Below are 108,283 nucleotides of genomic sequence, written 5' to 3'. Positions count from 1 at the left end.
GGCAGCCCCGCGAAGGTGCTGCGCTATGCCTTCCCCATCGCCGAGTCCGGCTTCGACCCGGCGCAGATCAGCGACGTCTACTCGCGCATCGCCGCGGGCAACATCTTCGAGGCGCCGCTGACCTACGACTTCCTCGCGCGGCCGGCGAAGCTGCGGCCGGCCACCGCCGAATCGCTGCCCGAGGTGTCGGCCGATTTCAAGACCTTCACCTTCCGCCTCAAGCCGGGCATCCACTTCGCCGACGACCCGGCCTTCGGCGGCAAGAAGCGCGAGCTGGTGGCCGAGGATTACGTCTATTCCATCAAGCGCCACTACGACCCGCGCTGGAAGAGTCCCAACCTCTACAACTTCGAGAACGCGAAGATCCTGGGGCTGAACGAGCTTCGCCAGAAGGCCATCCGCACGAACCAGCCCTTCGACTACGACACGCCGGCCGAGGGCCTGCGCGCGATCGACCGCTACACCTTCGTCGTGAAGGTGGCCGAGCCCTCGCCGCGCCTGGCGCTGGCCTTCGCCGATGCGGGCGTCAGCGGGGCGGTGGCCCGCGAGGTGATCGAGGCCGCGCCCGACAAGGCGATGGAGCATCCGGTGGGCACCGGGCCCTATCGGCTGGCGCAATGGCGCCGCTCCTCGCTGATGGTGTTCGAGCGCAACCCGAACTACCACGAGGTCCGCTACGAGGCGGATCCGCCGGCCGACGACCCCGTCTCGCAGGCCATCGCCGCAAAGCTGCGCGGCCGCCTGCTGCCGATGATCGACCGCATCGAGGTCCACATCGTCGAGGAGTCGCAGCCACGCCTGCTGGCCTTCCTCAACCGCGAGCACGACTGGCTGGACCGCCTGCCGCCCGAGCTGTCGCCGCCCTACGTCCCGAACGGAGAGCTGGCCCCGCACCTGCGCAAGAAGGGCATCCAGCTCGAGCGGGTGCCCGCCGTGGACGTGAGCTACAGCTACTTCGGCATGGAGAACCCGGTGGTCGGCGGCTACACGCCGGACAAGGTCGCCCTGCGCCGCGCGATCGGCCTGGCCTACGACGTGAACGCCGAGATCACGCAGGCCCGCAAGGGGCAGGGCATGCCGGCGCAGGCCATCGTGCCGCCGCAGATGAGCGGCTACGACCCCGCCTTCAGGAGCGAGATGAGCGAGCACGACGTCGGCAAGGCGCGAGCGCTGCTTGACCTCTACGGCTACATCGACCGGGACGGCAACGGCTGGCGTGACCACCCCGACGGCTCGCCGCTGCTGATCGAATACTCCTCGCAGCCCGACCAGGCCTCGCGCCAGCTGCAGGAGCTGTGGCGAAAGGCGATGGACGCGATCGGCGTGCGGGTGGAGTTCCGCATCGGCAAGTGGCCCGAGCAGCTCAAGGCCTCGCGCAGCGGCAAGCTGATGATGTGGGGCGTGGCCTGGAGCGCGACGCAGCCGGACGCGAGCGACCTGCTCGGCCTGATGTACGGCCCCAACAAGGGCCAGTCCAACCACGCCCGCTTCGACCTGCCGGCCTTCAACCAGCTCTACGAGCGCCAGGCCGCGATGCCGGACGGCCCCGAGCGCGAGGCGCTGATCCGCGAGGCCAAGAAGATCGGCGTGGCCTACATGCCCTACAAGATCATCACCCACCGCCTGCTGAACGACCTGATGCACCCCTGGGTCGTCGGTTACCGGCGCCACGCCTTCCTGCGGGGCTGGTGGCAGTACGTCGACATCGACCTGGACGTGCGCCAGCGGGCGCTGCACGAAGCCGCGCTGCCATGAAGCTGATCCGCCTGCTCCTGGCCGCGGGCCTGGCCTGCGCCTGCGGCGTGGCCCCGGCGGCAGGCGAAGGGGGCCCGCCCGCGAAAGTGCTGCGCTACGCCTTCCGCGTCGCCGAGACCAGCTTCGACCCGACGCAGATCAACGACCTGTACTCGCGCACGGTCACCGCCCACATCTTCGAGGCGCTCTACACCTACGACCACCTCGCGAGGCCGGCGAAGTTCAGGCCGCTGACCGCCGAGGCCCTGCCCGAGCACAGCGAAGACTGGCGGACCTGGACGATGCGCGTGAAGCCCGGCATCTACTTCGCCGACGACCCGGCCTTCGGCGGCGGCAGGCGCGAGCTGGTCGCCGAGGACTACGTGTACTCGATCAAGCGCTTCGCCGACCCGGCGCGCAAGAGCCCGATCTGGGGCTATGTCGACACCTACAAGCTGCTCGGCCTGGCCGAGGCGCGCCAGCGGTCCATCGATGGCAAGAAGCCCTTCGACTACGAAGCGCCGATAGAAGGCCTGCGCGCGCTGGACCGCTACACCTTGCAGATCAGGCTGGCCGAAGCGAGGCCGCGCTTCATCGAGTTCCTCGCCGCCAGCGACCTCTTCGGTGCGGTGGCCCGCGAAGTGGTGCAGGCCTACGGCGAGCGCACCGGCGAGCACCCGGTGGGCACCGGCCCGTTTCGCCTGGCCGAGTGGCGGCGCGGCAACTTCTTCGCCCTGGAGCGCAACCCCGGCTACCGCGAGCGCTTCTACGATGCCGAGCCGGCCGAAGACGATGCCGAGGGCCAGGCCATCGCGGCACGCTTCAAGGGCCGCCGCCTGCCGATGATCGACCGGGTCGAGATCTCGGTGATCGAGGAGAACCAGCCGCGCTGGCTGTCCTTCCTCAATGGGCAGCACAACTACATCGAGCTGGTACCGGCGGAGTACGCCAACCTCGCCATGCCCAAGGGCCACCTCGCGCCCAACCTGAGCAAGCAGGGCATGCAGGGCTGGCGCATGCTGCGCGCCGACAACCACGTCACCTTCTTCAATCTCGAAGACCCGCTGGTGGGCGGCTACACGCCCGACAAGGTGGCCCTGCGGCGTGCCATCGCGCTGGGCCTGGATGTGCAACGCGAAATCCGACTGGTGCACAAGGGCCAGGCCGTGCCGGCGCAAGGGCCGCTGCAGCCCAACACGAATGCCTTCGATCCGGACTTCCGCAGCGAGATGAGCGCCTACGAACCGGCGCGCGCCCAGGCCCTGCTCGATCTCTACGGCTACGCCGACCGCGACGGCGACGGCTGGCGCGACCAGCCCGACGGCTCGCCCCTGGTGCTCGAGTGGTCCATCTCCAGCGACAACCGCGACCGCCAGATGGCCGAGCAGTACCAGCGCGACATGGCGGCGCTGAACCTGAAGGTGCACTTCCGCGTCGGCCAGTGGCCCGAGCTGCTCAAATCGGCCCGCGCGGGCAGCTTCATGATCTGGCACGTCGGCAACCTCTCGGCCTCGCCGGACAGCATCGGCGCCCTGCAGCGCTACGACAGCACTCAGATCGGCGGGCAGAACATGGCGCGCTTTCGCCGGCCGGAGTTCGATGCGATCTACAAGCGCCTGTCGGCCCTGCCCGACGGCCCCGAGCGCGAAGCCCTGTTCGTGCAGGCCGAGAAGCTCGCCGCCGCCTGGATGCCCTACCGCGCCCGCTGGCACACCCTCGTCACCGACCTGGCCCGCGGCGAGCTGCAAGGCTACCGCCGGCCGCTGTTCTGGCAGGACTGGTGGCAGTACGTGGACGTGGCACCGCCGGCCGCGCGGAGAGTGGCGAAATGAGGCTCGCCCCCCTGCGCCCGCGGGCCGCGGTGGTCGATACCCACCGCTGGGTCACGCCGGAGGAACTCAACGTCGCGCCAGCGCTGCTGGGCCTGCCCTTGGCGCGGCCGGCGCAGCGGCTGGTGGCCATGGGCATAGACCTGGCCGCGATAGGCACGATGTCGAGCCTGGCCAATGGCTGGTTCTTCCTGGCCGGCCTGCTCGGGCTGGGCGAACGCGCCCTGTCCCGCCGCCGCGGGGCGCATCCGCTGCGCACCGCGCTGGCCTGGGGCCTGGCCGCGCTGATGGCCTTCGCCGGCGTGCGCGAGGCGATGGAAACGCCCTCGAAAGCCAGCCGCCCACCCTCGGCGAGCGAAGCCCTCGACGACGACGATGACGAGGAGGCCGCCGCGCGCAATGCGGCGCTCGTGATGGCCATGATCCAGGGCACCCCGCCGGCTTCGGCCATTGCCGCCACGGCCGCCTCAGCCAATGCGTTCTCCTCTTCGTCGCCTCCTGCGGCCTCCTCTGCTTCCGCGCCGGACGACGCGGCATCGGCCGCCGCCACCATCGCCGGCCTGCGCCAGCAGGTCCGCACGCTCAGGCTGACCCTCGCCCACGAGCGCGCGGCCGCCGAGCAGGCCCTGAAATCACAGAACTGGCGCGAGCGCGTGCGCCGGCTGGGGCTGGACTTCGGCATCGGCTACGGCTGGGCGCTGGCCTACTTCACGCTGCTGCCGGGGTGGTGGCGCGGGCAGACGCTCGGCAAGCGCCTGATGGGCCTGCGCGTGGTCGAGATCACCGGCAAGCCCATGGGCACGATGCTCAACCTCAAGCGCTTCGGTGGCTACCTGGCCGGCATGGCCACCGGCGGCCTGGGCCTGGTGCAGCTGCTGTGGGATCCCAACCGGCAGGCCCTGCAGGACAAGGCCGCGCACACCGTCGTCATCGACGAGCGCCGGCCGCGGCGCAGCGCGCAGCCCATCCCGCAACCGTTCCCCGACACGAGCCCCTGATGACCGCCCTGCCCGAACCGCGCATCGACGTCTACCAGCGCTGGCTGGCCGAACACCATGGCCTGCACTTTGCGAGTTATGAGGACCTGTGGCGCTGGTCGGTGACCGATCTCGAAGCCTTCTGGCGCTCGATCTGGGACCACTTCGCCATCGAGTCGCCGGTGCCGCCCAGCGCGGTGCTGGTCGAGCGGCGCATGCCGGGCTCAAGCTGGTTCCCCGGCGTCCAGCTCAACTACGCGCGGCAGGTGCTGCGCCATGCCGATGCGGCGCAGGCCGCGGGTCACCCGGCCATCGTGTGGGCGGACGAGCCGCTGCTGCGCTCGGGCGAGGTGCGCGAGGTGAGCTGGCGACAGCTGCGCGACCAGGTCGGCGCACTGGCTGCGTCTCTCAAGGCATTGGGCATAGGACGAGGCGACCGCGTGGTCGCGCTGCTGCCCAACCGGCCCGAGACCGTCGTCGCCTTCCTGGCCGCGGCCAGCGTCGGCGCGATCTGGTCGGTCTGTTCGCCGGACATGGGCCCCGTGGCCGTGCTGGACCGCTTCCGCCAGATCGAGCCCAGGCTGCTCTTCGCGGCCGACGGCTACCGCTTCGGCGGCGCGGAGCATGACCGGCGCGCGCTGGTCGCGCAGCTCGTCGAGGGCCTGCCCTCGCTCGCCCACGTGGTCGACGTGCCGGTGCTCGGGCTGCCGGTGGAGGCGGCGGAGCCAAGTCGCGTCAAGCGCCATCGCTTCGAAGAGCTGAGCAGTGGCCATCACCGCGCCGAACCCGAATGGCTGCCCTTCGATCATCCGCTGTGGATCGTCTACTCCAGCGGCACCACCGGCCTGCCCAAGCCCATCGTGCACGGCCATGGCGGCATCGTGCTGGAGGCGCTGAAGCTCACCACGCTGCACAACGACATCGGCGCCTCGGTCGACACCGGTGACCGCTTCCACTGGTACAGCTCCACCGGCTGGATCATGTGGAACTGCCAGGTCGGCGGCCTGCTGGGCGGCACCACCGTCTGCCTCTACGACGGCTCGCCGGCCTCATGCGGCGGCACGGCGGACTGGTCGCCCCTGTGGCGCTTCGCGTCGCTCGCCCGATGCAGCTTCTTCGGCGCCGGCGCGGCCTTCTACGCGAGCTGCCTGAAGGCCGAGGTGCGGCCGCAGCAGCTGGGCGATCTCTCGGCGCTGCGGGCCGTGGGCTCGACCGGCTCGCCGCTGGCCGAGGAAAGCTATCGATGGATCTGGGACCGGCTGCCGAAGGTCCGTGGCCGCGACATCTGGATCGCCTGCATCTCGGGTGGCACCGATTTCGCCGGCGCCTTCATCGCCGGCTCGCCCACCCTGCCGCTGGTGGCCGGCGAGATGCAATGCCGCTGCCTGGGCGCCGCGGTCGAGGCCTGGAACGAGCAGGGCCAGCCGTTGATGGACGAGGTGGGGGAACTGGTCTGCACCGCGCCCATGCCCTCGATGCCGTTGTACCTCTGGGGGGACGCGAGCGGCGAGCGGCTGCACGACAGCTACTTCGACATGTACCCCGGCATCTGGCGCCACGGCGACTGGGTCCGCCTCGTCCCCCATGAGGACGCGACCGCCGCCATCATCTACGGCCGCTCGGACGCCACCATCAACCGCCACGGCGTCCGCATGGGCACGGCCGAGCTCTACCGCGCGGTGGAGGCCCTGCCCGAGGTGCTGGACAGCCTCGTCGTCGACCTCGAGTACCTCGGCCGCGAGAGCTACATGCCGCTGTTCGTGGTGCTGCGCGAAGGCGTGGTGCTCGACGAGGGCCTGCGCCAGCGGCTGGTGGCCGAGATCCGGCGGGCGCTCTCGCCCCGCCACGTGCCCAACGAGATCCTGGCCGTGCCGGCGATCCCGCGCACGCTTTCGGGCAAGAAGATGGAGCTGCCGGTCAAGAAGCTGCTGATGGGCGCCGACCCGGCGAAGGTGATGAACCGCGATGCGATGGCGAATGGCGAGGCGGTGCAGTGGTTCGTCGACTTCGCGGCCCGGCGCTCCCCCTGAGCCGGCATTCAGCCCCGCGCCGGCACGGGGTAGCGGCGGCCCACCACAATCCGCCGCTTCTGCATCCCACCCGCTGCCCATGACGAAGACGCTGGCTGAATTCCCCATCACGTCCCGCTGGCCCGCGCGCCACCCCGAACGCCTGCAGCTTTACTCGCTGCCCACGCCCAACGGCGTCAAGGTCGCCATCCTGCTCGAGGAGACCGGCCTGCCCTACGAGGCGCACCGCGTCCAGTTCGAAACGAACGACCAGCAATCGGCCGAGTTCCGCTCGCTCAACCCCTACGGCAAGATCCCGGCCATCATCGACCCCGACGGCCCCGGCGGGCAACCGCTGGCCCTGTTCGAATCCGGCGCGATCCTGTGGTACCTGGCCGAGAAGACCGGCCGCTTCGTGCCTGCCGACCCGGCCCTGCGCTACGAGACGCTGCAATGGCTGATGTTCCAGATGGGCGGCGTCGGGCCCATGTTCGGCCAGGTGGGCTTCTTCCACAAGTTCGCCGGCAAGGACTTCGAGGACAAGCGCCCGCGCGACCGGTACGTCGGGGAAAGTCGCCGGCTGCTGAGCGTGCTGGAACAAAGGCTGGCCGGACGCCGCTGGGTGATGGGCGACGACTACACCATCGCCGACATCGCCATCTTCCCGTGGGTGCGCAACCTGGTGGGCTTCTACGGCGCGGGCGATCTGGTCGGCATCGGCGACTTCCCTGAAGTGCAACGCACGCTGCAGGCTTTCGTCGACCGGCCGGCGGTGGCGCGTGGGTTGACTATCCCCACGCCAGTCGCGGCTTGAGCCGCGCGAACCTTTCACCTCGGTTCGTTCGCCCGACTGCGTTCGGGCTCCCATTCCGTTCAGGCGGGACCTGTCGGAGCCTCGTGCACTGGGCCCTTCGACAGGCTCAGAGCGGACGGGGGTGGGGTGGTCCGGGCTGAGCCTCCATTCCCCACTGACGGTGACCCTTTATTCCCTTTCAGGCTGAGCCCGTCGAAGCCTCGTGCACTCGGCCCTTCGACAAGCTCAGGGCGAACGGGGGTGGGGTGGTTCAGGCTGAGCCTTCGTTCCCATCGACGGCGAACCTTCTTTCCCGTTCAGGCTGAGCTTGTCGAAGCCTCGTGCACTGGGCCCTTCGACAAGCTCAGGGCGAACGGGGGCGGGGTGGTCCGGGCTGAGCCTTCGTTCCCATCGACGGCGAACCTTCATTCCCCGTTCGGGCTGAGCTTGTCGAAGCCCCGTGCATTGGGCCCTTCGACAGGCTCAGGGCGAACGGGGGTGGGGTGGTCCGGGCTGAGCCTTCGTTCCCATCGACGGTGAACCTTCTTTCCCGTTCAGGCTGAGCTTGTCGAAGCCTCGTGCACTGGGCCCTTCGACAAGCTCAGGGCGAACGGGGGCGGGGTGGTTCGGGCTGAGCCTTCGTTCCCATCGACGGCGAACCTTCTTTCCCGTTCAGGCTGAGCTTGTCGAAGCCCCGTGCATTGGGCCCTTCGACAGGCTCAGGGCGAACGGGGGTGGGGTGGTCCGGGCTGAGCCTTCGTTCCCATCGACGGCGAACCTTCTTTCCCGTTCAGGCTGAGCCTGTCGAAGCCCCTTCACTCCATCAGCACGTTGAGGATCGCATTGCCGATGCCCATCAGCGCCGAGCCCGAGATGAGGCCGGCACACATAGGCTCGGCGCCCTCGACCCAGATGGCATGCTTGCGGGTGCCCGGCGCCTTGTGCCTCAGGCCCATCAACCAGAAGACCAGCGCGCCGACGAACATGGCGAAGGTGGACTCCGGCGGCAGCACCACGCCGAGGCCGACCGAGACGGCCGACAGGCCGAAGCGGCCCTTGGTGGCCACGCGGGCCAGCTCCATCGCGATGGCCGCCACCACCGCCACGCCCATCGTGATCAGCGCCGATTCGGGCAGGCCGCCGAAGCCCTTGCCGATGATCTCGGCCACGCCCTTCCACTGCAGCGCGCTGGGGAAGGCGAACTGGTCGGAGACGATCTTGGCGGTGGAGCGCACGCCGCTCGCATCCGGCCGCAGGAACAGAAGGAAGTACAGCGGCACGCAGGCGATGACGCCAGCGAACAGCCCGATCACATGGCCGATCGCCTGGTGGCGCGGCTTGCCGCCCAGCATGTAGCCGGGCTTGATGTCGGACAGCAGGTTGGCCGCGTTGGAGGCGATCTCGCCGGTCATGCTGGCCGGCAGCAGGTTGCTGGCCGGGTTGCTGCGGTCGATCGCGCCGATCGAGAACTGGGTGATCTTCGACAGCGCGCCGGTGGGCGTCCAGGAGGTCAGCGCCATCGAGTTGGTGCAGATCACCGTCAGCACGAAGATCAGCGGCAGCGACAGCAGAGCCAGGCCGATGGGCACCCCGAAGAAGGCATGCGTCGCCCACGCGCCCAGGATGCTGAGGATGGGCACGCCGACCCAGCTCAGCCACAGCGGCAGCTCGATGTGCGCCAGCGGATCCGGGCCCGCCGCGGCCTGGCTCGCGGCCGAGCCGCTGCGCATCGACTTGAACATCGAGGTGAACAGCTCCGGCTTGGCGAACAGGCCCACCAGCGAGCCCGCGACCATCATCGCCACGCCCCACCACAGCGACCACTGGTTGACGATCTCTGCGCGCGACAGCGGCACCACCTGGCCGTTGGCCAGCACGCGCTGAACGATGTCGCCCTTCTGGATCATGATCGGCGCCAGGACCACGAAGTTGACGAAGGCGCCGAGCAGGCAGCTGGTGGCCACCGCGATGCCCATCAGGCCGCCCACGCCCAGCATGGCGGCATCCAGCGTCAACCGCAGGCCCAGCGTGCGGATGTCGGTGTTGAGGATCTTCAGCGCCGCGCCGCCGGCCTGGTAGTAGTAGGTGTCGAGCCGCTCATGGATGGTCCACGGCTCCTTCAGGCCCGCCCACTGGTGCAGGCGCAGGATCTTGAACTGGATGAGCTTCATCCAGCCGTCGCTGATCAGGGCCTGCCAGGTCGCCGTGCCCAGCGCCACCACGCCCAGCAGCCGCGCCTGGAACATGCCGGCGCCGGCGGCACCGTGGTAGAGCGCATCCAGCACCACGCCGCTCGCACGGCCCTCGGGGAAGGGCAGCTGGTCCTCGTTGATGAAGCGGCGCTTCATGGGGAAGGCGATGAGCACGCCGATGAGCGAGATCAGCACCGCCCAGACCATGATCTGCCACCACGGCACGATCACGCCGGTGATCAGCATGTACGCCGTCAGGCCCGCCGTCAGCCACGACACGGTGTAGCCCGACGAGGTGGCGATCGACTGGGTGCAGTTGTTCTCGAGGATGCTGAAGTCCCGGGCCAGGCCGGCGCTGTTCAGGATCCGGTAGATCGCGAAGGCCAGGATCACCGAGGTCAGGCCCACGCCGATGGTGATGCCGGTCTTGGCCGCGATGTAGAGCGCCGTGGCCGCGAGCACGCCGCCGAGCAGGAAGCCGGTGATGCCCGAGCGGATCGTCAGCTGCGGCATGTCGCCGCGGTAGATGTTCTTCAGCCACCACTCGTCCTTCTCGCGGCGGGTCCAGGTGCGGATCTGTTCGTCGGTCAGTTGCTGCAGGGCCATGGTGTGGTGTGCAAGGTGGCGGCCGGGGTCGGGCCGGGCGGGATTGTTGCAGCGGGCCGCAGGCCTGCGGGCAGGGGGATTCCAGGGGCGATGCCCCCTAGGACCGGCCGGCCCGCTCAACAATGAGCTGCATGCCATCAGCGAAGCCGCCCTCCTCGCCGCCCGACCCTGCGCGCTTGTTCATCGCGCTGTGGCCGGACGAGCAGGTGCGCTCGGCCCTGCTGTCATGGCAAGACGCGGTGCGCTGGCCCAAGGGGGCGCGGCTCGCCGCTCCCGCCGGTCTGCACCTGACGCTGCATTTCATCGGCGCGGTGCCGCGGTCGCGGCTGCCCGAGCTGGCGACCGGGCTCGCCGTGTCGCCCGTGCCGCCCTTCGAGCTGGTGCTGGACGAGTTCGCCGTCTGGCGCCAGGGCGTCGCGGTGCTGCAGCGTTCGGCGCCGGCGCCCGAGGCGCTCGCCACGCTGCACGGCCGCCTGGCCGATGCGCTGCGCGCGCTCGCCCTGTCCGTCGAATCGCGGCCGTTCCGACCTCACGTCACCTTCGCGCGCCACGGCCAGGGCGCGGCGCTCACCGAGGCACCGGCACCGGTCACATGGGCATGCAGCGGCGGCCATGTGCTGGCCGAATCGGCGGCAGGCTATCGCGTGCTGCACCGATTCGGGCCCGCATAAGCTCGCTCGTCAGATCGACAAGCGCCAGGCCGGGAAAGCCGCCAGTCCGGCAAGTGCTTCGACGATCGGCCGCGGGGAGCGGCGCTGCGGCTCGTGCTGGAAGGCGGTGAGCACGTCGTTGCGGATGGCGGCGAAGTCGGCGCCGTGGCGGTCGCGCTCGCGCGGCAGCGGCACGTCGACGACGCGCTGGATGCGGCCGGGCCGGGGCTGCATGATGACCACGCGGTCGCCCAGCGCCACGGCCTCCTCCACGTCGTGCGTGACCAGCACGGCGGTGATGCCCTCGCTGCGCCAGATGCGCTCCAGCTCCTGCTGCAGATGGGTGCGGGTCAGCGCGTCGAGCGCGCCGAAGGGCTCGTCCAGCAGCAGCAGCTCCGGCCGGCTGACCAGGGCCCGCGCGATCGCGGCCCGTTGCGACATGCCGCCCGAGAGCTGGTGCGGATAGGCCTGCTCGAAGCCCTTCAGGCCGACCAGCGCGATGTGCTCGCGCACCGTCCTGCGCTTGTCGGCCTCGGTGCCGGAGGCGTTCAACACGCCGACAGAGATGTTCTGCTCCACCGTCAGCCAGGGAAACAGCCGGTGCTCCTGGAAGACGATGCCGCGGTCCAGGCTGGTGCCGGCGATGCGCCGCCCATCGAGCAGGATTTCGCCCTCGTAGTCGTCCTCCAGCCCGATCAGCAGCCGCAGCAGCGTGGATTTGCCGCAGCCGCTGGCCCCCACGATGCTGACGAACTCGCCCGGGCGGATGGTCAGCGAGAGGTCTTGCAGGATGGTCAAGGGCTGGCGGTCGACCAGGTAGTGCTTGCTCAGGTGCCTGAGCTCGAGCGTGCCGGCATGGGCCATGGGCGGATCCTTGTGATTCGGATGAAGGGGGATCGTGAGGCGGCCGGCTCAGGGCTGCGGGGGTCGCCAGCGCAGCGCGTGCGCCTCCAGCCGCGCGGCGGCGGCACTCAGCAGCGAGCCCACCAGGCCGATGGCCAGCATGCCGACCAGGATCAGCTCGACGTTGAAGGCAGCGCGACCCTTGATGACGATGTTGCCCAGCCCGTTGCCCCAGTTGGCGAGCAGGAACTCCGAGCCGATCGTGGCCACCCAGGCGTAGACCAGGCCCAGCGTCAGGCCGGTGGCGACCTGCGGCGCGGCGGCCGGCAGGATCAGGCGGAACAGCCACTGCGAACGCGTGAAGGCGTAGACCCGCGCGACCTCGGCGTGGGCCAGGCTGATGCCACGCACACCGTCGAAGGTACCGAGCGCGACCGGGTACAGCGTCGACAGCGCGATGAACACCAGCTTGGCCGGCTCGCCGTAGCCCAGCCAGGTCGACAGCAACGGCAGCCACGCGAAAAGCGAGACCTGCCGCAGGGCGTGGAAGCTGGGGCCGATGAGCCGGTCGGCCAGGCGCGAGGCGCCCAGCAGCGCACCCAGCGACACGCCCCCCAGCGCGCCGAGCACGAAGCCCGCCAGATCGCGGCCGACGCTATAACCCACGCCTTGCCACAACAACGGGTCCGACAGCGCCTGCACGGCGGCGTGCCACACCGCCTGCGGCGGGACGATGAGCCGGGTGTCGACCCCACCGAAGGAGGTCAGCAGCCACCAGGCGGCGAGCAGCGCCAAGGGCAGCACCCAGGGACGCGGGTCCAGGCGCGTGAACCGCAGGAAGGTCGAGGTCGTCATCGGTCGGTCCTTCTTCCCCGTGTTCAGAACGGGCTGCGGCGCCAGCGCTGCAGCCGCGCCTCGGCCGCGCGCAGGGCCATGTCGAGCAGCACGCCGACCGCGGCGATCACCAGCATGCCGGCCACCACCAGGTCCGGCTGCGACAACTGGCGGCCCCAGACGATGAGGTAGCCGATGCCTTCGCTCGAGGCGAGCAGCTCGACGAAGACCAGGGACAACCAGGCCTGCATCACCGCCTGCCGCAGCCCGGTGAACAGGCTGGGCGCCGCGGCCGGCAGCACCACCTGGCGCAGCGCCTGCCATCGGCTGAAGCCGTGCACCCGCGCCACCTCCAGCAAAGGCGGCGGGATGTTGGCGATGCCCTTCAAGGCATTCACTGTCACGGGCACCCCGACCGCGATCGAGATCGCGGAGATCTTCAGCGCCTCGTCGATGCCGGCGAAGATGATCAGCAGCGGCACCCAGCCCAGCACCGGGAACTGGGCGAGCACCGAGAAGCTCGGGTACAGGTAGGCCCGCAGCCCGCGCGACAGGCCCATCCCGAAGCCCAGCAGCAGGCCGGCCGCGCCGCCGATCAGCAGGCTCCAGCCCACGCGCGCCGCGCTGTAGCCGAGGTGGGCCTGCAGGTCGCCTGCGTCCCACAGTTCATGCAGCGTCTGCGCCACCAGCGCGGGGGCGGGCAGCAACTGCTCGGGCACCCAGCGCCGTTCGGCGGCCAGCCACCACAGGCCGAGCAGCAGGGCCGGCAGCACCAGGCCCAGCGCCCATCCGCCCAGGCGCCGCGCCAGCGGGGCCCATGGCGTGACAAGTCGTGCGGCGAGCCGTGCCACCAGCAGCGCGGGCACCGGAGCTTCGCTGCGCGAAGGCAGGACCCACAGGTCGTCGGTCCAGGCACTCATGGGGGAGGCTGCCTGCTCATTGGGCCGAGGCCAGCTTGCGCGGGGCGGCCTTGAGCTTGCCGTCCGCGTCGTACTGCGGCCAGTAGTCCTCGAGCTTCAACTCCTTCAGCGCCTGGTTCAGGTACCGGGGCTCCAGCCAGCCTTCCAGGCTGACGTCCTTGCGGATGAGCTTGAACCTCTTCGCCTCCTCGATCGAGTTCGTGATGGAGGCCACGTAGTACTCGTCAAGCAGCGGGTTGATGCGGGTGCGCAGGTCGGGCACCGACTCCCAGTCCTTCTTGTAGTCGATGTAGGCCTGGCTGCCCGAGGTCGCCCAGGCCTGGAACTCCTTCTCGCGGTTGGCCTCCTGCGTGCTCCAGTACGCCACCTTGACCAGCCGGGTGACCAGGCGTTGCACGATCTGCGGGTACTTCTTCTCGAACTCCTCGCCGACCCAGACGGTGCCGGGCCGCGTGATCTTCGGATCGTCCCGGACCTCGAGGATGCTCTTGGCGATGCCGCGCGCCTGCAGGTCGAAAGGCGTGATGTTGGTGCCGTCTATGTCGCCGGTGGCCAGCGCGGCCTTGGTCGAGTCGTTGTCCAGGCTGACGATGCGGAAGTCCTTGTCGGTGAAGCCGTACTTGTCCAGCCAGCGGTACAGCGTCAGCTGCCCGGCCGTGCCCTTGAAGGTCGCCAGGCGCTTGCCCTTCAAGTCCGCCAGCGACCTGGCGGTGGAACCTGCAGGGACCACGAAGTAGCTGCTGCCGAAGCGGCCGGAGGACAGCACGATCTTGTGCCGCAGCCCGGTCGAGCGGCCGACGATCAGCGGCAGGTCGCCATGGCCGAAGGCCACGTCGGTCAGCCCGTTGGCGAAGGATTCATTGAGCGCGGGGCCGGCACCGGGAAAGAACTTCCACTCGATCTTGATGCCGTCGTTCTTGAACTCGTCGTCGATCTCCTTGAACAGGTGCGCGCTGGCCGGGTAGCTGCCTCCGGACAGCGGCCGGCCCGCGGTGCCGGCGCCGGGAAAGCTGATGCGGATGACCTGCGGTGCGGCCTCGGTTGTCTGGGCCTGGACGGCCGGGGCGATGAACGGGCTCAGGGCCAGCAGCGCGGGGACCAGGGCCGCGGCAAAGGATCGTCGTTGCATGGGGACTCCGGAAAGAGAGGTCAGAAGCCGTACTGGAACTGCACCTGCACGGCGTTGGTCTTGCGGGGACGGTCGGCCGTGTACTGGCCGCTGGCCGGCGTGTCGTTGCGGGCCAGCAGATAGTTCAGCTGCAGCTTGGTGGTCTCGGCGAAGAACGCGTTCAGGCCCAGCGTGGTGATGAAGGCCTTGTCGCCCACGCTGCTGGCGCGCACGGCCGCGTCGTTCGCGGTGTCGGCATCGAAGCTGTCGAAGCGGACGAAGGCCTGGTAGGACCGCGGCCAGTAGTCGTCGTACTTGGCCAGGCCCTTCTCGCTGGCGAGGAACTGCTCGCCCCAGGTGTAGCCCAGGTTCAGGTACTGCCCACGCGAGCGCCTGACGTAGGTCGGCGTGTCGGCGGTGGCCGAGGCGGCCGGGGTGGTGAAGGCATCGTCGCGACCCTGCACCCGCTCGTACGAGACCGAGAAGGGGAGGTGGGTGTAGTTGATGTCGATGCCAGTGCGGATCGAGTCGGCGATCTGCACCACCGCGTTCGACGTGGTGTTGGCGAGGTTGTTGTAGCCCCGGTAGTAGCTCAGGCCGACCTTGAGTTCGCGCAGCCAGCTGTTGTAGTCGGCCGGCAGCGTCACCGCCGCCCGGCCCACCCAATCCTTCTTGCCGTTGTTGTCGCTCTTGTTCGGGCCGCTGCCGTTGACCACGCCGAAGGCGTACTCCAGCAGCGACGAGCGGTAGTTGTTGGTGTAGTCGACGTTGATCAGCGAGTCGCCCCGGTAGATCAGGCCGATCTGCCGCGTGTTGATGCCACTGAGCGCCGTGGTGAACTGTGCCGAGTTGATCACCGGGCGGATCTCTTCGTTGGCCTGGGCCTCCAGGCCGAAAGGCACCAGCTGCTGGCCGAAGGTCAGCGTGCCCTTCGGATCCTCGGCGCCGCCGTTGGTCGGCAGGAAGCTGTAGGCCAGGTTGGCGTTGGTGACGTTGAGCTGGCTGCCGTTGGCCGAGGACACGCCGAGCGTGTTGGTCGCGCTGGTGGCCGATTGCGGACTGCCGGCGAAGTTGCTGCCCGAGGCGAAGCCCAGGCTGTAGGTCAGGTTCTTGCCTTCCTGGTAGTCGCGGTAGAGCTGCCCGGCGAACGACAGCGTGACCGATGGGATGTCGAAGCTCGTGTGGCGCGGCGTCGCCACGGCGGTGGTGTTGCCGCCCGCGGCGCCGTTGGCCACGCCGGCGTTCTGGACCGGGTTCTGCCAGGTCGCGCGGGCCTGCAGCGTGCCGCCGATCACGGTGTTGCGCGTCACCGAGGGCACCTTGCGCTCGAGCTGCCGCGCGTTCTCGTATTTGTAGTTCTCGAAGTCCGTCCGCACGCCCTGGATGTCGGCCTTGGTCGCCGGCGTGTTCGCGTCGCGCGTGGCTTGGTCGAGCTCAGCCACGGCGGCGGCCTCGGCGGGGGCCGGCCGCGCCGCGGCTTGAGCCTGAAGCTGGGACTGGAGGTCCTTGACCTGCTGCCGCAGCTCGGCCACTTCCTTCGGGTCCACCGCAGGCGGCGCGGGCCGGGCCTGTTCGCTGAGCTGCTGCACTTGCTTGCGCAGGGCGTCGAGCTCCTTCTTCAACTGCGCGGTCGACTGCGCGTGCGCCGGGCCGGCGTGGGACAGGGCGATCAGCGCGGCGCCGGCGAGCGCGTTGGTCTTCGAGTGGAGCACTGCGGATATTCCTCCGGGAAGGTCGATGTGTCTTGAAGAGGAAGCCTGCGGACGCTCATTCAGCGTCCGCGCAACCACTGAGTTATGAAGAGACTCTTTGCACGACCCGTGCCATGCCAGAACAGGCTCAAAACGGCCTTGCGGCGGGGTGGAGTGGTGGTCCATGCGCAGTCGCCGTCGCACGCGGTGGTGCTTGCGCAGCAGCTGGTGGCTGGGCACCAGCGCGCCGGCGACTCGTCATGACGGCATGCAGGAGTCGCTGAAAGCAACGCGGCCCACGGCGACAGATGTCGCGCGTGGGCCGCGGAGCAGGCAAGCGGGGTGGCTCAGGCAGTGAGCTCGTTGCCGGCGTCGTCCTGCATGTCGTAGCGCTTGACCAGCGTGCGGAAGGTGTTGCGCGTGATGCCCAGGGCCAGGGCAGCCTGGACCTGGTTGCGACCGCAGCGGGCATACGCCGCCTTGGCCATGACGCCGATGACGGAGTGGAAGAGGTCGGGGCTGCGTGTGGCCAGCAGCGCCGAGATCGCATGGCGCAGCGGTGCATGCGGGTCACCGCCGAGGTTGACGCCCGCAGCGCGCGGCGCGCTGGCGTCGCCCGGCGCGGTGGTGCGCTCGTGCACGCCGGCCGCCTGTGCGCCGCTTGCACTGCTGCCGTTCACGGCCACCAGCCGCAGGTCGCCGGCGCGTATCACGCCTTCGCGGCAGACGATCAGCGCGAAGTGCACGATGTTCTCCAGCTCCCGGATGTTGCCGGGCCAGGGGTAGGCCAGCAATGCGGCGTGGGCCTCGTCATCGAAATCGGCCTCCTCCATGCCGAGCCGTGGCCCGTAGACGCCGACGAAGTGCCGGGCCAACGGCAGGATGTCGCCCGTCCGTTCGCGCAGCGGCGGCACGTTGATGGCCGCGACGTTGAGGCGGTAGTACAGGTCGGCGCGAAAGCGCTGGGCCTCCACCGCCTGGCGCAGGTCGATGTTGGTGGCGGCGACGAGGCGCACATCCAGCGCGATCGGCCGGCGCGAGCCCAGGCGCACCACCTGCCGCTCCTGCAACACCCTCAGCAGCTTGATCTGCAGGGGCAGCGGCAGGTCGCCGATCTCATCGAGGAACAAGGTGCCGCCGTTGGCCGCCTCGAACCAGCCGGCGCGCGACTGGGAGGCACCGGTGAACGCGCCCGACTCGTGGCCGAACAGTTCGGCGTCGATCAGGTTCTCGCTGAAGGCGCCGCAGTTCACCGCGACGAACGGCCCCTTGCGACCACTGCGCGTGTGCAGGTGGCGCGCGATCAGCTCCTTGCCGGTGCCGGTCTCGCCGATGATCAGGGCCGAGGCCTCGCTGCGCGCGATGCGCTCGACATCCTCGAGCAGGCCGAGCGAACGCGCGTCGTGGAACAAAAGGGCCTTGGCGCGGATCGACAGCACACTCGTCGACGAGGGCGGCAAGGTCAGCAGGTTGTCATTGAAGTGGCGGGCCGGCTGCGTCATGGCTGGGGATGCCTGCATGGTGGGAGTCGGGTTTGAATCCCCGCGCCAGGGCAAGCCGCGGGGTGGGGCGCCGCGAGGCCGCGGCAAGGCCGGGCCGGGCCGGGCCGGGACAGCGAACACGAAGACCGGAGGGCCGGAAAGCGCGCGAAGGTGCCGGCCCTGTCACCAGGCCGGCACGGGTCAGGCGGCGTGCGTCAACAGCGCGGACGGGCGGCGAGCGAAGCGGTCAACGCGTCCACGAGGCCTTTCATTTCGGCACGTAGATCTGGTCGAACACGCCGCCGTCGGCGAAGTGGGTCTTCTGGGCCACCGTCCAGCCGCCGAAGACGTCGCGGATGTTGAACAGCGCGATGCTGGGGAACTGCCTGGCGTACTTCGCGGCCGCGGCGCGATCGCTGGGGCGGTAGAAGTTGCGTCCCGCGATGTCCTGCCCTTCGGGCGAGTAGAGGTACTCGAGGTAGGCCTGGGCCAGCTCGCGCGTGCCGTGCTTGTCGACCACCTTGTCGACGACGGCCACCGGCGGCTCGGCCAGGATGCTGTTGGGCGGGTACACCACGTCGAACTTGTCGGCGCCGAACTCCTTCAGCACCAGGCCGGCCTCGTTCTCCCAGGACAGCAGCACGTCGCCGAGGCCCCGCTCGGCGAAGTTCACCGTGGCGCCACGGGCGCCGCTGTCGAGCACCGGCACGTTGGCGTAGACATGCTTGATGAAGTCGCGGGCCTTTGCTTCGTTGCCGCCGGGCGCGGTCAGTGCGGATCCGTAGGCAGCGAGGTAGCCCCAGCGCGCGCCGCCCGAGGTCTTGGGGTTGGAGGTGATCACGCCGACGCCGGGCCGCGCGAGATCGTCCCAGCTCTTGATCTGCTTCGGGTTGCCCTTGCGCACCAGGAAGACGATGGTCGAGGTGTAGGGCGTGCTGTTGTTCTTCAGGCGTTTCTGCCAGTCGGGCGCAAGCAGCTTGCCCTGCTCGGCGATGGCGTCCACGTCGTAGGCCAGTGCGAGCGTGACGACGTCGGCCTCGAGGCCATCGATCACCGATCGAGCCTGCTTGCCCGAGCCGCCGTGCGAGGCCTTGACGGTCAGCGTGTCGCCCGTCTTGTCCTTCCAGTACTTCGCGAAGGCGGCGTTGTACTCCTGGTAGAGCTCGCGGGTGGGGTCGTAGGAGACGTTGAGCAGCGTGACTTCCCGGGCGCTCGCCAACGACGCCGCGGCGGCGAGGCCGAGGGCCAGCAGCGACGGTCGCACAGAGCCGCGCAGGCGTTGGAAGGCGGGCGGGAGCGTGAGCATGGCTTTCATCCTAGGGGGACAGTGGAGTGGAGTGAACAAAGGGATTCAGGGCTGCTTATGCGATCGCGGTCGTGGCCCTGCCGTCGTCGACGGAACCGCTGACGTGAGCAGCCGCCGTGCCAGGCCGGCCGCGGCACCGATCCCCGGGGGTGGTCAAGCAGCACTGCCTGCGCGCAGGTGATCGCTGGCCAGCAAGCCACGAGTCGGCTGCTGCGCGTCCACCAAGGCTGGTGATATTTCAACGCGGCAGGCGCGCCTGGCCATCGCTCTGCCTGGGTGGCACTGCATGGCCTGCTTGTTGCTCTGGCTGTCGACCCCTGGACTCGGAAGACGATCGATGAAGAAGCTGGCCCCGACGATGACCTCCCTGCTGGCCGCCCTTTGGCTGGGCTTGGGCATAACGCCAATGCTGCATGCACAGACCACGGCCATCCCTGCCGCGCCCGTTGCCAGCGCGCCGGCCGCCGACGTGTGGAACTACAAGACCAGGCGGCTGGACCGCAGCGCGGTCGACGCCCTGCTCGCCAAGCCGAAGCAGCTCGTCGTGATCGACGTGCGCCGGCCCGACGAGGTGACGGCCAAGGGCAGCTTCCCGGTCTTCCTCAACGTGCAGGCAGCCGACCTCGCGCAACGGCTGGACTACATCCCTCGCGACCGGCTGATCCTGACCGTCTCCAACCATGCCCACCGCGCCGGCGCCGCCGGCGACCTGCTCGCCAGCAAGGGCTTCAAGGTGGCCGGCGCGGCAGGCTCCGAAGACTACGAGGCGCAGGGCGGGACCATCACCCGCATCGTGCCGCCGGTGAAGAAGTAGGCAAGCGCCGCGAGGAGAAGTCGAATGCAGGCTGAAGCGACGGCACAAGCGCTGACGGAAGCGATCACGCACGAGACGCCGCGGCCCACGCGGCGCGTGCGGCTGTGGGACCTGCCGGTGCGCGTGGTGCACTGGAGTCTCGTGCTGACGGTGACGGCCGCCGTGGTCACGGGGGAGCTGGGCGGCCCCTGGATGGTGTGGCACGGCCGTGCGGGCCTGCTCATCGTCGGGCTGGTGGTGTTCAGGCTGGTCTGGGGCCTGATCGGCTCCGAGCCGGCGCGCTTCACCCACTTCGCCCCCACGCCGGGGCGGCTGCGTGCCTACCTGGCCGGCCGCTGGCACGGGCTCGGACACAACCCGCTGGGTGCACTGTCTGTCTTCGCGCTGCTGGGGCTGCTGGCGGTGCAGGCCGTGACGGGGCTGCTGGGCAACGACGACATCGCCTTCGCCGGCCCGCTGAATGCCTTGGTCGACGAGGCCCTGGGTCAACGGCTCACCGGCTGGCACCGGCTGCTGGCGAACGGCCTGCTGGCGCTGATTGCCCTTCACGTGCTGGCAATCGTCTTCTACCTGGTGGTCAAGCGCAGCAACCTGGTCCGGCCGATGCTGACCGGCTGGAAGGACGTCCACGCCGCGCCGCCCAGCCCACCGCCGGCCCGTGGCGGCAGCCCGCTGGCGCTGCTGGTGGCGGTGGCCATCGCCCTGGGCGCGATGATCGCGGCCAGCGGGGTCTGGCAAGCAGCTGACACGGCCCCACAGGCCAGCGGAGTGCAGGCCTGGTGAGCGCGGATCAAGGCCTGCAGGCCGTCGGACTGGCCTGCCAGCGAGGCGAACGGCGGCTGTTCGACGGGCTGGACCTGCAGGTGAAGCCGGGACAGGCCCTGTGGGTGCGGGGCGGCAACGGCGTGGGCAAGACCAGCCTGCTGCGCACGCTGTGCGGGCTCCTGCCGCCGCTGGCCGGCGAGGTCTTCTGGCAAGGCCGGCCGGTGCGGCCGCAGCGAGAGGACTTCCACCGCGCGCTGCTCTACCTGGGCCACGCGCCCGGCGTGAAAGGCGAGCTGAGCGCGCTGGAGAACCTGCTGCTGGCGGCGCGCGCCGCCGGCCACGCGTTGAGGGGATCGCAGGCCCTCGCAGCATTGCACGGCGTGGGCCTGGCCACGGTGGCGCGGCTGCCGGCGGCGAGCCTGTCGCAAGGTCAGCGCAAGCGCGTGGCGTTGGCGCGGCTGCAGCTGCGGCCGGCGCCGCCGCTGTGGATCCTGGACGAGCCCTTCGACGCACTCGACACCGAGGCCGCCACCGCGCTGGGTGGAACCATAGGCGCGCACGCGGCGGCCGGCGGCCTGGTGGTCTACACCACCCACCAGTCGCAGGCCCTGCCCGGCGCGGCGCTGCGCCGGCTGGTGCTGCACTCGCCACGCCCTGCGCGCGCCGAGGTCGCGCCATGCTGAGCGTGCTGGGCGTACTGGGGCCGGTGCTGCGGCGCGACCTGCTGCTGGCCATGCGCCGACGATCGGACGCGCTGGCTACGCTGTTCTTCTTCGTGATCGCGGCCACGCTGTTCCCGCTCGGCCTGGGCGCGGAGCCGGGCCTGCTGCAGCGGGTGGCACCGGGCGTGGTCTGGGTCTCGGCCCTGCTGGCGTCGATGCTGTCCCTGGGCCGCCTGTTCGCGCCCGACTGGGCCGACGGCACGCTGGAGCACCTGTTGCTAGCGCCCGAGCCGCTGGCCGTGGTGGTGCTGGGCAAGGTGCTGGCGCACTGGCTGGTGGCCGGATTGCCGCTGGTGCTGCTGGCGCCGCTGCTGGCATTGCAGTTCCAGCTGCCTGCCGATGCGCTGGCCACCCTGGTGCTGGGTCTGCTGCTCGGCACGCCGGCCCTGAGCCTGATAGGCGCCGTGGGCGCGGCCCTCACGCTGGGCGTTCGCGGCAGCGGCGTGCTGCTGCCGTTGCTGGTGCTGCCGCTGTACGTGCCGGTGCTGGTCTTCGGCGCCGGCGCGGTGGGCGCGCAGGCCGGCGGCGAAAGCGCTAGCGCACACCTGCTGCTGCTCGGCGCGCTGCTCGCCGCCGCCACCGCGGCCGCCCCCTGGGCCACCGCCGCCGCGCTGCGGCTGGCCATCGAATGAACCGGAGCACTGCATGAGCTCGTCGACCCTTCCCGCCTCGCCTGTCACGGCAGCGCGCATCGCGCCGGCGTGGCGCGCCAAGCTCTGGGCCTTCGCCTCCCCGCAGGCCTGCCATGCGCTGGCCGGCCGGCTGCTGCCGGGGCTGCGACTGGCCGCGCTGGCGCTGATGGCCGCGGGCCTGTTCATCGGCCTGGCGCTCGCGCCTTCGGACCACCAGCAGGGCGAGGCCTACCGCATCATGTTCGTCCACGTGCCCACCGCCTGGGTGGCGATGGTGCTGTACCTGGCGATGGCCTTCTGGGGCGCGCTGGGGCTGGTGCTCAACACCCGCCTGTCCTTCATGATGATGCAGGCGCTGGCGCCGACCGGCGCGCTGGCCGCCTTCCTCTGCCTGTGGACTGGCGCGCTGTGGGGCCGGCCGACCTGGGGCGCCTGGTGGGCGTGGGATGCGCGGCTGACCTCGATGCTGCTGCTGCTGTTCCTCTACGTCGGCTTCATGGCGCTGCAGTCGGCCATCGACGACCCGCGCCGGGCCGACCGCGCCGGTGCGCTGGTGGCGCTGTTCGGCGCGCTCAACGTGCCGGTCATCTACTTCTCGGTGCAGTGGTGGAACACCCTGCACCAGGGCGCCTCGATCACGCTGCGCAGCGCGCCCACGCTGGCGACGCCGATGCTGGCGGCACTGCTGCTGTGCGCCCTCGGCCTGTGGCTGCACGCGGCCGCCGCCGTGCTGGCGCGGCTGCGCTGCATCCTGCTGCAACGCGAGCGCCACAGTGCCTGGGTCGCGCGGCTGCCGGAGCTCTCGGCATGAATGCGGTCCTGCATTGGCCCGGCTGGCGCGAGTTCGTCGAGATGGGCGGACATGCACCCTACGTGTGGGGTGCTGTCGGCGTCTTCCTCGCCGGCCTGGCGGCCGAGGCGCTGGCGCTGCGCGCTCGTCGCCGGGCGCTGCTGCGCCAGTTGCGCTGGCAACGCGAAGCCGGATCAAGGGGGCACCCATGACCGCGCGCCGCAAGCGCCTGGCCTTGCTGGCCGGTGGCCTGGCGCTGATGGGCGTGGCCGCGGCGCTGGTCGTCTCGGCCTTCCAACAGAACCTGGTGTTCTTCTTCACCCCCAGCCAGGTGCTGGCCGGCGCGGCGCCGCCGCAGCGCAGCTTCCGCATAGGCGGCCTGGTGCAGGCGGGCAGCCTGAAGCGCGAGGCGGACGGGCTGACCGTGGCCTTCGTCGTCACCGACCAGGTGGTGCAGCTGCCGGTGCGATACCGCGGCGCACTGCCGGACCTGTTCAAGGAAGGCAAGGGCGTGGTGGCCCAAGGCCGCCTCGCGGTCGACCACGTCTTCGTGGCCGAAGAGGTGCTCGCCAAGCACGACGAGAACTACATGCCGCCCGAAGCCGCCTATGCGCTGGAGCAGGGCAAGGCAGGTGCGCGATGAGCTTGACAACTCCGCGCAGAGACCTCCGGGCTGCCGTCAACCGAGAGCTTGCCGTATGAGCGCCGCCCGGCCGCTCCGTAGGCGCTCGCTCCCCCTCGGAGGGACCGGCGCGCAGCGCCGTAGGGGGCCTCAATGAGCGCCGCCCGGCCGCTCCGTAGGCGCTCGCTCCCCCTCGGGGGGACCGGCGCGCAGCGCCGTAGGGGGCCTCAATGAGCGCCGCCCGGCCGCTCCGTAGGCGCTCGCTCCCCCTCGGGGGGACCGGCGCGCAGCGCCGTAGGGGGCCTCAATGAGCGCCGCCCGGCCGCTCCATAGGCGCTCGCTCCCCCTTGGGGGGACCGGCGCGCAGCGCCGTAGGGGGCCTCAATGAGCGCCGAACTGGGCCAGCTCGCCCTCGCACTGGCGCTCGCCGTGGCCTGCGTGCAGGCTTTGCTGCCGCTGCTGGGTGCCTGGCGCGGCCGGGCGCGCTGGATGGCGCTGGCGCGGCCGGCGGCCTGTGCACAGGCGCTGCTGGTCAGCCTGGCCTCGGCGGCGCTGGTGCACGCGCTGGTCAGCGACGACTTCTCGCTGCGCTACGTCGTGGACAACGCCAACTCGCAGCTGCCGGTGTGGTTCAAGGTCGCCGCCTACTGGGGCGGCCACGAGGGCTCGGTGCTGCTGTGGATCCAGATGCTGGCGCTGTGGGGACTCGCCGTGGCCGGCTTCAGCCGCGCGCTGCCGGCGCCGGTCGTGGCGCGGGTGCTGGGCACCATGGGGCTGATCGGCATCGGCTTCCTGTGCTTCCTGCTCTTCACCTCCAACCCTTTCGAGCGCCAATGGCCGCCGGCCGCCGACGGTCACGACCTGAACCCGATGCTGCAGGACCTGGGCATGATCGCCCATCCGCCGCTGCTGTACATGGGCTACGTGGGCTTCTCGGTGGCCTTCTCCTTCGCCATCGCCGCGCTGCTGGGCGGCCGCCTGGACGCCGCATGGGCCCGCTGGACCCGGCCCTGGACGCTGGCCGCCTGGGCCTGCCTAACGCTGGGCATCGCGCTGGGCAGCGCCTGGGCCTACTACGTGCTGGGCTGGGGCGGCTGGTGGTTCTGGGACGCGGTGGAGAACGCCTCGTTCATGCCCTGGCTGGTGGGCTCCGCGCTGCTGCATTCGCTGGCGGTGACCGAGAAGCGCAACAGCTTTCGCAACTGGACGGTGCTGCTGGCCATCGTGGCCTTCTCGCTCTCGCTGCTCGGCACCTTCCTCGTCCGCTCGGGCGTGCTCAGCTCGGTGCACTCCTTCGCCAACGACCCGCGCCGCGGCGTGTACATCCTCATCTTCCTGGCCCTGGTGAGCGGAGGATCGCTGGCGCTGTACGCCTGGCGTGCGCCGCAGGTCGGCCTGGGACGGCGCTTCGCGTTGGTCTCGCGGGAGTCGCTGCTCATGCTCAACAACGTGCTGCTCGCGGTGGCCGCCGGCACGGTGCTGCTGGGCACGCTGTACCCGCTGCTGCTGGATGCCACCGGGTTGGGCCGGATCTCGGTCGGTGCGCCGTACTTCGAGACCGTGTTCGTGCCGCTGATGGCGCCGCTGCTGGTGCTGATGGGTATCGGCCCACTCCTGACGTGGAAGCAGGCCTCGCTGCGCGGCGTGTGGCGGCGGCTGCGGGTGATCGCGGCGGTATCCGTCGCCCTGGCGCTGTGGGCCGCGCTGGTGCTGAACACCTCGGTGGGCGTCGGCCTCGGCGTCGCGGTGGCCGCCTGGGTGCTGCTGGCCACGGCGGCCGAGGCGCTGAAGTGGCTGTGGCCCGCGCAGCGCGCGGCCAGCACGCTGCGCCAGCGCCTGCGCGGCGTGCCAGGCAGCCAGTGGGGCATGTGGGTGGCGCATGCCGGCGTCGCGGTGTTCGTCGCCGGCGTCACGCTGGTCAAGGGCCTGGAGTCGGCCAGCGACCACAGCCTGCGCATCGGCGACAGCGCGGTGCTGGGCGCCCAGCGCTTCACCTTCGCGGAGCTGACCCGCGTGCAGGGCCCGAACTACGTCGCTGCCCGGGCACGCTTCGATGTGACGCCGCGCGACGGCGGGCCGGTCATCGCGCAGCTGTGGCCCGAGAAGCGCTTCTACCCGGTGCAGCAGATGCCGATGACCGACGCCGCCATAGACCGCGGCTTCTGGCGCGACCTCTACGTCTCGCTGGCCGAGGCAACGCCACAGGGCGCCTGGGTCGTGCGGCTGCAGGTCAAGCCTTTCATGAACTGGGTCTGGGCCGGCGCCGTGCTCATCGCGCTGGGCGGCGCGCTGGCCGCGGCCGACCGGCGCTACCGCAGTGCGGCGCGGCGCGAGGCTGCCGCGGCCACTTCCGCCTCTTCTTCCCACCACGTCTTGCCGAGCACCTGAGATGCGCCTGCGACGATTCATGCTTCCCTTCACCGTCTTCGTGGGCTTGCTGTCGCTGCTGGGCGCGGGCCTGGCGCTGGATCCGGCGGCCGTGCCCTCGCCGCTCGTCGGCAAGCCGGCGCCGCCGTTCAAGCTGGAACAGCTGGCCTCTCCAAACCACAGCTTCGGCCCGCAGGACATGACAGGCCAGGTCTGGCTGCTGAACGTCTGGGCCTCGTGGTGCACGAGCTGCCGGCAGGAGCACCCGCTGCTGCTGGAGCTGGCCCGCCGCAACGTCGTGCCCATCGTCGGACTCGACTACATGGACCCGCCGGCGGACGGCAACCAGTGGCTGGCTCGACACGGCAACCCCTACCTGCTCGCGGTGCTGGACCGCGACGGCAAGGTCGGCATCGACTACGGCGTCTACGGCGTGCCCGAGACCTATGTGATCGACCGGCAGGGCGTGATCCGCCTGAAGCTGACCGGCCCGTTGAGCGCCGAGATCGTCGAGCGCCGGCTGTTGCCGCTGATCGACGGGCTCAAGCGTGCGTAGCGTGGCTGCCGCGTTCGTGCTGCTGGCAGCGAGCCCGGCCTGGGCCGCGACGGCGCCCGAGGACGACGCGCTCTCGCGCCAGGTCGCCAGCCTCGCCGGCGAACTGCGCTGCCTCGTCTGCCAGAACCAGAGCCTGGCCGACTCGCACGCGCAGCTGGCGCTGGACCTGAAGCAGCAGGTGCGCGACCAGCTCGCCGCCGGCGCGTCCCGGCAGCAGGTGATCGACTACATGGTCGAGCGCTACGGCGACTTCGTGCTCTACAACCCGCCGCTCAAACCCAGCACCTGGCTGCTGTGGTTCGGCCCGCTGCTGATGCTGGGCTTCGGGCTGGCCCTGCTGTGGCCAGGCCGGCGCCGCCGCCGCGGGGCACGGAGGGTGCCATGAACCTCGCGCTGTTCGTGCTTGGCGCGGCCCTGCTGGTGCTGCCGACCCTGGCAGTGCTGTCGCGGCCGCTCCTGGCCACGGGAGCGCCCGTCGAGGGCCCGCCCGAACGCGGCCTGGCCGTCGTCGTGGCGTCCGCCTTGGTGGTGGCGGCCATCGGCCTGTACGGCGCCGTCGGCTCGCCGAGCTTGTTGCGAACCCCCCGTGAACTGCCGCTGGATGCCACCACCGCCGCACTCGCGCGGGAAGCTGCGGCCCATCCGCACGACGCGAGCACATGGCACCGGCTGGCCCGCGCCCACGAGGCGGCACACCGCTTCGATGCCGCCGTGCCGGCCTATCGCCACCTGCTCGAGCTGCAGCCCGATGATCCCGATTTGCTGGTCGAGTTCGCGGTGACGCTGGCGATGAGCAGTGGCCAGCACCTGGCCGGCGAGCCGGCGCAGCTGATCGACCGCGCGCTGGCGGTGGCTCCGGACCATGCACAAGCGCTCGCCCTCGCGGGCAGCGTGCTGTTCGAGCAGAAGGACTACCGCGGTGCGATGCTGGCCTGGCGCCGGGTCCAGGCCCGGCTGCCGGCCGACGCGCCTGAGGCCGCCGCGCTGGCCGACAGCATCGCCAAGGCCGAAGCGCTGGCGGTGGGGAGGTGACGTGTTCTCACCGCCCGTTGCGCGCATCCTTACTCCGTTCGGGCTGAGCCTGTCGAAGCCGGCGGTGTGCTCGGGCCCTTCGTCAGGCTCAGGGTGAACAGTGTGTGATCCGTTCGGGCCGAGCCTGTCGAAGCCGGCGGTGTGCTCGGGCCCTTCGACAAGCTCAGGGTGAACGGCGTTTGATCCGTTCGGGCTGAGCCTGTCGAAGCCGGCGGTGTGCTCGGGCCCTCCGACAAGCTCAGGGTGAACGGTGTGTGATCCGTTCGGGCTGAGCCTGTCGAAGCCGGCGGTGTGCTCGGGCTCTTCGACAAGCTCAGGGTGAACGGTGTGTGATCCGTTCGGGCTGAACCTGTCGAAGCCGGCGGTGTGCTCGGGCCCTTCGACACGCTCAGGGTGAACGGTGTGTGATCCGTTCGGGCTGAACCTGTCGAAGCCGGCGGTGTGCTCCGGGCCCTTCGACAAGCTCAAGGTGAACGGTGTTTGATCCGTTCGGGCTGAGCCTGTCGAAGCCGGCGGTGTGCTCAGGCCCTTCGACAAGCTCAGGGTGAACGGTGTGTGATCCGTTCGGGCTGAGCCTGTCGAAGCCGGCGGTGTGCTCGGGCCCTTCGACAGGCTCAGGGTGAACGGGGGGTGGTGTTCGGCTCGCACACCATCAACCGTTCGGCCTGAGCCTGTCGAAGGCGAGACCCCAGTGCAGGGGCCGTTCGTCAAGGGGGAACGGGATGGCGCGATCAGTCAGTTCGCCGCAAAGCAATAGAACAGCCCCGCGCCGCCAGTGGCCACCAGGTTCTCCTGGCCGCAGCCGCGGCTGGCGTGGGCGGAGTTCCAGGAGGTGTTGCCACCGCCGGTGCGGTCGACGTGGCCGACCTGGGCCGAGCCGTCGGTGGCGCTGCTGGTGTAGTTGCGGCAGGTGTGGTCGGCCGCGTCGGTGAACGCGCGGCCGTCGGGTTGGGACCCGGTCAGTATGTCGTGCTGGTTAGGCTTGTCGCCGAAGGCCTTGACCGGCTCGTTCTTCTCCGTGAAGGCCGTCGCGCGGGTGAGGTTGTTGCCCAGGCGTGCCTCGTCCAGCGTGTCGCCCTGCAGGTGGGACAGGTCGCGCGCGATGACGGCGCCGCGGGTGTTGACCCACGGGCCCTTGCCGATGCGGTCGCGGGCGTTGACCGCGGGCTGCTCGGCCGTCGCCTGCGTGCTGAGGTAGGCGCGCCACGTCTTGCCGGTGTTGCCGACGGCGCTGGCCAGCTTCTGGCAATGCGCGTCGGCCCCGGCCAAGCCGCCCAGGTCGGCGCCCTTGCCGGGACCTTCGCTCGTGACGAAGAAGGTGAAGGACTTGGCGGCCAGCTCGGCGGCGGCCTGTGCGGCCGAGGCCGAAGGAGACGGTGGCGCCGGAGTCGCGGCCTGTTGGGCCCAGGTGAGTGCTGGCAGCACCAGCAGGACGCTGGCGAGGCAGGTGCGATGCAGAGGTGTGCGGTCGGTCAAGCGTGTCTCCTTGAAAGAGGAATCGGGAAGGGTGTTCAGTCCTTCGCCCGGAAGTCGTCGTGGCAGGCCTTGCAGGTGCGGCCCAGCTTGCCGAACTGCTCGCGCACCAACGCGATGTCGCCGATCGTGGCAACGCGGGCCAGCTCGTTGGCCTCGCGGCTGAGGTCGCCGGCCAGCTCCCCGGCGTGCTTGCCGTCCTTGAACAGCTCGGGCTTGGTGGCCGTCTCGTGCCAGCCCTTGCCCTGCTCGGTGCCGGGCGCGAAGAGCGCACCCAGCCCGGAGTTGGCGATCGCGGCGATGGTCGCCGCGGCCTTGCTGACCTCGTCCTTGTTGTAGCTGCCCTCGAGCGAGGCCTTGATGCGGGCCGACTGGTAGCCCAGCAGCTGGAAGGCCGACTGGCGGGTCTTGATCAGGACCTCGGGCTTGGGCGCCTGCTGCGCCAGGACCGCAAGGGACACCGACGCCAGGCCGGCGGCGAGCAAGGATGCGGCGAGGATGCGATGGGGGGTGGATACGAGCATGGGCACGTCTGTGGTTGGGTTGGGAAGGAACAGGGATCAGCGACTGGCCATGTAGTCGGCCAGCGCCTCGATCTCGTCGTCGCGCAGCGCGACCGCGGTGCGGTTCATCCCGCCGCTCGGGTCGTTGCGGCGCTCGCCGCTGCGCCAGTCGGCCAGCTGGCGCGCGAGGTAGCGCGAGTCCTGGCCGGCCAGTCGCGGGAAGCGCGGGTCGGCCGGATGCAGCCCGCGGCCTTGCGGCCCATGGCAGCTTGCGCAGGCGGTGATGCCGCGGGTCGCGTCGCCGCGCTCGAAGAGCTCGGCAACGGGCGCGCTCTGCGGCGCGGCGCCGAGCGGACTGCGCATCGCGGGCAGGCCGGCGAAGTAGGCCGCGATGTCGGCCACGTCCTCGTCGCTGATGCTGCGCGCCATCAAAGCCATGAAATCCTGCCGCCTCGCGCCGCTGCGGAAATCGCGCAGCTGCTTGGCCAGGTACTCGGGGTGCTGGCCGGCCAGGCGGGCGAAGCGGGACTCGGCGCTGCCGCCCTGGCCGTCCACGCCATGGCACTCCTGGCAGCGCTCGCTGTCGGCCTTCTGCGCGCCCAGCGTGGCATCACCGCGCGGCGCGGCTGCCACCGAAGCGGCGAAAGCGAGCAGAAGCGGAGCCCAAGCACGGCGAGCGAATCCAGGCCGGTTCGCCGCCCGCCTCATGGGCGCGGCGCACCCCGCGCCAGGGTCTGCACCGCGGCCAAGGCCTGCTCCACGTTGGCGGCCGGTGCCAGGCCACCGACGGTGGCGGCGATGCGGCCATCGGTGCCGACGATGAAGGTCGTGCGTTCGGCAAAGCCGTGGTCGATTTCGGCGCCGCGGGTGTCCTTGCGGCCCGGTGCCGCCTCGCGCACCGCGAGGTCGTAGGCGCGGGCGATCCGGCCTTCCGCGTCCGAGGCGACGGCGATCTTGCCGGCGCAGGACTCGGGGTCGGCCGAGAAGTCGTTCAGCCGCGCGATGCTGTCGAGCGAGACGCCGACGATGCTGGCGCCCGCGGCGGTGAACTTCTCCTGCGCGACCGCGAAGCTGTGCGCCTGGAGATTGCAGCCGTTGGTGAAGGCCGAGGGGTAGAAGTAGACGACGACCGGGCCCTTCTTCAGCTCGGCCTGCAGCGAATAGCCGAAGGCCTGGCCCGCCTTCGATGCCTGGGCTTCGAAGGCGGGCGCGGGGTCGCCGGGCTTGAGCGCAGCGAAGGTCGGCAGGGCCGCCAACGCGGCGATGGCCGCGGTCAGGAGGGAAGGCTTCATGGTCCTAGGATTTCTTGTAGAAGTTGTGGCAGGTCTTGCAGGTGCGTGACAGCGTCGTGGCCGAGGCGGTGGCCGCGGCGTAGTCCTTGGTGCCCAGGTGCTTCAGGATCTCGGCGCCCAGCGCCTGGCTCTGCTGCGCCAGGTTCACCGCATCGGCCGCTTCCGGCTTGCCGGCGTAGAAGGCCTCGACCTTCGCGAACATCGCGGTCAGCTCCTGGGCATCGGCGCGGGCGCCGTCGCCCTGCTGCAGCGCGATGTGCGAGGCGAGGCTCTTGTTGGTGTCCTCGATGGCCTGCATCAGGTCCGTGTCGAGCTCGTCCTGGGCGCCGAGCACCATCGGTGTCGCCGCCAGCAGCAGCCACGCGGCGAGTGATCTCTTCCCCGTCATCAGGTCAGCAGCTCCTTGACGACCTTGCCGTAGACCACCGTCGGGCGCTCGGAGCGGCCGTTGTTGAGGAAGGTGGTCTTCAGGTGGTCCAGGCCCATCAGCTGCAGCACGGTGGCCTGCAGGTCGTAGGTGTCGACAGCCTTGTCCTTGTCGGCCGTCTGTAGCCCCAACTCGTCCGTCTCGCCATGGGTGAAGCCGGCCTTCACGCCGGCCCCCGCCAGCCACTGCGTGTAGCCCCAGGGGTTGTGGTCGCGGCCGTTGCCGCTCTGGCCGTAGGAGGTGCGGCCGAACTCCGAGGTCCAGACCACCAAGGTGCTTTCGAGCAGGCCGCGGTCCTTCAGGTCGGCCAGCAGGCCGGCGATGGGCTTGTCGACCTGGCGGGCCATCAGGCCGTGGTTGGCCTCCAGGTCGCTGTGCGCGTCCCAGCTGGTGATGTCGGTCTGGCCGTCGGGTGCGCCGGTGACCACCTGGATGAAGCGCACGCCGCGCTCGACCAGTCGACGCGCTCGCAGCAGCGTGCTGCCGTAGCTCGCGCTCACCTCGTCGTTCAGGCCGTAGAGCTCCTTGGTGGCGTCGGTCTCCTTGGACAGGTCCACCGCCTCGGGCGCGGCGGTCTGCATGCGATCGGCCAGGTCGTAGGACTTCAAGCGGGCGCGCAGCTCGGTGTCGGCAGGGTATTTCGCCGCGCCCGTGCTGTTCAGCCGCTTGAGCAGGTCCAGCGAGGCGCGCTGCTGCTCGGCGCTGCGCAGCTCGGGCCGCTCCAGGTAGAGGATGGGCGAGTTGCCCGGGCGGAAGGCCACGCCCTGGTAGACCGCGGGCAGGAAGCCGGAGCTCCAGTTGACCGAGCCGGCACTGGGCTCGGACTTGCCGTTGTAGAGCACGACGTAAGGCGGCAGGTCCGGGTTGGCGGAGCCCAGCGCGTACGTGATCCACGCGCCGAGCGAGGGCCGGCCCGGGCTCAGGTCGCCGGTGTTGAGCTTGAGGATGGAGATGTCGTGGGTGGCGCCGACCGTGGTGCTGGACTTGATGAAGGCCAACTTGTCGGCGTGGTTGGCGATGTGGGGCACCAGGTCGGAGAACCAGGCGCCGCTCTCGCCATGCTGCTTCCAGGTCCGCCTGGACACATAGAGCTTGCCCACGCCGCCCTGCGTGCTGGTCTTGATGCCCTTGAGGAAGGAGGCCGGGATCTCCTGCCCTGCCAGGCGGATCAGCTCCGGCTTGTAGTCGTACAGGTCCAGCGTGCTGGGCGCGCCGTTCTGATGCAGCCAGATGACCGACTTGACCTTGGCCGGGAAGTGCGGTGCCTTGGGCGCCAGCGGGTCGACGAGGTCGGCGGCGTGCGCGGCCTGGAACACGCCCAGGCCGGGCACCAGCCCGCCCAGCGTGATGGCCCCCAGGCCCTGGCCGGCGCCGAGCAGGAACTGGCGCCGCGGATGGTGGTGGTGGTCGTGATGGCTCATGGTGATGGGTCCTTGAATGGAGGTGAAGAGACGGCCGGGCGCGTTCAGAAGCGGTAGGCGAAGTCGTTCGAGTTCGCCACGGTGTGGACCAGGTCCACGAAGGCGGCGGCATGCACCGGGTCGATCCCCTGCCGGTTCTTCAGGCCGGTGGGCAGCGCGACCTCGAAGCGGCCGGAGTCGGTCTTCTGGGCGATCACCTTCTCCTGCTGGCCGAGGAACTCCTTCAGCGCGGCCCGCTCGGCCTTGCTGGGCTCACGCGAGAACAGCACCTGGTACAGGCGGTTCAGCTGCGCCGTCTCGTCCTTGCCGGCTTCGTTGATGACGCGGCCGGCCAGGGCCTGGGACCAGCCGAAGACGATGTCGCTGTTGAACAGCGTCAGCGCCTGCATCGGCGTGGTGGTCACGTCGCGCTTGTGGTGGGGCTGCGAGGGGTTGGCCGGGTCGAAGGTCTGCAGCAGCGGATAGGGCACGCTGCGACGCACGAAGACGTAGATGCTGCGGCGGCGAGCGTCTTCCGGATCCTTGGCCTCCTGCCAGAGGTTGCCGGCGCCGAGGTTGCTGGGCACGGGTGCGAACACCGCCGGCCCACCGACCTTGTCGACCAGCTGGCCCGAGGCATAGAGCAGCGAATCGCGGATCTCCTCGGCCTCCAGCCGCTTGCGCGGGTAGACGGCGAGCAGCTTGTTGTCCGGGTCGGCCGCCAGCACGTCGGCGCGCTCGTCCGAGGACTGGCGGTAGACGCTGGACAGCAGGATCTGGCGCTCCAGCGCCTTCACGCTCCAGCCGTTGCGCACGAAGCTGGTGGCCAGGTAGTCGAGCAGTTCGGGGTTCGTGGGCTTCTGGCCGGCGCGGCCGAAATCGGCCACCGTGCCGATGATCCCGTTGGCGAAGTACTGGCTCCAGACGCGGTTGACGAACACGCGCGCCGTCAGCGGGTTGGCGGGGCTCGCGATCCAGTTGGCCAGCGCGGTGCGGCGGCCCGAGGAGGTCGCCGTCGGCACGATCTGGGGCTTGAAGTCGCCCGCCCACAGCGCGGGCAGGCCGGGCTGCACCTCGTCGGTGGGCCGCTCGTGCACGCCGCCGAAGCGCACGAAGGTGGGCGGCGCCTCGGCATGGCCAAGCTCGGTGGCGGCGGTCAGCGTCAACGAGCCTTGCGTGGGCTTGAGCTTGTCGAACTTCTTCAGCTCGGCCGTCAGCTTCTCGTAGGCCTTCCACTTCTCGGCATTCTCGGGAACGTACTCGGCGCTGTCCTTGTCGGTGCCGCTGAGCTTCAGGTAGCTGGCGATGTCGGCATCGGTGGTCACCGTCTTCAGCCGGAAGTTGACCCAGCGGTCCAGCGGGGTCCAATCGCTCTCGGGCTTGAAGATGGCTTCGCGGCTGTCGGTGAGGTAGCGCTCCTTGTGGTACTTCAGGCCCTGCTCGCGCACGCTGTCCAGGATGGCCAGCTGCTGCTCGCGGATGCCCTTGGTGGCCTCGCGGTAGGCCGCTTGGGCCTTCTCGTAGGCCAGGTCGTCCGCGCCCTTTTGCTGCAGCGGCGCCTTCTCGTCGAAGCTGGTGTTGGCGAAGAAGGCCTGCAGCTGGAAGTACTCCTTCTGGCTGACTTTGTCGGCCTTGTGGTTGTGGCAGCGCGCGCAGCCGATGGTGGCCGACAGGAAGGTCTCGCCGACGAGGTCGGTCATGTCGGTGGCGATCTGGTACTTGCGCTGCACCAGGTCGCGCGAGTTCGAGTTGTCCGGGTAGCCGGCGAGGAAGCCGGTGGCGATGCGCGCCTCCTGGCTCTCGGGCCACAGCTCGTCGCCGGCGAGCTGCTCGCGGATGAAGCGGTCGAAGGGCTTGTCCTGGTTGAAGGCGTTGATCACGTAGTCGCGATAGCGCCAGTTGTTGGGCCGGGTGTTGTCGTTCTGGAAGCCCGCGCTGTCCGCATAACGCGCCAGGTCCAGCCACCGCCGCGCCTGGCGCTCGCCGAAGTGCGGGGAGGCCAGCAGCCGGTCCACCAGCTTCTCGTGGGCGTTGGGCGACTTGTCGTCGACGAAGGCCTTGACCTCCTCCGGCGTGGGCAGCAGGCCCCAGGCGTCCAGCGTGGCGCGCCGGATGTAGGTCGCCCGGTCGGCATCAGGCGAGGGCTTCAGGCCCTTGGCCTCCAGCTGCGCGAGCACGTAGGCATCGATGGGCGTGCGCACCCAGGCCTTCTGCTTGACGGGCGGCGGCTCGGCGGTCTTGACCGGCTGGTACGGAGACCAGGGCTTGGGGGGCGTGGCCGCGGTGCTCGGGGTCTGGGCCGCAGCGATGGCCGACAGCCCCAGGCACAGGGCCACCAACAGGGTCTTGCTCATTCAGGCACTCCAACTCGGATGCGTTGCGCGGGCGAAAGCGATGGATCGCGAGGCGCGTGACCGGCCCCGCTCGATCGCCACTTTTGCAACTAGCGAGCCAGCTTCTCCGGCCGATGCGGAGTGCGCGAGGAAAGCAGCTAACTCATTGACAGGACTGCACTTCTCTCCTCGGCCCGGGATGAGGGCGCTTCCTGGCCGCAGGCTGCGGCTGGCCATCGCTGGTGGGCTGCCACCACCGGCCGGACCACCCGCTGCTGAAGAACCACCAGGCGCCAGATCCCTTCGACCTGCGAACGTGCAAGGTGTCGACCCGCCGCTGAAGGCTCAGCCTCGCGGCGGGAAGCCGACAGCCCGCTCCAGCGCGAGGTAGCGAGGGTCCTCGCGCAGCGCGTCCAGCCGCGGGTCGACGCGCAGGTAGGCCATCCAGCCCGAGCGGGCCTGCAGCGCGTCGTGCAGGCGCGTGAAGGCACAGTCGGTGTCGCCGAGCGCCGCATGTATGACAGCAGCCTCGTAGGCGAAGCGGTGCTGGGCCTGCGCCGCATCGTCGAACTCGCGCAGCACGGTGCGCGCGGCGCGGCGGTCCTGCGCGAAGGCATAGGCATAGCCCAGGCCGGCGCGCATCACCGCGTTGCCCTTGGACAGCGCGCAGGAGCGGCGCAGCGCGTCCACCGCCTCCTCCGCCCGGCCGGCGAGCGCGCAGGCCATGCCGTGGAAGAAGGGCGGCCAGTGGTCGGTGTCGTCCAGGTCGGCCGTGCGGGCGGCCTGCTCGATGGCCGCTTCGGCATCGCGCGCGAGCCAGTGGTGCCACGCCATGTGGACGTTGATGATGATGTCCAGCGGCTGCAGCTCGAGGGCGCGCGCGCCGGCATGAAGAGCCTCTTCGAAACGCTGCTGGGCGACGAGCAGGTGGGCGTGCCAGTGGTGCGCGTGGGCATAGCCAGGGTCCAGCTCGATGGCGCGGGCGAACCGCGCTTCGGCGTCGGCCCATTGCCAGTCGTGATGGGCCGTGGCGTAGGCAAGCGAGGTGTGGGCCGCGGCGCAGCACGGGTCGATCTGCAGCGCGCGGCGCGCGAGCACCCGGGCCTTGGGAAAGGACTCCGCCGGAGCGAGCGCGCCTGATTCCCACGAGCCGAGCGTGTTGTAGACGTCGGCCAGCGCCGCATGCGCCGGTGCGAAGTCCGGCGCCAGCTCCACCGCCTGCTGCAGGCAGGCCAAGGCCTTCATCGATTCACGTGGGCGGCGGGTCCAGTGGAAGCGGCCGTGCAGGTAGGCGGCGCGCGCCCGCGGGTCCGCCGGCAGGGGCTCGCCCGCCTCCCGCCCGCGTGGCGGTGCCAGGCGCCGACGCTGCTCGGCCAGCCACTCCTCCCAGGGCTCGTCGGCCTGCTTGAGATGAAATCCCGGCATCAGCTCTGCCGCGGGCGCGCCGCTGCCCAGCCGGCGCAGCGCCTCGACCGCATCGCACTGCAGGCGCTGCCCGTCGATCGCCAGCGCGTGCCGGCCCTGGCCGGCCACCACTTCGTTGCCCAGCAGGCCACGCAGGAAGGCCACCGCCTGGCGCAGGTTGGCCGCGGCCGCCTCGGGCGAATGGTCGGGCCAGAAGGTGGCCATCAGCCGCTCGCGCGGGCAGCCGCCCTGCATCGATTCGATGGCGAGCATGGCCAGCAAGGCCAGCCTTCTCGGCTGCGCCAGCAGGGGTTCGATGCGGTGGCCGGCGGCATCCACCACGTCCACCCCGCCCAGCAGCACGAGCCGGATCACGCCCGGATCACGCATGGTCCGGACCATTCGCGGCGCGGCCCGCACCGGACCGCGCACACCGACGAGGAGACATCCATGAATGCATGCACACGGCTCGCCATCGCGGCCCTCACACTCGCCCTGCCCCTTGCCGCCGCCCGCGCCGAAGCGCAGGCCCCGGGCGATTCTAGGAGCGCCCCCTGGGCCCGGCCCGGGCCGGCGCAGGGCCTGCTGTCTCTGCAGCTTTGGCATGCCACGGCCCGTGATGCGATCGCCCGCGACAAGCCCAACCAGCAGGCCGCCCTGCGCCTGCTGGCCTACCTGGCGCTTGCGCAGGAGCAGGCGGCGCAGGCCTTTGGCACCACAGCCGCGAGCGCCGAAGCCCACAGCTGGGACCGGCTCTTCGACGAGGTCTCTGCCCGCACATTGGGCGGCCTGCTGCCCGCGCACCGCGAGGAGTTCGAGACTCTCGCCGTCGCGCTGGGCCGCACGCGCCCGGCGCCATCGGCCGAACGGCTCGAGGCGCTCCGGCGCACCGCCGTCGCTGCCGCTGAAGGCACGCTTGCCCGCGCCGCCACCGACCGCTTCGACGCGCCCTGGTCCGGCACGCTGCCGGACGCGCCCCAGGCCTGGCACAGCCAGCTCTCGCCACCACGCCCGCCCCATCTGCCGGCCCTGGGCGCCATGCAGACGGTGCACCTGGCCTCGGGCGACGCGCTGCGCCCGCCCGCGCCGCCGGCCGTGGGCTCGCCGGCCTTCGAACGCGCCTTGGACGAGGTCCGGCAACGCGCCGGCTCCGGCGATCCGCAAGGCCTGGCTCGCGCGAAGCGTTGGGAGATGACCACCGGCGCCCTCGTCGCCGGCCACTGGGACGCCGTCGCGTTGGACCTCGCCGCGCAGCACCGCCTGTCGGGCGCCGAGGCCAGCCGCGTCCTCGCACAGACCTTGAGCGCGGCACTCGACGCGAACATCGCCTGCCACGACGCGAAGTACACCTACTGGACGCCGCGCCCCTCGCAGGCCGACCCGCGCATCCAGCCGTTGATCGGGCTGCCGAACCATCCCTCCTATCCCAGCAACCACTCGTGCGACTCGGGCGCGGCGGCCTTCGTGCTCGCGGCCCACTTCACGCCTGAAGCCGCGCAACTGATCGCGCAGGCCGAGGAGGCCGGCGAGTCGCGCGTGGACGCCGGCCTGCACTACCGCTTCGATCTCGAGGCCGGCCTGCAGATCGCGCGCGGGGCGGCCGCTGCGGCGCTGGGTCAGCTGTCGATGCAGGTGGCGGAGGCGCTGCCGTGACCGCCGCCCTGGATTACCCCCTGCAACGAGATGCCGCCGAACACGCGCGCCTGCAGACGCAGGCCGCGTTCTGGTCGACCGATGCGGCGGCGCTGTTCGACAGCGTGCCGGTCGCTCCCGGTTGGCAGGTGGCCGACCTCGGCTGCGGCACGCTGCATGTCGCGCAGGCCTTGCTGGACCGCGTGGGCAGCGCGGGCCGCGTGATAGCCATCGACAACGACGCGGCGCTGCTGCAGCGCTTGCGATCCGATGCAGTGGACTCCCGACTGCATCTGGAATGCGGCGATGCCTTCGACAGCCGCCTGCGTGCGCATTCGCTCGACGCCGTGCACGCCCGCTTCATGGCCGCGCCCTGCGGCCGGCTGGATGCGCTGCTCGCCGAGGTGCTGCGCCTGCTGCGGCCCGGCGGCTGGCTGATGCTGCAGGAGCCGCAGGCCGACAGCTGGGCGATCCCCGCGGCCGGCGAAGCGTGGACGCGGCTGAAGCAGCTCATCCGCGCCGGCTTCGAGGCCCGAGGCGGGGATTTCGATGCCGGGGCGAAGCTGCCGTCCGCGCTGGCACGCCTGCCCGTCAGTGCTGTGCGGATGCGCCAGGTGGTGCACACGCTGCCGAGCACACATCCCTACGCCAGGCTGCCGCTGGACTTCGCCCGCTCCCTGCGGCCCGTCTGGCGCGCCAGCCACCTCGCCGACGACAGCGAGATCGACGGGTTGGTCGGCGCCATCGAGCGAGCCTTGACAAGGCCCGGCGGCGTCACGACCTTCACGCTCGTGCAGGCGTGGGCGAAGGCGCAAGCGGCCTCGTCGATGCCGATCACGCGCCGGACCTCGTCGGTCCTGGATCCTGGCCCGGCGCACGCCTCCTAGGGCAGCGGCTTGAACTTCGCGATCACGGCGGCTGCGTCGTCGAGCGTGACGCGGCAGGTGTCCTTCTTGCCGCTGCAGGCGCCTTCCCAGCGCACGAAGCGGAAGCCGGCCTTGGGCTTGGCGCGCAGCTTGACCACCGTGGCGTACGGATAGACCTCGTCGCAGTCGCGGCCGCAGGCGATGCCGGCCGGCTCGCTCGTCACCCGGCCGGAACCGACCACCGAGACGTACAGGCCGAAGGGATCGCCGATCTCGTGTTCCTTCGAACCCCAGTCGGCGTTGTTGGCGGCGCCGTTGCGCGTCAGGCGTTGCGCGTCACCGGCCGCACGGGCCCGGGCACGGGCCTCGGGCGGGAGCACCGGCGGCGCCGGCATCGAATACAGGTCCCATCCGCCGTCGCGCGTGCTGGTGAAGACGATCAGCAGGCCGTCGGGCGACCAGCTCGGGAACATGTCGTCGGCCGGGTGCTGGGTGAGGTTGGTCAGGCCCGAGCCGTCGCGGTTCATCGCCCAGATGTCCCACGGCTCGCAGCAGGGGTCGTTGAACTGGCTCATGAAGACGAGCTTGGTGCCGTCGGGCGCCCAGGCGGGCGCGCGGTCCTCGAAGTGGCGGCCGTCGGGCGCGGTGAGGATCAGTTCGTTGTCACCCGTAGGCTCGACGGTGACGATCTCCCAGGCGCCGAAACCGTCCCAGGTCAGGCGCACGGCCGAGAAGGCGATCAGGCCGCCGTCGGGCGACCAGGCGGGCTCCAGCTCGTCGAAGTCGCTGTGGGTGAGGTTGCGCTCCTGGCCGGTGTCCAGGTCGTGGATGAAGATGTCGAACTGGGCGGTGATGTGGTCGCCGGGGATGTTCTTCACGAAGGCCAGCTGGGTGCCGCCGGGCGACCAGGTGGGGCCGAAGGTCCAGCCCGGGTCGTTCGTGACGTTGATCTGATTGGCCCCGTCCTGGTCCATCACCCACAGGTCGCGCAGGTAGTCGTCCGGCAGGCCGCGCGAAAAGGCGATGCGCAGTCCGTCCGGCGACCAGACGGGGGCGTACTCGGAGACCTCGGGCGTGTTGGTGATGTTGACGGCGTTGCTGCCGTCCGACTCCATGGTCCAGATGTCGCACTGGTAGGGTCCGCTGGAATAGTCGCAGACCTCGTAGGCGATCTTGCCGTTGATGTTGGCACCGGCCCAGGCGGGCGCGGACAGGACTCCCAGCAGCGCGACCAGCATGGCGGCCGCGACAGACGTGTGATTCAGCTTCATCGATGCGCTCCTTGGACTGCAGACCGATCGACAGAGGGGCAAATGGTGACCCTGATACAGCGGCCGCGCCAGTCCCATGGTCAGCCCGGGTGGTACACAGTGCGGGCATCATTGACCCACCTCAACCGAGACCGAGAGACACGATGGAGACCACGCCCCACCCCGCCCCCACGCTCGTCGACCCGCGCACCAGCTTCCTGGAGGAAAAGGCCTTCAAGTCGCGCACCGTCCTGCTGTTCGGCGCCATCACCGACGTCACCGCGCAGGACACGGTGCGCCGCCTGATCGCCCTGTCGGCCGAATCGAAGGATCCGATCAACCTGCTGGTGTCTTCGCCCGGCGGCCACCTCGAATCCGGCGACACCGTGCACGACGTGATCCGCTACATCGAGGCGCCGGTCAACATGATCGGCACCGGGTGGGTGGGCAGCGCCGCCTGCCACGTCTACCTCGCCGTGCCGCGCGAACGCCGCGTCTGCCTGCCGCAGACCCGCTTCCTCATCCACCAGCCCAGCGGCGGCGCCGGCGGCCAGGCGACCGACATCGCCATCCAGGCCCGCGAGATCGTCAAGGCGCGCGAACGCATCGCCGGCGTCATCTCGCGCGAGACCGGCCAGCCGCTGGACCGCGTGCTGTCCGACATCGAGCGCGACCGCTGGCTCTCGGCCGAGGAGGCCATCGACTACGGCCTGGTGGGACGCATCATCCAGAACCAGGCCGACCTGCGCTGAGGACACTCGAGATGCCTCATGTCGTCGTGAAGATGTGGGCCGGCAAGACCGAGGCGCAGAAGCAGGCGCTGGCCCAGGCGATGGTCGAAGCGCTCAAGGCCGCCGTCGGCTCCAGCGATTCGTCGATCTCGGTGGCGATCGAAGACGTCGCGCCCGAGCAATGGATGCAGCAGGTCTACGAGCCCGAGATCGCGCCCAGGCTGGAGTCGCTCTACAAGAAGCCGGGTTACGGGCCTGCCGCGTAGCCCGGGATTCGCCCGCGCCCCCTTTTTTCGTCACAGATGACGGATTTCGACGTTCCATCTCGTTCTCTCAGGTGAGGCGGGTCGCTCGCGCGGCCTGCCTCACCCCATGGAGGTCAAGATGAACCCGAACAAGGCGGGTCTGGTGGTGGCGGCAGTGGCGGCCCAATGGGTGTTGGCCCAGGCGCCCGTGCCCCTCGTGAGCACGAACACACGTAGCCGCATCGAGCCGGGCCATTCGATGCCGAAGCCGTCGCCCGGCACGAAGGCCAGGACCGAAGGCGGCCACCCTTTGCCGGTGGCCGCCCATCTCGGCCCGCTGGCGCTCAACCGCTGAAGGACAGGCGCCCCAGCGTCTCGGCGAAATGTCGGCCGAACAGGCGGGCCGTCTTGATGTCGCCTGGCACGAAGGCCTCGGGGGCCGAGGCCTGCGCGGCCTGAGTCATCAGGCCGGACCCTGAGCCGAGCCGGTTCGGCGCCTCGTCGTACGGCACGCCCGCCAGCTCGCCCTCATCGCCCTCGGACAGGCCCTGAGCCGGCAGCGTGGCCACCGGCCAGGTCGGATCTTTCCGGCTGAGCGGCAACCTCCGGGCCCAGCCCGCGCACACACCGCCATGCTGCCTGTGCGGCGACCCGGGAGGCCCTCCATGCCCACGATCCGCAACGCCGCGCTCACGCTGGTGGCCTGGGGCTGGTGCGCCGTGGTCCACGCGCAGGCCGAGCCGGCCGGTCCGACCCACGTCATCGTCCGTCCGGCCCTCGGCGGCTTCATCCTCGGCTACGACATCGACCAGGCCGGCACCACCGGCTTGCTGGCCGAGGCCGTGACGCTCGGCGACGGCAACCATGACATCGCGGTCGAGACCTTCGACCAGGCCACCGGCAAGATCCTCCACCGCGTGCGGGTGAAGCGGGACACCAGGAACGACTATGTGGTGTTCGGCATCTTCGGCAAGCAGCGCACGGGCCTCGTCGAGTTCGAGCATGTCAGCGACCTGTTCGTCGACAAGCGGGTGTACTGGACGATGGATCCGGTCGACGTGAACGACTTCACCGGCCACTGGACGCCGCCGCTGCACAAGGCCGACCACATCATCACGGCGCTGGCGCCGAACCAGGGCTTCGACGAGACGGTCGCGCTGGGCTTCAAGAACAACGGCAGCGACTTCGCGTCGTACGTGTTCAGCACCAACGTGTCGGCCAACACCTTCGGCCCGCTTTATCGCCTGGACGACCCGGTGTTCGACTGGAGCCATTCGCCGGTGATCGCGATGGACCAGGTCAAGCGGCGCGCCGTCATCGGCTCATCGGACGGCTGCTTCGGCTGCAGCTCGCGCATCGGCCTCGTGGACCTGGACACCGGCACGCTGCTGAGCTTCTTCGGGCCGGGCCTCGGCTTTCTCAACGGCATCGCGGTGGACCCGAACACCGGCGTGGCCTGCACCACCAGCGAGGGCGATTTCAGCGTCGAGTTCTACGACCTGGACAAGCGGCTCGGCTTCAAGGTGGTGCTGCCCGGCGCCACCAGCCAGGCGCAAAGCGGCAGCGCTGTCGCGGTGGATCCGCTGCACAAGCTCTTCCTCGTCGGCCAGCCCATCTCCAGCACCGCGCCCAGCGGCAGCAGCATCCACGTCTACGACGAGAAGGGCCACCTCGTGAAGTCGCTCGACGGCTTCCAGCTGCCTTCCAGTCCGGCCTTCATGGCGCTCAAGCCCAGCGAGCGACGCGGCTTCGTCATCACCGCGCCGAACCTGGACACCTTGCAGGGTTTCAGGTACTGACCCTGAAGCTCAGGCCGCCGTGTAGGCCGTCTTGACGGTCGTGTAGAACTCGGCGGCATAGCGGCCCTGCTCACGCGGGCCGTAGCTGGAGCCTTTGCGGCCGCCGAAGGGCACGTGGTAGTCCACGCCTGCGGTCGGCAGGTTGACCATCACCATGCCGGCCTGCGAGTGGCGCTTGAAGTGCGTCGCGTGCTTGAGCGAGGTGGTGGCGATGCCGGCCGAGAGGCCGAAGGGCGTGTCGTTGGCCAGGTGCAGGGCCTCTTCGTAGTCCTTGGCGCGCATCACGCTGACGACCGGGCCGAAGATCTCGTCGCGGTTGATGCGCATGTCGGCCGTGGTCTCGGTGAAGAGGGCGGGGCGCAGGTAGTGGCCAGGAGCGCCCGCGCTGTTGGTGGCGATGCGCTCGCCGCCGATTCGCCTGGCGCCCTCCTGCTCGCCGATGGCGATGTACTCCATGTCCTGGGCGAGCTGGCTCTCGTCGACCACGGGGCCGATGTCGGTGCCGGCCTTTCGGGCATCGTCCACCTTCAGGGCCTGCATGCGCTCGGCGAGGGCGGCCACGAACTGGTCGTGGATGCCGTTGGTGACGATGAGGCGCGAAGAGGCCGTGCAGCGCTGGCCGGTGGAGAAGAAGCCGCTGTTGAGTGCGGCGTTCACGGCCACGCCGAGGTCGGCGTCGTCCAGCACCACCATCGGGTTCTTGCCGCCCATCTCGAGCTGGAAGCGAGCGAGCCGGGCCGCGCAAGCCGCGGCCACGCGCCCCCCGGTGGCGGCCGAGCCGGTGAAGCTGATGGCCGCGACACGCTGATCCTCCAGCAGCACCTGACCCACCTGCGAGCCGGGGCCCATCACCAGGTTGAACACGCCCGGCGGCAGGCCGGCGCGCTGCAGGATGTCGGCCAGCGCCCAGGCCGAGCCGGGCACCAGCTCGGCGGGCTTGAGGACCACGGTGTTGCCGTAGGCCAGGGCGGGGGCCAGCTTCCAGGCCGGGATGGCGATGGGGAAGTTCCAGGGCGTGATGAGGCCGACGATGCCGAGGGCCTCGCGCGTCACCTCCACGCCTACGCCGGGGCGCACGGAGGGGATGACATCGCCGCCGATGCGAAGCGCCTCGCCGGCGAAGAACTTGAAGATGGCGCCGGCGCGGCCGACCTCGCCTATGGCCTCGGGCAGGGTCTTGCCCTCCTCGCGGGCGAGCAGGTCGCCCAGCTCGGCCTTGCGGGCGAGGATCTCGCTGCCGGCGGCATCGAGGATGTCGAAGCGCTGCTGCGGCGTGCTCTGCGACCAGGCGGGGAAGGCCTGCTGGGCGGCGGCGACGGCCTCGCGCGCCTGGGCGGCGTCGGCCTGGGCGTACTCGCCGACCAGGTCGCGGGTGTCCGAGGGGTTGATGTTGCGGATGACGCGCGGGCCTTCGCGCCATTCGCCGGCGATGAGGTTCTTGAACATGTCGTGGGTCCTCGGTTTATTCCACCCCGTTCGCCCTGAGCCTGTCGAAGGGCCGTCGAGCGGCGTGTGGGCCTTCGACAAGCTCAGGCGGAACGGGAAAGGTGGGTTCAGGTTCTACGGCTGGAGGCCGTGCGGGCCTTCGACAGGCTCAGGCCGAACGGTAAGGGTCGGCTCAGGCTGCGAAGTCACCGCACCATACACGGCCGCTTGTTGTCGAACTTCCAGCCGGGGATGAGGTATTGCATGGCGATGGCGTCGTCGCGGGCGCCCAGGCCGTGCTGCTGGTAGAGCGCGTGGGCCTTCTCGACCTCGGCCATGTCCAGCTCGATGCCGAGGCCGGGCCTGGCGGGCACGTGCACCAGGCCGCCTTCGATGGTCATCGGCTCCTTCGTCAGGCGCTGGCCGTCCTGCCAGATCCAGTGGGTGTCGATGGCGGTCACCTTCCCGGGCGCCGCGGCGCCGACGTGGGTGAACATGGCCAGCGAGATGTCGAAGTGGTTGTTGGAGTGCGAGCCCCAGGTCAGGCCCCAGTCGCGGCAGGTCTGGGCCACGCGCACCGAGCCGGCCATGGTCCAGAAGTGCGGGTCGGCCAGCGGGATGTCGACGGCCTGCAGCGACAAGGCGTGGACCATCTGGCGCCAGTCGGTGGCGATCATGTTGGTCGCCGTGGGCAGGCCGGTGGCGCGACGGAACTCGGCCATCACCTCGCGACCGGAGAAACCCTCCTCGGCGCCGCACGGATCCTCGGCGTAGGCCATGACGCCGTGCAGGTCCTTCAGCACGCGGATCGCGTCCTTCAGCAGCCAGCCGCCGTTCGGGTCCAGCGTCACGCGCGCCTGCGGGAAGCGCTCGTGCAGGGCGCGGATGGCCTCGACCTCTTCCTCCGGCCGCAGCACGCCGCCCTTCAACTTGAAATCCTCGAAGCCGTAGCGGGCCTGCGCGGCTTCGGCCAGGCGCACGACGCCTTCGGGCGTGAGCGCGGGCTCGTGGCGCACGCGGAACCAGTCGTTGTCGGCGCCGGGGTCGCTGGCATAGGGCAGGTCGGTGGCGTTGCGATCGCCCACGTAGAAGAGGTAGCCGAGCATGCGCACGGCGCCGCGTTGCTGGCCCTCGCCGAGCAGCGCCGCCACCGGCACGCCGAGGTGCTGGCCCTGCAGGTCGAGCAGCGCGGACTCGACGGCCGTCACCGCATGGATGGTGGTGCGCAGGTCGAAGGTCTGCAGGCCGCGGCCGCCGGCGTCGCGGTCGGCGAAGCGCTCGCGCATCTGGTTCAGGATGGCCTGCAGGTCGCCGATGGGCCGGCCCTCGACGAGGGCGCGCGCATCCTCCAGCGTCTGCCGGATCTTTTCGCCACCGGGCACCTCCCCCAGGCCGGTGTGGCCGGACGAGTCGGTGACGATGACGATGTTGCGGGTGAAGAAGGGGGCGTGGGCCCCCGACAGGTTCAGCAGCATGCTGTCGCGGCCCGCGACGGGCACGACGCGCATCTCGCGGACGCTGGGGGAGTTGTTCATGTGAAAACCTCGATGTTTCGCTACTGGTCTCGCATGCCGCCGCGTGAACCAAGGGCCACCGCGGAGCCGGCTCTGCCGGGCCGCCAGTGGCGCCCCCTTGAGGGGGTGGGCCGAAGGCGCTCCGGGGGTGGGCCCATCAATCTGCGGTGATCTTCCCGGTTTCGATGACCAGCTTCCAACGAGCGTACTCCGCGGCCTGGAAGGTGGCGAACTGCTCCGGCGTGTTGGCGACGATCTCGAAGCCCTGCTCCTGCAGCTTGGCTTTGACCGCCGGGTCGTTCAGGCCGGCGACCAGCGCCGCATGAAGCTTGGCCTTGATGTCCGCCGGCAGGCCCTTGGGAGCGGCCACCGCCTGCCAGGAGTAGACGTCCACGCCCTTCACGCCGGCCTCGGCCATGGTGGGCACGCTGGGCAGCAGCGCCGAGCGCTTGTCGCCGGTGATGGCCAGCGCCCGCAGCTTGCCGGCGTTGATGTGCTGGACCACCGCGTTGATGTTCTGGAAGGAGGCATCGACCACGCCGCCCAGCAGGTCGGTGATGGCCGGCGCGCCGCCCTTGTAGGGCACGTGCACGGCGGAGGTGCCCGTCTGCTGCCAGAACAGCTCGGCCGTGAGGTGGTCCGACGAGCCGTTGCCGGACGAAGCGAAGGTCAGCTTGCCCGGGTTCTTCTTCAACTCGGCCAGCAGCTCGCCAACGCTCTTGAAGGGCGAGGCGGCCGGCACCACCAGCACGTTGGGCGCCTGTACGGCGACGGTGAGCAGGTCGAAATCCTTCAACGCGTCGTACTGCACGCCCTTGATGAGGTGCGGCGCGATCACGTAGGGGCCCAGCGACGAGACGAGCAGCGTGTAGCCGTCGGCCGGCGCGCGCTTGACCTGCGCCGCGCCTATCGTGCCGGTGGCCCCGGCCTTGTTGTCGACGATGAAGCTGCCGCCGAGCTTCTCTTGCAGCTTGGGTGCGAGGGTGCGGGCGATGGTGTCGGTGGAGCCGCCGGGCGGGAAGGGCACGACCAGCGTCACCGGCTTGTCGGGATAGGCCGCCTGTGCGCCGGCGGTGGCCAGGGCGAATGCGGCGAGGCAGAGGAGTTTTCGGAACGGCATGTCGTGTCTCCTGGTGATGTCGGAAGGTCCGCTCACTGCGGACCGAGGCGGGCGATGAGCGCGCCCAGCTGCTCGACCTCGGCAGGCTTGAGGTCGGAAAGCGGCGGGCGCACCGGGCCTGCCCCATGGCCGGCCAGGGCCGCGCCGGCCTTGACGATGCTCACGGCGTAGCCCTCGCCCCGGTTGCGGATCTCGAGGTAGGGCAGGAAGAACTCGTCGATCAGCCGGCCGGTGGTGGCCGTGTCGCCGGCGGCGTAGGCGTTGTAGAACTCCATCGCGGTGCGCGGGATGAAGTTGAAGACCGCCGACGAGTAGGTGGGCACCCCCAGCGCCTGGTAGGCGCGGGCATAGACCTCGTGGGTGGGCATGCCGCCGATGTAGACGAAGCGCTCGCCCAGGCGCTGGCGGATCTGCACGATGCGCTCGATGTCGCCCAGGCCGTCCTTGAAGCCGATGAGGTTGGGGCAGCGCTCGGCCAGCCTGGCGAGCGAATCGGCGTTGAGCCGGCAGCCGCCGCGGTTGTAGACGATGACGCCGAAGCGCACGCTCTTGCACACCGCCTCGACGTGGGCGACCAGCCCCTCCTGGCTCGCCTCGGTGAGGTAGTGCGGCAGCAGCAGGATGCCCTGCGCGCCCTGGCGCTCGGCCTCCTGCGCGTACTTGATGGCCAGCGTGGTGCCGCCCCCGGCGCCGGCCACGATGGGCACGCGGCCGTGGCAGGCCTGCACGGCCGTCTTCACCACCTCCGCGTACTCGGCTGGCTCCAGCGAGAAGAACTCGCCCGTGCCGCCGGCGGCAAAGAGCACGGTCGCACCGTAGGGCATGAGCCACTCCAGGCGCTCGGTGTAGCCGCCCGGGGCGAAGCGCAACTCGCTGTCGAAATCGGTCAGGGGAAAGGACAGCAGGCCGCTGGACAGGGCCTGGCGAAGTTCTTGGGGCGACATGGGCGGCGGACGGAGTGGCGACGTAGGACATCGTACAACTGGCCACGGAAACTGGCATACGCAGTTCTACGATCCCCGGCCGGATCCGGCCGCACGGCCCCCGGGGCCGCCGGAAGGTCCAGGCCGCGCGGCGTGACGTTGGCGAGCCGACTCCTCCGTCAAGCCGGCCCGGCGCCTTCGGCCGCCCGCCTTCGGCGCTCCTTGCTGTTGGACAGGTGGGTGCGCATGGCCGCGCGGGCCGCCTCGGCGTCGCCCGCCGCGATCGCATCCAGGATGCTCTCGTGCTCGGCGTTGACCCGCTCCAGATAGGCCCGCCGTTCGGCGCTGGGCGGCTCCCCGGGCTCCAGCCGGGCGCGCGGGATGATGCCTGCGCCCAGGGTGCCCATCAGCTCCACGAAGTGCCCGTTGCCGGTGGCCCGGGCGATTTCGAGGTGAAATTGGAAGTCAGCGCCTACTGCGTCTCTTCCCTCAGCGACTGCAGCATTGAAGGCCGCGATGGCCTGGCGCATGGCCACCAGGTCAGCCGGCGTGCGGCGCTGCGCGGCGAGGGCCGCGCCTTCGGTCTCGATGCCGATTCGCAGCTCCAGCACTGCGACCACGTCGCGCAGGGTCTGCAGCTGTTGCTGGCCGATGTGGAAAGCGCCGCCTTCGCCCAGGCCGACCACGAAGGTGCCTATGCCGTGGCGCGTCTGCACGGTGCCGGCCGCCTGCAGGCGGGAGATCGCCTCGCGCACCACCGTGCGGCTGACGCCGAACTCGGCCATGACGGCGGCTTCGGTGGGCAGCTTGCTGCCCTGCGGCAGGCGGCCGTCGCGGATGCGGTCGCCCAGGGCTTGCACCAGCTCGTGGGTCAGGTTGCGGGCGCGTCGCAGCGGCGGCGAGGGGGAGTGAGCGCTCATGCGCCATCATAAGTTGTACGACGACATCGACAACGTCGCCCGCCGGGGCATGCAGCTTGCCCTCCTGCCAGGCAACCAGTTTTGTGGAGACGGTCATGCCTGCCCTCACCGAGTCCGACCTGTCCGCGCTGCGCGAGGCGCTGGTCAAGCGAGAAGCCCTGCTGCGCGCCGAGGTCGGCGCCATCGAGGACGAGAAGAACGACCTGCCCCGCAGCGTCCCCATGAGCCATGTCGAAGACCAGGCCGAGCGCGGCGAGGAGCGCACCCGCGAGGCCCTGCGGCATGCCGAGCAGGAGCGCGACATCTACGAGTTGCGCGACATCAGCGCCGCCCGCGTCCGCATGGCCGACGGCCACTACGGCATCTGCGAGGACTGCGGCACCGACATCCCGCTCGCCCGGCTGCAGGCCCAGCCCACCGCGTCACGCTGCGTGCCTTGCCAGGAGCGCTTCGAGACCTCGCACGGCATGGTGCCCAAGGTGCAGCTGCCGCCGCTGGTGGATTGACCCGCCGCTGATCACATGGTCGCGCGACGCCCCGGCCAGTAGGCCCCTGCATAGCCGCGGTACGGGTTGCCGTAGACGCGCCGGCCGCCCGCTTCGTGCTCGGCCATGAAGGCCTGGACGGCCTCCGGCGTGCCGCCCTTGAACATTTCCTTGAGGATGCCCTCGGGCAACAGGTGGCGGTAGCGCACCGGCACGCCGGCATAGGCCGCGCCCTCGGGCAGGTCCGGCGGCAGCTCGGTGGGGTCGAGAAAGCGCGCCTCGCGCCATTCGCTGTCGTAGTGGCGCCGCACGCGCTTGGCCGCGTCGAGGATGCCCTCGATCACGTCGGACAGGGTGCGCCCGCTCACCGTCGCCTGCCACGAGGCGCGCAGGAACAGCAGCTCGTGCGGGTCCACGCCCGGGCATTCGCCGCGGTACGCCGCGGTCAGGCAGTGGTCGCTGGCGGCCAGCAGGCGCTGGGTCTCGGTGGGCTCGCGCTCGAGCAACTCCAGCACCTGTCCGAGCGAGGAGCCGCGCAGGTAGTTCTCGGCCGACTGTTCGTAGCCCGCGTCGCCGGGATGGTGGTGGTCCACCCGCGCCACCGGCTCGCGACCGACGAGCCGGCATTCGACGAAGACCGCCGGCGCCTTGGGGTGCAGCAGGGCCGGGCGCGGGATCATGTCCGGTCCCACGTTGACGACCGCATCGGCCTCGTACGCTGTCTGCGGGCTGCAGCGCCGCTTGCCCTTGGCCGCATGCACCCGGGCCCGGCCGGACGAATCCACCACCCGCTCGATCTCGCGCATCTCCGGGTCCTGCGCGCCGAGCACGAAGGTGACGTCCTTGTCGATCATGGCGGTGAAGTCGGCAAGCGCGATGCCGGTCGATGCGGGCGTGCCCTCATCCGGCCCGCCGGAAAGTGAGGTTGATCCGGCAGCGGCCGGTGGCCGGATGCGCTGCGTCACCCACCGGCAGCACGCCGTGGTAGGCCAACCGCGAGGGGCCGCCCCAGACAACCACGTCGCCGTGCACCAGCGACAGGCGACGCGGCCGCTCGCTGCGCTTCAGCCCGCCGAAGAGGAACACCGCCGGCAGGCCGAGCGAGACCGAGACGATGGGCTGGCCGTGGTCTTGCTCGTCGCGATCCTGGTGCAGGGTCAGCCGCGCGCCGGGCTCGTAGCGGTTGATGAGGCATGCGTCAGGCATGAAGCCTTCGAAGCCGGCGGCTTGCGAGGCGCGGGTCGCGAGTTCTCGAAACGACGTGGGCATCGCGGGCCATGGGCGTCCGCTGTCCGGGTCGGTCGGGCTGTAGCGGTAGCCGCGCCCGTCGCTCACCCACCCGAGCGGACCGCAGTTGCTCATCGCCACCGACATGCGGTAGCCGCCCGGCGTCACGAGGTGCCGCAGCGGCGCCTCGGCCAGCACCTGCTGCACGTCGGTCAGCAGCCGCGCGGCCTCGCCCCGGGCGAAGCCGTGAAGCCACCAGGCGCCCGGCGCGATGGCCTCGCGGGCCGGGTGCTCGAAGAGGCTGTCCTGGGCTGCAGGGGCGTGCATGGTGACATTGTCGGCGCTTGCACGCCCCGGCGACTCAGCCGTTCACCGACGCCATGCCGGCCTCCGGATAGCGTGCACCGGCCACGGCATGTTCGGCCAGCAGCGCTTCCAGGTGGCGGCGCGCGTCGTCTTCCAGCTTGACGCCGGCGGCGACCGCGTTCTCCTCGAGCCTGTCGATGCTGCGCGTGCCGGGGATGGGGACGATGTCCGGCCCGCGGTCGAGCAGCCAGGCCAGCGCGAGCTGCGCCGCGCTCAGCCCGCGTTCGGCGGCGAGCGCCTTCACCGCATCCGCCAGCGCCAGGTTGTGGGCGAAGTTGCCGCTGGCGAAGCGAGGGTTCTGGCGCCGCCAGTCGTTGGCCGCCAGGTCGTCCGGCCGGCGGATGCTGCCGGTGAGGAAGCCGCGGCCGAGCGGGCTGTAAGGCACGAGGCCGATGCCCAGCTCGCGCAGCGTGGGCAGGATCGAGGCCTCGACGTCGCGCGTCCAGAGCGAGTATTCGGTCTGCACCGCCGCGATGGGGTGGACGGCCGCGGCGCGGCGGATGGTTTCGGCCGAGGCTTCAGACAAGCCCAGGTGGCGCACCTTGCCGGCCTTGACCAGCCCGGCCATCGCGCCCACCGTCTCCTCGATGGGCACCTGGCGGTCGACGCGGTGCTGGTAGTACAGGTCGATGTGGTCCACGCCCAGACGCTGCAGGCTCGCATCGCAGGCGGCGCGCACGTACTCGGGCCGGCCGTCGATGCCGAGCATGCGGCCATCCTCGGCGCGCACGTTGCCGAACTTGGTGGCGAGCACGATCTCGTCTCGCCGCGTCTTCAGCACCTTGGCGAGCAGCCGCTCGTTGGCGCCCACGCCGTACATGTCGGCGGTGTCGAGGAAGTCGATGCCGATGTCGAGCGCCCGGTTCAGCACCGCCAGCGACACGGCCTCTTCGGCGCCGCCGTAGAAGTCGGACATGCCCATGCAGCCGAGGCCGAGGGCGGACACGCTCAGGTCGCCCAGACGGCGGCGGGGAAAGGATGCGGAAGCGGTCATGCGGATCTCCTTGTGCAAGTGCCGCCATGTTGTGCCGGGGCAGCGCACTCGCGTGAGCGAGATCCTCGCGGATGCTTGCCCGATCCTCCGATGCGGCGCCCACCCGGCTTGGCGGGGTATGGCGTGCGGACCAGAATCGCCTTCATGAGACCGCAGAGCCGCCTCAAGGGCGAATTCCCCCTCGGGGGGACGGCGCGCAGCGCCACGGGGGCGCCATGAGCCAGGACCTGCTGGCGCCCATGCCCACCGACGAGCAAAGGCTGCGCGCCGAGATGATCGCGATCGCCGCCGAGTTCACGCCCGGCGACGGCGTGCATGCCACGGCCATCGAGCCCTTGCAGCTGATCCGCGCCAGCGCGCCGGCCCAGCCATTGCCCGCCGTCTACGAACCGGGCCTCGTGCTGGTGCTGCAGGGCCGCAAGCGGGCCCATCTGGGCCAGGAGGTGCTGACCTACGACCCGCTGCACGCGCTGGTGGTGTCGGTGACGATGATGCCGAGCGCGCAGATCATCGAGGCCTCGCGAGAAGCGCCCTACCTGTGCGTGCGCCTGCGTGCCGACCCGCGCGAGCTCGCCTCGCTGGTGCTCGATGCCGGCATCGCGAGCACCCCGGCCGTCCAGCCGCCTACGGCCCTGCAGCGCGGGCTGCAGCTGGCCCGCAGCTCACCGGGTCTGCTGGACGCGCTGGCGCGCCTGCTGCGGCTGCTGCGCACGCCGGCCGACATCCCGATGCTGGCGCCGCTGGCCATGCGCGAGATCTTCTACCGCGTACTCACTGGCGAGCTGGGGCCGCGCCTGCGCGCGCTGGCGGTGGCGGAGAGCCATGCCCAGCGGATCGCGCGGGCCATCGAGCTGGTCAAGCGCCGCTTCGACGAGCCGCTGCGCATCGAGGAGGTGGCGTCCGCCGCGGCGATGAGCCCCTCGACCTTGCACCAGCATTTCAAGCAGGTCACGTCGATGTCGCCGCTGCAGTACCAGAAACAGCTGAGGCTGCACCGCGCACGCCAGCTGATGCTGGCCGACGGGCTGGACGCCGCGGCGGCGGCACACCGCGTGGGCTACGAGAGCGCCTCGCAGTTCAGCCGCGAGTACCGGCGCCTGTTCGGCGCGCCGCCGCGAGCGGAGATCCGGCAGACCCTGGGCAGCGACTGAGTCAGCCTCCGGCGCCGACTGAACATCGGACCTTGATGGCGGCAGGCGGTCGCGGCGACACTGCGTCGCCGCTAACTCATCGCCTGCATAGCATGACGACTCCACCGCCGCGCAGCTACCGCTACTACGACCTGATCATGGCCGCCTTCGTGTGCGTGCTGCTGTGCTCGAACCTCATCGGAGCGGCGAAGGCAGCGACGCTCACGCTGCCCATCCTCGGCACCGTCACCTTCGGCGCGGACCTGATGTTCTTCCCGCTGTCGTACATCTTCGGCGACATCCTGACCGAGGTCTACGGTTACGGGCGCGACCGGCGCGTGGTGTGGGCCGGCTTCGGCGCGCTGATCTTCGCGGCCTTCATGGCCTACGTGGTGGTGCACCTGCCGCCGGCGAAGAATGCCTTCATGGACGTCTACCAGACGCAGATCGAGGGCGTGTTCGGCAACACCTGGCGCATCGTCGCCGGCTCGATGATCGCGTTCTGCGTGGGCAGCTTCGCCAACAGCTTCGTGCTGGCCAAGATGAAGATCCTCACCGGCGGGCGCTACCTCTGGATGCGCACCATCGGCTCGACCATCGTCGGCCAGTTCTTCGACACCGCGCTGTTCTTCATCATCGCCTTCTGGGGCATCTGGCCGCAGGAGCAGCTGATCGCCGTGACCATCACCCAGTACCTGTTCAAGACGGGCTGGGAGGCGCTGATGACGCCCATCACCTACCGCGCGGTCGGCTTCCTCAAGCGGGTGGAAGGCGTGGACCACTTCGACCGCGACACCAACTTCACGCCGTTCAGCCTGAAGGTTTGATCCCCTCCGGCCGGAATGGCGAATAGTTGACCATATCGACAACTATTAACAAACTGACGGCACTGATCCCACCAGGAGCCGCACGATGAGACCCACCCCGCCCGACTGGCCGCGCATCTCGTCCGGCCTGCACTACCGCGAGGCCGCGAAGATGATCGACTGGCTCTGCGAGGCCTTCGGCTTCGAAGTGCGGTTGAAGGTCGAGGGCGAGGGCGGCCGCATCGAGCACAGCGAGCTGACCTACGGCGATGGCCTGATCATGGTGGGCGAGGAAAGGCTGGGACCGAACCCGAAGTTCGGCACCCCGATGCTGAGCCCGCTCTCGGCCGGCGGCGTGACGCAGTCGCTGATGATCTACGTGGACGACGTCGATGCGCACTTCGCCAGGGCCAAGGCCGCCGGGGCGAAGATCATCGCCGAGCCCGAGCTGCACGACTACGGCGACGATTACTGGGCCGACCGCAGCTACGGCGCGCTCGACCCGGAGGGCCACATGTGGTGGATCAGCGAGCGGGTGCGCGGGTGAGCGAAGACGCCGCGCTCGACAGCGCCCTGGCGGCGCTGGCCGACCCGACGCGGCGCGCGGTCGTGCAGTTGCTGCGCCAAGGCCCGCGCCGGGCGGGCGAGCTCGCCGCGGCACTCGAGCTGACGCCGCCGGGGCTCTCGCGCCACCTGCGCGTGTTGCGGCGAGCCGGGCTGATCGACGACGACGAGCCGGAGGACGATGCCCGCGTGCGTTTGTACCGCCTCGAGCCGGCGGGCTTTGCGCCCTTGCGCGACTGGATCGACGAGCTGGACGCCTTCTGGGGCGACCAGCTCGCGGCGTTCAAGGCCCATGCTGAAAAGCCGGCCGCACCGCCGTCGAGACGAAGGCGCCCCCCGGCACCGCCCGCGCGAAGGAAGGCCCGATGACCGCCGCTGCCCCTGGCGATCGCGCCCGTGCCATGGCCAGCGTCGCGGTCACGCCCGAGGCGGCGTTTGCCCTGTTCACCGAGCAGATGGACCTGTGGTGGCGGCGGGGGAGGCGCTACCGCATCGCGCCTGGGGACCGAGGGCTGATGGCGATGGAGCCTCGCCTCGGCGGCCGCGTCTTCGAATCCTGGCACGACGACGCTGGCGTGGAGAGGGTCCGCGAGATCGGCCGCGTGCAGGTCTGGGAGCCGCCGCATCGGCTGGTCTTCAGCTGGCGGGCCGCCAACTTCGCGGCCGATGAATCGACCGAGGTCGAGGTGCTTTTCTCGTCGACGGAGTCGGGCCACACCCAGGTCAGCGTGGAGCACAGGGGCTGGGCCTCGATCCGCCCCGACCATCCGGTGCGCCACGGCGAGGAGGTCGCCGCATTCATCCGGACGATGGGGATGTGGTGGGGCGACCTGCTGACGGCGCTTCGTCGAAGGGGCGCGTCCTAGGGCCCGGCTGGCGGACCCGCCGCCGCAGCGGCGCAGCGCCGCCGAGGCGATGCTCAGGCGGCGCGCGCAGGACCGGCGGCCCACGCAGCCACCTGCGATGCCGCCATCGCCCCGCTGACGCGATCGACCTCGCGCCCGCCCTGAAGCTTGACCATCGTGGGGATGCTGCGGATGGAAAAGCGCGAGGACGTGCGCGGGTTGTCGTCGCTGTTGACCTTGGCGAACAGCACCCGGCCCTTGAGCTGAGCCGCGGCCTGGGCGAAGTGCGGGGCCATCTGCCGGCACGGGCCGCACCAGGGGGCCCAGAAGTCGACCACCACGGGCAAGGGGCTGGCCGCCACGACGCGGTCGAAGTTCGCGTCGGTCAGCTCCACCGGATGGCCGGGCAGCAGCTCGGCGCCGCAGCGGCCGCAGGTCGGATCCTCGCCCAGTCGGGCGCGGGGAACACGGTTGGTGGCGCCGCAGCCGGGGCAGGCGACGAGGGCCGCGTCGGCGGCGGGGTGGGCGGTGCTGCTCATCTGGCCCAACTGGGGGCGAAAGCCGATCCGTCAAGCGGCCTCGACGACCTGGCGCAGCCGCTCGGCGATCTCGTCGCCCACGTGCTGCATGAACACGCGCACCCGGGCGGTGTCGCGCAGGTCCGGGTGGGTCAGCATCCACACCGGCACGGTCATCTCGGGCAGGACCTCCGACACCGCCACCAGCTCCGGATGGCTGGCCTCCATGAAGCAGGGGAGCACGCCCACGCCGATGCCCGTGCGCAGCATCGCGGCCACGGCATTGAAGATGTCCACCCGCACCCGGACCCGGGCGGTGGCGAGGTGCTGCCGCATCCAGCGGTCGTAGACCCGGGTGCGGGCATCGCGCTCGAAGGCCACCCAGGGCGCATCCCGCAACAGCTCGGGCAGGGGCGTCACGCCCTGCGGCAGGCCCGGAGCACCTCGCAAGGCGTAGACCTTGCACGGTGCGTCGCCGAGCGGGCGGCCGACCAGGTGCTCGGCGACCTGGTTCGAAAGGCGCAGCGCCACGTCGGCCTGGCGGGTCGACCAGCTGGTCGAGGATTCAGGGCTGCGGCGCGCCAGGTCGACGAGGAAGGCGTTCTCCAGCACCTCCACCTCGATGCCCGGATAGGCCCGGGCGAAGGAAGCCAGGGGCGCCGGCAGCAAGTGCTCCATCACGACGAAGGCGGTCGTCAGGCGCAGCTGGCCGGTGAGCTCGCGGTCGCGGCCCTGCACGCGTCGCTCGATCTCGTCCGCCTGGTCGGCCATCCGCCGCGCCTGCTCCAAAAGCAAGGCACCGGCCTCGGTGGGCTGGTAGCCCTGGCGCAGGCGCTCGAACAAGCGGGCGCCCAGGCGCGCCTCCAGCGCATCCAGCCGGCGCAGCACGGTGGTGTGGTTGACGCCCAGCTGCCGCGCCGCCGCGGCCAGCGAGCCCCCTTGGCCTATCGCCAGCGCATAGCGCAGGTCGCTCCAGTCAAGATCCGGCATGACCGGAGTATGTGTGCGAATTCGCAGGTTGGCACTGCGCAAGGCCGCATTGCGGGCAAATCTGCCGCGCCCTACAGTGGTCGAATCCTTTCGTTCTGCGGGTAATCACTTAACCCATGGACTCCCCCCGCCGCCCCCTGGGCAGCCTCGAAGCCTGGCCTGGCGAGTCGCTACGCCAGCCGTTGCGGCTGCTCGAAAGGCCTCGCGCGCGCGCCGAGGTCCGCGCCACAGACAGCCGCGCCGGCGCAGCCAGCCCGCTGAGCGGCTGGCTGCAGCGTTTGCGCCACGCGCTGCTCGCGGGCTGATCCGCGACGGCTGCCGACACCACGGCGGAATAATCCGCCGTGCCCGCGCGTATGCCGGGGGTGAGCGCCCCTGATCCGTTTCGCCGACAGCTGCTCGAGGCCCTGCCTCGCCTGCGGCGCTACGCGCGCACGCTCGACTTCGACTCCCACGCGACCGACGACCTGGTGCAGACCACCATCGAGCGGGCGCTGACGCACTGGCACCAGTTCGACCAGCGGCGCGACATGCGGGTCTGGCTGCTGTCCATCGCCCACAACGCGCATCTCGACCGCCTGCGCCGCGACCGGCGGCTGGCGATCGTCGACCCGGCCCAGCTCGCTGAATCGGCGGTGGCGGCCGAGGGCTCGTTCGGCGCCGACCCCGGCGTCCAGACGGCGCTTCGCATGGACCTCCTGACCGCCTTGGCGCGCCTGTCACCTCCCCATCGCGAGGTGCTGTTACTCGCGGGCGTGGAGCAGCTGAGCTATGCGGAGTGCGCGGAGGTGCTCGGCGTGCCCCAGGGCACGGTGATGTCGAGGCTGTCGCGGGCGCGGGCCGAAATGCGCGCGGCGCTGGATGGAAACCGGCCCGGGCCGAACGCGCAGCCCGGCCTGCGCAGGGTGGTCTGAGGCAGACGACGATGGCGACGAACGGGCTTCATCCTCCTGACGACGAGCTGCTGTCCGCCTGGCTCGACGGCGAGCTGGACGAGACCACCCACGCCCGCGTGCAGGCCTGGCTGGAACAGCATCCCGAGGACGCGGCACGGGTGCGGCTGTGGGCCGCCGACCGCGAAGCCTTGCAAAGCCGCCTGGATGCCGAGCTGGACGAGCCGGTGCCGCCGCGATGGGTCGAGCTTGTCGCCGCGCGTACGCAGCGGGGCTCCCGGCCTCTACCGGGCGGCTGGCAGTCCTGGGCCGCCGTTCTCGCGATGTCGAGCGCGCTCGCGGGCGCGGCCGGCGGTGCCTGGTGGGGCCGCCAGCATCCGGGCCGGCCGGATGCGGTCGCCGCCAGCCTGGCGCCTTGGCCGCAACTCGCCGCGGCAGCTCATGCGGTCTACGTGCCCGAGACGCGTCATCCGGTGGAGGTGGCCGTCGAAGGTGATGCCGCCACCCAACGCGCCCAGGAGGAGCATCTGGCGCGCTGGCTGACCAAGCGCCTGGACGTGCCGGTCAAATTGTTCGATTTGCGGGCGCAGGGATTTCGACTGGTCGGCGGTCGCCTCCTGCCCGAGGCCCAGGGCCCGAGCGCCCAGCTGATGTACGAGGACAGCCAGGGCCTGCGCGTGACCGTCTACCTGCGCCGCAAGGGCGCGGACGCCGCGGCCGCCTTCCGCTACGAGCAGGTCAACGGGCTGGGGCTGTTCTATTGGGTCGAGGGGCCGGCGGGCTATGCCATCGTCGGGCCGCTGCCGCGCGAGCGCCTGCTGGCGCTGGCGGAGGTGATGGCGCGTCAGGAGCCTTGAGTCGCGGCCGGCCGCCCGGCGAACTCAGGGATGGTCCTTGTAGGACTCCATCGGCAGGGTGACCGAGTAATCGCTCGGCGTCGCCCCGCCACGGCCAGCCCCCGCGGGAGCCGGCGCACCACTGTTGCCGCCGCCCATCGAGCTGTGCCGAGTGGGCCCGCCGGATTGAAGCGCGCCCGGGGCGGAGCTGCCGGCACGGCGGCCTTCCTGGCGATAGCGCTCGATCTCGGATTCAAGGGCCTTGACCTGGTCTGCATGCGACTTGTTCAGCCCGTCGACCTGCTCGACCAGCGTGTCCATCAGGTGCGAAAGCTCGTTGGCATGCTTCTGCCGGAGCTCCTCGAGCTCGCGCTCCTGGCGCAGCCTGTCGCTCTGGCGCTCCTGCTCGCGCTCCTGCTGCTGGCGCGAGTTCGCTTCGGCCAGCGACTTCAGCTGGGACGACAGCTGGAGGTTGGCGGCGCGCAGGCGCTCGAGCAGGCGCTGCTGCGGCGTGGCGTCGCGCCCGTTGGATTCGATGGGTGCGCCGGCCGGCAGTTCGGAGGCGGGGTCGGGCCTGCTCTCGCGCGCCTGGGCCGGAGTTGCCCGCCCACGCTGGCGCACCGCGCCGAGCATGATGCCGAGCGCCAGCCCGACCACCACGGCCACCAGGGGCCAGATCCATCCCGCCATGTCGTTCATCTGTGTAGGCCCTTCATCGGGCTCGCGCCATCACCCCGCCAAGGCTGGCGGTCACCCATGGAATCATTGTGAGGCCTAAGCACGGGTCGCGCCATCCTCGGCTGCCAGGGTGTTGTAGTCGGCCCCTACGCCGGCCGCAGCCGCGGTTTCCACGCGCCTGACAGTCCGGCAACGAGGCCCTCCTAGAATCCGCGCCCATGCCTTCCTCGCCCTTGCCGGGTCCGGCGGCCGGGCCGGCCGGCCCGGCCGCCCGGCCGCACGGCGGTGCACTCGCCGCACTGCACCGTCTCGTCGTCGTGGCCCTGCTCGGATTCGCCTCCGGGCTGCCGCTGGCGCTCACCGGCCAGGCGATGCAGGCCTGGCTCACCCTGGACGGGCTGGACCTGAAGACCATCGGCTTCCTCAGCCTGGTCGGCCTGCCCTACACCTTCAAGTTCCTCTGGGCGCCGCTGATGGACCGCTTCGACCTGCCCGGCCTGGGCCGGCGGCGCGGCTGGCTGGTGCTCACGCAGCTCGCGCTCGGGGCGGCGCTGTGGGCGATGGCCGGCGTGTCGCCGCGCACCGAGCTGGCGCTGTTCGGGCTGATGGCGGTGGCGGTGGCCTTCCTCTCGGCCTCCCAGGACGCCGTCTACGACGGCTACCGCAGCGACCTGCTGCCGCCGCGCGAACGCGGGCTGGGCGCCTCGCTGAACACCATGGGCTATCGCATCGCGATGGTCGTGTCGGGCGGCATCGCCATGATCTGGACCGACTCGGTGCAGGGCAGCGGCTGGAGCTGGCCGGAGGTTTACCGGCTGATGGCGGGGCTCATGGTCGGGGCGGCGGTGCTGAGCGCCTTCGCACTGCCGCGCGTGGCGGCTCCGCCCGCGGCCTCGACGCCGATGCGGCGCGACCTGCTCGGCTTCCTGGCTGTCGTGGCGGCGGTGGGCGTGGGCTATGTCGCGACCCAGTGGTTGTTCGCATTCGCCCATCACCAGCTCGCCGGGCCCCTGGCCAGCCGGCCCGGCGCCCGCGGCTGGCTGGACCTGGTCCTGCTGCTTGCCGGCATCGGCTTCACCCTGCCGCTGGCCGCCTGGGCGGCGCGCAAGGCCCGGTTCGAGACGCTGCTGTCCGGGCTGTCCAACTACTTCGCCCAGCCCGGCGCCACGGCGATGCTCGTCTTCATCGTGCTGTACAAGCTGGGCGACGCCTTCGCCGGCTCGCTGATGACGCCGTTCCTGCTGCAGGGCATGCATTTCGCGCAGGCCGAGGTGGGGCTGGTCAACAAGGTGCTGGGCATCTGGCTGTCGGTGCTCGGCGCGCTGGTCGGCGGCGCGCTGATGCTGCGCCTGGGCCTGTGGCGCGCGCTGTTCGTCTTCGGCGTGCTGCAGATGGCCAGCAACCTGGGCTTCTGGTGGCTGGCCGTGAACGGGGCGGGCGCCCTGGCCGGGTTCACCATGCCGCCCTTCGACCTCGGCTTCGTGAAGCTGGCCCAGCCCACGCCGATGGACGGCGGGCTGATCCTGGTCATCGCCGCCGAGAACCTGACCGGCGGCATGGGCACCGCGGCCTTCGTGGCGTTCCTGATGAGCCTGACCAGCCAGCGTTTCTCGGCCACCCAGTACGCGCTGCTGTCGGCCTTCGCCTCGGTCGGCCGGGTCTGGGTCGGGCCGCTGGCGGGAGTGCTGGCGCTGTCGATCGGCTGGCCGGCGTTCTTCATCGTTTCGACGGTCTTCGCGCTGCCCGGCGTGGCGATGTTGTGGTGGCTGCGGCCCACGGTGCAGGCCCTTGAAGTGGACCCCGAAGCCTCCACCATCGCCGATGATTGAGCCTCCACCAGAACGCCGCCCTTGATCCCTCCCACCCCTTCCGACGAAGACCTGCCCCTGCCTGCCCTTGCGATGCACGCTGGCGGTTGCCGCTGCCCGTTGCATGCCCGCCGCCGCGCCACCAGCTGGGTGCTCGCCGGCACGGGCACTGCACTGTGGCCGACGGCGCCCTGGGCCCAGGACGGCGTGCGCGGCGATGTCGGCTCGCGCTCGCGCTTCACCGACATCGTCTCGGCCGACGAGGTCGAGCAGGCCGCGGGCGCGCAGTACGGCCAACTCAAGCGTGACGCCGCGGGCAAGGCCCTGCTGGCGCCCGAGGGCCACCCGCAGCTGCAGCGGCTGCGGGCCATCGCCAATCGAATCATCCCCTTCGCCACGCCGTGGAATGCGCGCGCCGCGAAGTGGCGCTGGGAGGTCATCCTCATCCACAAGAAGGACCTGAACGCCTTCTGCATGCCCGGCGGCAAGATCGCCTTCTTCGACGGCCTGCTTTCCCGCCTGCAGCTGACCGACGACGAAGTGGCCGTGATCCTCGGCCACGAGATGGCCCACGCCCTGCGCGAGCACGCCCGAGAGCGCATGGGCAAGACCGCCGCCACCCGGGTGGGCGCAGGCCTCATCAGCGCCCTGTTCGGCCTGGGCAACCTGGGCGACGCGGCCCTGAGTGTCAGCGCCCAGCTGCTGACGCTGAAATTCAGCCGCGAGGACGAATCCGAGGCCGACCTGATCGGGCTGGACCTCGCCGCGCGCGCCGGCTACGACCCCCGCGCTGGCGTGACGCTGTGGCAGAAGATGATGAAGGCCGCCGAGGGCGCGCCGCCCGAATTCATCTCCACCCATCCGGCCAGCCCCACGCGCGTCCGCGACATCGAGGCCGCGATGCCCAAGGTGCAGCCGCTCTACGCCGCCGCCCCCCGCCCGCCCAAGATCTACGGCCCGCCGTCAGCAACCCCCTGAGGTTCTGAACCGAGGGCGGCGCCCCGTACTCGGCGGATCGGGGCTCCTACCCAGCGCGGCCAGCGCACGGCCGCTCCGAAGCGGCCGCGCCACCCCCTCGGGGGGTGGTCCGCCGTACTCGGCGGACCGGGGGCCCCATTTCACCAGCGCATCGGTAGCCGCCCCTTCAGCCTCAGGCCCTTGTCCTGCACCACGGCCAGGCCGCCCGCCTGCAGGTCCTTCATCACCCGGCTGACCATCTCGCGGGAGCATCCGAGGTGCTGCGCCATCTGATGGTGCGTGAGCCTTTCGGCGACCCACAGCGTGCCGTCTTCCTGCGGCACGGCGGCCGATTCGAGCAGCAGCTTCAGGCGGCCGTAGACGTCGTTCAGGGCCAGCTGCTTGGCCGACACCGTCGCCGCCCGGGCGCGTCGGATCACCTTGGCCAGCAGCTCGAAGGCGAAGGACGGCTCGTCGGCGATGTACTGGGCCAGCGTCGACCGCGTGATGACCGCGCACACGGTATCGACCAGCGTCTCGACGCTGGCCGAGCGCGGCCCGCCGTCGAGGCTCATCTCGCCGATGAATTCGCCGACGCCATAGATGCCGTAGGTGATTTCGCGGCCGTTGTCGCCCTCGGAGAAGGCACGCAGGCGGCCCTCCAGCACGATGTAGAGCGTGTCGCCCTGATCGCCTTCCTGGATCAGCAGCATGCCCTTGCGGTAGCGGCGCACCTCGCCGCGCGCAGCCAGCGCAGCCACGGTCGGCGCCGTGCTGGCGAGTTCAGCCAGCAGGTCGGAGCCTTCGGAAGCCGACGAGTGATTGCGACGGGCAGGCGGCGCCATGGCCGCGATCCTATCGGCCAGCCCCTCGTCCGTCATTCCTGACGGCCCCCACGTTCAGTGGACGGCCGCCGGGGATGTGGCATTCAGGCGACGGCGGCCTGCCAGCTGCCGCCCGGCGCCCCGGCCTGTCGCCTCAGCGCACCCACCAGAGGCGGCAGCACTGCCACCTGCTGGACCAGGTCGCGGATGCTCTCCGCTCCCGTCTTGGCGCGGATGTTGGCGATCTGGGTGCGAACCGTGGCGATCTTCACCCCGTGGCGCTCGGCGATCGCGTTGGGGCTGCAGCCTTCGCAAAGCGCGCTCAGGACCTGCTCCTCGCTGGGCGACAGGCGATGCTCCCGCGCATAGCCGTGCACCGACAGGCCGCCGCAGACCTCGCGCCGTCCCAGCACGAGCAGCGTGGCAGGCATGTCCTCGGCCGGCTCGGTGCCCAGCGGCACGATGGCGACGCCGGCGCGCTGCCCGCCATCGCCCAGGGTCAGCAGGCGGCGCAGGCCGCGGAAGGCCGCGGCCTGCAAGGCCTGGTGCAGCGCCATCGCATCCTTGGGCAGGCGCGCGCGCAGCTCGTGACCGGCCAGCTGCAGCGGATGCGACGCGGCCGCCAGACAGGCCCGCGCCGCATGGTTGGCATGGATGACGCGATGCCCTTCTCCCAGCAGCAGCAGGCCATAGTCGACCTCGTCGAGCATCAGCGACATCAGCCGCCCCAGCAGGGCGGCCCCGTGACGGCGCTCGGGACCGCGGTAGCCGAGCGCCTGGCCGATGGCCTGGGCGGGCGACGTCAAGTCGCCAGGACGAACCGGTCGTGCGACCGGGGCCGCGGGAATGCACAGTTCCAGCATGATGAGCCTCCATGACGCTGCGGAGTTCGCTCCTACTCACGCCTGAATGGCGGTGGCGCGTGGTTCCGACGCGTTGCAAAGCTTAGGCATGCCGATTGCTCCGGTGCGGCCACTTTGCCTGTCACCGGCTGTGACAAATTCACCAAGCGGTGACGTTAGCCCCTTGAACTGGGGAGTCAGGTCCCGCCGACGTAGGGATTGCTGCGCCTCTCGACGCCAAAGCTGCTTTCCGGGCCGTGGCCGGGAATGAAGACCGTGTCGTCTCCCATCGGCCACAGGCGCTGGGTGATGCTGGCGATGAGCGTGGCGTGATCGCCGCCCGGGAAATCGGTGCGCCCTATGGAGCCGGCGAACAGCACGTCGCCGACGAAGCAGCGCTTGGCCTCGGGGCTGTGGAACACGACGTGGCCCGGCGTGTGGCCCGGACAGTGCCGCACGTTCAGGCTGCTGCGGCCGATCTGCACCGTGTCGCCGTCCTCCAGCCAGCGGGTGGGCGTGAAGGCTTCGGCCGGCGGGAAGCCGAACATGCGGCTTTGCTGCGGCAGGCCGTCGATCCAGAACTGGTCGCCCGGATGGGGGCCGATGATGGGCAGCGCCAGCTCGCGCGCCAAGGTGCCGGTGCCGCCGGCGTGGTCGATGTGGGCGTGCGTGAGCCACAAGGCCTTGAGCGTCAGCCCGCGCTCGGCCACCGCCGCCTTCAGCCGTTCGACCTCGCCGCCGGGGTCGACCAGCGCCGCCTCGTTCGTCTCGTCGCACCAGACGAGCGAGCAGTTCTGCTGGAACGGGGTGACGGGGATGGTGTGATAGCGCAGCATGCTTGTCGGTTCCTACTTTCTGGTGCGGGCGCGGGTGGAGGGGGCCGCCTGCCCGCCTCGGCGAGCAATGCGATCACCCGCCGGGTTGCTGGTGACAGGTAGCCGCTCTCGCGGTAGGTGGCGACCAGCCGGCGCCGCATCGTGGTCTCCTTCAAGCGTACCTCGCGCAGCAGGGCACCAGGCCGGTCGGGCAGCAGGTGGTGGCGCGAGACGAAGCTGAGCAGCCCCGTCTCGGCGATGAGCGCCGGCAGGGTCAGGGGCATGCTGCTCTCGACCTGCACCTGCGGGCGCGGCAGCCCCCGGCGATCGAAGGTGTGGTCGAGCCAGTCGCGCGTCGGCGCGCCGGGCGGCTGCAACTCGAAGCGCATGCGGCGCGCCCACGTGAGCATCGACTGGCCCGCCGGCGTGAGGCGGATGCCGCGTCCGGCCCGCCCGAACAGAGCCGCCTGGCAATCCTCCTCGAGGCGGCGGATGGCGCTGGTCAGCGCGGACTGGGTGCGGTGCAGGCGCTCGGCCGCCCGGCCCACGTGCTCCAGCTCCGCAATGACCTCGAATCAGCGAAGGTCGCGCAGGTCCATACCCAAAGTCGAATTGATGAATCGGCAGAAATTATGAATTGGATCTTTGGAATGGGGCGGCGAATACTGGCGTCCATGGAAGGGTACGGATGCCTTCCCACACACCGGAGACAACATGCCGCTTTCGACCCGCCGCCACTTCATCGCACTCTCGCTTCTCGCCGCCACCGCGGCGGCAGCGGCGCAGAGCTACCCCTCCAAGGCCATTCGCGTCGTGGTGCCGTTTCCTCCGGGCGGTGGCACGGACATCATTGCCCGCGAGGTCTCGCAGAAGGTCGCCAGCACCAACGGCTGGACCTTCGTGATCGACAACAAGCCGGGCGCCGGCGGCAACCTCGGCGTGGATGCGGTGGCCAAGTCGCCCGCGGACGGCTACACCCTGGTGCTGGGCCAGACCAGCAACCTGGCGATCAACCCGACGCTGTACTCGAAGCTGCCCTACGACCCGGTGAAGGACCTGGTGCCCGTGACGCTGGCGGCCACGGCGCCGCTGGTGATCGTGGTCGCCGCCACCTCGCCCTTCAAGACGCTGGCCGAGCTGGTGGCGGCGGCCAAGGCCAAGCCGGGGCAGGTCAACTTCGCCTCGCCCGGCAATGGCACCGTCGCCCACCTCACCGGCGAGCAGTTCCAGAAGGCGGCCGCCGTCAAGTTCCAGCACGTGCCCTACAAGGGCGCCAACCAGGCGCTGACGGACGTGATCAGCGGCACCGTCGACCTCTACGTGTCTTCCGTGCCTTCGGTCATCCAGCAGATCCGCACCGGCAAGCTGCGGGCGCTGGCCGTCACCTCGGCCAAGCGGGTCGACGACCTGCCGCAGACGCCCACCGTGGGCGAGTCGGGCTACCAGGGCTTCGATGCCACGACCTGGTTCGGCTTCCTCGCGCCGGCCGGCACGCCCAAGGACGTGGTGGCCAGGCTCAATGCCGAGTTCAACAAGGCGCTGCAGCAGCCTGACCTGCGCAAGCGCCTGGGCGACGAAGGCGCAGACCCGGCCGGAGGCACGCCGGAGCAGTTCGCTGCCCTGATCCGCGACGACATCGTGCGCTGGGGCAAGACCGTCAAGGAATCCGGCGCCAAGGTCGACTGACCGCCCCGCTCTTCGCTCACCCCCTCCCCCTACAGGACACCGACCGTCATGATCGTCGTCGACGGCAAGGGCGACCTGGGCAGCGCGCTGATGGGCGAGATCATGTGCCAGCAGGCCGTCGCGCTGGGCGTGGCGGCGGTGGTGATCGACGGCGCGGTCCGCGACAGCGAGGCCATCCGGGCGCTGGGCTTCCCGATGTTCGCCGCCGGCCTGAATCCCAACGGCCCGACGAAGTTCGTACCGGGGCGCGTCAATCACCCGATCTCGGTGGGTGGCGTCACCGTGGCGGGCGCCGGCCTCGACAGCTTCGCGGTCGAGCCCATGACGGCACCGCATCCCTTCCACGGCGAGCCGCGCATCGTCCTCAGCCCGCACATCGGCAGCGTGACCGGCGATGCCTACGTGAAGATGGGCGTCGCCGCCGCGCGCAATGCGCTGGCCGTCCTGAACGGCTGAATCACGTCTCGGCGAAGCGTGCCTGGAAAGCGCGCTGCCGCTCGGGCCAACCCTGCAGCGATGCCGCGAGCCGGGCGGCTTCTCCGGCAGCGAGCCGCGCCTGTTCGCCGGCATCGTCCGGGCGGCCGGCGCCTTGCAGAGCCCGGGCCAGCGCCTGCCGCAATACCAACCCCTCGAGCGCCGGCAGCCGATCGTCCGACAGCTCGGCCCGCGCCCGTGCGAGATCGCGTGGCAAAGCAGCGCCATGGGCCTGCTGCTGCGCCTGCAGCCGAAGCGCCAGCATCAGCGCCCAGACCTCCTGCGTCGGCGCGCCATCGAACGAAGCCAGCGTGTCCAGCGCCTGCTGCGGCTGGCCGAGCGCGAGCTGCGCCTGCGCGCGCACCCGCTGCATCGCCGCGAAGTCCTCGGCCGGCACCGGGTCGCCCGAGGCCTGGACCTCCTCCAGGCGTGCGAGTGCGCGGGCCGGCTCGCCGGCCTCCACCTCGACCCAGGCGCGGTGGCTGACCACGCGAGGCCACAGGTGGTGCACCTCGCGCGCATGGGTGAGCGCCAGCGCCTGGTCGGTCAATTCGGACGCGGTGGCCAGGTCCCCGAGGTGCAGGTGGAGGCCCACCACCAGCACTGCCGAGCCGATCCGCCAGTACACCGAGTTCAGGCTCGCGGCTCTCTCGCGAACGCGCGCGGCGTCGGCCAACGCATCGCCCAGTTCGCCCAGCAGGTAGTTGCAGTAGTAGAAGCCGTGCAGGAAGGCGCACTCGGCGATCGGGCTCTCGAAGCCGGGCGCCGCCTGCCAGCCCTCTTCCAGCAGCGTCAGAGCGCTGTCGGCATCGCCCCGGTCGGTGATGACCTTGACGAGGTTGAGCACCGCCGTGCGGTGACCCTGCACATCGTGCAGCGCCATCGAGCGTGCACGGGCTTCCCGCAGCGCGGCCTCGGCCTCGTCGGCGCGTCCCATGTTGAGCAGGAAGGCGCCGCGCCGGCCCGCCATGTGCGCCGCGCCCAGCGCCTGGCCGGCCTGCTCGTACAAGGCCATCGCCTCTTCGGCGACGGCCAGCCCGTCGGCGAAGGTGGCACGGTGGAAGTGGCCCAGCACCTGGCCGGCCAGGATCTCGGCGCGCACCGCGGGAGCGTCGGCCGGCACCGCCTCGAGCGCGATCCTGGAAACCTCCGCCGCCTCGGGCAGCCGGCCCGCCCCCACCATAGCCTGGGCCTTGACCATCAGCGCCCGGGCCCGCTCGGCACCTTGGGGCGCGTCGGCACGGGCCAGCAATTCGTCGATCAGCGCCATCGCCGCTTCCGGCAGGTCGTTCTCCTGGCAGCAGCGCGCCCGCACGCGTAGCGCCCGCTGCAGCAGGGGCGCATCTGCCAGCGCGCGAGCCTCGTCCAGCGCCGCGGCGCTTTCGGCCAGCGCCTGTGCGCCCTCGCCGAGCTGAAGCAGGAGCGCGACGCGCTCCAGCCCGATGTGGACCTGCTCGGCAGCGCCCGGCCCGTTGCGCCGGGCGCGGGCCAGGTGCGCGAGCGCGTCGCGCGGCGCATGCACGGCCACCGCCGCCTTCGCCGCGCGCAGGCGCCAGGCCAGCGCATCGCGCTGGGCGGCCGGCAAGTTCACGCCGGCCAGAGGGGCCAGTTCGCAGGCGCCTTCCAGGTGCAACGCCACCTCGGCCGCGTTGTGGTCGGCTTGTGCACCGTACAGCGCCTGCAGCGAACCGGCGGCCTGCAGGTGCATCTGCAAGCGCTGGGCGGGCGACACGCGCTCGTAGAACACGCGGCGATGCAGGGCATGGCGGAAGGCGAAACGCGCAGCCAGCGTGCCGTCGGGCAACGTAGCCAGGCCGGCGCTGCGCAGCCACTCGGCCCGCCGTGCCATGCCCTCGCAGCGGGCTCGCAGGACAGCGGCGTCCTGCTCCATCAGGGCCGCCAGCAAGGGGTGGATGAACTCCAGGCCCAACACCGCCGCGGCCTCGAGCAGGGCGCGCAGCTCGCCGGGCAGCCGCGCGATCTGTCGCTCGATCACGCCGCTGAGGGTGTCCGGCACCTGGAGGCTTGCCAGCAGCGCCGCGGGATCGGCCATCGCGCCGGCTTCGGTTTCGAAGGCGCCGCTGTCGACCAGGACGTCGACCAGATTCGCCACGAACAATGGCAGGCCCTCTGTGTGGGCGTGCAGCTGGCGCGCGAGCGCCTCGTGCCGGGCCGGGACCGCATCACCCAGTCGCTCGTGCAGGTAGCGGTCCACCTCATGCTCGGTGAAGGGGTCGAGCGACAGCTCGGTGCAGAGCTTGTGCAGGCGCAGCTCCTGGCGCAGGGCCTGCATGGGATGCTCGTTCAGCGCCGCATCGATCGGGCGGTAGCTCGCCACGAGCATCACGCGGGCCGGGCCGCGGCGCCGGGCCAGGTACCCCAGCAGGTTCACCGTCGCGTGGTCGCTCCAGTGCAGGTCCTCGATCAGCACCACCAGCGGGCGGGCCGGCGTCACCGCGTCGAGCAATGCACCGAACTCGCGCAGCATGCGGTCCTGCACCGCGCCGGCCAGCTCGTGCCGCAGCGAGGCCTCGTCGCCGGAGGGCACGAGCCAGGGCAACTGTGCCAGCCAGGTCGGCGCAACCTGGCGCAGGGCGGCGACCCACGGCGCCCCGGCCGACCCGCGCGAAAGCTCGGCCAGCGCGTCCAGCACCGGCAGGTAGGGCTCGCCACCGCCGACCTGCTCTATGCACTGTCCGATGGCGACCCAGGCGCCCGCCGCCTGCGCCCGCGAGGCCAGGTGGCGCAGCAGCGCGCTCTTGCCGATGCCGGCCTCGCCGCCCACCACCACGGTCTGCCGGGTGCCGGCCAGTGCGGCCGAAAACAGCTCGTCCAGCCGGGCCAGGGCCGCTTCGCGTCCGACCAGGGCGTCCTCGCCGGCCGGGAGCACCTCCGGCACGAGCGGCGGCGCGAAAGTCTCCACCGGGGCCACCGCGCCCGCGACCAGGTCAGTCCCCTGCACCAGCCTGGCGACGAAGCGGTAGCCGCGCCGCGACACCGTCTCGACATAGCGCGGCGCCCGCGAATCGTCGCCCAGCACCGTTCGGATGGTGCTGACCGCCGTCTTGAGCACCGACTCGCTGACGAAGCGCCGGCCCCACACGGCATCCAGCAGCTCGTCCTTGGTCACCAGCTCGCCCGGCCGGGCGGCCAGATGACACAGGACCGCAAAGGCCTTGGGGGGCAGCTCCAGCTCGCGTGTGCCCTCGGTGAGTCGGGCATTGCGCGGGTCCAGCCGGAAGGTGCCGAAGACGAGCGGCGCTGCGCCTTCTGGCGAGTCCCTCGACGCCGAAGCCTGCACTGCGCGGCCCTCCGACAAGACGAAAACAAGACGGTTCCGGAATGACCTGGACGCCCGGCGTTCCTACAGTTCAGACCAGCCGCCCCACAGAAATGAGCGGCTGCCAGCATAAAGGACTCGCCGTCATGGACAATCCCCTCGACACCGTACCGCCGTACCCCCACGCGCTCAGCTTCGTGGTCCGGCTGCACAGGAGCGCGAGCCCGTCCGGCGCCGCGCTCCCGGGCCGCCTGGTGCATCTGGCCACCGGCCGGCAGGTCGACTTCAAGGACTTCAGCGGCCTGCAGGCCGCCCTTCAGTCGGCCGTCGAACGAATCCTCACCCCTCTGGAATAGATCCGGCCTGGCCGGGCCGCCCAGCCCGGGGTGCTCTTGCTTGTGCCATTCAGCCCGCTTCTTGCATGGGCGATCCATCTTCAACACGTCTTCCCGGAGAAAACACCATGATCAAGTCCATCGCCACCGCCTTCGCCGCCCTGCTGCTCAGCGCCTCCGCGCTCGCCCAGTCCAGCTCGGTGCCCGTGAAGGATTTCGACGTCTACGTGGACACGCCCACCGGCTTCGTCTTCGTCAAGCTGCCCGCCGGCTGGAAGTTCGTGGCCCGCCTCGACGAGGCCGAGATGAACCGCCTGCCGGGCACGGTGCTGACCAGCCTGCTGCTGCCCGACTCCGACGCCCCGATGGTGGCCCGCCAGGGCGGCGAGACGGTCAAGCCCTGATCGGCCCGAGGATCATTCGTTCAGGCGACGGATGCCGGGAGGGCCGCCTGCCCGGCGCTGATCCGCCGTTCGTCCCCTTTATGCTCGCCGGTTTCGCCCGAGAGACCGACGACGATGAAACGCTGGCAGGCCGATGCCCTGCTCCTGCTGGTGGCCGCCATCTGGGGCCTGGCCTTCGTCCCCCAGAGCTGGGGCATGAAGGACCTGGGGCCGATGGCCTTCACCGGCCTGCGCTTCGCGCTGGGCGCGCTGGTGGTGGCCCCGCTGGCCTGGCGCGAATCGCGTCGGCGCCGGCACGAGGCGGCGACGCCGGCGGCCCTCGGCGGCCCGCCGCGCTGGGTGTTGCTGGTCTCCCTCGGGGCGCTGATCTTCCTGGGCGCGGCGCTGCAGCAGATCGGGCTGGTGACCACCAGCGTCACGAACGCCAGCTTCCTCACGGCGCTGTACGTCCCGGCCGTCCCGCTGCTGGCCTGGCTGGTCTTCGGTCGCCGGCCGCATCCGGTCGTCTGGCCCTGCGCGCTGGGTTGCCTGGCTGGCACGTGGCTGCTCACCGGCGCGCAACCCGTCGAGATGGTGGTGGGCGACTGGTGGGTGATCGCGAGCAGCCTGTTCTGGGCGCTGCACGTGGTGCTCATCGGCCGGGCGGCCAACCGGCTGGGAGCTCCCTACACCGTGGCGTGCGCGCAGTTCGTCGTCTGCGCCGCCCTCAGCCTGCTGTTGGCGGCCTGGATCGAGCCGCCGATCGACTGGTCGGCCATGCAGGCCGCCGCCGGCGCGATTGCCTATACCGGGCTGGTCTCGGTGGGAGTGGGCTACACCGCGCAGGTGGTGGCCCAGCGCCACACCCATGAGGCGGATGCGGCGCTGCTGCTTTCGAGCGAGACGGTGTTCGCAGCCTTCTTCGGCGCCTGGCTGGCCGGCGACCGCCTGTCGCCTGCGGGCTGGGCCGGCTGCGGGCTGATCCTGGGCTGCATCCTGGCGGCGCAGGCGGTGCCGCTGCTGCTTCGCCGCGGTGGCCCCGCCCCGGTCGCCGGCGGGCTGCCCCTGGACGGCTGATCTCCCCGAGGACCTACGCCACCAGGCGGCGTCGGGCCGGCTCAGAGCTCGAAGTCGTAGTCGATAGACAGCGGCGCATGGTCGGAGAAGCGCTTGTCCAGGTAGATGTGCTCGCTCTTCGCATGCGCCGCGACACCGGGCGTGGCCAGGTGGTAATCCAGGCGCCAGCCGACGTTCTTGGCCCAGGCCTGGCCACGGTTGCTCCACCAGGTGTATTGCTCTTCCTTGTCGTTCAGGCGGCGGAAGACGTCGACCATGCCGGCCTCCTCCAGCAGGCGGGTCATCCAGGCGCGCTCCTCGGGCAGGAAGCCGGAGTTCTTCCGGTTGCCCTTCCAGTTCTTGAGGTCGATCTCCTTGTGGGCGATGTTCACGTCGCCCACCAGGATGAACTCGCGCTTTCCCCTGAGCGACAGCAGGTGCGGATAGATCACCTCGAGGAAGCGGAACTTGGCCGCCTGCCGCTCCTCGCCCGACGAGCCGCTGGGGAAGTAGCAGCTGATGATGCTCAGCGGCCGGCCCGGCTTGTCGAAGCGCACCTCGACATAGCGGCCCTCGTCGTCGAACTCGGGCTCGCCCAGGCCGACGATCACGTCGCTGGGCGCATGCCGCGTGTACACGCCGACGCCCGAATAGCCCTTCTTCTGCGCGAAGTGGAAGTGCCCGTCCATGTCGGCCACCCGCTCGAAGCGGCCGGCCACGTCGGCGTGCTGGGCCTTGACCTCCTGCACCCCCATACAATCGGCGCGGGCCTGTTCCGCCCACTCGACGAACCCCTTGGCCGCTGCCGAGCGGATGCCGTTGAGATTGAGCGTGACGAGGCGGAATCCCATTCGTGAAATCGTCCTTCGGTGCAAGACATGGCCCTTAACGAGTCGCCGGACCCGCTGGCGCAGGAATTCGTGAAGTTCTCGGTGGAGGCGGGGGTGCTGCGCTTCGGGGACTTCAAGACCAAGGCCGGCCGACAGTCGCCCTACTTCTTCAACACCGGCCTGTTCGACGACGGCGCGAAGCTCGCGAAGCTGGGCGAATTCTATGCACGCCGCCTGATCGCCTCGGGCCTCGAATTCGACATGCTCTTCGGCCCGGCCTACAAGGGCATCACCCTGGCCGCCGCGGTGGCCATCGGCCTGGCCCGCGAGGGCCGCAACCTGCCCTACGCCTACAACCGCAAGGAAGCCAAGGACCACGGCGAGGGCGGCACGCTCGTCGGCGCCCCGGTCAAGGGCCGGGTGCTGATCATCGACGACGTGATCACCGACGGCGCCTCCAAGCGCGAGGCGGCGGAGGTGATCCGGGCCGCCGGCGCCACGCCGGTCGGCGTGGCCATCACCATGGACAGGCAGGAGCGCGCCAGCGACGCCGGCGGCGACACCCGATCGGGTGTCCAGTACGTCGAGCAGGATCTCGGCCTGAAGGTCGTCGCCATCGCCACCCTGGCCGACCTGATGCAGTTCCTGGCCGGCACCGAGGACCCGGCCCTCAAGGCCAATACCGAGCGCGTCGCGGCCTACCGCGCACGCTACGGCGTGTGAGCAGGTTCATGCGCATCGCGGCGGCGCTCGGGCTGGCGGCGGTGGCCGCGGCCGGCTGGGCGGCCACCAGCAAGCCAGGCCAGTCGCCGGGCTCCACGTCGATCTACAGCTGCGTCGATGCGCAGGGCCATCGCCTCAGCTCCGACCGGCCCATCCCCGAATGCCTCGGCCAGGACCAGCGCATGCTGAACCGCGACGGCACCCTCAAGGCCGTCGTCCCGCCGGCGCAGAGCACCGAGGAGAAGGAACGCCAGGAGGCCGCCAGGCGCCAGGCCGAGCAGCTGCGTCTGGCCCGCGAGGCCGAAGCCAAGCGCGATCGCGCGCTGCTGGCGCGCTATCCGGACCAGGCCAGCCATGACGAAGCGCGCCGCCGGGCGCTGGAGCAGGCGAACCGGCAGATCGACATCGCCCAGCGCCGCCTGCAGGAACTCGACGTGGACACGCAGGCCCTGGCGCAGGAGCGGGAGTCGATCACCACGAAGACGGTGCCGGGGGCGCTTCGCGCCCGCATCGCCGCCAACGAGGGCGCGGTCGAGGCGCAGAAAACCATCCTGCGCGACCAGCAGGCCGAGCACGTGCGCATCAACCAGCAGTTCGACGCCGAGCTCGCCCGCCTGCGCGCGCTGTGGGCCGGCGCGGCTCCCGGCCGCATGGGCCCGATCCCCGGCCCCTCCGCCAGGCCGGCGTCCGTCCCCTAGTCTTTCAGCCGAGGAGTCCCCTTCGATGTCTCGATTTCGCCTGGCCGCCCTGGCCGCCGCGCCGCTGGCCGCGTTCGCCTGCGCTGGCGCCCTGGCCGCCCCGGCGGACTACGACTGCGAGGGCGGCTCCACGCTGACAGCGGACTTCTCCCCCCGCTCGGCCCAGCTGCGCTACGAAGGCCAGCACTGGACGTTGCAACGTGTGAGAGAGGCCCGCGAGGCGCGCTACGTGTCGGCGCGCACGGGGGTGTCCATCACCCTGCTGAAGAGCCAGGCGACGCTGGAACGCAAGGGCCAGCCGTCGGTGGCCTGCAAGCTGGTCGTGCGAGCGCTGCGGCCCGACGCGCTCGGTGTCGTCGCGCCGGCGCCCGCGAGCACGGCCACCCGCTGACGGGCGGATTCACCGCCCGGCCCGCCGCAGCGGGCCGATTCCAAGCGGCGTGCGGCGCCCATGGCCCAACACGAAGCGCCGCTGCTTGCGCGGGCGCGCTAAGCTAGCCGCCATGCATCGTTCGTCCTTCATCCGGCGGCTTTCGGGCCTGGCCTCGTGCCTGGTCGTTTCGCTGCTGCTGTCCAGCTGCGGGGGCGGTGGCGGGGGATCGAACGACAGCGGCGGCAGCCCCCCCCTGGCGTACGACGACCCGGTGACCTACAGCACCAGCCCCAATGCCTCGCTCGCCAGCGCCACCGAGGCCAGCGCCGTCACGCACCACCAGATCACCCTTGGCGGCCGGGCGCTCGCCTACACCGCCACGGCCGGCCACCTGACGGCCCATGCCCTGGTGGGCGACGCGCCGCTCGCGAGCCTGTTCTACGTGGCCTACACGCTGGACGGCGCCAATCCTGCGACACGGCCCGTCACCGTCTTCTACAACGGCGGCCCCGGCTCGGCCAGCGTCTGGCTGCACCTGGGCTCCTTCGGACCGAAGCGACTGGCCACGGGTGCGCCCAGCACGTCGCCCACCAGGCCGTTCCCGCTGGTCGACAACGCCGAATCGCTGCTCGACGAATCCGATCTCGTCTTCATCGATGCCGTGGGCACGGGGCTGTCCGAAGCCATTGCGCCGCAGAGCAACCGCAGTTTCTGGGGCGTGGATGCCGACGCGGATCTCTTCCGCGATGCGATCCGCCGCTGGCAGGCGCTCAACAGCCGCTCCGCCTCGCCGCTTTTCCTGTTCGGCGAGAGCTACGGCACGCTGCGCAGCGCGGTGCTCGCCGAGCGGCTCGAGTCGGCCGGCGTAGCGGTGGCCGGCGTGATCCTGCAATCGTCCATCCTCAACTACAACAGCAACTGCGGCGTCTTCTCGCCGGGCACGGTGGATTGCACCGGCTACCTGCCCAGCTACTCCGCGGTCGGCGCCTGGTTCAGCCTGACCACGCCGGTCCCTGACGACCTCGGCGCCTTCCTGGGCGAGATGCGCGATTTCGCCGAGACCAGCTACCACCCGGCGGTGGTCGACTGGCTTACCGCCGGCACCCCGCCGACATCGGAGCTGCTGAATTCGCTGCAGACGAACACCGGCGAGGCGGTCTCGCAATGGCAGGCCCAGTTCAGCCTCGGGCCGGATCTCTTCCAGCGCACGCTCAAGCCGGGCGAGATCACCGGCCGCTACGACGCCCGCATGGCCGTGCCCAACGGCAGCCCGCTGGCCCGCGAAGGCGACCCGTCGTCGACCGTGATCAGCGGCGAGTTCGAAACGGCCATCAACGACTACCTGCCCGCGGTGCTGGGTTACGGCACCCGCAGCCACTACGTCACCGTGAGCGACGCCATCAGCTACTGGGACTTCGGCCACGACGGCCAGGAACTGCCCGATGCAGTGCCGGACCTGGCCGCGGCGATGGCCATCAACCCGGACCTGAAGGTGCTGTCGGTGGCCGGGGTGGACGACCTGGCCACGCCGTTCTACCAGACCGAGCGCGACCTGGCACGCCTGCCGGACCTCGCCTCGCGCTTCACCGTGCGCGCCTACCTCGGTGGCCACATGACCTATCTGGACGACGGGTCGCGCGCTGTCGAAAAGGCCGACCTGGCGGCCTTCTACCAGGCCGCGGCCGCCGCGGCGGCGCGCGCCGCCAGAAGAGGAGCCGCGCGATGAGACGGCTGCTGCAAGCGTTCTGCCTGGCCATGACCGCCGGGCTCTTTGCCGCCCCGGCACTGGCCCAGGCAGTGCTGCGCGACCCGGCGATCCCCGAGTCCCTGCGCCACGTGACGCCGTCAGCCGAGACGCGCGGCGAGGCCCTGCAGGCGCAGGTCCAGGCCAAGCTGCGAGCACGGTTCGAAGCGGCCGACACCACCGGCGCCGGCGACATCAGCCGGGCTCAAGCCGAAGCCGCCGGCCTGGGATACGTCGCCAGGCATTTCGACGAGATCGACGCCAGCCGCCACGGCAGCGTGAGCTGGACCCAGGTGCAAGCCTGGCTGGCCCAGCGGCAGCGAAGCCGCTAGGGCCGGTCAGGCGCTCAGCCGCGCCTTCAGCAACTCGCCGGCCTGCGCCGGATTGGCCTTGCCCTTGCTCGCCTTCATCACCTGGCCGACCAGGGCGTTGAAGGCCTTGTCCTTGCCGGCCTTGTATTCCTCGACCGACCGCGCATTGGCGGCGATCACCTCGTCGACGATCTTCTCCAGCGCGCCGAGGTCGTTCATCGGCTTCAGGCCCTTGGCCTCGATGATCGCATCGACATCCGTGCCTTCGCCGCTCCACAGCGCCGAGAACACCTGCTTGCCGGCGTTGTTCGGGATGGTGCCGTCCTGGATGCGCTGGATCAGCTTGCCCAGCGTGGCCGGCGCCACCGGCGCCTCGCCGATCTCGCGGTCCTCGCTGTTCAGTCGCTTGCTCACCTCGCCCATCAGCCAGTTGGCGACCAGCTTGGGCGCCTTGCTCGCATCGCGCGCCTCCTCGTAATAGCGGGCGAAGGCGAGGCTCTGGGCCATCATCGTGGCGTCGTACTCGGGCAGGCCGTCGGCCAGCATGAAACGCTCGGCCATGGCGCCAGGCAGCTCGGGCATGGCGGCCTGCACGGCGGCGACCCACTCGGGCGCGATCACCAGCGGCGGCAGGTCCGGATCAGGGAAGTAGCGGTAGTCGTGCGCGTCTTCCTTGGTCCGCATCATGCGGGTCGCCCCGCGGCCGCCGTTGGCGTCGGGATTGAACAGCACCGTGGCCTGCTGGATCTCGCGGCCGTCCTCGATCTCGTCGATTTGCCACTGCACCTCGGCCTCGATGGCCAGCTGCAGGAATCGGAAGCTGTTGAGGTTCTTGATCTCGCGCCGCGTGCCGTAGGGCGCGCCGGGCCTGCGTACCGAGACGTTGGCGTCGCAGCGGAAGGACCCTTCCTGCATGTTGCCGTCGCAGATGCCCAGCCACACGACCAGGCCGTGCAGGGCCTTGGCATAGGCGACCGCTTCGGCGGCCGAGCGCATGTCGGGCTCGGTGACGATCTCCAGCAGCGGCGTGCCCGCCCGGTTCAGGTCGATGCCCGACGCGCCCGGTGTCTCCAGCCCTTCGTGCATGGACTTGCCGGCGTCCTCCTCCAGGTGGGCGCGCGTCAGGTGCACCGTCTTGGCCTGATCGCCGACGAAGAAATGCACCGTGCCGCCCTGGACCACCGGGATCTCGTACTGGCTGATCTGGTAGCCCTTGGGCAGGTCGGGGTAGAAGTAGTTCTTGCGGGCGAAGATGGACTGCGGCGCCACCTTGGCGCCCACGGCCAGGCCGAAGCGGATGGCCCGCTCGACCGCCCCGCGGTTGATCACCGGCAGCGTGCCCGGCAAAGCCAGGTCGACCGGGCAGGCCTGGGTGTTGGGCTCGGCGCCGAAGCGGGTGGAGGCGCCGGAGAAGATCTTCGACGCGGTGGACAGTTGGGCGTGCGTCTCGAGGCCGATCACGACCTCGTAGCCGCGGATGAGTTGAGGGCTGCTCATGGCTGGCGTGTGTGGAAGTCCGTGGCCTGCTGGAAGGCGTGGGCGGCCTGGAGCAACTGGCCCTCGGCGAAATAGTTCCCCAGCAGCTGCAGCCCGACCGGCATGCCATGCTCGCCGAAGCCCGCGGGCACGCTCATGCCGGGCAGGCCGGCCAGGCTGCCGGGCAGGGTGAAGATGTCGGCGAGGTAGGCCTTGACCGGGTCGTCGCCCTGCTCGCCCAGCTTCCACGCCACCGTGGGCGCCACCGGGCCGGCGATCAGGTCGCACTCGCGGAAGCAGGCCTGGAAGTCGTCGGCGATCATGCGGCGCAGCTTCTGGGCCTGCAGGTAGTAGGCGTCGTAGTAGCCGTGGCTCAGCACGTAAGTGCCGATCATGATGCGGCGCTTGACCTCGGGGCCGAAGGCTTCCGAGCGCGTCTTCTTGTACATGTCGAGCAGGTCGATGTACTGCTTCGCGCGATGGCCGTAGCGCACGCCATCGAAGCGGCTCAGGTTCGAGCTCGCCTCGGCCGGGGCGATGATGTAGTACACCGGGATGGACAGCTCGGTGCGCGGCAGGCTCACATCCACCAGCGTGGCGCCGAGCTTCTCGTACTCGGCCAGCGCGGCGCGCAGGGCGCCGTTGACGTCGGCGGCGAGGGCGGCCGGGAAGAACTCCTTCGGCAGGCCGATGCGCAGGCCCTGCAGCGGCTTCGCAGCCGCCGCTCCTTCGCGGGGCTTCAGCATCTGCGCATGGAAGTCCTGCGGCGGGCGCTGCACGCTGGTCGAATCGCGCTCGTCGAAGCCGCTCATGGCCGACAGCAGCAGCGCGCAATCCTCGGCCGAGCGGGCCATGGGGCCGGCCTGGTCGAGGCTCGAGGCGAAGGCGATCATCCCGTAGCGCGAACACACACCGTAGGTCGGCTTGATACCGGTGATGCCGGTGAAGCTGGCCGGCTGGCGGATCGAGCCCCCCGTGTCGGTGCCGGTCGCTGCCGGCACGAGACGCGCTGCCACCGCCGCCGCCGAGCCGCCGGAAGAGCCGCCGGGCACGCGCGTCGCATCCCACGGGTTCTTCACCGGCCCGAAGGCCGAGTTCTCGTTGGCCGAGCCCATGGCGAACTCGTCGCAGTTGAGCTTGCCGAGCGAGACGACGCCGGCGGCCGCCAGGCGCGCCACCACCGTCGCATCGAAGGGGCTGGCGTAGCCTTCGAGCATCTTCGAGCCGGCCGTCGAGGGCTGGCCGCGGGTGACGAAGATGTCCTTGTGCGCGATCGGCACGCCGGTGAGCGGGCTGGCCTGGCCGGCGGCACGGGCGGCGTCGGCCAATTGGGCGGCCGCGCGGGCGCCGTCTGCATCGAGGTGCAGGAAGGCGCCAAGGGATCGGTGGTCGGCGATGCGGCCGAGCAGGTGGTCGACCAGCTCGACGCTGGACACCTGCTTGTCCGCCAGGGCGCGGCTCAGCGCGGCGACGCCCAGGTCGTGAAGCGCGGCCCTCATTCGATCACCTTCGGCACGAGGAACAGACCGTCTTCCAGCGAGGGCGCGCTGGCCTGGTTGGCCTCGCGCTCGTTGCCCTCGGTGACCACGTCTTCGCGCAGCCGCAGCTGCACGGCCTGCACGGCCGACAGTGGCGTGTACAGCGGCTCTACGCCGGCGGTGTCGACCGCGCTCATCTGCTCGACGATGCGAAAGAAGCCGTTCAGGTCGCCGAGCATCGCTTGGGCTTCGGCGGGCGAGAGTTCGAGTCGCGCCAAATGGGCGATTCGGCTCACGTCCTCGGGGGTGAGTGCCATGGGTGATTCTTGGGTTGTGCGCGCCGATCGCCAGGCGCGCGGCAGGCCCGCCGCGAAGGGCGCCCCCGGGCAAATTTCGGGGTGCCGCCCCACGAAAGGCCCAGGGGGCTTGCGGTATTATCTCCGGTTATCCACAAGCCGCCGGAATACGTCAGGGCGGCCAACCCTGCAAAGCGCTGCAGCAGCCCTTGGCCGAAAGGGGCGATGCAACGCGGCGGCGGATGGCGGCGCGAAACACGCGGTGTCGTGGGTCACGTTTGGATTCCCGCGACTGCGGCTATTCTGGCCCGACTCGATTTCGGGCCCTGCCCGCAGAGCTACTGCCGCCACCGCGCCCCTCATTCATGCTGCCCTGTGCTGTCGAGCCCTCCATGCGCCGCGTCTGCGCGCGTGGGCGGGCGGCCCGGACGCTGGCAGCTTCGCTTCACTGATCCCACATGTTCGCACCGCTGCGTCGTTACTTCTCGACCGACCTCGCCATCGACCTGGGCACCGCCAACACGCTCATCTACGTGCGCGGCAAGGGCATCGTGCTCGACGAGCCCTCGGTCGTCTCGATCCGCCATGAGGGCGGCCCGAGCGGCAAGAAGACCATTCAGGCCGTCGGCAAGGAAGCCAAGGCCATGCTGGGCAAGGTGCCCGGCAACATCGAGGCCATCCGCCCGATGAAGGACGGCGTGATCGCCGACTTCACCGTCACCGAGCAGATGCTCAAGCAGTTCATCAAGATGGTCCACCCGGCCTCGCTGCTCAAGCCGAGCCCGAGGATCATCATCTGCGTGCCCTGCGGCTCGACCCAGGTCGAGCGGCGCGCGATCCGCGAGTCGGCCCTGGGCGCCGGCGCGAGTGAGGTCTACCTGATCGAAGAGCCTATGGCCGCCGCCATAGGCGCCGGCCTGCCGGTGAGCGAGGCCTCCGGCTCCATGGTGGTCGACATCGGCGGCGGCACCACCGAGGTGGGCGTGATCTCGCTGGGCGGCATGGTCTACAAGGGCTCCGTGCGGGTCGGCGGCGACAAGTTCGACGAGGCCATCATCAACTACATCCGCCGCAACTACGGCATGCTGATCGGCGAGCCCACCGCCGAGGCCATCAAGAAGAGCATCGGCTCGGCCTTCCCCGGCAGCGAGGTGAAGGAGATGGAGGTCAAGGGCCGCAACCTGTCCGAAGGCGTGCCGCGCAGCTTCACCATCTCTTCCAACGAGATCCTGGAAGCCCTGACCGACCCGCTCAACCAGATCGTCTCGTCGGTCAAGAACGCGCTCGAGCAGACCCCGCCGGAGCTGGGCGCCGACATCGCCGAGCGCGGCATGATGCTGACGGGCGGCGGCGCGCTGCTGCGCGACCTGGATCGCCTGCTGGCCGAGGAGACCGGCCTGCCGGTGCTGGTGGCCGAGGACCCGCTGACCTGCGTGGTCCGCGGCTGCGGAATGGCCCTGGAGCGCATGGAGCGCCTCGGAAGCATCTTCACCTCCGAATAAGGCTTTCCGGGCCGCCGGCCCGCCAGGCGACGCCATGCCCCACGGCACGCTCGACCGCTCACCACCACCGTTCTTCCGCCAGGGCCTGCCGGCGCGGACGAAGCTCGTGCTGTTCTCTGCACTGGCGATCTTCCTCATGGCCGCGGACGGCCGCCTGGCGCTGATCAAGCCACTGCGCGCTGCCGCGGCCACGGCGTTGCTGCCGGTGGTTCGCGTATTGAGCATCCCCGTGCAGGGCTGGAACGACGCCGGCGACTACCTCGGCGGGCTGAAGACGGCGCTGGCCCACGAGAACGAGATGCGCCAGCTCCTGGCCGCGCAGGCCGAGCGCTCTTCCCGCGTCGAGCAGCTCGCGCAGGAGAACGCCAAGCTGCGCGCGCTGCTCGAGCTGCGGCCGGCCATCAGCGTCAAGAGCCTGGCTGCGGAGATCCTCTACGAGGCACCGGACCCGTTCTCGCACAAGGTCTTCCTCGACCGCGGCAGCCAGAACGGCGTCGCCGCCGGCGCCCCGGTGGTCAATGAATCCGGCGTGCTCGGCCAGGTCACACGCGTCTACCCGTACTCGGCCGAGGTCACGCTGCTGGTCGACAAGGACGCCGCCATCCCGGTCGTCAACAGCCGCACCCAGCACCGCAGCGCGGCCTTCGGCAGCGGCGACGGCCACACGCTGGAGCTGCGCTTCGTGGCCAGCAACGACGACGTGCAGTCGGGCGACGTGCTCACCACCAGCGGGGGCGATGGCGTCTACCCGCCGGGCCTGGCGGTGGCCAAGGTGGCCGCGGTCAACCGCAGCGCGGACTCCTCCTTCGCCCGCATCCAGCTGGCGCCCACCGCCGTGCCCGACGGCGTGCGCCACGTGCTGGTGCTGGAGCCGGTGGGCCTGCAGATGCCGCCGCGGCCGGAGCCTTCGCCGGAGCCCGACAACAGCGCCCGCAACCGCCGCGGAGGCAAGCGATGAGAGGCGTGATCATGCCGCGCGGCTCCGACCAGCTGCTGCTGCCGGTCAACCCGCTGTTCGTGTGGTTCACGTTGCTGCTGGCCTTCGCGGTCAACCTGGTGCCTGTCGGCCGCGTGGCGGCCATGCCGGACCTGATGGCCCTCACGCTGGTGTTCTGGAACGTGCACCAGCCGCGCCGCGTCGGCATCGGCTGGGCCTTCCTTTTCGGCCTGCTGATCGACGTGCACCAGGGGGCGCTGCTGGGCCAGCATGCCCTGGCCTACACGGTGCTCAGCTACCTCGCGATCATGATCCACCGGCGCCTGCTGTGGTTTCGCATCCTCGAGCAGATGCTGCACGTGCTGCCCCTGTTCTTCGCCGCCCACGCCGCCTCGCTGGTCGTGCGGCTGATCGTGGGCGACAGCTTCCCGGGCTGGAGCCTGTTCATCGCGCCGCTGGTCGAGACCGCCTTGTGGCCGGTCGCCGCGGCCCTGCTGCTGGCACCTCAGCGCCGGCCGCCCGACCCCGACAAGAACCGCCCGTTGTGACGAGGCAGTCGTGACGGAACTCAAGGACCTGGGGCGCGAGCTGGACCGATTCCGGCTGCGCATCCTCGCGGCGGGCCTGTTCGTGCTGATCGGCTTCGGCCTGCTCACGGCCCGCCTGGTCTACCTGCAGGTCATCCGCCACGAAGACCTGGCCAGCCAGGCCGAGGCCAACCGCACGGCCATCGTCCCCATCGTGCCCAACCGCGGCCGCATCATGGACAGGCACGGGGTGGTGCTGGCCAACAACTACACCGCCTACACGCTGGAGATCACCCCGGCCAAGGTCGACGACCTCGAGGCCACCATCAACGGCCTGGCCGAGCTGGTGGACATCCGCCCCAGCGACCGCCGTCGCTTCAAGCGCCAGCTGGAGGACAGCAAGAGCTTCGAGTCGCTGCCCATCCGCAACCGGCTGACCGACACCGAGATGGCGCGCTTCGTCGCCCAGCGCTTCCGTTTCCCGGGCGTCGAGATCAAGGCCCGGCTGTTCCGCAACTACCCGCTGGGCGACACCGCAAGCCACCTGCTGGGCTACATCGGCCGCATCAACCAGACCGAGAAGCAGGCGATGGAGGACTGGGACGAGGACACCCTGGCCAACTACCGCGGCACCGAGTACATCGGCAAGCTGGGGCTGGAGCAGGCCTACGAGAGCGAGCTGCACGGCCGAACGGGCGTGGAGCAGGTCGAGACCTCGGCCGGCGGCCGCGCAGTTCGGCGGCTCGACAGCCGGCCCTCGACCCCCGGCAACACGCTGATCCTGTCGATCGACATCAAGCTGCAGGCGCTCGTCGAGCAGCTGTTCGGCGAACGCCGCGGTGCCCTGGTGGCCATAGACCCGCGCAACGGCGAGGTGCTGGCCTTCGTCTCCAAGCCGACCTTCGACCCCAACCTGTTCGTCGACGGCATCGACGTGGACAACTGGCGCGACCTGAACGAGAACATCGACAAGCCGCTGCTCAATCGCGCGTTGCGCGGCACCTACCCGCCGGGCTCCACCTTCAAGCCCTTCATGGCGATGGCGGCGCTGAACTCCGGCAAGCGCGACGCACACACCGTCATTCAGGACAACCTCACCTACAGCTTCGGCGGCCGCACCTTCGGCAGCCCAGAGACCGATCGCGCCGGCCCCAAGGACATGCGCGCGGCCATCGTCACCTCGAGCAACGTCTACTTCTACAGCCTGGCCAACGAGATGGGCGTGGACCTGATCCACGACCAGCTCGAGCCCTTCGGCCTCGGCCGCCGCACCGGCATCGACATGGAAGGCGAGGTGACCGGCGACCTGCCCTCCACCGAATGGAAGCGGCACCGGTTCAAGAAGCCGGAGCAGCAGAAGTGGTACGCCGGCGAGACGATCTCGCTCGGCATCGGCCAGGGCTACAACAACTTCACCATGCTGCAGATGGCCACGGCCGTGGCCACCCTGGCCTCGGGCGGCCAGCGCTTCAAGCCGCGGCTGGTGCACGAGATCGAGGACATGGTCGGCGGCGGCAAGCGGGAGATCTCGTCCGCGGCGCTGCCGGCGATCGGCCTGAGGCCATCGGACGTGGCGGTGATCCGCGACGCGATGAACGGCGTGACGATCGCCGGCACTTCGGCCAAGGTCTTCGCCGGCGCCGGCTACCAGAGCGGCGGCAAGACCGGCACCGCCCAGGCCGTGGGGGCCCGCGCCAACGAGAAGTACAGCGCGGCCCGGGTCGCCGAGCACCTGCGCGACCATTCGCTCTACATCGCCTTCGCGCCGTTGGACCAGCCCAAGGTGGCCCTGGCGGTGATCGTCGAGAACGCCGGCTGGGGCTCGGGCGCCGCCGCGCCCATCGCCCGCCGTGTGCTCGACTACCTGCTGATGGACCAGTACCCGAGCGAGGAAGACATCGCCCTGGTGCGCGAGGGCAAGGGCATCGCCCCGATCGGCACGCCGCGCAAGCCGGCCGACATCCCCCTGCCGGCCGGGCCGGGCAGCTCGATCGCCATGGGCCTGGTGGCCGCGCCGGATCCGGCAGCCGGTGCCGCGAGTGCGGCAGCGTCGGCACCCGCGCCTGCTGCGTCCGCCGCGCGGCGCGCTCCCGCCTCCGCCCCCGCATCGGCCGTCAAGCCGGCGTCGGGCACCTGGGCCGGCGCCGGCGTCACGGCGGCTTCGGGAGCACGACGATGAGCGTCGTCATCGAACGCCCGCCGTTGTGGAGCCGCATCAAGCCGGTCTTCTCCGGCTTCGACCTCCCGCTGCTGCTCGCCCTGACGCTGCTCGGTGGCCTGGGCCTGATGACGATGTACTCGGCCGGCTTCGACCACGGCACGCGCTTCGTCGACCATGGCCGCAACATGCTGCTGGCGCTGGGGGTGCTGTTCCTGGTGGCGCAGGTGCCGCCGCAGCGGCTCATGCGCATCGCCGTGCCCTTGTACGTGGTCGGCGTGGCGCTGCTCGTCGCCACCGCGCTGTTCGGCATCACCAAGAAGGGCGCGACGCGCTGGCTCAACATCGGCATGGTGATCCAGCCCTCCGAGCTGATGAAGCTGGCCATGCCGCTGATGCTGGCATGGTGGTTCCAGAAGCGCGAGGGCCAGCTGCGCACGCTCGATTTCGCCGTCGCCGGCGCGCTGCTGCTCGTGCCCGTGGGCCTGGTGGTCAAGCAGCCCGACCTGGGCACTGCGATCCTGATCCTGTCGGGTGGGCTGTACGTCATCTACTTCGCGGGCCTGAGCTGGCGGCTCATCCTGCCGGTGCTCGTCGCAGGCGTGCTCGCCATCGGTGCCGTGGTGCTTTCGGCCGATCGCATCTGCCAGGACGACGTGAAGTGGCCGCTGCTGCGCGACTACCAGAAGCACCGCGTCTGCACCCTGCTGGATCCGACCACCGACCCGCTCGGCAAGGGTTTCCACATCATCCAGGGCATGATCGCCATCGGCTCCGGCGGCCCCACCGGCAAGGGCTTCATGAAGGGCACCCAGACGCACCTGGAGTTCATCCCCGAGCGGACCACCGACTTCGTCTTCGCGGCCTACGCGGAGGAGTTCGGCCTGGTCGGCACGCTCTCCCTCATTGCCTGCTTCGGCTTCGTGCTGGTGCGCGGGCTGCTCATCGCCGCGGAGGCGCCCACCGTCTTCACCCGCCTGTTGGGCGGGGCGCTGACCTTGAGCGTCTTCACCTACGCCATGGTCAACATGGGCATGGTCAGCGGCATCCTGCCCGTGGTCGGCATCCCGCTGCCGTTCATCTCCTACGGCGGCACGGCGATGGTCACGCTGGGCCTGGCGCTGGGCATGCTGATGTCGATTGCCAAGAGCCGGCGGCTGATGCAGAGCTGAAGATCATTCAGCCCCTACGCCGCCTTCGGCGTCGGTCCCCCGAGGGGATCAGTCGCCTAGGGGCGGCCCGTCGGCGACTGAATGAGCCCCTACGCCGCCTTTGGCGTCGGTCCCCCGAGGGGATCAGTCGCCTAGGGGCGGCCCGTCGGCGACTGAGGCCGATTCAACCCGCCGCCGGCGAGGCGGCTGTCGCGACTTCAGGCGTTGCGACCGGCAAGGGAAAGCGCACGGTGAACACCGTGCCCGGCCCGCCGCCCGGTGCCGAAGAGGCCGCCGGGCGCGCGTTGTCGATGGTCACCGTGGCACGGTGCTTCTCGGCGATCTCGCGCACGATGGCCAGGCCCAGGCCGCTGCCGTCCACGTTCGTCCCCAGCGCGCGGTAGAAGGGCTGGAAGACCAGCTCGCGCTCCGCCTCCGGGATGCCGGGGCCGTTGTCCTCGACCTGCAGCACCAGCACCTGGCCGAAGGGATCGGGCGTGATGCGCACCGTGACCGTGCCGCCCTCCGGCGTGTACTGCAAGGCGTTGTCGACGAGGTTGCGGATCATCTCCCGCACGAGCAGGGGCTGGCCGTGCAGGCGCGGCACGCTGTCGGCATCGCCGTCCGGGCCCTCGTAACCCAGGTCGATGCGCTTCTCGAAGGCCTTCGGCAGAAAGTCCTGCACCGTGTCGGTGGCCAGCCGCAGGAGGCTGAAGTCCTGCGTGCGGCGGGCCTGCTCCTCGTCCTCCGCCCGTGCCATGGCCAGCAGCTGGTTGACCATGTGTGCGGCGCGCTGGCTCGAGCGGGCGATCTGCTGCAGGGAGCGCTTGACGGACTGCGCGTCCCCGCCGCCCGCGTCGATCTCCCTTTGCGCCAGCTCGGCCTGGGTGCGCAGGCCGGCCAGCGGCGTCTTGAGCTGGTGCGCGGCGTCGGCCAGGAAGTGCTTCTGCGTGGCCATCGACTGGTCCAGCCGCATCAGCAGGTCGTTGATGGCACGCACCAGGGGCGCGACCTCCTCCGGCACGTCATGCTGGTCGATCGGGCTGAGGTCGTGGCTCTGCCGGCGCTGGATGCGCTGCTGAAGCTGGTTCAAAGGGGCGATGCCTCGCGCCAGCGCGAACCACACCAGCAGCACCGCCACCGGCAGGATGACGTACTGCGGCAGCAGCACGCCCTTGATGATCTCGGTGGTCAGGCGGCTGCGCTTTTCCAGCGTCTCGCCGACCTGCACCAGGCCGATGCGCACCGGGTCGTCCGTGGCTGGCTCGACCTTCAGGCTGGCCACCCGCACCGGCTCGTTCTGGATCGTCTCGTCGCGAAACTGCACCTCGCCCACGGGGACGGGCGCCGCCGGGTCGGCGTCCGGCGCGGGCAGTTCGCGGTCGCCGGCGAGCACCTCGCCCTTCTCGTCAAGCACCTGGAAGTACACCCGGTCGACATCGTCGCTGCGCAGCAGGGCCGCCGCCGGCTCGGGCAGGGTGAGCACCGCCTCGCCGCTGCGCGGAGAGGCCACCACCAGCTGGCGCGCGATCATGCGTGTCAGCTGCGCCAGGTCGCGGTCATAAGGCCTGGCGGCGATGTTCTGCGCCACCAGCCAGGTCAATGCCGCGCTCATCGGCCACAGCAGAAGCAGCGGCACGAGCATCCAGTCCAGGATCTCGCCGAAAAGGGAACGCTGCTCGCGCGCGGTGGCCTTGCTCACGGCTTCAGCATAGCCGCGCAGCTGACGTCAGCCTTGTGGGATCAGCCCTGGATCTTTTCCAGGCAGTAGCCCAGGCCGCGCACGGTGGCGATCCGGATCGGGCCCTGCTCGATCTTCTTGCGCAGCCGGTGGATGTAGACCTCGATCGCGTTGTTGCTGACCTCTTCGCCCCACTCGCACAGGCGGGCGACGAGCTGGTCCTTGCTGACCAGGCGGCCGGCGCGCTGCAGGAGCACCTCGAGCAGGCTGATCTCCCGGGCCGACAGCTCGATCATCTGGTCGTTGATGTAGGCCACGCGGCCGGTGGCGTCGAAGCTCAGGGGGCCGTGCTTGATGATGCTCGAGGCGGTGCCCAGGCCGCGGCGGGTGAGGGCGCGCACGCGGGCCTCCAGCTCCTGCAGCGAGAAGGGCTTGGCCATGTAGTCGTCGGCGCCGAGGTCCAGGCCCTTGACACGCTGCTCGACCGAATCGGCGGCCGTCAGGATGAGCACCGGCATGCTGGAGCCGCGCGCCCGCAGCTTGCGCAACACCTCCAGCCCGTGCAGCTTGGGCAGGCCCAGGTCCAGGATCACCAGGTCGAATTCGTGCGAGGCCAGGGCCGCGTCGGCTTCGCTCCCGGTGCCGACCTGGTCGACCGCATAGCCCGCGCCACGCAGCGAGCGCAGCAGGCCGTCGGCCAGGACCTGGTCATCTTCTGCAATCAGGATGCGCATCGGCCTTGTCTCCTGGGCCGGTTCTTCATGACCAGCCCGTGCCCGAATTCTAGGCAGCCAGGCGTGGCCGGCCTTGACATTCGACAAGGCCGAAAAATCCACTGTACGAATATCCAGCTTCTGACATAATCGCCGTTCAATACTGACGACTGACACCGATGGCCAAAAGGAGTCCTGCCGAGATGGACGCACCCGTGAAAAACCTGAACACCGAGAAGTCCAAGGCCCTGGCGGCCGCGCTGGCGCAGATCGAGAAGCAGTTCGGCAAGGGCTCGATCATGCGTCTGGGCGAGGGCGAGGTGATCGAGGACATCGAGGTCGTCTCCACCGGCTCGCTGGGCCTGGACATCGCCCTGGGCGTCGGCGGCCTGCCGCGCGGCCGGGTGGTCGAGATCTACGGCCCCGAATCCTCCGGCAAGACCACGCTCACACTGCAGGTCGTGGCCGAGATGCAGAAGCTCGGCGGCGTCGCCGCCTTCATCGACGCCGAGCACGCGCTGGACATCCAGTACGCCCAAAAGCTCGGCGTCAACCTGCAGGAGCTGCTGATCAGCCAGCCCGACACCGGCGAGCAGGCGCTGGAGATCGTCGATTCCCTGGTGCGCTCCGGCGCGGTCGACCTCATCATCATCGACTCAGTCGCCGCGCTCACGCCCAAGGCCGAACTCGAAGGCGAGATGGGCGACAGCCTGCCGGGGCTGCAGGCCCGCTTGATGAGCCAGGCGCTGCGCAAGCTCACCGCCACCATCAAGAAGTCCAACTGCATGGTGATCTTCATCAACCAGATCCGGATGAAGATCGGCGTGATGTTCGGCAGCCCCGAGACCACCACCGGCGGCAACGCGCTGAAGTTCTACTCCTCCGTCCGGCTCGACATCCGCCGCATCGGCTCGATCAAGAAGGGCGAGGAGATCATCGGCAACGAGACCCGCGTCAAGGTCGTCAAGAACAAGGTCTCGCCGCCGTTCAAGGAAGCCGAGTTCGACATCCTCTACGGTGAGGGCATCAGCCGCGAGGGCGAGATCATCGACCTGGGCGTGACCGCCAAGATCGTCGAGAAGTCCGGCTCCTGGTACGCCTACAACGGCGAGAAGATCGGCCAGGGCAAGGACAATTCGCGCGAGTTCCTGCGCGAGAACCCCGCGCTGGCCCGCGAAATCGAGAACAAGGTGCGCGAGGCCATGGGCGTGCCGCTGCTGGGCGGCGAGGCCGCCGAGTAGGACGGCCCCCGAGCCGACGGCGGCATGAAACGCCCGCCGCTCAGCCTGAAGGGCCAGGCCCTGGCCCTGCTGGCCCGGCGAGAGCACAGCCGGGCCGAACTGCGCAACAAGCTGCTTGCCCACGCTCGCAAGCGCGCACAGGCGGCGGCTGAAGAGGTTGCCCGAGTGGCCGCCCTGGGGCCGCGCGACCCTTGGGACCGGCCCGAGCTGGCGCATCCTGATCCCGCCGGCGAACCCGTCGTCCCAAGCGTCATCTTCGACGCCGACGCGGCGACCGAAGACATCGATCGCCTGCTCGACGAGCTCGAGGCCGCCCGCCACCTGAGCGACGCTCGCTTCGCCGAAAGCCGCGTCAACGCCCGTGCAAAGCGCCAGGGCACGTCGCGCATCCGGCAGGAGCTGGCGCGCCACGGCGTCGAGCTGGATGCCGAGACGGCCCGCCAACTGCGTGAAACGGAGATGGAGCGAGCGCGGGCCGTCTGGCAGCGCAAGTACGGCGGCACTCCCCCATCCGATCCGGCCGAACGCGCCCGCCAGATGCGCTTCCTCGCCGCGCGCGGTTTCGCGGCCGAGGTGGTGCGCCGCGTGGTGGGCGGCCGCGATGATGACTGATTGACCGCGGTCATCGTCGTTCCTCGCGGGCACCACGTATGCTGCGTTGCAACACGCGTGCTACAGTGAAATGTTGTCCCGGCGCTCGTCCGAATCTCGCGGCGCACGCGGCTCAGCACGCCTGCCGTCCCCATGCCGCTGCCTTCCGCCGACCCCCAGCGCCAACTCAAGCACCAGCGTTCGATCCAGGTTCAGGCCTACGCCCGAGCCGACGGGCTCTGGGAGATCGACGCCTTCGTGCGAGACACCAAGACCCGGCCGACCCATAGCGCCGGCCGCGAGCGCCCGGCCGGCGAGCCCATCCACGACCTGCACCTGCGAATCGTCGTCGACACGGCCTTCAACATCCTTCAGTCCGGCGCCGAATCGGTCGCCATGCCTTATCCCGGCCATTGCGACGAGCATGGCGACCGCTACGCCGCTCTGGCGGGCCTGAACCTGATGCAGGGCTTCAAGCGCGCGGTACGCGAGCGCCTGGGTGGCGTGCAGGGATGCACCCACCTGAGCGAGCTGGCCGACGTGTTGCCGACGGCCGTCGTCCAGGCTTTCGCCGGCGACGTGCTCAAGGTCCACCCCGACAGCGATACCAAGCCCTTCCAGCTCGACCGCTGCCACGCGCTCGCCTCCGACGGCGAAGCTGTACGTCTGCACTATCCCCGTTGGTACCGTCGTCAGCCTGGCGCTACCAATCTGTCCGACAATCCGGCGCCGGCCGCGGTCCCGCCGCCCGCCGGCGGCTGACCGCCGGCGCCCTTCGGCCGCCGTTCGTTTTCGTCCCGCAATCACGACTAGCCCCCCATGAAGATCCACGAATACCAAGGCAAGGAACTCCTGCGCCAGTTCGACGTGCCGGTGCCGCGCGGCTACCCGGCGTTCACCGTGCAGGAGGCCACCGAGGCCGCTCAGAAGCTGGGTGGCAAAGTGTGGGTCGTCAAGGCACAGATCCACGCCGGCGGCCGGGGCAAGGGCGGTGGCGTCAAGCTGGCCAAGTCGATGGACGAGGTGAAGGCGCTGGCCGGCCAGATCCTGGGCATGCAGCTGAAGACGCACCAGACCGGTCCCGAGGGCCAGAAGGTGCGTCGCCTGTACATCGAGGAAGGCGCGGACATCCAGAAGGAGTTCTACGTCTCGCTGGTCACCGACCGCGCCTCCCAGAAGGTCGCCCTGATCTGCTCGAGCGAAGGCGGCATGGACATCGAGGAGGTCGCCCACAGCACCCCCGAGAAGATCATCACCGAGCTGGTCGACCCGCTGGTCGGCCTGACGGACGCGCAGGTGAAGAAGGTGGCCGAGGCCGTCGGCATGAGCGGCAACACGGTGGACCAGGCCGTCACGCTGTTCAAGAACCTGTACCGCTGCTACATGGAGACGGACGCCTCGCTGGTCGAGATCAACCCGCTCAACCGCGACAGCAAGGGCAACCTGATCGCTCTCGACGCGAAGTTCAACTTCGACTCGAACGCGCTGTTCCGCCACCCCGAGATCGTGGCCTACCGCGACCTCGATGAAGAAGACGCGGCCGAGATCGAAGCCAGCAAGTTCGACCTGGCCTACATCTCGCTGGACGGCAACATCGGCTGCCTCGTCAACGGCGCAGGCCTGGCGATGGCCACGATGGACACCATCAAGCTGTTCGGCGGCGAGCCGGCCAACTTCCTCGACGTGGGCGGCGGCGCCACCGCCGAGAAGGTCACCGAGGCCTTCAAGATCATGCTGAAGAACCCGGACGTCAAGGGCATCCTGGTCAACATCTTCGGCGGCATCATGAAGTGCGACACCATCGCCGACGGCGTGATCGCAGCCTGCAAGGCGGTGAACCTGTCGGTGCCGCTGGTGGTGCGCATGAAGGGCACCAACGAAGACCTGGGCAAGAAGATGCTGGCCGACTCGGGCCTGCCCATCATCAGCGCAGACACGATGGCCGAAGCGGCGACCAAGATCGTTGCGGCGGTGAAGTAAGCCCAGGAGCACAGAACATGTCCATCTACATCAACAAAGACACCAAGGTCATCACCCAGGGCATCACGGGCAAGACCGGGCAGTTCCACACCCGCGGCTGCCGCGACTACGCCAACGGCAAGAACTGCTTCGTCGCCGGCGTGAACCCCAAGAAGGCCGGCGAGGATTTCGAAGGCATTCCGATCTACGCCAGCGTCAAGGAAGCCGCCGGCCAGACCGGCGCCACCGTCAGCGTGATCTACGTGCCGCCCGCCGGCGCCGCCGCGGCGATCTGGGAAGCCGTCGAAGCCGACCTCGACCTGGCGATCTGCATCACCGAAGGCATCCCCGTGCGGGACATGCTCGAAGTGCGCAACAAGATGAAGGCCAAGGAGGCCGCAGGCGGCAAGCGCACGCTGCTGCTGGGCCCGAACTGCCCCGGCCTCATCACGCCGGACGAGATCAAGATCGGCATCATGCCGGGCCACATCCATCGGAAGGGCCGCATCGGCGTGGTCTCGCGCTCGGGCACGCTGACCTATGAAGCGGTGGCGCAGCTGACCGAGATCGGCCTGGGCCAATCCTCGGCGGTCGGCATCGGCGGCGATCCGATCAACGGGCTGAAGCACATCGACGTGATGAAGGCCTTCAACGACGATCCGGACACCGATGCCGTGATCATGATCGGCGAGATCGGCGGCCCGGACGAAGCCGAAGCCGCGCGCTGGTGCAAGGCCAACATGAAGAAGCCCATCGTCGGCTTCATCGCCGGCGTCACCGCCCCCCCGGGCAAGCGCATGGGCCATGCCGGCGCCCTGATCAGCGGCGGCGCCGACACGGCCGACGCCAAGCTGGCCATCATGGAAGAGTGCGGCTTCACGATCACCCGCAACCCGTCGGAGATGGGCAAGCTGCTCAAGGGTCTGCTCTGATCCGATGGGGGAGTGCGTACTAACACGAACATCTCCCGGCGCGTCTGAATTTACACTTCGGCCCGCGCAACACACCACCAAAGAGGGCTGCGGCCCTCTTTTCGTTTTCCCTCCGCCGCCGCACCAACCACGATGGACCTCACCTCTGCCGCTTTCTGGGCCGCCCTCGGCTCGATCATCTGGGTCAACATCCTGCTGTCGGGGGACAACGCCGTCGTGATCGCGCTGGCAGCGCGTGCCCTGCCGCCGCACCAGCAGAAGAAGGCGATCTTCTTCGGCAGCGCAGCGGCGATCGTGATGCGGATCGTCCTCACGCTGATCGCCGTCGAGATGCTCAAGTGGCCGTGGCTGAAGGTCGTGGGCGGCCTGCTCCTGGTCTACATCGGCGTGTCCCTGCTGCTGGAGGAAACCGAAGGTGACGAGGAGGGTGGCGAATCGGCCAACTCCGGGCTGCTCACCGCCATCCGCACGATCCTGGTGGCTGACCTGGTGATGAGCCTGGACAACGTCCTGGCGGTCGCCGCAGCGGCCAAGGGCGACACGGTACTGCTGGTGCTCGGCCTGGGCATCAGCATCCCGCTGATCATCTTCGGATCGACCTTGCTGCTGAAGGTGATGGAACGCTTCCCCATCATCATCACCGCGGGCGCGGGCCTGCTGGGCTGGTTGGCCGGCGAGATGATCCTGACCGATCCGGCCATCGTCGCCCGGTTCGGCGAATTGCCGCACAGCACCGTCTACATCGGCGCGGGCCTGGGCTCGGCGATCGTGGTGGCGGTGGGCCTGTTCCTGAAGAAACGCCAGCACTCACGGCAGCCGGCCTGAGCGCCGGCCAGCCGCCGGCCCGCCAGCATCGGGCCGCGATGCCGTCAGGGGGTGTTGCGCATGCCACATCCCGAAACGTCCCCCGGCACAGCCCCTGTGCTAACGTCAATCGACTTATAACGGGGGGTATCGGGCAATGGGTGGCAACGGTGCCACGTCTTGGAGCCAGGCGCTGCGGCGCCGTTGGCCGTGGCAGCGTCGCGCGCGCGGCTTCGCCGCCGGTGTGACGCTCGGCTCACCCAGCGAGATGCCCGGCGTGCAGATCGGCGGCTACCCCCTGGTGCGCACCTTTGCGCATGGCGCCCTGGGTGAATTGCATCTGGCCAGCGACCCGGACAGCGGCGCCCCCCTCGCCATCAAGACGGTCCGCCTGCACGGTGGGGAGCTGACGCGCGAACGTTTCCTGCGCGAGTCTCATGCCGCTGCCAAGCTCCGGCACCCGGCCATCGTCCAGTGCCACGCGACCGGCATCGAAGGCCAGGGCGAGGAGGCGGTGGGCTGGATCGCGATGGAATGGATAGCCGGCAGCGACCTTGCCCGCTACACCTGCACCGCCCGCCTGCTCCCGGAGCCGCTGGTTCTGCAGCTGATGGCGGACGCGGCCGAGGCGCTCTCGCATGCGCACCGCCAAGGCGTCGTGCACCGCGACATCAAACCGGCCAACCTGCTCTTCAATCCGGCGAACGGCAGGCTGAAGGTCGCCGACTTCGGATGCGCTCATCTCACCGATGCAGAACGCAGCCGCAGCGGCGTGCTGGCCGGGACGCCCGTCTACATGGCGCCCGAGCAGCTCGCCGGCGCACCTGTGGACGGCCGCTGCGACCTCTATGCGCTCGGGGTCGTGCTGTTCGAGCTCCTGACCGGCCGCCTGCCCTTCGAGGCGGGCTCGATGGGCGAGCTGCTGCGGGCGATCACCTCGGAGCCGCCGCCTTCGCTGCGGCGGCTGCGACCGGACCTCCCGGTGGCGCTGGACGAATTGCTGGCGCACCTGCTGGCCAAGGCGCCGGGCGACAGGCCGGCGGACGGAAACGCCGTGGCGCGTGAACTGCGTCATGTCGCGGCGGCGCTCGAGCCGACCTTGGTTTCCCCTGGGGCGCCAGCATCGGCGGCGGCAGGCACAATGGACGCGCCTCTTTGCCCTACGCCGCCGACCCTCCCGTGAGCATGCAACTCGAATTCTTCAGCGCACTGGATACCGGCCGTGCGCGGAGCAACAACGAGGATGCCATTCGGGTCGACGAAGACCTCGCCCTGGCCGTGCTGGCCGACGGCATGGGCGGCTACAACGCCGGCGAGGTGGCCAGCGCAATGGCGGTGGATCACGTGTGCGAGGACATCGCGCGCTGGCTGACCGCCGCCCATGAAGGGCCGCGCGACGAGGAGGAGATCCGGCAGGCGATGATGGCCAGCGCCCAGCGGGCCAACCAGGCGGTCTTCGACGCCTCGCAGAACCGGCCGGAATACGCAGGCATGGGGACCACGCTCGTGACAGCGCTGTTCAACGAGGACAGGGTCTGGGTGGGGCACATCGGAGATTCCCGCGCCTATCGCCTGCGCGGCGGCAAGCTCGAGCAGCTCAGCCGCGACCACTCGCTGCTGCAGGAGCAGATCGACGCCGGCCTGCTGACCCCGGAAGAAGCCGCCTACTCGATGAACCGCAACCTGGTGACGCGGGCGGTCGGGGTGGAGCCGGTGGTCGAGCTCGAGGTGGTGGGCCACGAGCTGCGGGCGGGTGACACGGTCATGCTTTGCTCCGACGGTTTATCGGACATGCTGCCCGATGCCGCCATCGCGCAGGTGATGCGCGCAAGCGACAATCTGGAAATGACGGCCCAGGCCCTCATCGCTGCTGCCAATGCGGCAGGCGGCCGGGATAACATCTCGGTGGTCCTGGTACGCGCCAAGGGGGGTGCCGCCCAGACCGGGCGCGCTTGGTGGCCATTCCGCCGCGCCTGAGCGACGGCGGCGCGGAGACAACAGAGGACAGCATGGGCAAGCTCGTCGTATCGCTAGACAACGTCGTCATCAAGGAAGTGCCGATCACGAAGGATCGCACCACCCTCGGTCGACGGCCCTACAACGACATCGTGATCGACAACCTCGCCGTCTCGGGCGAGCACGCCGTGATGCTGGCCGTGGGCAATGACGTCTTCATCGAAGACCTCAACAGCACCAACGGCACCTACATCAACGGCAAGGCGGTCAAGAAGCAGCTGCTGGTGCACAACGACACGGTCGAGATCGGCAAGTACCGCATCAAGTTCGTGGTCGACGAGGTCCCGGACTACGAGAAGACCATGGTCCTGCGCCCGGGCTTCAACCCGGCCGGCCCGGCCACCGTGCCGCCGCCGGTGCAGTCCATGATCCCGGCGTCCATCAAGGTGCTCAACGGCGGAGCGGCCGGACGCGAAGTGCTGCTCACCAAGGCCGTGACGACCGTCGGCAAGCCCGGCGTGCAGGTCGCCTCGATCGCCAAGCGGCCGACGGGCTACGTGCTGTCGCACGTCGAAGGTGTGGCGCACCCCAGCGTCAATGGCGAGCCGGTCGGCGACGGTGTGGTCTCGCTGAAGAACGGCGACATCATCGACCTGGCCGGCACGCAGATGCAGTTCATTCAGGGGTGACTGAGGCCCCACGGCCCCTTGCCAGGGGCCTGCCCCCCGAGGGGGCTCGCGCAGCGGACCGGCTTCAGCCGGATCCGCGCACGCCCTGGGTGGGAGCGGCGCTGCGCGCACTCGGAAGAAGTCGCTGACCTAGCAAGAGGGGCGGAGCGGATCCGCGCATGTCCTGGGTGGGAGCGGCGCTGCGCCCGCTCGGAAGGCGTCGCTGACCTGGTCGGCGGGGCGCAACGGACGGTCTGCTGCCGGATCGGCGCACGCCCTTGATGGTGGGCGGCGTCTGGCGCGGCTTTTCGACCGTGAAGCTGTTCACGGTTGTTCAGTCAGCGGGGCGCGGGCCGCCCGCGCATCCCACGAAACGAGCAATCGGCACCTTGCGCCTGCCGGAGCGTCGCCGCACCATGGCGGCGACACATGAACATCAGAATTCTCGGCTGCTCGGGTTCGATCGCCCGCGACTGCCGCACGACCAGCTTCCTGCTCGACGACGATGTGCTGATCGACGCCGGCACCGGCGTGGGCGATCTGACCCTCGACGAGCTGGCCCGCATCGACCACATCCTGCTGAGCCACTCGCACCTGGACCATGTGCTCGGTGTGCCCCTGCTGGCCGACAGCGTGATGCGTCGGCGTAACGGTCGCGGCCCCATCCAGGTCCACGCGCTGCCGGAGACCTTGCAGGTCCTGCGCCAGCACCTGTTCAACGACCAGCTCTGGCCGGATTTCACGCGCCTTCCCACGGCCGTGCGGCCGGTGCTGCAACTCAAGCCGCTGGCCGTCGGCGAGCGCCTGACGCTGGGCGCCCAGCAACGCCCGATCGATGTCCTGCCCGCATCGCACGCGGTGCCTGCCTGCGGCTACGCCGTGCAGGCGCCGAGTGGCCGAGTCTGGGTGTACACGGGCGACACCGGGCCTAACCCGGCCTTGTGGGAGGCTCTGCGGGGCCGCGACATCGGCCAGCTGGTCATCGAAGTTGCCTTTGCCGAAGCCGACCGCGCCGTGGCGGCCGACAGCCGCCACCACTGCCCTTCCACACTCGCGGGCGAACTGGGCCACGTCGCCGCGGGCGTCGAGGTGCTGCTGACCCACATCAAGCCCGGCGAGTTGGAGACGATCCGGTCGGAACTGGCCGAGCGCCTGCCGACGCTCGCCTTCGAGGCCCTTCGCGCCGGCCAAACCTTGCGCCTGGACTGACAATTTTCGTCACCCGCTCCCGGCGGGTCGACGAAATTGGGCGCTGAACACCGACCAGTTTGGTCCGCGCCAGTGAAGAGTTCACACCGCAGACCCTTCGCAAAGCTGGCACGGGATTCGCAATTAGGGGGACAAGGGTGGCGGATTGACCACCCTCCTCGTGACCCTCTCCCCCGCTGACCCAAGGAGTTCCTCTATGAAGCGCGTTCAACAAGGTTTCACCCTCATCGAACTGATGATCGTCGTGGCGATCATCGGCATCCTGGCCGCGGTTGCGCTGCCGGCTTACCAGGACTACACGGTCCGCTCCAAGGTGGCTGAAGCCATGGTCCAGATGTCCGCGGCCAAGGAAGCGGTCGCCGAGACGGCCGCTTCGCTGGACGGTGGCCTCGCCGCTGTGACGCAGACCAACTCGGGCTACAACTTCGCGGGCACGAAGTACGTCACGTCGATCGCCATCGCCGACGGCGGCAAGATCACGGTCACCACCCGCTCGACGGGTGCCGCCGTTGACCCGGTGTTCGAGCTGACCCCGACCGCTGGCAATACCCCGAACGACCCGCTGCAGTGGACGTGCACCCTGACGACCGGCGAGCCGAAGCACGCTCCGGCCTCCTGCCGTCCGAGCTGATCCTCGGTACAGAGTTGCCAAGAATGGGGCCTTCGGGCCCCATTTTTCATTTGCTCGCCCCATGTCCTCCCTGCGCCTGCCTGCGTTGCCCAACGAGTTGCCGCTGCTCGCCTACGTGGCCAGCATGCCGTCTCTGGCGTTGGGGTTCTATTCCCTCAGCAACCATGATGCGACTCGCATCGTCCAGGTGGCAGTCCTGCTCGTGACGGCATTGGCCGCGATGGCCGTGTCGATCGCCAACCCTGCGCGTGCGCAGTGGCGACTCTCACCCGCCCACTTCCTCGCCGGCCTGTTGGCGCTGGCCAGCATCGCGATGTCGCCCGTGCCGGCGATGGCCTGGCGCGAGACGGCGTTGATGCTGGGCCTCGCAGGCACCGCCTGGGTCGTCGCCGGACGCTTGAGCGTCACTTCGCTGGCACCGGCCCGGCAGGCCGCCTTGCTCGGCAGTTGCCTCTATGCCTTCGTGCTGGCGATGCTGATGCTGGCACCCCTGGTCCACCGGTCACCGATGGACTGGTCCAGCCTGGCGGTCGGCTACGACAACTACCGCTTCTTCAATCACGTCCAGACGGTGGCCCTGCCGCTGCTGGCCATCGTGGCGCTGCAGCCTGCTGCCGAACGCTCCGGCCGCTGGATGCGCGCGGCCGCGTGGTTCTCCATGGTCGTCTACTGGATCTTCGTCTTCTGCAGCGGTGCGCGCGGCACGGCCCTCGGCATCGCCGCCGCCATGATCGCTGCCTGCCTGGTCTCGGGTTGGCGCGCCACCGCGGCGCTGCAACGGGCGCTGATCGCTTCGGCTCTCGTCGGCGCGGCCGCGTACGCGCTCGTCTTCGTGCTGCTCCCCGCGACCGGTCTGCTGCCGGTCGGCGCATCCGCCGAGCGCTCGATGCCGTCGCTGGCTTCCGACAGCTCGCGCCTGCTGCTGTGGCACATCGCCTGGGACGACATCCTGGCGTCACCCTGGCTCGGCATCGGGCCCATGCACTACGCTCACTTCCCGAATCCCAAGGCCGCGCATCCGCACAACGTCTACCTGCAGGTCGCCGCCGAGTGGGGCCTTCCGGTCCTGGTGGCGCTTCTTGCGCTCGCCTGTCGCGTGCTTTGGCGCCTCGGCCGCGCCGTTCGTGAAGCCGCGACCGATGCGCGCAACGAGGGGGCCGGACTGCTCGTGGCCTGTCTCGCGTTCCTGGCCGACGGCTTCGTCTCGGGCAACTTCGTGATGCCTGTTTCCCAGATGTGGATCGTGCTGTGCATCGCCTGGGCCATGGCGTGGCATCGCATGCAAAGCGCGGCCGGCTCGGCCAGGCCGCGAGGTTCAGCCGTCTGGCCGCGCGCAGCAACGACAGTCTTGCTGGCCTCGCAGGTCTGGCTCGTGGCCGAGGCGTGGCCGGAGGCGAGGGACATGGCAGCATATTTCGCTCACGTCCCTCGCGAGGTCGCTCCGAACAGTCGGACCAGCCCCCGCTTCTGGTCCGACGGCTGGTTCTGAGCAAACGCTGGAACAATGGCGACCTTTCGTCGCCTCGACCTGCCCATGCGCTCCCTCGTGGTCTTCGCCCTCGCCCTGCTCGGCCCCACGCTGCTGGCGTACAACCTGTCGCCCTCGGCCACGCTCCTGAACCAGCTGCTGGCCGTGGCCGGTTGGGGCGTCGTGCTCGCGGCCATCGGTGGGCGGCAGACGGGTAGCGCGGGCCTCGTTCGCATCGTGCCGCTGGCCGCGGCGCTCGGGCTGTATGCGGTCGGCGTGGTGGTCTCGGCACAGGTCAGCCTGCCGATGCCCCTGGCCCTTTCAGCCATCGCCTGCCTCGCGGCGGCAGCCGCAGTCGCGGCCCATGGCGCAGCGCGCGGCCTGGATGCCTCCGACACCGCCGAAGCCTTCCACGCGGCCATGCTGGCCGCCGGCCTGGCCAGCGTGGTCATCGGCCTGATCCAGGTCTTCGCCCCCGGCTGGGCTGACGGGAACCTCATCGCGCGCTCCGGATTTCCCGGCCGCGCCGTGGGCAACGTGCGGCAGCCGAACCACCTGAGCAGCCTGCTGATGTGGGCGCTGGTCGCTTGGGTGCCGCTGGCGCAGCTGGGGCGTGTTGGCGGCTGGCGTTTCGGCCGCCTGCCGGCCCTGGTGCTGGCGGCCTTGCTGGTGTGGGCCGACGTGCTGACCGCGTCGCGCACCGGCGTGGTCGGGGTGCTGCTGCTGGCGCTCTGGGGCTTGTTCGACAGGCGGCTCGCACGCTGGATCCGCATCTCCCTGGGCCTGGCGCCCGTCGCCTATCTCGCCTTCTGGCTGCTGATGGCGGGCTGGGCCCATTGGACCGGCCAGACCTTCGGCGGCGAGGAGCGCTTGTCGCAGAGCGACATCTCCTCTTCACGCTGGGGCATCTGGGCCAACACGCTGGACCTGATCCGGATGCATCCGCTGATGGGTGTCGGCTTCGGCGAGTTCAACTTCGCCTGGACGCTGACCCCGTTCCCCGGCCGGCCGGTGGCCTTCTTCGATCACACGCACAACCTGCCCCTGCAGTTGTGGGTCGAACTCGGCCTGCCTCTGGGCACGCTGGTGCTCGGGCTGCTGCTGTGGGCCCTGGCCCAGGCCGGTGCCCGCGCCTGGCGCGTGGAGGGCGAGGCGGGCCCGGGCTCGCGTGCGGCCTTCGTGATGGTGCTGATGATCGGCGTGCACAGCCTGTTCGAGTACCCGCTCTGGTACGCCTACTTTCTGCTGCCCACCGCCTGGGCCTGGGGCTATGCGATGGGCGAGCCGCAAAGCGGGTTCCCGCTCGACTCGACCTTCGAGCAGATCCTGCGGCGTGCCGGCCGCAGCGTGGTGTGGCCCATCGCCGGCGCCCTCATGGTCGCCGGCAGCCTGTTCGCGCTGTGGGACTACTGGAAAGTGGTGGTCATCTACGCGCCGGGCGAAGGCGCCGGCCCGCTCAACGAGCGCATAGAGCGCGGCCAGGGGAGCGTGTTCTTCTCGCACCATGCCGACTACGCCGCGGCCACCACCACCGAGCCGCCGTCGATGGCCATGGCCGCGTTCAACGTCACGACGCATTCCCTGCTGGACACGAGATTGGTGATGGCCTGGGCCGATGCGCTGGACGAGTCCGGTCACCGCGACAAGGCGAGCTACCTGGCCCAACGCCTGCGCGAGTTCCGGAACCCGGCCTCGGCGGAGTTCTTCGAGGCCTGCAACGACCCGTCCCGTGCGCCAGAGGCGCCGTTGCCCTACCAATGCGATCCGGCCCCGAAAGGCCTGACCTGGCAGGACTTCCGCCCGAGCGGCCAATAGCCCGAGTGGCGCCGCGCCGGGAAGGGCGCGGCGCACAATCCTGCACCGGCCCACCGGCCACCGTCTTGATCGAGGTTCACACCATGAACGCCCCCGACAAACTGCCCTCGCTGGATTCCGCCGCCCTCGGCCGCTTCGTCGACGAAGCCTGGCGCGAGCGCATCGTGCCGCAGCTGACCGACTACATCGCGGTGCCTGCCAAGAGCCCGCTGTTCGACCCCGACTGGCAAGCCCACGGCCTGATCGACCGGGTCGTGCGCGACGCGGCAACCTGGGTCGAGGGCCGCAAGGTGCCCGGGCTGACGCTGGAGGTCATTCGCGCCGAGGGCCGCACGCCCGTCATCTTCTTCGAGGTCGAATCCACCCGGCCGGGCAGCACGCAGACAGCGCTGATGTACGGCCACCTCGACAAGCAACCCGAGTTCAACGGCTGGCGCTCCGACCTGGGCCCGTGGACGCCCAAGATCGAGGACGGCAAGCTCTATGGGCGCGGCGGCGCCGACGACGGCTACGCGGTCTACGCGGCTGTCAGCGCGATCGAGGCCCTGAAGGCCCAGAACATCCCGCATCCGCGAATCATCGGCCTGATCGAAAGCTGCGAGGAATCCGGCTCCTTCGACCTGCCGTTCTACCTCGACAAGCTGAAGGACCGGCTGGGTGACGTGAGCCTGGTCGTCTGCCTGGACTCCGGCGCCGGCAACTACGACCAGCTCTGGCTCACCAGCAGCCTGCGGGGCAACATCACCGGCACGCTCAAGGTCGAGATCCTCAGCGAGGGCATCCACTCGGGAGATGCCAGCGGCCTGGTGCCGTCGAGCTTCCGCATCCTGCGCCAGGTGCTGGACAGGCTGGAGGACGCCAAGACCGGCAACCTGCTGCCCTCGGTCTTCCACTGCGAGATCCCGGCCGATCGCATCGCGCAGGCCCGTGCCACCGCCGCCATCCTGGGCGACGAGGTCTGGAAGCGCTACCCCTGGGCCTGCGGCGCCGACGGCGGCGCGGCACTGCCCACCACCACCGACCCGGTCGAGGCGCTGCTGAACCGCACCTGGCGGCCGACGCTGTCCATCACCGGCGTTGACGGCATCCCGCCCCTGTCGAACGCCGGCAACGTGCTGCGCCCCTACACCGCGTTCAAGCTGAGCCTGCGCCTGCCGCCGCTGGTGCCTGGCCACGAGGCCGCCGTGGCGTTGAAGACGCTGCTCGAGGACAACGCGCCCTACAACGCCAAGGTCACCTTCGAGCCGGACGGCCGCGCGAACGACTGGGGTGCCACCGGCTGGAACTCCCCCACGACCAGCGCCTGGCTGGAAGGCGCGCTCGATGCCGCCTCGCGGACCCATTTCGGCGCGCCGCTCGGCTACATCGGCCAGGGCGGGACGATCCCGCTCATGAATCTGCTGCAGCAAGGATTCCCCCGGGCGCAGATGATGGTCTGCGGCGTTCTCGGTCCGAAAAGCAACGCCCACGGGCCGAACGAATTCCTGCATCTGGGCTACGGCGAGCGGCTCACGGCGGCCGTCGCAGAGGTGATGGCCGCTCATCCGTGACGGATGCCGCGGCTGCGCCGTCCACTCCACGGTTTTGTGGGTGGCAAACGCGGCTCTCAGGCCTACATTGACGGCTCGGGATACCAGAGGGTAGGGAACGAAGAAAGGGCGGGGAGCATCGGCTCCCCGCCCTTTGCTTCTTTCGGCCCCTGGCAGGCGCCAGGGTGAAATCTGATCAGCGTTGCGCGTAGTTCGTCGAGTACGGCTGGCGCAGCGTCGGGCCGACGCGCTGGTAGGTCTCGGTGTCGAACGGGTTCAGCTCGCCCTTGGCGCGGGCCGCCAGGAACTCGCCACGCACCTCGTCGCGCGTCTTGCCGCCGTCGGCCACGGCCGTCTTGGCCGCGTCGCGCCCCTTGAACAGGGCGACGAAACCTTCGCCGGCACCGGCGATCTCGGCCTGGCGCCAGGCTTCCGGCCGGAAGCTGGAAATGTTCTTGGCATCGCGCTCGGCGAGGTACTGGTCACGCACGGCTTCGCGGGTCAGGCCGTCGGCCGATTGCGCGGCCGGCAGTTGCAGGATCGCTTCGCTGTCGAAGACGTTGCGCAGCGGCGACTGGGCGAAGGCGCCGGCGGCGGCGGTCAGGGCGATGGCGGCGATGGCGAATTGGGCTTGCTTGGCAAACATGATGGTTTCCTTTCAGGGTCTGGGTCAGACGGGGCCTGATCCTGCTGGCGCGCTCGTGGCGCGTCCTTTCAGCGAGGTACCGGCCTGTATCGATTCATGATGGGGGGACGACTTCAGTCGTCGACGGGCCGCTCCCTAGACGACTGATCCCGTCGGGGGACCGACGCCGAAGGCGGCGTAGGGGCCTTTACTTGCCGGCGTGGGCCAGGCGGGTCTGCTGGGCGCGCTCGGTGGCCGGGCGGTAGGCGACGGTCTCGTAGTCGAAGACGCTGACATCGCCGTTGGCGCGGGCGGCCAGGAATTCATTGCGAACCTGCTCCCGGGTCAGGCCGGTCTCGGAACGGGCGGCCGGGAGGGCCAGCGCGGCTTCGCTGTCGAACACATTGCGGTCGGTCTTGTTGTCGGCGGCGAAGGCGGTGCCGGCAACGGCGAAGGCGAGGGCGGCGACGGCGATCTGGGCTTGCTTGGCGAACATGGTGGTCATCCTTTGAGTGAAACTGTGCAATCGTTTCCGGGCATGGCGTGAGGGCTTACTCTTGCTCTCCGTCTTGTCCAGCCTCGGTGAGTCGTTTGACGTTTGCGGCTCATCGATGGGCTCAACTGTAGAGATCCTTGCCCAGGCAATAAATAGCGGCGGCGTGCACAGCGTGTTCGCGGAACGCGAATAATCCGTAAAAACCCTAGGGCGCCGCGAGACCGACGCCTACGCGCCGCGCCCGCTGAATCAAGCCGCGCGCGTCCAGTAGCCGGGGTCGCCGTAGCTGTGCTTGAGGAAGTCGATCCACAAGCGCACCCGCAAAGGCAGGTGGCGGGCACTGGGGAAGACGGCATGGATGCCGTTGGGCGGGGCGGCGAAGTCGTCGAGCACGCTCACCAGCCGGCCGCCGGCGATGTCGGCCTGCACTTCCCAGGTCGAGCGCCAGGCCAGCCCCAGGCCCTCCCGGCACCACTCGTGCAACACCTGCCCGTCACTGCAATCCAGCCGGCCGGCCGGACGCAGGTGGATCACCTCACCCTCGACGAGGAAGGCCCAGCCGCGAGACTGGCTCGCCTCGGAGCTCAGCGTCAGGCATTGGTGACGGGCCAGTTCGCTCGGATGCTGCGGCGTCCCTGCCCGCAGGAGGTAGCTCGGCGCCGCCACGCACAGCCGCCGGTTGTCGGCCAGGCGGACGCTGACGAGGCTGGAATCCGGCAGGTCGCCCACGCGCACGGCGCAGTCGTAGCCCTCGTTGACGAGGTCGACCACCCGGTCGGCCAGGTTCAGCGAAAGGCTCACATCGGGATGACGCTCCAGAAAGGCCGGCACCAGCGGCGCCAGGTGGCGTCGCCCGAAGCCGGCCGGGCCTGTGACACGCAGGTGGCCGCTGGCCTTGACGCCGCCCGCCGAGACGCTGGCCTCGGCATTGTTGAAATCGGCCACCAGCCGCTGGCAGTTCTCGAGGAAGGCGCTGCCCTCGTGGGTGAGGCTGATGCGGCGCGTGGTGCGCTGCAGCAGCTTCACGCCCAGGCGCGCTTCGAGCGCATCCATGCGCCGGCCGATGACCGCCGGCGCCACGCCCTCGGCGGTCGCCGCGGCGGTCAGGCTCCCCTTGGTGGCCACCGCGACGAAGGTCTCGATCTGCTTCAGCCGGTCCATCGGCACATGCTACGCCGCCCCGATCTGTGCGTTCAAGTCACAAATCCATCGCCTGCGGCGCTGTTAATCATCGGCCAGGTATCGAATAAATTGCCATGCCATGGACCCCAAGCCGCCTGCTCCCCGTGCCGTGCTCTTCGATGCCTACGGCACGCTGTTCGATGTCTACAGCGTCGGACTGGCGGCCGAGCAGCTGTTCCCCGGCGCCGGCGAGCGCCTGGCCCAGTTGTGGCGCGACAAGCAGATCGAGTACACGCGCCTGTGCTCCATGAGCGGCCGCTACCAGCCCTTCTGGGCCCTGACCGAGGCGGCCCTGCAGTTCAGCGCCGAGCGCCTCGGCCTCAAGCTGACCCCGCCAGGGCAGCAACGGCTGATGAACGAGTACCGGCATCTCTCGGCCTTCCCCGAGAACCACGCGGTGCTGGCCGAGCTGAAGCGGCGCGGCATCCGGGCCGGCATCCTGTCCAACGGCGACCCGACGATGCTGGCGGTGGCGGTGAAAAGCGCCGGCCTGTCCGAGCTGATCGACCCGGTGCTCAGCGTGCACGAGACTCAGCGCTTCAAGACCGACCCCGCCGCCTACGCCATCGGCCCTGCGGCGCTGGGCCTCGCGCCGCGCGAGATCCTGTTCGTCTCCAGCAATGGCTGGGACGCCGTCGGCGCCACCTGGTACGGCTTCACCACCCTGTGGGTCAACCGCATGGGGCTGCCGGCCGAGCGCCTGGGCACCGAGCCCACCCGCACCGGCCGCAGCCTGCGCGACGTGCTCGACTTCTTTCCTTCCTGATCCCTTGAACTTCCAATAAACCCGAAGAGGCAACCCCGATGAGCGAACGCATCTCCCTCCACGGCCTGCAGGTCGATGGCCAACTCAAGACCTTCATCGACGAGCAGGTGCTGCCCGGCACGGGCGTCGACGCGGGCGACTTCTGGGCCGGCTTCGACCGCATCGTGCACGAGCTGGCGCCGAAGAACGCAGCCCTGCTGGCCGAGCGCGATCGCCTGCAGGCGGCGATGGACGAGTGGCACCGCGCCAACCCGGGTCCCCTGGACAAGAAGGCCAAGCAGAAGGCCTACCGCAAGCACCTGCAGAAGATCGGCTACCTGGTCGACGAGCCGGCGAACGCGAAGGTCAAGACGAAGAATGTCGACGCCGAGCTCGCCGAGCAGGCCGGGCCGCAGCTGGTGGTGCCCATCACGAATGCGCGTTATGCCCTCAACGCCGCCAATGCGCGCTGGGGCTCCCTGTACGACGCCCTGTACGGCACCGACGCGCTGCCCGAGATCGATGGCGCCGAGAAGGGCCCGGGCTACAACCCCGTGCGCGGCGCCAAGGTCATCGAATACGCGCGCCACGTGCTGGACCGCACCGCGCCTCTGGTCACGGGCTCGCATGTCGATTCGACCGGCTACCGCGTGGAGGGCGGCTCGCTGGTCGTCACTTTGAAGGACGGCACGACCACGGGGCTGAAGAAGAACAAGCAGTTCATCGGCTACCAGGGCGCCGCCGATGCGCCGTCTTCCGTCCTGCTGCAGCACAACGGGCTGCACCTGGACATCCGCATCGACCGCGAGACGCCCATCGGTGCCGAGGATCCGGCCGGCGTCGCGGACCTGGTGATCGAGTCCGCGCTGTCGACCATCCTGGACCTCGAGGATTCGGTGGCAGTGGTCGATGCCGCCGACAAGGTGCAGGCCTACGGCAACTGGCTCGGCATCCTCAAGGGCACGCTGACCGAGACCTTCGTCAAGGGCGGCCAGCAGATGACGCGCGGCCTGAACGCCGACCGCATCTACACCGCGCCCAAGGGCGACGGCAGCGTCACGCTGCATGGCCGCTCGCTGCTGTTCGTGCGCAACGTCGGCCACCTGATGACCAACCCGGCCATCCTCTGGGGCGCCGAGGGCCGCGAGATCCCGGAAGGGATCCTGGACGCGGTGGTCACCACCACCATTGCGCTGCATGACCTGCAAGGCCACGGCGCCAATGGCCTGCGCAACTCGCGCACCGGCAGCGTCTACATCGTCAAGCCCAAGATGCACGGGCCGGCTGAAGTGGCGTTTGCCGACGAGCTCTTCGGCCGCATCGAGAAGCTGCTGGGCCTGCCGAAGCACACCGTCAAGCTGGGCATCATGGACGAGGAGCGCCGTACCTCGGTGAACCTCAAGGCCTGCATCGCCGCGGCGAAGTCACGGGTAGCCTTCATCAATACCGGCTTCCTGGACCGCACCGGCGACGAGATGCACACGGCCATGCAGGCCGGCCCCATGCTGCGCAAGGGCGATATGAAGTCCAGCGCCTGGATCCAGGCCTACGAGCGCAACAACGTGATCGTCGGCCTGCAGTGCGGGCTGCGCGGCAAGGCGCAGATAGGCAAGGGCATGTGGGCCATGCCGGACCTGATGGCCGCGATGCTGCAGCAGAAGATCGCCCATCCCCGGGCCGGCGCCAACACCGCCTGGGTTCCCAGCCCCACCGCTGCCACCCTGCACGCGCTGCATTACCACCAGGTCGATGTGTTCAAGGTGCAGAAGCAGATCGAGAAGGACAGTCGCAAGGCCGACCGCGATGACCAGCGCGACGAGCTCCTGCGCGGCCTGCTGACGATCCCCGTGGTCGCCGCGCCGGCCTGGAGCGACGCCGAGAAGCAACAGGAGCTGGACAACAACGCGCAGGGCATCCTCGGCTACGTGGTGCGCTGGGTCGACCAGGGCGTGGGCTGCTCCAAGGTGCCCGACATCCACAACGTCGGCCTGATGGAAGACCGCGCGACGCTACGCATCTCCAGCCAGCACATGGCCAACTGGCTGCTGCACGGCGTGGTCAGCAAGGCCCAGGTGCGCAACACCCTCAAGCGCATGGCCAAGGTGGTGGACCAGCAGAACGCCGGCGACGCCGCCTACCGGCCGATGGCCGGCCGCTTCGACGACTCGATGGCCTTCCAGGCGGCCTGCGACCTGGTGTTCAAGGGCGTCGAGCAGCCGAGCGGCTACACCGAGCCGCTGCTGCATGCGTGGCGCCTGAAGGTGAAGGCGGCGTAAGAGGGCAGAGCGGCCGGCACCGCTCTGCGCGACTACGCGACCTCCTGATACCCCTTCCTCAGCTTCTCGGCGATCAGCTTCTGCACTTCCCGCTGGGCGCGCTGCTCGTCGGGGAAGGGCTTGATCTGCACCTGGCCGCGCGTGCCGATGCGCCCGAAGCTGACGGTCACGTCGGAGCCTTCCTGGCCGATCCGCCAGAACCGGCGCGAAGAGCCCTCGACAAGCTCGAAGTGGCG

General features: G+C 70.1%; 108 protein-coding genes and 1 pseudogene (2 of these 109 running past the window's edge). 65 read left to right on the top strand and 44 right to left on the bottom strand.

What is annotated here, in order from left to right; genetic code table 11:
* The 5 genes from ACS5PM_RS11175 to ACS5PM_RS11155 form a co-directional block, all read left to right on the top strand.
* Positions 1 to 1,755, top strand: partial view of an ABC transporter substrate-binding protein gene (locus ACS5PM_RS11175; protein ID WP_439387691.1) — the 3' portion only. It extends 81 nt beyond the left edge of the window; only the last 1,755 of its 1,836 coding nucleotides appear in the window; the start codon falls outside the window, past its left edge; the stop codon is at positions 1,753 to 1,755.
* On the top strand, positions 1,752 to 3,566 hold the full coding sequence (locus tag ACS5PM_RS11170) for an ABC transporter substrate-binding protein (protein ID WP_439387690.1): 1,815 nt from the start codon (positions 1,752 to 1,754) through the stop codon (positions 3,564 to 3,566). The genes ACS5PM_RS11175 and ACS5PM_RS11170 overlap by 4 nt, the downstream gene beginning before the upstream one ends.
* Complete coding sequence (locus tag ACS5PM_RS11165) at positions 3,563 to 4,561, top strand: RDD family protein (RefSeq protein ID WP_439387689.1); 999 nt, start codon at positions 3,563 to 3,565, stop codon at positions 4,559 to 4,561. The genes ACS5PM_RS11170 and ACS5PM_RS11165 overlap by 4 nt, the downstream gene beginning before the upstream one ends.
* Positions 4,561 to 6,570: an acetoacetate--CoA ligase gene (locus ACS5PM_RS11160; protein WP_439387688.1), complete on the top strand. Its 2,010-nt coding sequence runs from the start codon at positions 4,561 to 4,563 to the stop codon at positions 6,568 to 6,570. The genes ACS5PM_RS11165 and ACS5PM_RS11160 overlap by 1 nt, the downstream gene beginning before the upstream one ends.
* Before the next feature lie 79 nt (positions 6,571 to 6,649).
* Complete coding sequence (locus ACS5PM_RS11155) at positions 6,650 to 7,363, top strand: glutathione S-transferase N-terminal domain-containing protein (RefSeq protein ID WP_439387687.1); 714 nt, start codon at positions 6,650 to 6,652, stop codon at positions 7,361 to 7,363.
* A 794-nt stretch (positions 7,364 to 8,157) separates the two neighbouring features.
* On the opposite strand, the gene ACS5PM_RS11150 is transcribed toward ACS5PM_RS11155, so the two are convergent.
* Positions 8,158 to 10,140, bottom strand: a complete 1,983-nt coding sequence (locus ACS5PM_RS11150; protein ID WP_439387686.1) for an OPT family oligopeptide transporter — start codon at positions 10,138 to 10,140, stop codon at positions 8,158 to 8,160.
* Positions 10,141 to 10,271: 131 nt separating this feature from the next.
* Here ACS5PM_RS11150 and thpR point away from each other — a divergent pair, with 131 nt between their 5' ends.
* Positions 10,272 to 10,811, top strand: coding sequence for an RNA 2',3'-cyclic phosphodiesterase (gene thpR / locus ACS5PM_RS11145; protein WP_439387685.1), 540 nt, complete (start codon positions 10,272 to 10,274; stop codon positions 10,809 to 10,811).
* Between the two features lie 9 nt (positions 10,812 to 10,820).
* On the opposite strand, the gene ACS5PM_RS11140 is transcribed toward thpR, so the two are convergent.
* The 7 genes from ACS5PM_RS11140 to ACS5PM_RS11110 form a co-directional block, all read right to left on the bottom strand.
* Positions 10,821 to 11,654, bottom strand: a complete 834-nt coding sequence (locus ACS5PM_RS11140) for an ABC transporter ATP-binding protein (protein WP_439387684.1) — start codon at positions 11,652 to 11,654, stop codon at positions 10,821 to 10,823.
* 48 nt (positions 11,655 to 11,702) lie between these two features.
* Entirely contained in the window at positions 11,703 to 12,488 is a 786-nt protein-coding gene (locus ACS5PM_RS11135) for an ABC transporter permease (protein ID WP_439387683.1), read from the bottom strand.
* A 23-nt stretch (positions 12,489 to 12,511) separates the two neighbouring features.
* A complete protein-coding gene (locus ACS5PM_RS11130) occupies positions 12,512 to 13,387 on the bottom strand; it encodes an ABC transporter permease (protein ID WP_439387682.1) in 876 nt (291 codons plus the stop codon).
* Positions 13,388 to 13,403: 16 nt separating this feature from the next.
* A complete protein-coding gene (locus ACS5PM_RS11125) occupies positions 13,404 to 14,516 on the bottom strand; it encodes an ABC transporter substrate-binding protein (protein ID WP_439387681.1) in 1,113 nt (370 codons plus the stop codon).
* Positions 14,517 to 14,536: 20 nt separating this feature from the next.
* A complete protein-coding gene (locus ACS5PM_RS11120) occupies positions 14,537 to 16,207 on the bottom strand; it encodes a hypothetical protein (RefSeq protein WP_439387680.1) in 1,671 nt (556 codons plus the stop codon).
* Positions 16,208 to 16,533: 326 nt separating this feature from the next.
* On the bottom strand, positions 16,534 to 17,688 hold the full coding sequence (locus tag ACS5PM_RS11115; RefSeq protein WP_439387679.1) for a sigma-54 interaction domain-containing protein: 1,155 nt from the start codon (positions 17,686 to 17,688) through the stop codon (positions 16,534 to 16,536).
* Between the two features lie 247 nt (positions 17,689 to 17,935).
* Entirely contained in the window at positions 17,936 to 18,973 is a 1,038-nt protein-coding gene (locus tag ACS5PM_RS11110) for a sulfate ABC transporter substrate-binding protein (RefSeq protein WP_439387678.1), read from the bottom strand.
* Between the two features lie 337 nt (positions 18,974 to 19,310).
* Between ACS5PM_RS11110 and ACS5PM_RS11105 the strand changes: the two genes are divergently transcribed.
* The 11 genes from ACS5PM_RS11105 to ACS5PM_RS11055 all read left to right on the top strand — a co-directional run bounded on the left by ACS5PM_RS11105 (position 19,311) and on the right by ACS5PM_RS11055 (position 27,273).
* Positions 19,311 to 19,787 carry a rhodanese-like domain-containing protein gene (locus tag ACS5PM_RS11105; protein WP_439387677.1) on the top strand — a complete coding sequence of 159 codons (477 nt, stop codon included), beginning with the start codon at positions 19,311 to 19,313 and terminating at the stop codon, positions 19,785 to 19,787.
* A gap of 24 nt (positions 19,788 to 19,811) precedes the next feature.
* Positions 19,812 to 20,570, top strand: a complete 759-nt coding sequence (locus ACS5PM_RS11100; protein ID WP_439387676.1) for a cytochrome b/b6 domain-containing protein — start codon at positions 19,812 to 19,814, stop codon at positions 20,568 to 20,570.
* Positions 20,567 to 21,235, top strand: coding sequence for a cytochrome c biogenesis heme-transporting ATPase CcmA (ccmA, locus tag ACS5PM_RS11095; RefSeq protein ID WP_439387675.1), 669 nt, complete (start codon positions 20,567 to 20,569; stop codon positions 21,233 to 21,235). Before ACS5PM_RS11100 ends, ccmA begins: the two co-directional genes overlap by 4 nt.
* Entirely contained in the window at positions 21,229 to 21,906 is a 678-nt protein-coding gene (gene ccmB / locus ACS5PM_RS11090; protein WP_439387674.1) for a heme exporter protein CcmB, read from the top strand. Before ccmA ends, ccmB begins: the two co-directional genes overlap by 7 nt.
* A gap of 13 nt (positions 21,907 to 21,919) precedes the next feature.
* A complete protein-coding gene (gene ccmC, locus ACS5PM_RS11085) occupies positions 21,920 to 22,717 on the top strand; it encodes a heme ABC transporter permease CcmC (protein WP_439387673.1) in 798 nt (265 codons plus the stop codon).
* Positions 22,714 to 22,908 carry a heme exporter protein CcmD gene (gene ccmD, locus ACS5PM_RS11080; protein WP_439387672.1) on the top strand — a complete coding sequence of 65 codons (195 nt, stop codon included), beginning with the start codon at positions 22,714 to 22,716 and terminating at the stop codon, positions 22,906 to 22,908. Before ccmC ends, ccmD begins: the two co-directional genes overlap by 4 nt.
* Positions 22,905 to 23,339 carry a cytochrome c maturation protein CcmE gene (gene ccmE, locus ACS5PM_RS11075; RefSeq protein ID WP_439387671.1) on the top strand — a complete coding sequence of 145 codons (435 nt, stop codon included), beginning with the start codon at positions 22,905 to 22,907 and terminating at the stop codon, positions 23,337 to 23,339. The genes ccmD and ccmE overlap by 4 nt, the downstream gene beginning before the upstream one ends.
* Before the next feature lie 363 nt (positions 23,340 to 23,702).
* On the top strand, positions 23,703 to 25,706 hold the full coding sequence (locus ACS5PM_RS11070) for a heme lyase CcmF/NrfE family subunit (RefSeq protein ID WP_439387670.1): 2,004 nt from the start codon (positions 23,703 to 23,705) through the stop codon (positions 25,704 to 25,706).
* 1 nt (position 25,707) lies between these two features.
* Positions 25,708 to 26,241 carry a DsbE family thiol:disulfide interchange protein gene (locus tag ACS5PM_RS11065; protein WP_439387669.1) on the top strand — a complete coding sequence of 178 codons (534 nt, stop codon included), beginning with the start codon at positions 25,708 to 25,710 and terminating at the stop codon, positions 26,239 to 26,241.
* A gap of 1 nt (position 26,242) precedes the next feature.
* A complete protein-coding gene (locus ACS5PM_RS11060; RefSeq protein WP_439387668.1) occupies positions 26,243 to 26,626 on the top strand; it encodes a cytochrome c-type biogenesis protein in 384 nt (127 codons plus the stop codon).
* Positions 26,623 to 27,273: a tetratricopeptide repeat protein gene (locus ACS5PM_RS11055; protein WP_439387667.1), complete on the top strand. Its 651-nt coding sequence runs from the start codon at positions 26,623 to 26,625 to the stop codon at positions 27,271 to 27,273. Before ACS5PM_RS11060 ends, ACS5PM_RS11055 begins: the two co-directional genes overlap by 4 nt.
* Before the next feature lie 735 nt (positions 27,274 to 28,008).
* Here ACS5PM_RS11055 and ACS5PM_RS11050 read toward each other — a convergent pair.
* The 8 genes from ACS5PM_RS11050 to ACS5PM_RS11015 form a co-directional block, all read right to left on the bottom strand.
* Positions 28,009 to 28,698 (bottom strand): lectin, encoded by a 690-nt coding sequence (locus tag ACS5PM_RS11050; RefSeq protein ID WP_439387779.1) that lies wholly within the window; start codon positions 28,696 to 28,698, stop codon positions 28,009 to 28,011.
* 86 nt (positions 28,699 to 28,784) lie between these two features.
* Positions 28,785 to 29,270 (bottom strand): c-type cytochrome, encoded by a 486-nt coding sequence (locus ACS5PM_RS11045; protein WP_439387666.1) that lies wholly within the window; start codon positions 29,268 to 29,270, stop codon positions 28,785 to 28,787.
* A gap of 36 nt (positions 29,271 to 29,306) precedes the next feature.
* On the bottom strand, positions 29,307 to 29,882 hold the full coding sequence (locus ACS5PM_RS11040) for a c-type cytochrome (RefSeq protein ID WP_439387665.1): 576 nt from the start codon (positions 29,880 to 29,882) through the stop codon (positions 29,307 to 29,309).
* A gap of 71 nt (positions 29,883 to 29,953) precedes the next feature.
* On the bottom strand, positions 29,954 to 30,541 hold the full coding sequence (locus ACS5PM_RS11035; protein WP_439387664.1) for a peroxiredoxin: 588 nt from the start codon (positions 30,539 to 30,541) through the stop codon (positions 29,954 to 29,956).
* 4 nt (positions 30,542 to 30,545) lie between these two features.
* Positions 30,546 to 30,929, bottom strand: a complete 384-nt coding sequence (locus tag ACS5PM_RS11030) for a hypothetical protein (RefSeq protein WP_439387663.1) — start codon at positions 30,927 to 30,929, stop codon at positions 30,546 to 30,548.
* Positions 30,929 to 32,389 carry a DUF1501 domain-containing protein gene (locus ACS5PM_RS11025; protein ID WP_439387662.1) on the bottom strand — a complete coding sequence of 487 codons (1,461 nt, stop codon included), beginning with the start codon at positions 32,387 to 32,389 and terminating at the stop codon, positions 30,929 to 30,931. Before ACS5PM_RS11025 ends, ACS5PM_RS11030 begins: the two co-directional genes overlap by 1 nt.
* Positions 32,390 to 32,433: 44 nt before the next feature.
* Positions 32,434 to 34,722, bottom strand: coding sequence for a DUF1549 and DUF1553 domain-containing protein (locus ACS5PM_RS11020; protein WP_439387661.1), 2,289 nt, complete (start codon positions 34,720 to 34,722; stop codon positions 32,434 to 32,436).
* A gap of 324 nt (positions 34,723 to 35,046) precedes the next feature.
* Positions 35,047 to 36,495 (bottom strand): TPR end-of-group domain-containing protein, encoded by a 1,449-nt coding sequence (locus ACS5PM_RS11015; protein WP_439387660.1) that lies wholly within the window; start codon positions 36,493 to 36,495, stop codon positions 35,047 to 35,049.
* 60 nt (positions 36,496 to 36,555) lie between these two features.
* On the opposite strand from ACS5PM_RS11015, the gene ACS5PM_RS11010 reads away from it, so the two are divergent.
* Positions 36,556 to 37,758 (top strand): vanadium-dependent haloperoxidase, encoded by a 1,203-nt coding sequence (locus ACS5PM_RS11010; protein WP_439387659.1) that lies wholly within the window; start codon positions 36,556 to 36,558, stop codon positions 37,756 to 37,758.
* The gene (locus tag ACS5PM_RS11005; protein ID WP_439387658.1) at positions 37,755 to 38,624 is read left to right on the top strand and encodes a class I SAM-dependent methyltransferase; all 870 of its coding nucleotides are present in this window, start codon (positions 37,755 to 37,757) and stop codon (positions 38,622 to 38,624) included. Before ACS5PM_RS11010 ends, ACS5PM_RS11005 begins: the two co-directional genes overlap by 4 nt.
* Here the strand turns inward: ACS5PM_RS11005 and ACS5PM_RS11000 are convergent.
* Entirely contained in the window at positions 38,621 to 39,874 is a 1,254-nt protein-coding gene (locus ACS5PM_RS11000; protein WP_439387657.1) for an InlB B-repeat-containing protein, read from the bottom strand. The genes ACS5PM_RS11005 and ACS5PM_RS11000 overlap by 4 nt on opposite strands.
* A 143-nt stretch (positions 39,875 to 40,017) precedes the next feature.
* On the opposite strand from ACS5PM_RS11000, the gene ACS5PM_RS10995 reads away from it, so the two are divergent.
* The 3 genes from ACS5PM_RS10995 (at position 40,018) to ACS5PM_RS10985 (ending at position 41,184) form a co-directional block, all read left to right on the top strand.
* Positions 40,018 to 40,605 carry an ATP-dependent Clp protease proteolytic subunit gene (locus ACS5PM_RS10995; protein ID WP_439387656.1) on the top strand — a complete coding sequence of 196 codons (588 nt, stop codon included), beginning with the start codon at positions 40,018 to 40,020 and terminating at the stop codon, positions 40,603 to 40,605.
* Between the two features lie 11 nt (positions 40,606 to 40,616).
* Positions 40,617 to 40,850, top strand: coding sequence for a tautomerase family protein (locus ACS5PM_RS10990; RefSeq protein ID WP_439387655.1), 234 nt, complete (start codon positions 40,617 to 40,619; stop codon positions 40,848 to 40,850).
* 118 nt (positions 40,851 to 40,968) lie between these two features.
* Positions 40,969 to 41,184, top strand: a complete 216-nt coding sequence (locus ACS5PM_RS10985; RefSeq protein ID WP_439387654.1) for a hypothetical protein — start codon at positions 40,969 to 40,971, stop codon at positions 41,182 to 41,184.
* On the opposite strand, the gene ACS5PM_RS10980 is transcribed toward ACS5PM_RS10985, so the two are convergent.
* On the bottom strand, positions 41,174 to 41,398 hold the full coding sequence (locus tag ACS5PM_RS10980) for a hypothetical protein (protein ID WP_439387653.1): 225 nt from the start codon (positions 41,396 to 41,398) through the stop codon (positions 41,174 to 41,176). The genes ACS5PM_RS10985 and ACS5PM_RS10980 overlap by 11 nt on opposite strands.
* Before the next feature lie 96 nt (positions 41,399 to 41,494).
* Here ACS5PM_RS10980 and ACS5PM_RS10975 point away from each other — a divergent pair, with 96 nt between their 5' ends.
* Positions 41,495 to 42,628 (top strand): hypothetical protein, encoded by a 1,134-nt coding sequence (locus ACS5PM_RS10975; protein WP_439387652.1) that lies wholly within the window; start codon positions 41,495 to 41,497, stop codon positions 42,626 to 42,628.
* A gap of 9 nt (positions 42,629 to 42,637) precedes the next feature.
* Here the strand turns inward: ACS5PM_RS10975 and ACS5PM_RS10970 are convergent, their stop codons facing one another.
* From ACS5PM_RS10970 to ACS5PM_RS10950, 5 genes are all read right to left on the bottom strand, one after another.
* Positions 42,638 to 44,074: an aldehyde dehydrogenase family protein gene (locus tag ACS5PM_RS10970; protein ID WP_439387651.1), complete on the bottom strand. Its 1,437-nt coding sequence runs from the start codon at positions 44,072 to 44,074 to the stop codon at positions 42,638 to 42,640.
* Between the two features lie 185 nt (positions 44,075 to 44,259).
* Positions 44,260 to 45,588, bottom strand: a complete 1,329-nt coding sequence (gene gudD, locus ACS5PM_RS10965; protein ID WP_439387650.1) for a glucarate dehydratase — start codon at positions 45,586 to 45,588, stop codon at positions 44,260 to 44,262.
* Positions 45,589 to 45,724: 136 nt separating this feature from the next.
* Positions 45,725 to 46,687, bottom strand: coding sequence for a Bug family tripartite tricarboxylate transporter substrate binding protein (locus tag ACS5PM_RS10960; RefSeq protein ID WP_439387649.1), 963 nt, complete (start codon positions 46,685 to 46,687; stop codon positions 45,725 to 45,727).
* A gap of 32 nt (positions 46,688 to 46,719) precedes the next feature.
* Positions 46,720 to 47,631 (bottom strand): 5-dehydro-4-deoxyglucarate dehydratase, encoded by a 912-nt coding sequence (gene kdgD / locus ACS5PM_RS10955; protein ID WP_439387648.1) that lies wholly within the window; start codon positions 47,629 to 47,631, stop codon positions 46,720 to 46,722.
* Between the two features lie 158 nt (positions 47,632 to 47,789).
* Positions 47,790 to 48,530, bottom strand: a complete 741-nt coding sequence (locus ACS5PM_RS10950; protein WP_439387647.1) for a FadR/GntR family transcriptional regulator — start codon at positions 48,528 to 48,530, stop codon at positions 47,790 to 47,792.
* A gap of 95 nt (positions 48,531 to 48,625) precedes the next feature.
* Here ACS5PM_RS10950 and ACS5PM_RS10945 point away from each other — a divergent pair, with 95 nt between their 5' ends.
* A complete protein-coding gene (locus ACS5PM_RS10945; RefSeq protein WP_439387646.1) occupies positions 48,626 to 49,036 on the top strand; it encodes a TraR/DksA family transcriptional regulator in 411 nt (136 codons plus the stop codon).
* A gap of 11 nt (positions 49,037 to 49,047) precedes the next feature.
* Here ACS5PM_RS10945 and ACS5PM_RS10940 read toward each other — a convergent pair whose 3' ends face one another.
* From ACS5PM_RS10940 to ACS5PM_RS10930, 3 genes are read right to left on the bottom strand one after another with little or no spacing between them, the layout of a single operon-like run.
* The gene (locus ACS5PM_RS10940) at positions 49,048 to 49,869 is read right to left on the bottom strand and encodes a hypothetical protein (RefSeq protein ID WP_439387645.1); all 822 of its coding nucleotides are present in this window, start codon (positions 49,867 to 49,869) and stop codon (positions 49,048 to 49,050) included.
* Between the two features lie 46 nt (positions 49,870 to 49,915).
* On the bottom strand, positions 49,916 to 50,569 hold the full coding sequence (gene alkB, locus ACS5PM_RS10935; RefSeq protein WP_439387644.1) for a DNA oxidative demethylase AlkB: 654 nt from the start codon (positions 50,567 to 50,569) through the stop codon (positions 49,916 to 49,918).
* A gap of 34 nt (positions 50,570 to 50,603) precedes the next feature.
* Positions 50,604 to 51,602, bottom strand: a complete 999-nt coding sequence (locus tag ACS5PM_RS10930) for an aldo/keto reductase (protein WP_439387643.1) — start codon at positions 51,600 to 51,602, stop codon at positions 50,604 to 50,606.
* 215 nt (positions 51,603 to 51,817) lie between these two features.
* Here ACS5PM_RS10930 and ACS5PM_RS10925 point away from each other — a divergent pair, with 215 nt between their 5' ends.
* From ACS5PM_RS10925 to ACS5PM_RS10905, 5 genes are all read left to right on the top strand, one after another.
* Positions 51,818 to 52,753 carry an AraC family transcriptional regulator gene (locus ACS5PM_RS10925; RefSeq protein ID WP_439387642.1) on the top strand — a complete coding sequence of 312 codons (936 nt, stop codon included), beginning with the start codon at positions 51,818 to 51,820 and terminating at the stop codon, positions 52,751 to 52,753.
* A gap of 92 nt (positions 52,754 to 52,845) precedes the next feature.
* A complete protein-coding gene (locus ACS5PM_RS10920) occupies positions 52,846 to 53,559 on the top strand; it encodes a queuosine precursor transporter (RefSeq protein WP_439387641.1) in 714 nt (237 codons plus the stop codon).
* An 85-nt stretch (positions 53,560 to 53,644) separates the two neighbouring features.
* Positions 53,645 to 54,085 (top strand): VOC family protein, encoded by a 441-nt coding sequence (locus ACS5PM_RS10915; protein WP_439387640.1) that lies wholly within the window; start codon positions 53,645 to 53,647, stop codon positions 54,083 to 54,085.
* Positions 54,082 to 54,471, top strand: coding sequence for an ArsR/SmtB family transcription factor (locus ACS5PM_RS10910; protein WP_439387639.1), 390 nt, complete (start codon positions 54,082 to 54,084; stop codon positions 54,469 to 54,471). Before ACS5PM_RS10915 ends, ACS5PM_RS10910 begins: the two co-directional genes overlap by 4 nt.
* Positions 54,468 to 54,968 carry an SRPBCC domain-containing protein gene (locus ACS5PM_RS10905; RefSeq protein WP_439387637.1) on the top strand — a complete coding sequence of 167 codons (501 nt, stop codon included), beginning with the start codon at positions 54,468 to 54,470 and terminating at the stop codon, positions 54,966 to 54,968. Before ACS5PM_RS10910 ends, ACS5PM_RS10905 begins: the two co-directional genes overlap by 4 nt.
* 53 nt (positions 54,969 to 55,021) lie before the next feature.
* Here ACS5PM_RS10905 and trxC read toward each other — a convergent pair whose 3' ends face one another.
* Entirely contained in the window at positions 55,022 to 55,486 is a 465-nt protein-coding gene (gene trxC, locus ACS5PM_RS10900) for a thioredoxin TrxC (protein WP_439387636.1), read from the bottom strand.
* Positions 55,487 to 55,516: 30 nt separating this feature from the next.
* Positions 55,517 to 56,455 (bottom strand): LysR family transcriptional regulator, encoded by a 939-nt coding sequence (locus ACS5PM_RS10895; RefSeq protein ID WP_439387634.1) that lies wholly within the window; start codon positions 56,453 to 56,455, stop codon positions 55,517 to 55,519.
* A 116-nt stretch (positions 56,456 to 56,571) separates the two neighbouring features.
* On the opposite strand from ACS5PM_RS10895, the gene ACS5PM_RS10890 reads away from it, so the two are divergent.
* Genes ACS5PM_RS10890 through ACS5PM_RS10880 form a run of 3 tightly spaced genes read left to right on the top strand, consistent with a single transcriptional unit; the run spans position 56,572 to position 58,205 of the window.
* Entirely contained in the window at positions 56,572 to 56,760 is a 189-nt protein-coding gene (locus tag ACS5PM_RS10890) for a hypothetical protein (RefSeq protein WP_439387633.1), read from the top strand.
* A gap of 39 nt (positions 56,761 to 56,799) precedes the next feature.
* The gene (locus ACS5PM_RS10885; RefSeq protein ID WP_439387632.1) at positions 56,800 to 57,369 is read left to right on the top strand and encodes an RNA polymerase sigma factor; all 570 of its coding nucleotides are present in this window, start codon (positions 56,800 to 56,802) and stop codon (positions 57,367 to 57,369) included.
* Positions 57,370 to 57,380: 11 nt separating this feature from the next.
* Positions 57,381 to 58,205 carry an anti-sigma factor family protein gene (locus ACS5PM_RS10880; protein ID WP_439387631.1) on the top strand — a complete coding sequence of 275 codons (825 nt, stop codon included), beginning with the start codon at positions 57,381 to 57,383 and terminating at the stop codon, positions 58,203 to 58,205.
* 24 nt (positions 58,206 to 58,229) lie between these two features.
* Here ACS5PM_RS10880 and ACS5PM_RS10875 read toward each other — a convergent pair whose 3' ends face one another.
* The gene (locus tag ACS5PM_RS10875; protein WP_439387630.1) at positions 58,230 to 58,883 is read right to left on the bottom strand and encodes a hypothetical protein; all 654 of its coding nucleotides are present in this window, start codon (positions 58,881 to 58,883) and stop codon (positions 58,230 to 58,232) included.
* Positions 58,884 to 59,080: 197 nt separating this feature from the next.
* Between ACS5PM_RS10875 and ACS5PM_RS10870 the strand changes: the two genes are divergently transcribed.
* Together ACS5PM_RS10870 and ACS5PM_RS10865 are read left to right on the top strand one after the other, a co-directional pair.
* Positions 59,081 to 60,691, top strand: a complete 1,611-nt coding sequence (locus ACS5PM_RS10870) for an AmpG family muropeptide MFS transporter (protein WP_439387629.1) — start codon at positions 59,081 to 59,083, stop codon at positions 60,689 to 60,691.
* 21 nt (positions 60,692 to 60,712) lie between these two features.
* Complete coding sequence (locus ACS5PM_RS10865; protein WP_439387628.1) at positions 60,713 to 61,648, top strand: M48 family metallopeptidase; 936 nt, start codon at positions 60,713 to 60,715, stop codon at positions 61,646 to 61,648.
* Between the two features lie 140 nt (positions 61,649 to 61,788).
* On the opposite strand, the gene ACS5PM_RS10860 is transcribed toward ACS5PM_RS10865, so the two are convergent.
* The 4 genes from ACS5PM_RS10860 to ACS5PM_RS10845 all read right to left on the bottom strand — a co-directional run bounded on the left by ACS5PM_RS10860 (position 61,789) and on the right by ACS5PM_RS10845 (position 64,674).
* Positions 61,789 to 62,472 carry a Crp/Fnr family transcriptional regulator gene (locus ACS5PM_RS10860; protein WP_439387627.1) on the bottom strand — a complete coding sequence of 228 codons (684 nt, stop codon included), beginning with the start codon at positions 62,470 to 62,472 and terminating at the stop codon, positions 61,789 to 61,791.
* 83 nt (positions 62,473 to 62,555) lie between these two features.
* The gene (locus ACS5PM_RS10855; RefSeq protein WP_439387626.1) at positions 62,556 to 63,314 is read right to left on the bottom strand and encodes a helix-turn-helix transcriptional regulator; all 759 of its coding nucleotides are present in this window, start codon (positions 63,312 to 63,314) and stop codon (positions 62,556 to 62,558) included.
* 176 nt (positions 63,315 to 63,490) lie between these two features.
* Entirely contained in the window at positions 63,491 to 64,129 is a 639-nt protein-coding gene (locus ACS5PM_RS10850) for an MBL fold metallo-hydrolase (RefSeq protein WP_439387625.1), read from the bottom strand.
* Complete coding sequence (locus ACS5PM_RS10845) at positions 64,012 to 64,674, bottom strand: LysR family transcriptional regulator (RefSeq protein WP_439387778.1); 663 nt, start codon at positions 64,672 to 64,674, stop codon at positions 64,012 to 64,014. The genes ACS5PM_RS10850 and ACS5PM_RS10845 overlap by 118 nt, the downstream gene beginning before the upstream one ends.
* Before the next feature lie 148 nt (positions 64,675 to 64,822).
* Between ACS5PM_RS10845 and ACS5PM_RS10840 the strand changes: the two genes are divergently transcribed.
* The gene (locus ACS5PM_RS10840; RefSeq protein ID WP_439387624.1) at positions 64,823 to 65,794 is read left to right on the top strand and encodes a Bug family tripartite tricarboxylate transporter substrate binding protein; all 972 of its coding nucleotides are present in this window, start codon (positions 64,823 to 64,825) and stop codon (positions 65,792 to 65,794) included.
* Positions 65,795 to 65,842: 48 nt separating this feature from the next.
* Positions 65,843 to 66,250, top strand: a pseudogene (locus ACS5PM_RS10835) (RraA family protein); the annotation flags it as partial.
* Position 66,251: 1 nt separating this feature from the next.
* Here the strand turns inward: ACS5PM_RS10835 and ACS5PM_RS10830 are convergent.
* Positions 66,252 to 69,569, bottom strand: a complete 3,318-nt coding sequence (locus ACS5PM_RS10830; RefSeq protein ID WP_439387623.1) for an AAA family ATPase — start codon at positions 69,567 to 69,569, stop codon at positions 66,252 to 66,254.
* 125 nt (positions 69,570 to 69,694) lie between these two features.
* Between ACS5PM_RS10830 and ACS5PM_RS10825 the strand changes: the two genes are divergently transcribed.
* From ACS5PM_RS10825 to ACS5PM_RS10815, 3 genes are all read left to right on the top strand, one after another.
* A complete protein-coding gene (locus ACS5PM_RS10825) occupies positions 69,695 to 69,904 on the top strand; it encodes a hypothetical protein (protein ID WP_439387622.1) in 210 nt (69 codons plus the stop codon).
* A gap of 107 nt (positions 69,905 to 70,011) precedes the next feature.
* A complete protein-coding gene (locus tag ACS5PM_RS10820; RefSeq protein ID WP_439387621.1) occupies positions 70,012 to 70,287 on the top strand; it encodes a hypothetical protein in 276 nt (91 codons plus the stop codon).
* 114 nt (positions 70,288 to 70,401) lie between these two features.
* Complete coding sequence (locus ACS5PM_RS10815) at positions 70,402 to 71,343, top strand: DMT family transporter (RefSeq protein WP_439387620.1); 942 nt, start codon at positions 70,402 to 70,404, stop codon at positions 71,341 to 71,343.
* Positions 71,344 to 71,384: 41 nt separating this feature from the next.
* Here ACS5PM_RS10815 and ACS5PM_RS10810 read toward each other — a convergent pair whose 3' ends face one another.
* A complete protein-coding gene (locus ACS5PM_RS10810; RefSeq protein WP_439387619.1) occupies positions 71,385 to 72,173 on the bottom strand; it encodes an exodeoxyribonuclease III in 789 nt (262 codons plus the stop codon).
* A gap of 27 nt (positions 72,174 to 72,200) precedes the next feature.
* Between ACS5PM_RS10810 and pyrE the strand changes: the two genes are divergently transcribed.
* The 5 genes from pyrE (at position 72,201) to ACS5PM_RS10785 (ending at position 76,022) form a co-directional block, all read left to right on the top strand.
* A complete protein-coding gene (gene pyrE, locus ACS5PM_RS10805; protein WP_439387618.1) occupies positions 72,201 to 72,875 on the top strand; it encodes an orotate phosphoribosyltransferase in 675 nt (224 codons plus the stop codon).
* 8 nt (positions 72,876 to 72,883) lie between these two features.
* Complete coding sequence (locus tag ACS5PM_RS10800; RefSeq protein ID WP_439387617.1) at positions 72,884 to 73,573, top strand: hypothetical protein; 690 nt, start codon at positions 72,884 to 72,886, stop codon at positions 73,571 to 73,573.
* A gap of 25 nt (positions 73,574 to 73,598) precedes the next feature.
* Positions 73,599 to 73,964, top strand: a complete 366-nt coding sequence (locus ACS5PM_RS10795; RefSeq protein ID WP_439387616.1) for an MliC family protein — start codon at positions 73,599 to 73,601, stop codon at positions 73,962 to 73,964.
* A 112-nt stretch (positions 73,965 to 74,076) separates the two neighbouring features.
* Positions 74,077 to 75,672 carry a S10 family peptidase gene (locus ACS5PM_RS10790; protein WP_439387615.1) on the top strand — a complete coding sequence of 532 codons (1,596 nt, stop codon included), beginning with the start codon at positions 74,077 to 74,079 and terminating at the stop codon, positions 75,670 to 75,672.
* On the top strand, positions 75,669 to 76,022 hold the full coding sequence (locus ACS5PM_RS10785; protein ID WP_439387614.1) for an EF-hand domain-containing protein: 354 nt from the start codon (positions 75,669 to 75,671) through the stop codon (positions 76,020 to 76,022). Before ACS5PM_RS10790 ends, ACS5PM_RS10785 begins: the two co-directional genes overlap by 4 nt.
* 6 nt (positions 76,023 to 76,028) lie before the next feature.
* On the opposite strand, the gene gatB is transcribed toward ACS5PM_RS10785, so the two are convergent.
* Genes gatB through gatC form a run of 3 tightly spaced genes read right to left on the bottom strand, consistent with a single transcriptional unit; the run spans position 76,029 to position 79,272 of the window.
* Positions 76,029 to 77,498 (bottom strand): Asp-tRNA(Asn)/Glu-tRNA(Gln) amidotransferase subunit GatB, encoded by a 1,470-nt coding sequence (gene gatB, locus ACS5PM_RS10780; RefSeq protein WP_439387613.1) that lies wholly within the window; start codon positions 77,496 to 77,498, stop codon positions 76,029 to 76,031.
* A complete protein-coding gene (gatA, locus tag ACS5PM_RS10775; RefSeq protein ID WP_439387612.1) occupies positions 77,495 to 78,976 on the bottom strand; it encodes an Asp-tRNA(Asn)/Glu-tRNA(Gln) amidotransferase subunit GatA in 1,482 nt (493 codons plus the stop codon). Before gatA ends, gatB begins: the two co-directional genes overlap by 4 nt.
* Entirely contained in the window at positions 78,973 to 79,272 is a 300-nt protein-coding gene (gatC, locus tag ACS5PM_RS10770; RefSeq protein WP_439387611.1) for an Asp-tRNA(Asn)/Glu-tRNA(Gln) amidotransferase subunit GatC, read from the bottom strand. Before gatC ends, gatA begins: the two co-directional genes overlap by 4 nt.
* 437 nt (positions 79,273 to 79,709) lie before the next feature.
* On the opposite strand from gatC, the gene ACS5PM_RS10765 reads away from it, so the two are divergent.
* The 5 genes from ACS5PM_RS10765 to rodA are packed head-to-tail and all read left to right on the top strand — an operon-like array spanning position 79,710 to position 85,547.
* On the top strand, positions 79,710 to 80,753 hold the full coding sequence (locus ACS5PM_RS10765) for a rod shape-determining protein (protein WP_439387610.1): 1,044 nt from the start codon (positions 79,710 to 79,712) through the stop codon (positions 80,751 to 80,753).
* Positions 80,754 to 80,787: 34 nt separating this feature from the next.
* On the top strand, positions 80,788 to 81,711 hold the full coding sequence (gene mreC, locus ACS5PM_RS10760) for a rod shape-determining protein MreC (protein WP_439387609.1): 924 nt from the start codon (positions 80,788 to 80,790) through the stop codon (positions 81,709 to 81,711).
* Positions 81,708 to 82,238 carry a rod shape-determining protein MreD gene (gene mreD, locus ACS5PM_RS10755; RefSeq protein WP_439387608.1) on the top strand — a complete coding sequence of 177 codons (531 nt, stop codon included), beginning with the start codon at positions 81,708 to 81,710 and terminating at the stop codon, positions 82,236 to 82,238. Before mreC ends, mreD begins: the two co-directional genes overlap by 4 nt.
* Positions 82,239 to 82,248: 10 nt before the next feature.
* On the top strand, positions 82,249 to 84,396 hold the full coding sequence (gene mrdA / locus ACS5PM_RS10750) for a penicillin-binding protein 2 (RefSeq protein WP_439387607.1): 2,148 nt from the start codon (positions 82,249 to 82,251) through the stop codon (positions 84,394 to 84,396).
* Positions 84,393 to 85,547 (top strand): rod shape-determining protein RodA, encoded by a 1,155-nt coding sequence (gene rodA / locus ACS5PM_RS10745; RefSeq protein ID WP_439387606.1) that lies wholly within the window; start codon positions 84,393 to 84,395, stop codon positions 85,545 to 85,547. Before mrdA ends, rodA begins: the two co-directional genes overlap by 4 nt.
* A gap of 163 nt (positions 85,548 to 85,710) precedes the next feature.
* Here the strand turns inward: rodA and ACS5PM_RS10740 are convergent, their stop codons facing one another.
* The gene (locus ACS5PM_RS10740; RefSeq protein WP_439387777.1) at positions 85,711 to 87,171 is read right to left on the bottom strand and encodes a sensor histidine kinase; all 1,461 of its coding nucleotides are present in this window, start codon (positions 87,169 to 87,171) and stop codon (positions 85,711 to 85,713) included.
* 98 nt (positions 87,172 to 87,269) lie between these two features.
* The gene (locus ACS5PM_RS10735; RefSeq protein WP_439387605.1) at positions 87,270 to 87,941 is read right to left on the bottom strand and encodes a response regulator; all 672 of its coding nucleotides are present in this window, start codon (positions 87,939 to 87,941) and stop codon (positions 87,270 to 87,272) included.
* A gap of 182 nt (positions 87,942 to 88,123) precedes the next feature.
* Here ACS5PM_RS10735 and recA point away from each other — a divergent pair, with 182 nt between their 5' ends.
* The 14 genes from recA (at position 88,124) to ACS5PM_RS10665 (ending at position 102,744) form a co-directional block, all read left to right on the top strand.
* A complete protein-coding gene (gene recA / locus ACS5PM_RS10730) occupies positions 88,124 to 89,161 on the top strand; it encodes a recombinase RecA (protein ID WP_439387604.1) in 1,038 nt (345 codons plus the stop codon).
* Between the two features lie 24 nt (positions 89,162 to 89,185).
* Positions 89,186 to 89,773: a regulatory protein RecX gene (locus ACS5PM_RS10725; RefSeq protein WP_439387603.1), complete on the top strand. Its 588-nt coding sequence runs from the start codon at positions 89,186 to 89,188 to the stop codon at positions 89,771 to 89,773.
* Positions 89,774 to 89,905: 132 nt separating this feature from the next.
* Positions 89,906 to 90,514: a DUF2889 domain-containing protein gene (locus tag ACS5PM_RS10720; protein ID WP_439387602.1), complete on the top strand. Its 609-nt coding sequence runs from the start codon at positions 89,906 to 89,908 to the stop codon at positions 90,512 to 90,514.
* 57 nt (positions 90,515 to 90,571) lie between these two features.
* On the top strand, positions 90,572 to 91,732 hold the full coding sequence (sucC, locus tag ACS5PM_RS10715; RefSeq protein ID WP_439387601.1) for an ADP-forming succinate--CoA ligase subunit beta: 1,161 nt from the start codon (positions 90,572 to 90,574) through the stop codon (positions 91,730 to 91,732).
* Between the two features lie 17 nt (positions 91,733 to 91,749).
* Positions 91,750 to 92,643 (top strand): succinate--CoA ligase subunit alpha, encoded by an 894-nt coding sequence (sucD, locus tag ACS5PM_RS10710; RefSeq protein ID WP_439387600.1) that lies wholly within the window; start codon positions 91,750 to 91,752, stop codon positions 92,641 to 92,643.
* Positions 92,644 to 92,775: 132 nt separating this feature from the next.
* Positions 92,776 to 93,468: a TerC family protein gene (locus ACS5PM_RS10705; RefSeq protein WP_439387599.1), complete on the top strand. Its 693-nt coding sequence runs from the start codon at positions 92,776 to 92,778 to the stop codon at positions 93,466 to 93,468.
* A gap of 136 nt (positions 93,469 to 93,604) precedes the next feature.
* Positions 93,605 to 94,630 (top strand): serine/threonine-protein kinase, encoded by a 1,026-nt coding sequence (locus ACS5PM_RS10700; protein WP_439387598.1) that lies wholly within the window; start codon positions 93,605 to 93,607, stop codon positions 94,628 to 94,630.
* A gap of 2 nt (positions 94,631 to 94,632) precedes the next feature.
* Positions 94,633 to 95,424 (top strand): Stp1/IreP family PP2C-type Ser/Thr phosphatase, encoded by a 792-nt coding sequence (locus tag ACS5PM_RS10695; protein ID WP_439387776.1) that lies wholly within the window; start codon positions 94,633 to 94,635, stop codon positions 95,422 to 95,424.
* A 32-nt stretch (positions 95,425 to 95,456) separates the two neighbouring features.
* Positions 95,457 to 96,092 (top strand): FHA domain-containing protein, encoded by a 636-nt coding sequence (locus ACS5PM_RS10690; RefSeq protein WP_439387597.1) that lies wholly within the window; start codon positions 95,457 to 95,459, stop codon positions 96,090 to 96,092.
* A 408-nt stretch (positions 96,093 to 96,500) separates the two neighbouring features.
* Positions 96,501 to 97,280, top strand: coding sequence for an MBL fold metallo-hydrolase (locus tag ACS5PM_RS10685; RefSeq protein ID WP_439387596.1), 780 nt, complete (start codon positions 96,501 to 96,503; stop codon positions 97,278 to 97,280).
* A 145-nt stretch (positions 97,281 to 97,425) separates the two neighbouring features.
* Positions 97,426 to 97,911 carry a pilin gene (locus ACS5PM_RS10680; RefSeq protein ID WP_439387595.1) on the top strand — a complete coding sequence of 162 codons (486 nt, stop codon included), beginning with the start codon at positions 97,426 to 97,428 and terminating at the stop codon, positions 97,909 to 97,911.
* A gap of 61 nt (positions 97,912 to 97,972) precedes the next feature.
* Positions 97,973 to 99,400, top strand: a complete 1,428-nt coding sequence (locus ACS5PM_RS10675; RefSeq protein WP_439387594.1) for an O-antigen ligase family protein — start codon at positions 97,973 to 97,975, stop codon at positions 99,398 to 99,400.
* 15 nt (positions 99,401 to 99,415) lie between these two features.
* Complete coding sequence (locus tag ACS5PM_RS10670; protein WP_439387593.1) at positions 99,416 to 101,194, top strand: PglL family O-oligosaccharyltransferase; 1,779 nt, start codon at positions 99,416 to 99,418, stop codon at positions 101,192 to 101,194.
* Between the two features lie 83 nt (positions 101,195 to 101,277).
* Positions 101,278 to 102,744, top strand: coding sequence for a M20 family metallopeptidase (locus ACS5PM_RS10665; protein ID WP_439387592.1), 1,467 nt, complete (start codon positions 101,278 to 101,280; stop codon positions 102,742 to 102,744).
* Between the two features lie 175 nt (positions 102,745 to 102,919).
* Here ACS5PM_RS10665 and ACS5PM_RS10660 read toward each other — a convergent pair whose 3' ends face one another.
* From ACS5PM_RS10660 to ACS5PM_RS10650, 3 genes are all read right to left on the bottom strand, one after another.
* The gene (locus ACS5PM_RS10660; protein ID WP_439387591.1) at positions 102,920 to 103,369 is read right to left on the bottom strand and encodes an aldehyde dehydrogenase family protein; all 450 of its coding nucleotides are present in this window, start codon (positions 103,367 to 103,369) and stop codon (positions 102,920 to 102,922) included.
* A gap of 187 nt (positions 103,370 to 103,556) precedes the next feature.
* Positions 103,557 to 103,844: a hypothetical protein gene (locus tag ACS5PM_RS10655; protein ID WP_439387590.1), complete on the bottom strand. Its 288-nt coding sequence runs from the start codon at positions 103,842 to 103,844 to the stop codon at positions 103,557 to 103,559.
* Between the two features lie 249 nt (positions 103,845 to 104,093).
* On the bottom strand, positions 104,094 to 105,005 hold the full coding sequence (locus tag ACS5PM_RS10650) for a LysR family transcriptional regulator (protein WP_439387589.1): 912 nt from the start codon (positions 105,003 to 105,005) through the stop codon (positions 104,094 to 104,096).
* A gap of 100 nt (positions 105,006 to 105,105) precedes the next feature.
* On the opposite strand from ACS5PM_RS10650, the gene ACS5PM_RS10645 reads away from it, so the two are divergent.
* Positions 105,106 to 105,792: a haloacid dehalogenase type II gene (locus tag ACS5PM_RS10645; RefSeq protein ID WP_439387588.1), complete on the top strand. Its 687-nt coding sequence runs from the start codon at positions 105,106 to 105,108 to the stop codon at positions 105,790 to 105,792.
* 38 nt (positions 105,793 to 105,830) lie between these two features.
* Positions 105,831 to 108,047 carry a malate synthase G gene (locus ACS5PM_RS10640; RefSeq protein ID WP_439387587.1) on the top strand — a complete coding sequence of 739 codons (2,217 nt, stop codon included), beginning with the start codon at positions 105,831 to 105,833 and terminating at the stop codon, positions 108,045 to 108,047.
* A 32-nt stretch (positions 108,048 to 108,079) separates the two neighbouring features.
* On the opposite strand, the gene ACS5PM_RS10635 is transcribed toward ACS5PM_RS10640, so the two are convergent.
* Positions 108,080 to 108,283: the 3' portion of a DUF4011 domain-containing protein gene (locus tag ACS5PM_RS10635; RefSeq protein ID WP_439387586.1), read on the bottom strand. Its footprint extends 5,283 nt past the window's final position; only the last 204 of its 5,487 coding nucleotides appear in the window; the start codon falls outside the window, past its right edge; it ends in the stop codon at positions 108,080 to 108,082.

Source organism: Ideonella flava, assembly GCF_051857595.1.
GTDB lineage: Bacteria > Pseudomonadota > Gammaproteobacteria > Burkholderiales > Burkholderiaceae_C > Ideonella.
The sequence above is the reverse complement of the archived record's forward strand: the minus strand, read 5'-3'. Positions and strand labels throughout refer to the sequence as shown.

Excerpts from the sequence above, each read along its gene's own strand:
- ACS5PM_RS11170 (WP_439387690.1), top strand. The coding sequence starts at position 1,752 with ATGAAGCTGATCCGCCTGCTCCTGGCCGCGGGCCTGGCCTGCGCCTGC.
- ACS5PM_RS11165 (WP_439387689.1), top strand. The coding sequence starts at position 3,563 with ATGAGGCTCGCCCCCCTGCGCCCGCGGGCCGCGGTGGTCGATACCCAC.
- ACS5PM_RS11160 (WP_439387688.1), top strand. The coding sequence starts at position 4,561 with ATGACCGCCCTGCCCGAACCGCGCATCGACGTCTACCAGCGCTGGCTG.
- ACS5PM_RS11155 (WP_439387687.1), top strand. The coding sequence starts at position 6,650 with ATGACGAAGACGCTGGCTGAATTCCCCATCACGTCCCGCTGGCCCGCG.
- ACS5PM_RS11150 (WP_439387686.1), bottom strand. The coding sequence starts at position 10,140 with ATGGCCCTGCAGCAACTGACCGACGAACAGATCCGCACCTGGACCCGC.
- thpR (WP_439387685.1), top strand. The coding sequence starts at position 10,272 with ATGCCATCAGCGAAGCCGCCCTCCTCGCCGCCCGACCCTGCGCGCTTG.
- ACS5PM_RS11140 (WP_439387684.1), bottom strand. The coding sequence starts at position 11,654 with ATGGCCCATGCCGGCACGCTCGAGCTCAGGCACCTGAGCAAGCACTAC.
- ACS5PM_RS11135 (WP_439387683.1), bottom strand. The coding sequence starts at position 12,488 with ATGACGACCTCGACCTTCCTGCGGTTCACGCGCCTGGACCCGCGTCCC.
- ACS5PM_RS11130 (WP_439387682.1), bottom strand. The coding sequence starts at position 13,387 with ATGAGTGCCTGGACCGACGACCTGTGGGTCCTGCCTTCGCGCAGCGAA.
- ACS5PM_RS11125 (WP_439387681.1), bottom strand. The coding sequence starts at position 14,516 with ATGCAACGACGATCCTTTGCCGCGGCCCTGGTCCCCGCGCTGCTGGCC.
- ACS5PM_RS11115 (WP_439387679.1), bottom strand. The coding sequence starts at position 17,688 with ATGACGCAGCCGGCCCGCCACTTCAATGACAACCTGCTGACCTTGCCG.
- ACS5PM_RS11110 (WP_439387678.1), bottom strand. The coding sequence starts at position 18,973 with ATGCTCACGCTCCCGCCCGCCTTCCAACGCCTGCGCGGCTCTGTGCGA.
- ACS5PM_RS11105 (WP_439387677.1), top strand. The coding sequence starts at position 19,311 with ATGAAGAAGCTGGCCCCGACGATGACCTCCCTGCTGGCCGCCCTTTGG.
- ACS5PM_RS11100 (WP_439387676.1), top strand. The coding sequence starts at position 19,812 with ATGCAGGCTGAAGCGACGGCACAAGCGCTGACGGAAGCGATCACGCAC.
- ccmB (WP_439387674.1), top strand. The coding sequence starts at position 21,229 with ATGCTGAGCGTGCTGGGCGTACTGGGGCCGGTGCTGCGGCGCGACCTG.
- ccmC (WP_439387673.1), top strand. The coding sequence starts at position 21,920 with ATGAGCTCGTCGACCCTTCCCGCCTCGCCTGTCACGGCAGCGCGCATC.
- ccmD (WP_439387672.1), top strand. The coding sequence starts at position 22,714 with ATGAATGCGGTCCTGCATTGGCCCGGCTGGCGCGAGTTCGTCGAGATG.
- ccmE (WP_439387671.1), top strand. The coding sequence starts at position 22,905 with ATGACCGCGCGCCGCAAGCGCCTGGCCTTGCTGGCCGGTGGCCTGGCG.
- ACS5PM_RS11070 (WP_439387670.1), top strand. The coding sequence starts at position 23,703 with ATGAGCGCCGAACTGGGCCAGCTCGCCCTCGCACTGGCGCTCGCCGTG.
- ACS5PM_RS11065 (WP_439387669.1), top strand. The coding sequence starts at position 25,708 with ATGCGCCTGCGACGATTCATGCTTCCCTTCACCGTCTTCGTGGGCTTG.
- ACS5PM_RS11055 (WP_439387667.1), top strand. The coding sequence starts at position 26,623 with ATGAACCTCGCGCTGTTCGTGCTTGGCGCGGCCCTGCTGGTGCTGCCG.
- ACS5PM_RS11045 (WP_439387666.1), bottom strand. The coding sequence starts at position 29,270 with ATGCTCGTATCCACCCCCCATCGCATCCTCGCCGCATCCTTGCTCGCC.
- ACS5PM_RS11035 (WP_439387664.1), bottom strand. The coding sequence starts at position 30,541 with ATGAAGCCTTCCCTCCTGACCGCGGCCATCGCCGCGTTGGCGGCCCTG.
- ACS5PM_RS11030 (WP_439387663.1), bottom strand. The coding sequence starts at position 30,929 with ATGACGGGGAAGAGATCACTCGCCGCGTGGCTGCTGCTGGCGGCGACA.
- ACS5PM_RS11025 (WP_439387662.1), bottom strand. The coding sequence starts at position 32,389 with ATGAGCCATCACGACCACCACCACCATCCGCGGCGCCAGTTCCTGCTC.
- ACS5PM_RS11020 (WP_439387661.1), bottom strand. The coding sequence starts at position 34,722 with ATGAGCAAGACCCTGTTGGTGGCCCTGTGCCTGGGGCTGTCGGCCATC.
- ACS5PM_RS11015 (WP_439387660.1), bottom strand. The coding sequence starts at position 36,495 with ATGCGTGATCCGGGCGTGATCCGGCTCGTGCTGCTGGGCGGGGTGGAC.
- ACS5PM_RS11010 (WP_439387659.1), top strand. The coding sequence starts at position 36,556 with ATGAATGCATGCACACGGCTCGCCATCGCGGCCCTCACACTCGCCCTG.
- ACS5PM_RS11000 (WP_439387657.1), bottom strand. The coding sequence starts at position 39,874 with ATGAAGCTGAATCACACGTCTGTCGCGGCCGCCATGCTGGTCGCGCTG.
- ACS5PM_RS10995 (WP_439387656.1), top strand. The coding sequence starts at position 40,018 with ATGGAGACCACGCCCCACCCCGCCCCCACGCTCGTCGACCCGCGCACC.
- ACS5PM_RS10990 (WP_439387655.1), top strand. The coding sequence starts at position 40,617 with ATGCCTCATGTCGTCGTGAAGATGTGGGCCGGCAAGACCGAGGCGCAG.
- ACS5PM_RS10985 (WP_439387654.1), top strand. The coding sequence starts at position 40,969 with ATGAACCCGAACAAGGCGGGTCTGGTGGTGGCGGCAGTGGCGGCCCAA.
- ACS5PM_RS10975 (WP_439387652.1), top strand. The coding sequence starts at position 41,495 with ATGCCCACGATCCGCAACGCCGCGCTCACGCTGGTGGCCTGGGGCTGG.
- ACS5PM_RS10970 (WP_439387651.1), bottom strand. The coding sequence starts at position 44,074 with ATGTTCAAGAACCTCATCGCCGGCGAATGGCGCGAAGGCCCGCGCGTC.
- gudD (WP_439387650.1), bottom strand. The coding sequence starts at position 45,588 with ATGAACAACTCCCCCAGCGTCCGCGAGATGCGCGTCGTGCCCGTCGCG.
- ACS5PM_RS10960 (WP_439387649.1), bottom strand. The coding sequence starts at position 46,687 with ATGCCGTTCCGAAAACTCCTCTGCCTCGCCGCATTCGCCCTGGCCACC.
- kdgD (WP_439387648.1), bottom strand. The coding sequence starts at position 47,631 with ATGTCGCCCCAAGAACTTCGCCAGGCCCTGTCCAGCGGCCTGCTGTCC.
- ACS5PM_RS10950 (WP_439387647.1), bottom strand. The coding sequence starts at position 48,530 with ATGAGCGCTCACTCCCCCTCGCCGCCGCTGCGACGCGCCCGCAACCTG.
- ACS5PM_RS10945 (WP_439387646.1), top strand. The coding sequence starts at position 48,626 with ATGCCTGCCCTCACCGAGTCCGACCTGTCCGCGCTGCGCGAGGCGCTG.
- ACS5PM_RS10940 (WP_439387645.1), bottom strand. The coding sequence starts at position 49,869 with ATGATCGACAAGGACGTCACCTTCGTGCTCGGCGCGCAGGACCCGGAG.
- alkB (WP_439387644.1), bottom strand. The coding sequence starts at position 50,569 with ATGCACGCCCCTGCAGCCCAGGACAGCCTCTTCGAGCACCCGGCCCGC.
- ACS5PM_RS10930 (WP_439387643.1), bottom strand. The coding sequence starts at position 51,602 with ATGACCGCTTCCGCATCCTTTCCCCGCCGCCGTCTGGGCGACCTGAGC.
- ACS5PM_RS10925 (WP_439387642.1), top strand. The coding sequence starts at position 51,818 with ATGAGCCAGGACCTGCTGGCGCCCATGCCCACCGACGAGCAAAGGCTG.
- ACS5PM_RS10920 (WP_439387641.1), top strand. The coding sequence starts at position 52,846 with ATGACGACTCCACCGCCGCGCAGCTACCGCTACTACGACCTGATCATG.
- ACS5PM_RS10915 (WP_439387640.1), top strand. The coding sequence starts at position 53,645 with ATGAGACCCACCCCGCCCGACTGGCCGCGCATCTCGTCCGGCCTGCAC.
- ACS5PM_RS10905 (WP_439387637.1), top strand. The coding sequence starts at position 54,468 with ATGACCGCCGCTGCCCCTGGCGATCGCGCCCGTGCCATGGCCAGCGTC.
- trxC (WP_439387636.1), bottom strand. The coding sequence starts at position 55,486 with ATGAGCAGCACCGCCCACCCCGCCGCCGACGCGGCCCTCGTCGCCTGC.
- ACS5PM_RS10895 (WP_439387634.1), bottom strand. The coding sequence starts at position 56,455 with ATGCCGGATCTTGACTGGAGCGACCTGCGCTATGCGCTGGCGATAGGC.
- ACS5PM_RS10890 (WP_439387633.1), top strand. The coding sequence starts at position 56,572 with ATGGACTCCCCCCGCCGCCCCCTGGGCAGCCTCGAAGCCTGGCCTGGC.
- ACS5PM_RS10880 (WP_439387631.1), top strand. The coding sequence starts at position 57,381 with ATGGCGACGAACGGGCTTCATCCTCCTGACGACGAGCTGCTGTCCGCC.
- ACS5PM_RS10875 (WP_439387630.1), bottom strand. The coding sequence starts at position 58,883 with ATGAACGACATGGCGGGATGGATCTGGCCCCTGGTGGCCGTGGTGGTC.
- ACS5PM_RS10870 (WP_439387629.1), top strand. The coding sequence starts at position 59,081 with ATGCCTTCCTCGCCCTTGCCGGGTCCGGCGGCCGGGCCGGCCGGCCCG.
- ACS5PM_RS10860 (WP_439387627.1), bottom strand. The coding sequence starts at position 62,472 with ATGGCGCCGCCTGCCCGTCGCAATCACTCGTCGGCTTCCGAAGGCTCC.
- ACS5PM_RS10855 (WP_439387626.1), bottom strand. The coding sequence starts at position 63,314 with ATGCTGGAACTGTGCATTCCCGCGGCCCCGGTCGCACGACCGGTTCGT.
- ACS5PM_RS10850 (WP_439387625.1), bottom strand. The coding sequence starts at position 64,129 with ATGCTGCGCTATCACACCATCCCCGTCACCCCGTTCCAGCAGAACTGC.
- ACS5PM_RS10840 (WP_439387624.1), top strand. The coding sequence starts at position 64,823 with ATGCCGCTTTCGACCCGCCGCCACTTCATCGCACTCTCGCTTCTCGCC.
- ACS5PM_RS10825 (WP_439387622.1), top strand. The coding sequence starts at position 69,695 with ATGGACAATCCCCTCGACACCGTACCGCCGTACCCCCACGCGCTCAGC.
- ACS5PM_RS10820 (WP_439387621.1), top strand. The coding sequence starts at position 70,012 with ATGATCAAGTCCATCGCCACCGCCTTCGCCGCCCTGCTGCTCAGCGCC.
- ACS5PM_RS10815 (WP_439387620.1), top strand. The coding sequence starts at position 70,402 with ATGAAACGCTGGCAGGCCGATGCCCTGCTCCTGCTGGTGGCCGCCATC.
- ACS5PM_RS10810 (WP_439387619.1), bottom strand. The coding sequence starts at position 72,173 with ATGGGATTCCGCCTCGTCACGCTCAATCTCAACGGCATCCGCTCGGCA.
- pyrE (WP_439387618.1), top strand. The coding sequence starts at position 72,201 with ATGGCCCTTAACGAGTCGCCGGACCCGCTGGCGCAGGAATTCGTGAAG.
- ACS5PM_RS10800 (WP_439387617.1), top strand. The coding sequence starts at position 72,884 with ATGCGCATCGCGGCGGCGCTCGGGCTGGCGGCGGTGGCCGCGGCCGGC.
- ACS5PM_RS10795 (WP_439387616.1), top strand. The coding sequence starts at position 73,599 with ATGTCTCGATTTCGCCTGGCCGCCCTGGCCGCCGCGCCGCTGGCCGCG.
- ACS5PM_RS10790 (WP_439387615.1), top strand. The coding sequence starts at position 74,077 with ATGCATCGTTCGTCCTTCATCCGGCGGCTTTCGGGCCTGGCCTCGTGC.
- ACS5PM_RS10785 (WP_439387614.1), top strand. The coding sequence starts at position 75,669 with ATGAGACGGCTGCTGCAAGCGTTCTGCCTGGCCATGACCGCCGGGCTC.
- gatB (WP_439387613.1), bottom strand. The coding sequence starts at position 77,498 with ATGAGCAGCCCTCAACTCATCCGCGGCTACGAGGTCGTGATCGGCCTC.
- gatA (WP_439387612.1), bottom strand. The coding sequence starts at position 78,976 with ATGAGGGCCGCGCTTCACGACCTGGGCGTCGCCGCGCTGAGCCGCGCC.
- gatC (WP_439387611.1), bottom strand. The coding sequence starts at position 79,272 with ATGGCACTCACCCCCGAGGACGTGAGCCGAATCGCCCATTTGGCGCGA.
- ACS5PM_RS10765 (WP_439387610.1), top strand. The coding sequence starts at position 79,710 with ATGTTCGCACCGCTGCGTCGTTACTTCTCGACCGACCTCGCCATCGAC.
- mreC (WP_439387609.1), top strand. The coding sequence starts at position 80,788 with ATGCCCCACGGCACGCTCGACCGCTCACCACCACCGTTCTTCCGCCAG.
- mreD (WP_439387608.1), top strand. The coding sequence starts at position 81,708 with ATGAGAGGCGTGATCATGCCGCGCGGCTCCGACCAGCTGCTGCTGCCG.
- rodA (WP_439387606.1), top strand. The coding sequence starts at position 84,393 with ATGAGCGTCGTCATCGAACGCCCGCCGTTGTGGAGCCGCATCAAGCCG.
- ACS5PM_RS10740 (WP_439387777.1), bottom strand. The coding sequence starts at position 87,171 with ATGCTCGTGCCGCTGCTTCTGCTGTGGCCGATGAGCGCGGCATTGACC.
- ACS5PM_RS10735 (WP_439387605.1), bottom strand. The coding sequence starts at position 87,941 with ATGCGCATCCTGATTGCAGAAGATGACCAGGTCCTGGCCGACGGCCTG.
- recA (WP_439387604.1), top strand. The coding sequence starts at position 88,124 with ATGGACGCACCCGTGAAAAACCTGAACACCGAGAAGTCCAAGGCCCTG.
- ACS5PM_RS10725 (WP_439387603.1), top strand. The coding sequence starts at position 89,186 with ATGAAACGCCCGCCGCTCAGCCTGAAGGGCCAGGCCCTGGCCCTGCTG.
- ACS5PM_RS10720 (WP_439387602.1), top strand. The coding sequence starts at position 89,906 with ATGCCGCTGCCTTCCGCCGACCCCCAGCGCCAACTCAAGCACCAGCGT.
- sucC (WP_439387601.1), top strand. The coding sequence starts at position 90,572 with ATGAAGATCCACGAATACCAAGGCAAGGAACTCCTGCGCCAGTTCGAC.
- sucD (WP_439387600.1), top strand. The coding sequence starts at position 91,750 with ATGTCCATCTACATCAACAAAGACACCAAGGTCATCACCCAGGGCATC.
- ACS5PM_RS10705 (WP_439387599.1), top strand. The coding sequence starts at position 92,776 with ATGGACCTCACCTCTGCCGCTTTCTGGGCCGCCCTCGGCTCGATCATC.
- ACS5PM_RS10700 (WP_439387598.1), top strand. The coding sequence starts at position 93,605 with ATGGGTGGCAACGGTGCCACGTCTTGGAGCCAGGCGCTGCGGCGCCGT.
- ACS5PM_RS10695 (WP_439387776.1), top strand. The coding sequence starts at position 94,633 with ATGCAACTCGAATTCTTCAGCGCACTGGATACCGGCCGTGCGCGGAGC.
- ACS5PM_RS10690 (WP_439387597.1), top strand. The coding sequence starts at position 95,457 with ATGGGCAAGCTCGTCGTATCGCTAGACAACGTCGTCATCAAGGAAGTG.
- ACS5PM_RS10685 (WP_439387596.1), top strand. The coding sequence starts at position 96,501 with ATGAACATCAGAATTCTCGGCTGCTCGGGTTCGATCGCCCGCGACTGC.
- ACS5PM_RS10675 (WP_439387594.1), top strand. The coding sequence starts at position 97,973 with ATGTCCTCCCTGCGCCTGCCTGCGTTGCCCAACGAGTTGCCGCTGCTC.
- ACS5PM_RS10670 (WP_439387593.1), top strand. The coding sequence starts at position 99,416 with ATGGCGACCTTTCGTCGCCTCGACCTGCCCATGCGCTCCCTCGTGGTC.
- ACS5PM_RS10665 (WP_439387592.1), top strand. The coding sequence starts at position 101,278 with ATGAACGCCCCCGACAAACTGCCCTCGCTGGATTCCGCCGCCCTCGGC.
- ACS5PM_RS10660 (WP_439387591.1), bottom strand. The coding sequence starts at position 103,369 with ATGTTTGCCAAGCAAGCCCAATTCGCCATCGCCGCCATCGCCCTGACC.
- ACS5PM_RS10655 (WP_439387590.1), bottom strand. The coding sequence starts at position 103,844 with ATGTTCGCCAAGCAAGCCCAGATCGCCGTCGCCGCCCTCGCCTTCGCC.
- ACS5PM_RS10650 (WP_439387589.1), bottom strand. The coding sequence starts at position 105,005 with ATGGACCGGCTGAAGCAGATCGAGACCTTCGTCGCGGTGGCCACCAAG.
- ACS5PM_RS10645 (WP_439387588.1), top strand. The coding sequence starts at position 105,106 with ATGGACCCCAAGCCGCCTGCTCCCCGTGCCGTGCTCTTCGATGCCTAC.
- ACS5PM_RS10640 (WP_439387587.1), top strand. The coding sequence starts at position 105,831 with ATGAGCGAACGCATCTCCCTCCACGGCCTGCAGGTCGATGGCCAACTC.